The sequence below is a fragment of the Lysinibacillus sp. NPDC093216 genome (assembly GCF_050280325.1).
Lineage (GTDB): Bacteria > Bacillota > Bacilli > Bacillales_A > Planococcaceae > Lysinibacillus.
Window position 1 is genome coordinate 1 of the sequence record NZ_JBNNVB010000013.1, and the last position, 115343, is coordinate 115343.

Sequence of the window (115343 nt, forward strand, 5' to 3'; positions counted from 1 at the left end):
TCAAACTCTCCATAAAAAGAAATTTGATTAGCTCAAATTGTTTTGCTGGCATCATGTTTGATGTCCAAAATTTTGTTTCGTTCACCAACTCAAGGTTAGCTACTAAAAACTTTATTGATTACGTTTTGCTTGTTCAGTTTTCAAGGTTCATGCTGATGCCGTTGTTTTTCAGCGACTTCTTTATATTAACATTTAACTCATTTCGTGTCAATAACTTTTTTAGAAAGTTTTTTTCGTTCATTGAGTTATTTCGTTATGTCTTAGCGACAATTAATATAATACAATATCAACAAATTAAAAGTCAACAACTTTTTATAAAAAATTATCGAGGTATTTTTCATACCTCGATAACTAGCATACTACAGTCCTTGCTCCATTTCTAGAGCTTCTTTATTTACCTTATAATGACGGTGGAATATCATTTCACTTTTCGCAACGATAGGTTCAATTTGAATATAACCTTTGTCCACTAAATATTCTACAAACACTTCTAAATCTACTGAGTAGTTCATGAGCTCATTATGATCGTGCAATTCCTGAATTGTCCAAGTCTCTTTTGTTTGCATTACTTCTAAAATATGTTGAGCGCCGTCTCGAGTACGTGAATGTATTAAAAACTCGCTTGCTAAAAATAATAGCTCTAAACGTTTTTCTATCGGCTCATTACTTGTAACGAGCTCCTCGTATAATTTATAAATCGCTGGTTCTAATTTTTTCACCTGTGCCCAAACAGTTACTTCAGGGTACAGTCCACTATCAATGATGGATAAACGCCCCAAATGATGTAATGAATCTACTACATGATTATAAGCATCGAGATAGCTACCCTTATCAAAGTATTCTTTCCCTTCTAAGTAACGTCGAATTAACTTTGAAAATTGAATGCCCGTTTTGATTTTACGACCACTAAACGGAAACTCCTGTAATTCAATTTTTAATTTATGAAGAAATTCATTACGATCAAATAATACTCTACCAAAGAAAATCCAATCGACCACTTTTTTATTTGAGCCAATGAGTAGCCATTTTCGTAATATTTTCTCAGTAACTGTATGTAAAGCTACTTTATTTCCTTCATATAAGTAATGTTTCGTAAAGACTGGCTTTTCTGCTTCCTTTACAATAATAAGTAAGACTGTATCAAATGTATCTGTAACATTACTTTTTTCTTCGCGTTTTCCCACTAAAATAACGCCTAACGTATTCGACTGACTTGCCCGTTCCTGATATATCGGACGCAAAACTTGTTCCATGTTCAGTCCCCCTCTATTTGCTTGTTACCTTTTAACCTCATTCAGTGGATGTCACGGATTTTCACCGTACTCAATTACACCAATGCGAAATTGATTTCGTTAAAAATTCGACATACTCTAAAAGTATTCCTTCTTTCCACGTTATCAAAGCTAAAATACTTTGTTCTTATATGTTATAGTAGATTTTAGATTGGGAGGCAAGATGATATATGAAACCTTACAAAAGTAAAATTAATAAAATCCGTTCATTCGCATTAGCACTTATTTTTATCGGCTTTGTAGTTATGTATGGGGGAATCTTCTTTAAAAACTATCCTATTCTAGTATTAATTTTCATGACCCTTGGTGTACTTTGTATTATTGGTAGTACAGTCGTTTATGCATGGATTGGACTGCTCTCAACAAAAGCTGTTCAAGTAGAATGCCCTAATTGCCATAAGCATACAAAAGTATTAGGTCGTGTAGATATGTGTATGTACTGTAATGAACCATTAACATTGGATCCAACTCTAGAAGGAAAAGAGTTCGACCAATCTTATAATAAGACAAAAAAATCCTAGCCCTCATTTAAGAGCTAGGATTTTTTATTGTACTTTTGCAGATACATCTTTACACGATGGACAAGTGCCGTAAATTTCTAAACGATGCGCATGCACATCAAAGCCTGTTACTTGTGATGCAAAATGCTCAATTTCGTCGAGACCAGGATAATGGAAGTCGACTATTTTGCCACAGCATTCACAAATCATATGATAATGATCGTTTGTAACGAAATCAAAGCGACTTGAAGCATCACCAAAAGTTAGTTCTTTTACTAGACCAACTTCACGAAATACGCGAAGGTTATTATAGACGGTCGCTACACTCATATTTGGGAATTTCCCTTCAAGTGCTTTATAAATTTCATCGGCAGTTGGATGTGCCATTGTTTGAATTAAATATTCCAAAATAGCATGACGCTGAGGAGTAATACGAACACCAGTTGTTTTTAACGTGTCAAGTGCATCCTGTAAATGCGTTTCAGACATCGTCATGCACCTCTTCCATAAAGATTATTAATTTATAATTGTTATAATTAGTGTATCGAATTACTCTTACTTCTGTCAACATTCATACACATTTGAGTTTAGCTTCTTTAAGCGCGTGTCCAAACATCCACTGAAATAGAGGAACTCAGTAAGAACGCCACGTCCTGTGGCAAAAGCGCAGCGACAGCTACAATTATGCCGAGGCATGAGTGATTTAGGACTACTGCTTCAATAACCTCTTGATAAATCCATCCTATTTTCTAAATCTGTTTCACCGCGTAACCACTTCTCTAAACTTGGCTTAAAGATTTCTAAGCTACGTTCAACATAGCGAGAAGAGTGACTTGAAATATGCGGAGAGACAATGACATTCGGTAAAGTCCATAAAGGATGATCCTCAGCTAAAGGCTCTTGTTCAAATACATCTAAAACAGCATAACCAATTTCACCTACTTGAATGGCATGCACCAAAACGTTTTCCTCTACTAAGTTTCCACGACCAAAATTCATGAAAATGGCATCATTTTTCATCGCTTTAAAATGCTCTTCTTTTAGTAAATGTGTCGTCTCTTCTGTTTTAGGTAATACAGAAATGACAATATCAGCCTTAGGTAAAGCTTCGATTAATTGGCCAAAGCTCACCATCTCATTCATAGATGCCGCTTCGTTCCCTGAACGGTTGCAGCCAATTGTCACAACACCAAAAGCTTGTAATAAGCGACCTACTTCCGAGCCAATAGCCCCAGGTCCTAAAATAAGCGCTGTACTATCCCGCAACTCGGTTTGTTTCGCTTTTTTGGACCATTCACTTTTCTTCTGCTGTTCATACTTCCAAGGCAGCGCACGCTTAATCGCTAAAATATGGGCAAGCATTGATTCTGCCATTGGTGTTTTATGAATGCCGCGCACATTCGAAACAAATATCCCTCGTTCAATAATGGCTTGAGCTGGCATTTTTTCGATCCCCGCTGAAGCTACAAAAATCCATTTAACCTTTGTCGCATACTGAATATTTTCATCATTTAAATCTTCACCATATGTGACAAGCACATCCGCTTGTTGTAGCTCATCGATTGATAAGCCATTTTCAAAAATAAAATCAACTTGTGGAAATTCTGCTACTAGTGGCTCACGTAAATTCGGTCTTGGTTCAAACGTAAAATAAATTCTCATTGAGTCACCTCCCATTCTGCTAAATATGTATATACTTCTTCAATATGATTTTTTACACGTACTTTACGCCAAGCCTTTATCAAGTTTCCTTCTGTATCAATTAAAAATGTCGAACGTTCTATCCCCATATATTCACGTCCATACATCTTCTTCAGTACCCACACGCCATACGCTTCTGCTACGGCATGATCCTCATCTACTAATAACGAGAATCGCAAACCGTGCTTATCTATAAATTTGGTATGCTTTTTTGCATCGTCAGGACTAACGCCAAGTACAACTGCATTTAATTTACTAAAATCCTCATGCTTATCACGGAAGTCACAAGCTTCCGTCGTACAGCCTGGTGTCATATCTTTAGGATAAAAATATAAAATAACATTTTGTCCTTTGAAATCCGCTAACTTTACTGTTTCTCCTGTTTCATTTATAAGGGAAAAATCAGGTGCTTTTTTACCTTCTATTAAAGCCATATCAATCTCCTCCTCTGTACGCTCTATTTTACTCTAAATAGTAAAACAAATCATATCCCTTAATTTCTTTGGATTTCTTGCACTGATAGGTCTACAATAGATGAAGTATAAAGATTTAGGAGGCAATATATATGAATCACACAAAATCTGAAGCAGTACACGCAGAAGCGCTACAGCATATCGTTGGTGGTGTAAATAGCCCTTCTCGTTCTTATAAAGCAGTTGGCGGAGGTTCACCTGTTGCAATGGCTCGTGGGAAAGGCGCTTATTTTTGGGATGTTGATGGCAACCGTTATATCGACTATCTAGCAGCTTACGGTCCAATCGTTACTGGTCACGGTCACCCACATATCGCAAAGGCTATTACACACGCAGCTGAAAATGGAACTTTGTTTGGGACTCCAACTGAATATGAGGTTACTTTTGCTAAAATGCTAAAAGAAGCAATCCCATCTATGGCTAAAGTACGCTTTAATAACTCTGGTACAGAAGCTGTAATGACAACAATTCGTGTTGCACGTGCTTATACTGGTCGTACAAAAATTATGAAATTCGCTGGTTGCTACCATGGTCACTTTGACTTAGTACTAGTAGCTGCTGGTTCTGGTCCTGCAACATTAGGTACTCCAGACTCAGCTGGTGTTACAACTTCAACAGCAGCGGAAGTAATTACTGTACCATTTAACAACCCTGAAGCATTTACAGAAGCAATGGATAAATGGGGCGATCAAATCGCAGCTATTTTAATAGAGCCTATCGTTGGAAACTTCGGTATTGTAGAGCCTAACCCTGGCTTCCTAGAATTAGTTCATGCCACAGCAAAGGAAAAAGGTGCATTAACTATTTACGATGAAGTTATTACTGCTTTCCGCTTCCACTATGGTAGTGCTCAAACCTTATTAGGCTTAACACCAGACCTAACTGCCCTTGGTAAAGTAATCGGCGGTGGTTTACCTATTGGTGCATACGGCGGTCGTAAAGAAATTATGGATACAGTTGCTCCACTTGGACCTGCCTATCAAGCAGGCACAATGGCAGGAAACCCTGCATCCATGCAAGCTGGTATTGCCTGCCTAGAAGTATTACAAACTCCAGGAATTTATGATGAAATGGACCGTCTTGGAGCCATTTTAGAAGAAGGTATCTTGGCTGCAGCAAAAAAACATGATGTAACAATTACTATTAATCGTCTTAAAGGGGCTCTTACAATTTATTTTACAGATGTGACAGTAGAAAACTATGAGCAGGCTGAAAACTCAGACGGTGAAATCTTTGGTCGCTTCTTTAAATTAATGCTTGCACAAGGCATTAATTTAGCGCCATCAAAATATGAAGCATGGTTCTTAACAACAGAGCATACAGAAGCAGATATTCTTGAAACAATTAAAGCGGTAGATATTGCATTTTCACAATTGTAATTTGTAAATGCAATGGCTAAACGCTTAGTGAGAAGAGCAATATAGAACAGTTTCTATGGTTAACTTTTAAAGACGACTCCCCTGTGAGTCGTCTTTTTTCTGTAAATGACATACAAATCTATGTATTTTATGAGCGCTTCCTTCTATAATGTATAGAAGACATCCGCCGGAGGCTTAGGCCAGTGGATGATTGGGTAAAGTAACTTAAGCAGCATTTAACTGCCCCTATTGAGGTGGGAAACTTCTACTGAAAGAAGTTAAAATTTTAGACAGAAAGGACATCCATTTTCTATGAAATTAGGTGCCCGTGTATTTAAAACTGGTGTCGCCATCGTGTTTGCACTATTTATTGCTGAGCTGTTAGAGCTACCTTCACCTGTTTTTGCAGGAATTGCAGCCATCTTTGCGATTCAGCCATCTATTTATCGCTCCTATCAAACAATCGTTGAGCAAATACAAGCCAATATTATAGGAGCTACCATCGCGGTCATTTTTGGCTTGCTTTTCAGCCACCATGTAGTAGCAATTGGCATTGCCGTCATTGTTGCGATCGGTATCATGTTGAAATTTAAACTTGAAAAATCATTGTCACTAGCACTTGTTACAGTTGTAGCTATTATGGAGTTTCAAGGAGATGATTTTCTTACATTTGGTCTTATTCGCTTTATTACCATATTAGTTGGGGTGCTAGCAGCATTTGTTGTCAATCTGTTCTTCCTACCACCAAAATATGAAGTAAAGCTTTTCCGTAAGATTTACTTTTTACAGGATGATATTATCCGATGGACGCGACTTGCTGTTCGCCAGGCATCTGAGCATACTTCTACAAAAGAAGCATTAAGCAAATTTAAGTCTCGTATGCAACGAGTTGACACATTGTATGATTTTTATAAGGAAGAGCGTAATTACTTTAAAAATAAAAAGTTTGTTAAAGCACGTAAATTAGTTGTTTATCGTCAAATGATTACAACGTCAAAGAAAAGTTTAGAGCTGCTTCATCGTCTTCATAATCATGAAAACGAATTAGCCCAGCTACCGACACAATTTCATTTAATGATTCAAGAGCGACTTGATTTCCTGCTAACTTACCATGAACAGCTACTGCTAAAATATACTGGGAAATTAAAGCCCGAACATTCCGAGTGGAGTAAACATAATGATTATGTTCAGCGTAACGAGTTAATGGAGATATTTATAAAACAAATAACTTATGCGCATGATGAAGGCGATACAGAATTCTCGAGTTATCACTTGCTTTATATTTTATCTCGTATTTTAGATTACGAAGAAAACCTAGAGCATTTAGATACGCTCATCGTGTCGTATCAAACTCATCATGGCCAAGAAATCAATGTGGAATTTGAAGAAGAGTTTATTTAACTTCTTTCAGCAAATGTTTTGGTAGCGAAAGCGCAGCGTCAGCTACAAATGTTTTGGTAGCAAAAGAGCGAAGGGTTGGCATTATATCCACCCTTCGCTCTTTTGTATTAGCTTTTCATTTTCGGGTCAAGCGCATCACGTAGGCCGTCCCCCATTAGATTAAAACCGAGAACCGTAAACATAATAGCTAAACCTGGGAAAATCATCGTCCACGGAGCCTTTAATAAATAGATACGGGAATCCGCAAGCATTTTACCCCATTCTGGCGCTGGTGCTTGAGCTCCTAATCCAAGGAAGCCTAATGCCGCCGCTTCAATTATCGCTGTCGCTATCGCTAGCGTTCCTTGTACGATGATTGGCGTCATTGAGTTTGGCAAAATATGTGAGAATAAAATCCTTGAATCACGCATTCCGATAGCCTTTGCTGCTACAATATATTCCTCTTCTTTAACACTCAATACTTTCGAACGAATTAAGCGCCCAAAATTCGGCACGTTAATAATGGCAATGGCAAGCAATGCATTTTGTAATGATGGTCCTAGTACTGCTACTATTGCAATAGCAAGTAAAATACTAGGGAATGCTAACAGAATATCAAAAATACGCGAGATTATCGTATCAATCCATCTTCCATAATAACCCGCAATAATGCCAAGGAAACTACCTACAATTACAGAAAGAATAACCGAAAAAAAGCCTACCTTCAAAGAAATACTAGCTCCAAGTATAACTCTAGAGAAAATATCCCGTCCAAAGTCATCTGTTCCAAACCAATGCTCACTTGACGGTGCTAATAAACGATTCGAAAGATTTTGTTCATTAATTCCTTCAGGAGCAATCATCGAGCCAAATATAGCAAGTATAATAAAAAATAGTACAATGCCTGCACCTACTAGGGAGATTTTGCTCTTTTTAAAGCTACGCCAGCCTTCTCTCCAAGGACCTGCCGCTCGTTCACGACTTGGTGCTGCTGTTTTTATATCTATCGCTCCAGTCATTATCGCTGCTCCCCTCTATTTGTATTTAATCCGTGGATCTATCACCGTATACAGTAAATCCACAATTAAGTTAATCATGATAAAAATAAATGCAATTACTAAAATACCTGATTGAATAACAGGATAGTCACGGAAGCCAATGGCATCATAAATATAACGACCAATTCCAGGCCAGCTGAAAATCGTCTCTGTTAAAATGGCACCACCTAGCAGTAACCCTGTTTGCAAACCGATTACTGTTAATACCGGGATAACTGCATTTTTCAAGGCATGCTTATAAACAACAATAAACATTTTTTGCCCTTTTGCTCTAGCGGTACGTACATAGTCAGAGCGCATTACTTCAAGCATAGACGACCTAGTCATTCTTGCAATAATCGCCATTGGTATTGTCGCAAGAGCTATACCCGGTAATACTAATCGCTTTAATACTTCAGTAAATTGCTCAAAACGGCCTTGTATTAACGTATCCAGTAAATAAAAATGAGTAATGGCGGTTATTGGATCTCGCACATCTTCTCGCCCAGATGTCGGGAACCAGCCAAGCTGATTACTGAAAGCCCATTGTTCCATTAAGCCAAGCCAGAAAACGGGTATAGACACCCCGATTAAAGCAACTACCATTGCCACATAATCGAACCAAGAATTTTGAAACCATGCAGAAATAATGCCTGCATTTACTCCAACAATCACTGCGATAACCATGGCAAATAGCGCTAGCTCAGCTGTTGCCGCTAAATACGGGAAAATTTCCTCTGATACAGGTAATTTAGTACGTAATGATACTCCTAAATCCCCCTGAAAAATGCCACCTAAATAACTAAAATATTGTGTATACCACGGCTTATTTAATCCTAAACTTGCGTTTAACGCTTCGACCGCTTCTTTCGTTGCCTGCTGTCCTAAAATTACTTGTGCTGGATTACCAGGAATTGCACGAATTAACATGAAAACGATAAAAGTCATTCCAAGCAAAACTGGGATTAATTGAGATAAACGTCTTCCCATATAGTGAAGCATTTTCTTCACCCCTCTGTTATTTTCATAATATACTTTTGTATGAAAAGCATTGAAGTCTTTACACATACTGTAGAAAGGGTCAGCCTTCACCAAACGGTTCCGGACGCAATTATGTCGAGGCATAATTGATCGTTTAGATGATTGGTCTTTCATACAGAAAAAAATACCTCTAGCTTGTAAAAAGAATCCGCTAGATTCCTACGGCTTACCCGCAGAAAGCAAGCAGATTCTTTAAAATAATTCCCTCTTAAATTAAAACCTGTTCAAGATAGCCCTTTAAGCCTACTTCATATCAACTGCTTCTAAACGGTCAGAACCTGTTGGATGTGCAATATAGTTTGTAACTTTAGTGTTAGCAGCTAAAATTGGAGTAGAGTGAGCAATTGGAACCCATGGTGCATCTTTAGAGATAATCTCCTGTGCTTGCTTGTAAAGGGCATTACGCTTGTCCTCATTCATTTCAGTTTGCGCTGCAACTAATAGTTTGTGCACTTCTTGGTTGTCATAGAATGTATAGTTGTTAGAATGAATATTATCTCCGTCTAATAAAGTGTAAAGGAAGTTATCCGCATCTCCGTTATCACCTGTCCAACCAAGTAAGAACGCATCCGCCTCTCCCTTTTCCGCCTTATCTAAATACGTAGCCCATTCAAACGTTACAATCTTAGATTTCATACCAACATCAGCTAAATTCTTCTGAATGGCTTCTGCAATTTTTTTACCGTCAGGCATGTACGGACGTGGCACAGGCATTGCCCATAGCTCGATTTCTTTACCATCATAGCCAGCTTCAGCTAATAACGCTTTTGCTTTTTCTGGATCATATTCATAGCCTTTAGTGTCATCGTTATAGCCTGCAACTAATGGAGGCATTGGATTTTTTGCTGGTTCGCCTAAGCCTTCATAAAATGCATCTACTAATGCTTGCTTATCGATTGCATAATTTACTGCTTGACGAACTTTTACGTTATCGAACGGTGGACGTGTTACAGTTAATCCAAGGTAACCAACATTCATAGATGGACGTTCGATTAATTGTAAATCTGCATTTGATTCGATGGAAGCTTTATCAGATGGACTTAAGCCATCAACTACATCAACATCACCGTTAGTTAATTCATTGAATCGTGTGGAGTTTTCTGGAATAGAACGGAAAATAACTTTATCTAATTTCGGCAAATCTGCAATACGGTAATCTGGGTTTTTCTCAATTGTGATGGAATCATTTCGTTTCCACTCTACAAATTTAAATGGACCAGTACCTACTGGATGATCTTTAAGTGCCTCATCATCTTTTTCAAATGCTGTTGGTGAAGCAATAGCAAATGGAGACATCGCTAAATTTTTCAAGAATGGTGCTTGTAGCTGAGATAATTTAAAGATAACTTTATAATCACCATCAGCAGTAATCGACTCAATTACTTGCTTTCCACCTACTGTAAATTGAGAGGCGTAATATGGGAATTTTTCAGCACCACCAGCTTTCCAGCGCTCAAAATTTTTCACGACTGCTTCAGCATTAAAATCAGTACCGTCATGGAACTTAACCCCTTCTTCAAGTTGCATCGTATACGTTAATCCATCTTCTGAAGGTTCCCAAGATTTTGCTAGCCCTGGCTGCAATGTTACATCTCGCTCTCCAAAGTTAATTAGAGTCTCATAGAGGTTAACCGTAACTTTGAACGATTCACCTTCTGTTACTGTCGCTGGATCGAGAGCAGTGGAATCTGTTCCACGACCATATACTAATGTTTTTGGTCCACCGCTAGCTTTATCGCCACCACTTGAAGTATCTTTACTACCCGCATCCTTAGTATCTGAGCCACCACAAGCAGCTAAGATTGTCGAAAGAACAAGGATAAGCATTACACCCAAAGTCCAAAGCTTCTTTTTCTTCATTGAATTTCCCCCTAAATTTTTTTATATCATTGAATGTTGGATCGCATCATATAGATGGCAAGCAACATAATGACCCGGTTTCACTTCTTGCATTTTTGGAACTACTTGAGAGCATTCTTCTTTTTTAAATGGACATCTTGTATGGAAAGTGCACCCGCTTGGCGGATTCGAAGCACTTGGAATATCTCCAGAAATAATGAGCTGTTCACGTTCAAACGTAGGATCTGGAACAGGTACCGAGGATAGCAGTGCCTGAGTATATGGGTGAAGTGGCTCAGCATATAAATCCTCACTTGCTGTCAGCTCCACTAATTTCCCCAAATACATTACGCCTACACGATTGCTAATATGGCGTACAACTCCTAAATCGTGGGAAATAAAAATATAAGTTAGCTTTAAGTCCTTTTGTAAGTTTTGCAATAAATTCAATACTTGCGCCTGTATTGACACATCGAGTGCAGAGACAGGCTCGTCCGCAATAATTAAACGTGGATTCGTCATCAGAGCACGGGCAATGCCGATACGCTGTCTTTGACCACCACTAAATTGATGTGGATAACGTTTCACATGATATTCATTTAACCCAACAATTTCGAGAAGCTCTAATACCTTCTGTTTCCGTTCCTTTGAATTACCCATTCCATGAACAATAAGAGGCTCCTCTAATATTTTCCCAATGTTATGCCTAGGATTAAGAGAGGCATAAGGATCTTGGAAAATCATTTGAATATCTCTACGGGCTTTGCGCATTTCATTGTTCGATAATTCAGAAATCATTTTACCTGCAAATTCAATCTCGCCCTCTGTTGGCTCAAGCAATCGCATTAAAAGTCGACCAGTCGTTGATTTACCACATCCGGACTCACCTACAATGCCTAATGTTTCTCCTTCAAAAACTTCAAAGGAAACATCATCCACTGCCTTTACGTCTCCAACCTGTGTATTCAAAGCACCCTTCCGAATGGGGAAATATTTTTTCAAACCATCAACTTTCAACAACACTTTCGACATGTTGCTCCACCTCCTGTTTCTCTAGTAAAAAACATCTCGATTTATGCCGCTCTGTTGCTTCATATAAAGGTGGTGTTTCTTGTACACAACGGTCCATCGCAAATTCGCAACGCGCTGCAAAACGACAGCCTTCCTGAATACTTCCAGGCTTAGGTACACTACCTGGTATAGAGTATAGATTGTCCTTTTTATAACGCATATCCGGTACAGATTTAATAAGCCCTTGTGTATAAGGATGCTTTGGATTAACGAATATCTCCTGAATAGGTGCCTCCTCTACAATCTGACCTGCATACATCACAATAACTCGCTCGCATGTTTCTGCTACAACGCCTAAATCATGTGTAATTAATAATACAGCTGTATTTAAACGTTTATTTAAATCTTTCATAAGCTGCAAGATTTGAGCTTGAATCGTAACATCTAATGCAGTAGTCGGCTCATCAGCAATCAATACCTTCGGATCACAGACAAGTGCCATCGCAATCATGACCCGTTGTCGCATCCCTCCCGATAGTTGATGTGGGTAATCTTTTAATAATTCCTCAGCTCGTGGTAAACCTACTAGTTTCATAATTTCAATTGCCCTTGCAAATGCTTCTTTTTTCGACCATTTTGGATTATGAATTCGAATCGCTTCTTTTAGCTGATCCCCAATTGTAAACAAAGGATTTAAGGATGTCATAGGCTCCTGAAAAATCATTGCCACATCTTTCCCACGAATTTTCTGCATTTGTTTATCAGATAATGTTACGAGGTTTTTGCCATCTAATACTATTTCACCACCTGTTATTTTTCCAGGTGGCGATGGTATTAATCCCATAATGGACAGTGATGTGACACTTTTTCCACTTCCCGACTCCCCTACAATCCCTAATATTTCTCCCTCATGAACAGAAAAATCGATATCATCTACGGCAGGAATTTGTCCATCATCTGTAAAAAAGGTTGTCTTTAAACCTTTTATTTCTAGCAGCTTTTTTCTCATGATCAATCGCCCCATCCTACCCATATTTTCACTTAATTACATTCACTATCACTCAATTCCCTATTTTCAGATAATTCTAACCAAAAACTACTGCTCTTTCAATCATTATTATTCTGCAATTAACATAGATTTTCTACATCGTTCGAGTTCTATATTAATATTGTCTTATTAATCGATAATATTTTAACAATATAACAAAAAAATAGCCTTCTGTTTATGTTTAAACGGAAAGCTATTTTTAGATTATTGACTCATTACCAAAATACGGATATTACTTTTATTAGTTGATTGGAGTGAGCTGGGCGACTCCTTGGGGATCAGCGTCACAGATGAGACCCTGCAGCGAGCTCATAGGGGAACGATGGCTAAAAGCATATCACGTCCTGTGATAACGCCTTCGTGACCAACATCCTGTTGGCCCGAGACCCTGCAGCGAGCAACGCGAGTGAAGCGGCTCATCGGACGCCCCCAGGAAGCTCTGCTCTGCGCGAAAGCGAAGCGTCAGCGGCAAATGTTTTATCTGTGCGAAAGCGAAGCGACAGCAACAATTGTTTTCTGTAGCGAAAGCAAAGCGTCAGCTACAAAGCGCCCAGCTGGAACGGAAATCAACCCCACGTTATGATGGTAAGCCAGATTTTTTCTATTATAGCATGGTGTATCAATCTAAATGTTGCACCTGGAATAAATTGAAGTAAGTCCCCTCTTTTTGCATTAATTGCTCATGAGTACCACTTTCAATTAATTGTCCATGATCTATAACAATAATTTTATCTGCATGTGTAATTGTAGAAAGTCGGTGAGCAATTATAATGGTCGTGCGTTCATGTGCAAGTACATCCAATGATTCTTGAATAAGTGCCTCACTTTCTAAATCTAAAGCAGAGGTTGCTTCATCCAATATTAAAATAGGAGGATTTTTTAAAAATACACGAGCGATTGCTACTCGCTGCTTTTGCCCACCTGATAACTTCACACCGCGCTCCCCGACCTTTGTGTCATAGCCATTTGGTAAACTCATAATAAAATCATGGGCATTTGCCGCTCTTGCAGCAGCAATAACCTCTTCATCAGAAGCTTCTGGCTTACCCATTAAAATATTCTCTTTTACCGAATCACTGAACAAAATATTATCCTGTAACACTATTCCAATTTGTGAACGTAAAGAATGTAATGATATATCACGTACATCATATTCATCAATAGTCACTGCGCCACTCGTTGTATCATAAAAGCGAGGAATTAAACTTATGATCGTTGATTTTCCTCCACCGCTCATTCCTACAAATGCTACTGTCTCTCCAGGGTTAATCGTGAAATTGATGTTGTTTAAAATTTGTGAGCCCTCTTCTTCATATTGAAAGTTCACATTGTCAAAGCGGACTTCACCCTTTACTCGTGGTAGCTCTAAGGCATTTGCCTTGTTTTTTATTTCATAAGGTTCATCTATTAATTCAAACATTCGATCCATTGATGCAAATGATTGTGTTAACATCGTTGATGAACTTACAAGACGACGAAGTGGACCATAAAGTCGTTCGATATAGGCGATAAAGGCTACCATTGTCCCAACTGAAAGTGGACCATTAATAACCTGATAACCTGCATAAGCAATGACTAGGAGAGGTGCTACATCCGTGATGGTATTCACCACCGCAAAGGATTTAGCATTCCATTTTGTATGGTCTAGTGCCTTTTCTAAAAATTCACCATTTGCTTCATCAAATAATTTTTGCTCATGCTTTTCTAGCGTGAAGCTTTTAATAATGCTCATTCCAGCTACACGTTCATGCAAATAACTTTGCACACCCGCAAGCGCTTGTGATCGTTTACGTGTTAAAGATCGAAGTTTACCAAAGAAGTACTTCACACTAAATCCATAGAATGGGAACGCAACTAATGCTACTAGCGTAAGCTTAACATCCATGGCAAGCATAATACCGATAGCAATAACAATTGTTGCAAGGTCAAGCCAAACGTTCATCAAGCCTGTCATGATAAAGTTTTTTGTTTGTTCCACATCATTAATCACTCTTGAAATAACATCGCCAGCTCTTGTATTCGCATAGTATCTTAAACTTAGTCGCTGTAAATGTGCATATATTTGTTTTCGAATATCGAAAAGCACTTTGTTGCTGACATGCTGTGCATAATATTGACGGTAATACTCGATCGGTGGTCGAATAATAAAGAATACAATGATCGTACCACCTAACCAATAAAACAGTTCTTTTGTCTTCTCTGCATCCGTTAGATGATCTGCAGCGATAATATCATCTAACACAATTTTTATGAGCAATGGGATAAATAACGGAATCGCAAATTTCACAATACCAATTAAAATTGTTAAAATAATTTCCCATGTATATGGTTTTACAAATTTCATATAACGCTTTATACTACCCAATTTTTTATCACATCCTTATTTTAAAAGCCTCGCTCTTATGTAATACATAAAAAGAAACAGACATCCACAAACTGAATGCCCAAACGTATTATAGCAATATTTTGTTTTAAGTACATTTAATTTAGCTTTATCACTAACTATTTTACAATTCGATTGTTGAAGACATAAAAAAACACCCATTAGTAAAACTAATAGGTGCAACTAACAATCATCTGCTTGCATATCGAGCTGAAACTTATAACGGCTCGTCCAGGCATCGATGAAATCAGGTGCAAAGGGTCCTCTTTTTTGTTGAATCCAGCTAATTAATTTATCGACATTGCGCTTTAAAATTTTATCTATGACATCTGGATAAGACATTTCCTTACGATGTAGCTCATATTCATCCTCATCTAAGAGTGAATAAGACAGATCAGGGAAAACTTTAATATCTAAATCATAGTCAATATATTTAATGGCATTATTATCGAAAACAAATGGTGAGCTTAGATTACAATAATAATACACACCGTCCTCACGTAGCATGCAAATGATATTAAACCAGTGCTCCGCATGGAAATAACAAATAGAAGGCTCTCTCGTTAGCCAAGTACGACCATCGGATTCTGTCACAAGTGTCCGTTCATTCGCACCGATAATGATATTTTTCGTTCCTTTTAAAACCGTTGTTTCTTGCCAAACACGGTGGATACGGCCATTGTGCTTATAACTATGTATTTGTATCGTTTCTCCTTCTACCGGTATTGCCATTTTTGAAGCCCACCTTTTCGTCTATGCTACCTAAATCTAGCAGTCTCTAGTATATTATAGCAATGTGTACGCGAAAGGTGTAGTTAGAAAACCACAAATTTCCCTGCGCTCTTTTAAATCTGTACAAAATTTCGTTAATTTGAAGCGGATTTTATCATAACAACAACCCAATTGGAATTTTTTCGCTTTACTTATATATCAAATCGGATTTTTTTCTGAATTAGAGCCGTTCTTCCTCGCATCCGATCGCGATTTTTTGGGCTACCTGATCAGTTCTTCGTTCTCCTGAGCAGTTTCCTCAGCTACCCGATCAGTTCTTCTTTCTACCTGAGCAATTTCCTCAGCTACCCGATCAGTTCTCTGGCCTACCTGAGCAGTTTCCTCGCCTACCCGATCAGTTCTTCTTTCTACCTGAGCAGTTTCCTTGGCTACCCGATCAGTTCTTCTTTCTACCTGAGCAGTTTCCTTGGCTACCCGATCAGTTCTTCGCTCTACCTGAGCAGTTTCCTTGGCTACCCGAGCAATTCTCCGGCCTACCTGAGCAGTTTCCTCAGCTACCCGATCAGTTCTTCTTTCTACCTGAGCGGTTTCCTTGCCTACCCGATCAGTTCTTCTTTCTACCTGAGCGGTTTCCTTGCCTACCCGATCAGTTCTTCTTTCTACCTGATCGGTTTCCTTGCCTACCCGAGCAATTTTCTCATCTTGCTATATAAAAAATAAAAAGGAGCTGCTTTTTAATCTTTTCGATTTTAGACAGCTCCTTAGAGGTAAATGCAATTATGCAATTACAAAGTGTTATTCACCAAGATCTTGGTTAGTTTTATTGAAGTTACCTGAAGCTTGAGTTTTATTTTGCTCCGCTTTAGCATTTTGCTTTTGCACTTCATTAACGTCTGTTTCATAACCAAATTCTTGACTTTGACGTTGCATGTTTTTATTCGGTTGTAAATTTTGGTTGTTGTTTTGCTTTTTCATTATTCATTCACCTCCACGCTCATTATTGTGTACCGAGGTGAATGATTTTATGCTCATAAATTTTTATAAATTTTATTTTCTTGATTAATCCTTAATTTCTTGCCAAATTTTCAGCATTGGAACGGGCATTGGTAATAATTCTATTTGTTCTCGAGTCAGCCATTCGCCCTTTACTGCTGAATTGCATTTCATAAAATAGCTATTTATATGCCATGTTAAATGTGAAAAAACATGTTTAAATGTTAACAAATCCTGTTGCGATTGAACATTCATAGCATAATCTTTAATAAAAATATCTATTGAATCTTTACCGTGCTCAAGCATTGGAAACTGCCATAGGTTAGCTAGTAAACCTTCTGCAGGACGCTGCTCCAATAAAATTCGACCTTTGTCATCTTGGCATACAAGCACATCGTATGTGATATGCTTCATCTTTACTTTTTTAGATTTGATAGGTAATTTTTCAGGCTCACCTTCATTAAAAGCCGTACAGTATTCGCGAACTGGACACAATAAACACTTTGGTGAAGTTGGCGTACAAATAAGTGCACCCAGCTCCATTAAGCCTTGATTGAAGGACGATGCATTTTTAGGATCTATCAATTCTTCAACAGCCGCTTCAAAAATCTTTTTAGTCTTTGGAGCTGCAATATCATCATCAATATTAAGCACACGACTTAAAACGCGCATAACATTGCCATCAACCGCATGTTCGGGCTTATTATAGGCAATACTTAAAATAGCTCCAGCAGTATATGGGCCTACGCCTTTTAATGTTGAAATCTCGTGGCGATTATCGGGTACTATCCCACCGTAGTTTTCTAATACCTCACGAACACCTGCCTGTAAATTACGAGCACGGGAATAATAGCCGAGGCCTTCCCAATGCTTTAATAAGTATTCTTGTGGAGCTTCCGCGAGTAATTCTAACGTTGGAAAACTTTCCATGAAACGATTGTAATAAGGAATAACTGTGTCGACACGTGTTTGCTGTAGCATCACTTCCGATACCCAGATTTTATAAGGATCCGTAGTATGTCTCCAAGGCAAATCACGTTTCTCAACATTAAACCATGCGACTAAAGATTGTCGAAATTTTGTTACATATGGATAATTCACAGTGACCTCCTGCGTCTTTACGATTTTATTTATGATAAAAAGAGTATACAATTAAGAAAAGACCATTGTCAGAAACGACAAAAAACGTCAAAATTTTTCCAGCTTTAAAACGACTGTCTTAATAAAGTAAATATCAGGTATTACGGATTATTGAAATATACATGTATGCAATTGTACTCTTTTTTGTTGCATACAAGGAGTGGATATTTTTGGATTCAGGCACACATTTCGTTATGGGTATTGCCCTCGGCGGTCTTGCATTAGTCGACCCCGTTGTAGCAGATCATTCAATGACCTTTACCGCAGTAATGGCAGGTACGATCATTGGCTCACAGTCACCTGATGTCGATACAGTGTTAAAACTACGCAACAACGCCGTTTATATTCGACATCATCGAGGAATTACACATTCACTACCAGCAGTAGCTCTTTGGCCCATCTTAATTACAGCGGTTTTAGCACTTATTATTCAAGACGCAAATGTGTTTCATTTATGGCTTTGGACATTTTTCGCAGTAGCACTTCACGTCTTTGTTGATATTTTCAATGCTTATGGTACACAAGCGCTTCGACCATTCTCTAGAAGATGGGTGGCACTTGGTGTCATTAATACATTTGATCCTATTATTTTTACGCTACATTGCCTTGGCATTTTACTTTGGGCATTTGGTGCAAATCCAGTTTGGACATTTAGTATCATGTATCTCATTATTATCGTTTACTACATTTTACGCTTTGCAGTCCAAAAGGCTGTAAAGAACGCTGTGCATAATACCATACAGGATGAAGAGTATGTCATAGTAGCCCCTACAATGCGATTCTTGCACTGGCGAATTGCAGCAAAATCCAAAACGCATTATTACGTTGGGCGCGCTTATGGGCGAACTGTGAATATTTACGATAAATTCGAAATAAAACCTTTACCGAAAACGCCTATTATCGAAATAGCATTGAAAGATCGCAATCTCGCTGCTTTCGTGTCATTCTCACCATTGTATCGTTGGGAAATTTCAGAACTCGATAATGGCTTAACAGAAGTAAGATTAATTGATCTGCGTTACCGTAGTGATAATCGCTATCCGTTCGTTGCTGTCGCTCATTTAAACGATGACAATGAGATTATCACTTCATACACAGGCTGGATTTTCACCGAAGATAAACTTCAGAAAAAATTACAGGTTGGCGCAAGTAATTAAACATCAGCAAACCCTGACCAAATATTGGTCAGGGTTTTGTTATTGCACCATATCATCACTAGCATCAAGTAAATGTGCGTATTTGGGATTACGTCCTGCAAATGCATGCAGTTTATCACCGTAGCTGGTAATTAATTGACGCACTAAATTTTCAGTGTAATCAGCACCACGATAGGAGTAGCCAGCTTTTGCAGAAGTCGATTCAAAATCACTCCATAAAAGCTCAATCCATACTCGTGCACGTCCTACTGACATTTGCGGGTTTTTTGCAAGTAATTCAGCAGTTAGTTTTTCAATTTTTTCATCCATTTATTTGCCCACCTTTACAGGAGATAGCATGGATACAGGTAAAGCCTCTTGGTATTTTTCGCCCCCTAAGCGATGTCCCCAAGCAAAGCGTCCTTTCAAATAATCCACTTGGAAAAATTCATTTTCAGAGCCGTCAATACGATACATTTCTCCAGGAATTATTGTATCTAAATCCACTAAATAAGCAGCCGCCATTAAAGCCTTACGCTCATATACTGCGAATTCATTGATGATCCCTAGCTGCTCCGCCTTACGTGCCTTTTCCTTTATCATAGCTATTTCCTCACGTAATTCGTGCTCTGACATCGCAGCATAATTTTTTTCGTTCATTCCTCATTCTCCTTCTCTTCTATAAAACGATCTATAACCTCTATAGGAAACCCCTTTTGATAGAGCGCCTGCTTTATTTTCATTTTCAATTCATAACCAGTATACTTCGATGAATACTTTTTCCAAACTTTTTCGCCTTGTCCAGCAAGTAGCTGTTGCCATTCATCTTCATCTTGTTCAATCTCTATTTGACTTAGCACATCATCTACAACACTAAAAGAATAACCTTTTCGCATTAAAAAATCTTGAATTTTAGCTTTTATTTGTGTTGGTGTTTTCTTTTTTTCCGATCGAATGACCTTCTCAGCCAATTGTGTTGCAAGCTTCACCTGTTCCGCATGACTGTACGTAGCAAGTACCTCATCCTGTAAGCTTTTATCAATTCCTTTTTTTATAAGGTCTTGTCTAATTGCCTTGGGCCCCTTTTTCATCGTAGCTTTTTTCGTATTAAGTAATGCCTTGGAGTAAGTTTCATCATTTAAAAAGCTGTATGATTTAAGCTTTTGTATAGCCTCTAAAATAACAGCTTCCCCAAATTCTAACGTGAGAAGCTTTTTCTTTACTTCATGCTCGCTACGCATTTGATAAGATAAAAAATTTAACCCTTTATTAAAAGCTTTTCGAATCTCATCTTCATAGGCAATTTCTTGAATATCAAATTCCTCAAGCACTTTTCCCTTCGTTAATCCAAATTGAATGAGAATTGCCTCATCTACAGGAAAAGCGTATTCTTCGTTCAAATATATATTATAACGTTCTGGATTGTTTTTTTGACGTGCAATTTTCGTAATAATACGCATTAGTAACACCTCACCATTTACCATTATAACATTTTTCGCGGGTATTGCTTTTTTCCCGTAGGCATATTCTATGTTCGTGGGTGTTCACTTCTCTTCCGCGAGTATTTTCCCGTTTCGCGCGGGTATTATTAAAGAGAGAGCAAAACATTTATATGAATGAAAGGTCCATGTACTACCTACTTTTTTAGAAAAACATCATCATCATTTTGTATTTAAATTCCCTAATTTAAAAGAAGCACTTCAACTAGGATAATTTTTTAAAAAACACGCATTCTAATGAAAAAGAAAGGATGCGTTTTTATGTGGAAACAGCATATAGTAGGAGCGGTCATCGCTACTTTTATTATTGCCGCGGCAATTAGCTTTAATCCATATTCGGCTGCTAGCTCTGATGAATACCATTGGGGATTAAAGCGAGCGAAAAACGGTGAACCAGCTGAGGCTGGGGCACAGCTTGATCAGCTACTTGAGAAGTATGGTGCAATTTATAAAGGTAAGCCAGATAAAAAAGTTGCTTATTTAACCTTTGATAACGGATATGAAAATGGATTCACGGAAAGCATTTTGGATACATTGAAGAAGGAAAACGCACCAGCTACCTTCTTTTTAACTGGTCATTATTTAGAAAGTGCCCCTGATTTAGTAAAACGCATGGTTAAAGATGGACATACTATCGGCAACCATTCATGGGGGCACCCAAATATGGCGAGGCTTACGCCAGATGGTATGCGTAGTGAATGGAAGAAACTCGATGATAAGTTACGTGAATTGACGAGTATTGAACGTACAACATACGCTCGTCCACCTGAAGGTATATTTAACGCAAAATTATTAGAGGTCGGAAATGCTGAAGGCTACCGTCATATTTTCTGGTCCGTTGCCTTTAAGGATTGGGAAAGGGATGTACGTCGTGGCGCAGATTATGCGTATAATGCATTAATGGAACAGCTTCACCCTGGTGCCGTAATATTAATGCATACTGTTGCACAGGATAACGCTGAAGCTCTCCCAAGGTTTATTGCCGAAGCGAAAAAACAAGGCTATACATTTTTATCCCTTGACGATTTAGTTTTAGAACATGAAGATCTTCCCGTCGCTTTGCAATCGTCTACTCCTTAGTTATAATGGGGAGATGATATTAAAAGAACAGGGACGTGGAACGCTTGACGCAACAAACATCAATGGAAGTTGGACAAAAATTTCCTCTAACAATAAAAAGACTTGGTATTAATGGCGAAGGAGTAGGCTTTTATAAGCGTAATGTTGTATTCGTAAAAGGCGCTATTCCTGGTGAAGAAATTACAGCACTAGTAACTAAAACACAGCGAAACTTTGCTGAAGCAGAAATAGTAACTATTCGTAAAGCTTCAAAATATCGTCAGGAAGCACCATGCCCAGTTTACAACGAATGTGGCGGCTGCCAGCTTCAACATATGACATATGAAAAACAGCTAATCGAAAAGCGTGATATCGTAATTCAAGCATTAGAACGTTATGCTAAGCCTTTAGCTAATACAGTTGAAGTTCGCAAAACTTTAGGGATGGATAATCCATGGAATTATCGTAACAAAAGTCAGTATCAAGTACGTAAAGAGGGTAAACGTGTCTATGCAGGGCTATTTGCAGAAGGTAGTAACAAGTTACTGAACATCAACGATTGCCTTGTTCAACATCCGGTTACATCAAAAATCACAGTGGCAACGCGTAAAATTTTACAAAAACTGAATATTACTATTTACGATGGCCGTACGCTTGATGGCTTAGTGCGTACGATTGTAGTACGTACTGGGATTCGTACTGGTGAAACACAAGTCGTGCTCGTTACAACACGTAAAGAAATTCCACATCAGGCAGAACTCATTGCACGTATTAAAAAAATCGACCCAAGTATCGTTTCGATTGCCCAAAATATTAACCGTGAGAAAACATCGTTAATCTTTGGCGATGAAACGATTGTCCTCGATGGCAAGGAAACGATTCATGAGGAGCTTGGAGAATTAGCCTTTGATTTATCAGCTCGTGCCTTTTTCCAACTGAATCCAACACAAACCGTTCATCTTTACGATGAAATTAAAAAAGCAGCAGCATTAACAGGCAAAGAAACAGTTGTTGATGCTTACTGCGGTGTTGGAACAATCGGTTTATGGCTAGCTGACAAAGCAAAAGAAGTTCGTGGAATGGACGTTATTCCAGAAAGCATTCAGGATGCACGTAAAAATGCACGTAACCATGGCTTCAAGCATACAAAATACGCAGTCGGTACTGCAGAAAGTGTTTTAGCAAAATGGCGCAAGGAAGGATTTACACCTGATGTTATTACAGTTGACCCACCACGCACAGGTCTAGCACCAGAATTCATCCGCACAGTGTTGAAGCTAAAACCGAAGCGCTTTGTCTATACATCGTGTAATCCATCAACTTTGGCGAAGGATTTAAACGAATTATCGAAGTTTTATGATGTAGAGTATATTCAGCCGGTGGATATGTTCGCACAAACCGCACAAGTGGAGTGCGTGGCGAAGCTTGTGTTGAAAAATAAGTAATAAAAACGGGCGTCCTCAAAAAATGAGAGACGCCCTTTAAAAATTCTAAAAGAGAATTAAACAGAAAAAAGGCGTCTTCTAAAATTAAGAGACGCCTTATATGTATTGCACAGCTCTAGCTGCCTGGTGGATGACGGACGGTCCAGAGAAATCAACACCTTAACCAGTAGCCCAGGATTTAAAAGAATTTTATGCTTTAAGTTTTTAGCTTTAATACGAAAGAACTTTGAAACGTAAACTTTGGACTTTTAACTTTAATCTTTGAGCTTTTATCTCCGATTATTTGAACTATCCATTGTAGTAAGACATGTTTCTGGTTTTAACTCGCACACATGTCTTGAAGCGCGAGCGATTTATCGTTTTCCGTTTTCGCTAGGCCATGCATATTTTGTTAGGCTTGCACTTCAATAAATGTAGTTGCGTTTGATTCTGATAATACAGCGTCGACCTCTGATTCAAATTCTTCAATTCGATTACTTAACGCTTCGATTTTCTTTTTAACATTCATCGGATCAATTAACTCGTACTCGTTTCTTTTCATAAATGTCTCTGTATGTAATTTTACTTCTTCTGGAGATTGTTTATCTTTATTTCCTAATATATTAACTAAATACGTTTCTAGCTTTCCAGGCAACGCATCATTTTCTTTTGCAACCGTATTTATCGCTGAACGATATTGCTGTTGCATGACTTCTAACAGTTCCTTTTCATATTGAATGGACTGTTTGCGTTCAATCGCTTCTGCTACAGTCATTTCTTCTTTTCCCACTATTACTTTTGTTTTAGCATTGGACTGTACAACTAGCGCCTTAATTCGGTTGCGATAGTCAACTAAGCTAACTACTTTATCGTATGAGGCTTGCATTTGCTTTTCATATTCTTGAATCTCTACACCATTAATTTTGCTATTGCTTTTACGATTAGCTAACACTGAACTAACTTCATGCGTTGCTGCTTCGATGCGGTGATTTAGCATCTTTAATTCTGTTAATGCACGGTGGATCGATAATTTTTTATATTCTGCCATGTGTTAATCTCCTCATTATAATTAGTATCTTAGTTAGTGTTCTTCTATTATATAGAGGTAGAAATCCAAAGTCCAAATATTACTATCTACAAATATTATTTGATTTTATGTTTACTTGTCTGTATAATATCATTCTAGGTGCCAAACCTATGTGACTTGGACGGAACATCCTTGTCACGCAAAGAACGCCATAACAGCACGGATTTGCTGGGCGTTTTTTGTTTTATGAGCGGGAGATGAGCCCCGCTCTTTTATTTTGTCCAAAATTATACGTTGCTCAAAAGTCTCCGAGCTGACTCTCTTTTTTCCGCTTCAAGGATCATTCCAAAAGACAATGCCCCTTACATCGACACTGGTCGCTTATTTTTTTTCGCCCAAATACTAGTAAAACAATGGCTATAGCTAGCAAAAGCATCGCCACTAATAAAAGGAAGCTGTAATTTACATATTCTAAATAAACGCCTCCTAAAAATGGCCCTGTTAAGCTACCGATACTAAGAGCAATACCGCAAAGCAGATTTCCTGTTGGTAGTAGCTCCTTTGGTGTTAAGTCAGCCATAAAGGTAATACCTAACGAAAACATCGAACCGACTAATGTACCTGTAAAGAAAAATGCTACGGCTACTGCCATTTGTGAATGTTCTACAAAACTTGCAATGCCAAAAATAACAGCCCCACCAAATGAGCCTATCATCAAGACATTGCGTCGTCCTAATTTATCCCCTATAGCTCCAAGTGGTACTTGTGTCAAAATCCCACCAAATGTAAAGACTGATAAAATAATAGGAATCATATTCACATCGAAACCTTTACGTAACGCATAAACTGGGAACAAAGCATTTAAAGAGGATTCTAAAAACCCATAAACAAATGGCCCTAAAAATGCAATCCACCCGAATGCGATAGCCATTTTATAACGATGCCAACCCCTTGCATGTAAGTCTCCCGTTAATCGCTCTGGTTTTTCATTTTGTAGAAGGAAGACAAAAGCCCATGCCAATAAGCACATAATCGAGGACACAATAAACGGTAATGCTTCTGAAACTTGTATAAGTTTCACCATCAAAGGACCGACCGCAAAACCTGTACTAAAGGACAAGCCGTAAATGGCCATACCTTTTCCTAAGCTTTTATGATCCGTTGTGCTTGTAATCCACGTCTGTGTTGCAAAATGTAATGCATGATCCCCAATTCCAATGAGTAAGCGGAGGGTAAACCAAAAGGTCACACTCTTCCATAAAGGAAATGCAAGCAGTGAAGCGAAGACAAGTGCACCGCCTATTAAAATAATTGGTTTGTAGCCCCATTTTCGTAATGGCTGCTCGATAAACGGTGAGATCAATAAAGTTCCTATGTATAGACCTGTTGCGTTCAATCCATTCAACGCAGAGGAAACTCCATCACGTTCGAAAATAATTGAAATTAACGGTAAAAGCATCCCTTGTGAAAAACCTGAAATAGATACAATTAACACTAGAATGGCAAATCTTTTTTTGTTGTAATCTGAGAAGTATGTCATCATTTCCTCCAACATCAAGTCATTCTATCAAATAACAGCATAACAAAAAGCCTTAGCGCTCACCACATGTGATTTTACGCTAAGGCCTAACTAATACTTATCTCCATTTAATTGTATAAACACGAATTTCGACTTTTACATCGCCGAGTACTTGTTTAAACTCCCTCCTTTTCGAGTTAGAGTTCTTTTGTTTTTTTTAATCAGCTCCTTTACTTTTTCTTAATATTAATTTAACACACACATTCATTATTGTAAATATTCTGTCTATTGATTTTTACAAAATAATCTCTAAGTCCTAGGTGTTTGCCTAAACATTGAAATTTAGTCCCAAATCAGCTAAGATGAAGGGGATGAAATGAGGTGTATGTATGTCAAATCCAATCACTGATAAAAAACAGCAAATGAACTACTTAAAAGAGCGTCTTGAAATGTTTTTAGAAGTTTTAGATGCAATTGATCCTGAAACAACTGAATTAGAGGATATCGATCGTTTAATTCAAATGATGGATGATTTAGAAGACAAAATGGAGCAATTTAATGCTCGTGAACAATAACTACTAATCAATTTCGCCTTGGCGTAATTGCGTCCGGAGGCTATATAAAAGCAAGTGGAAAGCTATATATCCACTTGCTTTTTTTCTTGTCCATTTCCGGCTAGTAGCAATCCCAATTATATAGAACTTTACTAAAATCTTTACGTTTCAGCTCATCCTCTGTGATGAAAAAATTGCCGACCCCGTCATCCCCCCAAACAATTTGTTCCCCTACACTATCAATCTGAAGCAACAAAATTGTTGAATCTGTATAGTCGCCATATGCTCTTGGATCTTCTTGGGTAAAGAATGGATATCCTCCAATTTTATGACCTGAACTATTTAAAGTTTCATAAAATGAGTCTACTAAATTATCATTGTCTTCTATATTAGCAAGGATCTTCGCATATAGTTTTTCACTTCTAAAGTCATTTGCTGATAATGGTTCATAGCTTGTTCCAAAAGACAATGCCATTTCTTTTTCCACTGGAAAGAAAAATTCTTCTTCTTTCACTTCAACAAATGAGAAGTCTTGTACTAACTGCGACTCATCACTGACAATATGTTCGTGGAAAATGACGCAGAAACCCTCCTGATTTTGACCATTATCAAAATCTATCCCTAGAACATCATCATAACCATCAATATAAAACTGTAAGATTCCCTCTTCAGGGAAATTTGGTAAATGCCTAGGTACATCTGTAAAATTAATTTGTGCTAGTAATTTTAATGGCTGCCCTTCAGGACTTTTCGGATATTCCATTGACAGCGGAAAATACGGATCACCCGCAAACTTACTTTCAAATAAAGATGTTTTTCGTTCTTCCGTTTCAATAAATACAGTAGGCTGTATCGTTTCCTCTATTACAGACCGATATTGTTCAAATGCTTCGGGTAAATTAAGTAACTTCATATTATTACCTCCTAAAGGAAATTTAAATTTATTATAGAACGAATGTTCCTCTCGAGCAATCTTTATGGTGATTTGATCAGCTCGGCTCCAAAAGTGATCCGCTCCCATTATCTTCTAACACCTCAACGGCAGATAACATAATTTCACATTTAAATTTCCTCTTTTTGAGAATAGACCTATAATTCCAACCACAATGAGTTGAACTCTTTTTTTCATTAGTTGAAAAGAGTATAATGTAACGTGGAAATAATCAAATTTTCTATGGGGGGCAATACCAAATGAATATCCAAACTTTGGAGAAAAGTATTTACGATTTAATTACTGAAACGTCTACAAATCTACCAAAAGACGTACGTCGTGCTATTAAGAAAGCTAAAGAAGCCGAGAATTCAGGTACTCGTGCTGCAATGAGCTTAGACACAATCTCAAATAATATCATTATGGCAGAAGATAATGTATCACCAATCTGTCAAGATACTGGTCTACCAACATTCAAAATTTATACTCCTGTCGGTGTAAATCAATTAGAAATTAAAGAAGCTATTAAAAAAGCTATTATCGATACTTCTGCAGATGCAAAATTACGTCCAAATGCGGTTGATTCGTTAACAGGTGCAAACAGCGGTAATAACCTAGGTGACGGTCTACCTGTTATGAAATTCGAACAATGGGAAAAAGACTATATTACAATTAAATTAATCCTTAAAGGTGGCGGCTGTGAAAATAAAAACATTCAGTATAGCCTACCATGTGAGATTGAAGGTCTTGGCCGCGCTGGTCGTGATTTAGATGGTATCCGTAAATGTATCCTTCACTCAGTATACCAAGCACAAGGACAAGGCTGTTCAGCTGGTTTCATCGGTGTAGGTATCGGTGGCGATCGCTCTTCTGGTTACGACTTAGCGAAAGAACAGTTATTCCGTCATGTGGAAGATACAAATCCAAATTCTGATCTTGCTAAATTAGAAGAATATGTTGTGAAAACTGCAAACACATTTGGTATCGGTACAATGGGCTTCGGTGGTGAAGCAACATTACTTGGCTGTAAAATTGGTGTTATGCACCGTATCCCTGCATCATTCTACGTATCTGTAGCTTATAACTGCTGGGCATACCGTCGTATGGCTGTGGACATCAATCCTCAAACTGGTGAAATTATTAACTGGCATTACCAAGAAGGCGAAAAAATTACATTTAAAGAAGATGAAGTTGCAGCAACAACAGAAGATACTACTACAGATGTAGTAGAACTTACTGCACCAATTACTGAAGAACAAATTCGTGCTCTAAAAGTTGGTGACGTTGTTTCAATTACTGGTCGTATGTACACTGGCCGTGACGCAATTCACCATCACTTAATGAGCCATGATGCTCCAGTTGATCTTAATGGACAAGTTATTTATCACTGTGGCCCTGTAATGGCAAAAGACGAAGAAGGCAACTGGACAGTAAAAGCAGCTGGTCCAACTACTTCTATTCGTGAGGAGCCATACCAAGGTGACATCATGAAAAAATTCGGTATCCGCGCTGTAATTGGTAAAGGCGGTATGGGACCAAAAACACTTGCTGCATTAGAAGAGCACGGTGGTGTTTACTTAAATGCAATCGGTGGTGCAGCACAATACTATGCAGACTGCATTAAAGGTGTTGAAGGCGTTGACCTAATGGAATTCGGTATTCCAGAAGCAATGTGGCATTTAAACGTTGAGAAGTTTACAGCTGTTGTAACAATGGACTCTCACGGTAACTCACTACACGCAGATGTAGATAAATCATCCCTAGAAAAACTTGCTCTACACGCAGAACGAGTATTCTAATAAAAGCGTTACGTTGAATAGCATAACTAGTTTTTAAGCTGTGGAGTACGCATAGCGTCAGCCATACTGCAAAAACGAATTTATAACTTAATAATTTATGGCTTATCACCAAAAGTTAGGTATGACATTTATTAAAACGTATGTCAGTTGATTGAAGTGAAGACTGGCCCTTAGGAAAGCGCCCAGCCGGAACGGACATCAACCCCACTTTTTAGTGATAAGCCGCCTGCACAAATTTGAGAAGCACAGAATATTCCTATGAATAACTGTGCTTTTCTTATGTTCAAAATTATTTCAAAAATCCTCAAATCGCCGCCATCTCAATCCCAGACTGCTTTTATCCCCACTCTTTAAAAATCCCTTCAAATTTCTTACTTTCTTTTTTAAAATACCTTTGTTATAATAATTCTAAATAAGAAAGGAGCTAATCGAAATCGATTTTCAATTAGATATTGTTTATATACATTGATTTACATGGGTTTTGATATTGATTTTCATTATCAGGAGGGATAAAAGTGGAACATTCTAAACGAGAAAATTTCAGTTTAATTGAGAAAACAAAAGAACACGCTGAATTAATTGCTGCCCTTATAGCAGGTTTGTTTATTTTGCTTGCATGGCGTTTAGATACTAGCGGGCAAACAACCGCTTCTATTATTTTATATATTGTTGCATTTTGTGTTGGTGGATTTGCTAAAGCAAAAGAAGGTATTGAAGAAACCATTGAAAATAAAGAACTTAATGTTGAACTATTGATGGTATTAGCTGCAGTTGGTTCAGCTGCAATCGGTTATTGGACGGAGGGTGCTATTCTTATTTTCATTTTTGCTGTAAGTGGCGCTCTTGAAACATACGCAATGAATAAAAGTCATCGTGAAATTTCTGCACTCATGAACTTACAACCCGAAGAAGCTTGGCTTGTTCGTGGTAACTTTGAACCAATGAAAGTTTCTGTCTCTACATTACAAATTGGAGATCACCTACTCGTAAAACCTGGTGAACGTGTACCAGCAGACGGTGTAATCTTTAAAGGACAGTCTTCTATCGATGAATCCGCAATAAGCGGTGAACCGCTTCCAGTGGCAAAACGTGAAGGCGATGAAGTATTTGCAGGTACAGTGAACTTAAATGGTGCCATTACGATGGAAATGACAAAACCAAATTCTGAAACACTATTCCAAAAAATTATCCAGCTTGTACAAAGTGCTCAGAGTGAAAAATCTCCATCTCAACAATTTATAGAAAAATTCGAAGGTACTTACGTGAAAATTGTGCTACTTACCGTGGCCCTTATGATGTTTCTACCTCACTTTGTACTCGGTTGGGACTGGACAACAACTTTCTATCGAGCAATGGTACTCCTAGTAGTTGCTTCTCCATGTGCACTTGTTGCATCCATTATGCCAGCAACACTTGCAGCCATTTCAAATGGTGCAAAACACGGTGTGCTATTCAAAGGTGGCCTACATTTAGAACATCTAGGTGCATTACGTGCACTAGCGGTAGATAAAACAGGTACTTTAACACAAGGAAAACCAACCGTTACTGATTTTATTGTTCGAGAAGGATTAGACCGTGAAAATACAATGGCAATCCTTGCAGGTATTGAAGCACAATCGAACCATCCACTTGCTCAAGCAATTACTTTATTCGCAAGAAAAGAAGGGATCACACAGTTTGCTCAAGCCACTATAGAAGATATCCCAGGTTGGGGTATTAAAGGTTACGTTAATGAAGTCGAGTATCTTGTTGGTAAACCAGACTTTGTTGGTCTAGATGAGGCAAATGAATTTGCAAATGGTGCAGCAGAAAAACTTGCCTCAGAAGGAAAAAGCGTTATTTTTATTCGTGACCAAGATGGCATTGCTGCATTGGCAGCCTTAAAGGACACCGTTCGCAGTGAAGCAAAAAAAGCAGTATCATTACTAAAAGAGCTAGGCATTGATGTTATCATGTTAACGGGCGACAACGAGAAGACTGCTAAGGTAATTGCCAAGGAAGCAGGCGTGACAGAATACGTTGCAGAATGTCTCCCTGAAACAAAAGTGACTGAGATGAAACGCCTTCTTTCTGAACATAAATTTGTAGGGATGGTCGGTGACGGTATTAACGATGCACCTGCTTTAGCAACTGCAACTACCGGAATCGCTATGGGAGAAGGCACAGATGTTGCTTTAGAAACAGCAGATGTCGTTTTAATGAAAAATGACTTATCAAAAATTGCCTATGCAGTACGTTTATCACGTAAAATGCAACGCATCATCAAACAAAACATTTTCTTCTCTATCGGCGTTATCGTTTTATTAATTGCTTCAAACTTTTTACAAGTGGTCGATTTACCGCTAGGTGTAATTGGACATGAAGGAAGCACTATTTTAGTTATTTTAAATGGCTTACGTATGCTTAATAAAAACGCCTAAAAAACAAACAGCCTCGTATCACAAAGCGTGATGCGAGGCTGTTCTTTTCATATTCCTACCTATTCGTTAGTGTTTTCTGCTTCATAAGTTCTTTTTGCAATACTTTTTTCTGCATCGTCGCATTTAAAATGCCACCAAAAATTAAAATAATCCCCGTTAAATACAGCCAAAGCATTAAAATAATAACGCCTCCAATACTGCCATATGTAGCGGAATAATTCGCGAAATTATTAATATAAAAAGAGAAAGCATATGTTACTGCCAACCAGGCAAGAGTTGAAAACAATGCCCCTGGCCAAACCCCCATTAACTTTAAACGAGGATTTGTATTTGGAACAAATCTATATATTCCCATTAAAACTATAAAAATAAGTAGAGGCGGTATCGACCAACGCATTCTATGCCAGATTATTTCAAATTGCTCCTCAATGCCAACAATCGAAAATAAGAAATGCCCTACTTGTTGCCCAAAAACCGGTAAAAGTAGAACGACAGCAATAACGACGACGAATGCTAAGGTGAAAACAAGGGATAATCCTCGATCTAATAGACTCCCCCTAGTTTCTGTATCATAAGCCTTATTTAAGGCTCTAATCAATGCATTAATTCCTTTGGAAGCGGACCAAATTGTCCCAAGTACCCCGACAGATAATAAACTACTATTACGACTTGTTAAAATTTCATCTAAGGTATTTTCAACAAGCCTGTATACCTCGTCCGGCATAATATTCACTAGAAATGAATACACTTGCGTCGACTGTATATTCAAATACGGTAGTAATGTAACTAGAAAAATTAGTAGTGGGAAAAAAGACAGTAAAAAGAAATAAGCCAATTCCGCTGCAAGAGCTGATATTTCCACTCGCTGTATGCGTAGCATTAAATCTTGCATGAAGCCCCTTGATGTCATCACATCTACAGTGTCTTCGTCTGGTGAGACAAATGATTTCACCACACCGACAGCTGAATGTATCGATGCTTTTTTCTTCTCCATACAAATTCCCTCCTGTACGACAACTATTCTTTATCAGGCAAAGAAAAGGCTGATTTCGTGTCATTAATCATGCCTTCAATCGTGGAAGGTAATTCTTTAAACTCATCAACTTTATCAATGATTGAGTTGACATTTTCTGAAACACTTTCACATAGCACTTTAGTGGCCATTACTTTTTCCTCAACTAGCACTTGTAATTCCTCTCGGTTGGTTGCATAATACGATATTGCTTCTTTCATCTTTTTCGTTGAAGCTATTGTTTTTTCACGCGTTGTACGGTCCAACATACTTAATGCAGCACCAACTGTGGCACCAACTACGATAGATGCTAATAATTTACTTCGTCCCATATTAAATACCCCCTGCTTTAGTAAATATAATTAAACTGCTCACTGCCCTTATTCTACCCAATAACAGTCTATTTTTAAAGCAATGTCGAAATACAGTGTTGACATTTTTTTTATTCAATGAAATGATATTTTCGAGGATTACGAAAGGTAGGTTTAAATAATGGATTTATCAGTACCGTCAAAAGAAAACGTTATTTATATGATTGATCAAATGAAAGACAAGCTTCGCATGGTTAATGTCGATGCAATGAAATCGGAAAATTTCGATGAAGCTAATTACGAAGACCTAGTCTATTTATACGAAATGATCATGAAGCGCGATACATTTAGTCCAAGCGAGATGCAAGCTATCGTTGCTGAATTAGGAGCTTTACGCAAATAAATAGAAGTTTGTAAACAAAAAGCTATTAGCGATGAGGCACCAAAGCCGTTTGCTAATAGCTTTTTTCTATTTTGTATTTTTTGCGGCAGAACCATCCTCAGTTACAAGTGGTTGTATTAACACTTCTACACGACGGTTTTTCGCACGCCCTTCTTTAGTATCATTCGGTGCAACAGCACGGTTCTCACCGAAACCTTGTGTACTAAAGTTTCGACCATCTAACTTCGAGTTACTCTGCAATAAAAGTTCTGCGAAGTTCACTGCACGCAATACGGAGAGCTGTAAATTAGAAGAGAAGTTTGGACCAGCCGGAACATTATCCGTATGACCAGTAACAACAATATTACGTGGCGGATTAGATACCAATACATCTGCAAGCTCTTTTGCTGTTGGCTTATACTCCGGTTTAATATTCGCCTTCCCTGAATCAAACAGGATACTATCACGAATTGTAACAAGTAATCCTTCATCAGTCATCGCTGTTGCGAATTGACCTTCCATCTCATGAACAGCAATGAAATTATCAACACTATCTTTAATTTGAGCTAACTCCTGCTGATCCTTTAAGTAAGCTGAATTTTGCTGCGTTTGTGGTGTTTGATCACTTTCAGCATTCGGACTTTGTATCGGTGAAGGCTGCTCTAAAAAGCTTGTTCCACCATCAAATACTTGATTAAACACCGCTGACATTCTCTCTAGCTTTTCTTGGTCTACTGAACTGGATGCAAATAATATGATAAATACAGCTAATAGCAGTGTTAAAATATCTGCATACGGAACGAGCCAAGACTCATCGATATGTTCATCATGCTTTTTTTTCTTAGCTTTCTTTGCCAAGGCCGCCCGCCCCGCTTTCATCAGAAATTTGACGACGTTCTTCCATTGTTAAGTAAGACGATAATTTTTGTTCAATAACACGTGGAGCCTCCCCTTCTAAGACAGAAAGGATGCCTTCAATCATCATTCTTTTTTGCTTAACTTCGATAGCTGATTTACGTTTTAATTTATTCGCAAACGGATGCCATAAAACATAACCTGTAAAAATACCTAATAATGTAGCCATGAAAGCAGCTGAAATAGCATGTCCTAGCTTTTCTATGTCATTCATATCTGCTAATGCGGCGATTAACCCTACTACCGCACCAAGTACCCCTAAAGTCGGGGCATATGTACCAGCTTGTGTAAAGATTGCAGAACCACTAGCATGACGTTCTTCCATCGCTTCGACTTCTTCTGTTAGGACATCACGAATATAGTCCGCATTCTGACCATCAATTGCTAATGTAAGTCCATTTTTTAAAAAAGGGTCTTCAATCTCTGAAGCTTTACTTTCAAGTGCTAATAGACCTTCTCGGCGAGCTAAATCAGCCCATTGTGAAAACATCTTAATAATCTCAATATCATCTGCTAATTTTGTTTCTTTAAAAAGAATTTTAAATAGCTTTGGTACACGCTTTAACTCCTTCATGGGGAAGGCAATTGTTACTGCGGAAATTGTACCGAAGATGATAATTAGAATGGCAGCTGGGTTATAAAACGCACTTAAACTTACACCCTTTAGCACCATTCCTGTTAATAGCGCTATAAACGCAAGTATTAACCCTACAATCGACGATATATCCATTCTAGAACCTCCAAATCTCCTATTTACCTTTATTTCGTCCTTTTTTTCCATATTTTAAATAAATACATAATATAGTATAAATGTATTTCACATTTTTTTCGATGTAATAAATACTTTTTATTCACTTTTCGACCATATTTGATTATATTGAATTAAGAATAATACACTAAATTGTCTTTATTTGAAAAAAGTTAAGAATTTATTATTATTCTTCGACACAAAATTACTAAAATATGTTTGATTAGTCATAAAATCAGGATTAAATATCCAATAAAACCAACGCATTCATATAAGTAATTCGACTGACAATTAAAAACTAATTCAGATAATTACTAAAACGTCACATTAAAATGATATAAAACAGTTTGATGTCGATTTATTCGACAAAATACTTTTTTCGCACTCGCTACGAAAACGCTCCGAAAGACTCATTTTATTTCTTCCCATATTTAATCAATTATGCCTCGGCATAATTACATCTAGATTCGGCTTTGTGCTGGCACAAAGAACTTCTTTCACCAACTAAAGACTGAGACTTCTGTACCTGCCGCTACGCTTTCGTTACAAAAAACGTCACGGCTAAGCAAGGACAAGAAAATTTAAAATCAATTATTTCAACAGACGAAATGCACATTATTAAATAGCGTTAGTAACACACATCACCTATTGACAATCTGATTAGATGTCTCTATTTTTTTGCAAGGGATTGCCTATAACTTTTTGTTTTGAGAGTGGGAAGGTGTTGTTCATTGGAGAGCTTTGGACTAATTCAAAGCTCAGTACATTACTTTATGATTATTTTGGGCAATTGAATATAGAAAACACTACCACGATTAGGTAAAAATAATTAATTTTCCGTGTTGTTAACTGGACAATTTAAGTAATTTATCCCTACTAATATTAGTCTGGACTAGGTATGTTGTGGATGTCATAAATTCTCCTTAGATTTTCATAGTAACCTATTGTATAATTACTTTAGATAATATTGTAGATTATTTTAGTAGAGAGGGGCTTTTATTATGTTCATTACGACTGTATTAGGCTTTAGTGCCGTTTTATTAATCTCTTTGGCATTCTTCATCCACTACCTACAAGTTGGTTTGGATTCTAAGTCTTCAGTAACTGTAGATCCAAAACCAAACGAAAAATTTTAATTTTGTTGAAAACAGCTACATTATTGTAGCTGTTTTTTATTTATCTTCCGGCGGATTTTACGGATACTTAATTATTTCGATTTGCTAAATAAATTACTAAACTTCTTTTTTTTCGCAAAAAATTGCGTGAATATTGTCATTATTGTTTGCATATTTATAGTTTTGCTCTAAAATAATTCCTGTAAGGAAGGGAGCAATCTTTCATGACAATGTTACAAGATATTCTTAAGTTTAATGAAGATTTCGTTCAAGAAAAAAAATATGAGCCTTTTATTACAACAAAGTATCCTGATAAGCGCATCGTTGTGTTATCTTGTATGGATACTCGACTTGTAGAACTGTTACCCAAAGCTATGAATTTGCGTAATGGCGACGTAAAGATCGTTAAAAGTGCTGGGGCATTAGTTAGTCACCCTTTTGGTGCAATTATGCGTAGTTTACTTGTAGCTGTTTATGAACTACAAGCAGATGAGGTGTATGTTGTTGGACATTACGACTGCGGTATGAGTGCAATTGACCCAGAAGCAATGCTAAATAAAATGGTTGCTAGAGGGATTACCCCTGAGACTATCGACACGATAGAATATTCAGGTTTTGATTTAAAAGAGTTTTTACGTGGCTTTGGTGACGTAGCAACAAGTGTAAAGAAAAGCGTCGATACAATTCGCAATCACCCGTTAATGGTTACAGACGTGCCTGTTCATGGATTAGTAATTGATCCAAATACAGGTCGCCTTGATTTAATCATAAACGGTAGTAAACAATAATAAAAAAAGAAGCAGCTATCCTTCAAACTCTGAAAGATAGACGCTTCTTTTTATTGACCCTCTAAACGTGCATACATATAATGATCCACCCATTTACCATTAATGTACAGCAGCTTTCTCAAAAGACCCTCACGCTGGAATCCAGCCTTTTCTAAGACTCGGATAGAAGGATTATTTTGTGTTGAAACATAAGCCTCTACTCGATGTAAGCCTACTTGCTCGAACGCAAATTGCACGACCATATTAACTGCTTCTGTGACGATCCCTTTTCCAATATAAATTTCATCCATCGCATAACCAACAAACGCACTAGAATACGGTAAACGTTTTACTGCATAAAGAGCGATATGTCCTATTAGATTATTTGTACCCGGCTCAAAAATACCAAAAGTAAATTCCCTCTTTGAGTCCATTAAGTATAAGCATTCTTGAATTTTTTTATATTGAGCATTAATTGTATAGTATTCAGGTCGTTGTAACGGTTCATGTGTAGACCAAAAGTATTTATTGCGACTTACGAGATCGGTTAAACTTTGTGCATCTTTTTCATAAAATGTGCGAATGTAGCATTTCCCTCCTTGAATTGATACCACATTTTCACCCTTTTTCCTTAATAATCTCCAAATTTTAAGCACCATTTTTCCACACTAACCTTCCGATAATTATCAATACGTTTTAATGCCTGAGCTCATTTACCAATGGAAGAAACACCCACTAATTGCAGTTTTACTTTATTGTATGTAAAAAAAGATGCTGCTACAACTAAAACATCTCGTCTTGTTGTTACAGCATCCATAATATTATTTCACTTTTTGTTTTTGTTTTTTAGGCTTCTCCTCTAGCAATTCAAGGCTAGATGATTCAGCATCTTCTAAATGTGCTTTGCCTAATACATTCGTTAAATGAAGGCCACGTTTTTTTGCCTCACGTTCAATATGTGCTAATGTTTCTTGCAACACCTGTACACGAGCATATTGTTTATCGTCACCTGGTACTAGAACCCATGGCGCACTTTTCTTATCGGTCTTCTCAAACATTTCATTCGCAGCTTCTATATACTGAGGTGTTTTTTCACGATTTCGCCAATCTTCATCTGTTAGCTTCCAAGACTTATACGGATCCTCTTCACGTTCTTTAAAACGATTAAGCTGCTCCTCATCAGATACTTGAAGCCAAAACTTAATAACAATATAATCTCCTGATGTTAAAATCTTTTCAAAATTATTAATTTCTTCGTATGCACGAGACCACTCTTCTGTTGTTGCAAATCCTTCAATACGCTCAACTAATACACGACCATACCATGAGCGATCAAAAATAGCGATTTGTCCATGCTGTGGCAGCTTTCGCCAAAAACGTTGTAAATAATTATAGCGTAGTTCATGAGGCTGAGGTGCTGCAATTGGATGCACGACATAGCCACGTGGATCGGCACGTTCAATTAGACGCTTAATAGCGCCTCCCTTGCCAGCAGCATCCATACCTTCAAAAACTAAAATTAACCCAATTTTATTTTTTAATAAAAACTGTTGAGCATTTAACATTTCATATTGGAGTACTTTTAATTTCTTTTTATACATTTTCTTATCCAGTTTAACTGATAAATCTAGATCATTTAAATTTTGAGTCATTAAAACTTCACTCCTTACATTTGAATATTCTCATTGTACTAAAGAAATATATGAATAACTATTCAAATGGTAAATTGTAGATATTTTTAACGAAACAACACGATACATTGTTGGAAATTTCCGTTATAATGAAAATATAATGTTACAGTCCTATACTTATTTGTCTTTTCCCTATACAATTTAACACGAAGGGAGAGAAAACATGCCTCGATTTTTTTTGATGACAATAACTTTTATTGTCTCACTCATCCTAACCTTTTCATCCTATTTCATGAAAATAAACGATCATTCTTTTTTAGAGATCTTAAATCGTTTTCCAGTAATATTTGCACCGTTTAATGTTAGTTATATGATTTGGATTGTGGTTTACATGTTACTTGGTTATTGGTTAGTCATGAACCTAAAAAAGACATCTATTCAACAGACTGTTCTCTATAGTAGCATATGTATTATGCAGGCGTTAGCAATTGTTGTTTGGCATCACGAACTATTTATCATGTCAATTATCAGTACGTTTGCTTTAGTACTGTATTTATTTAAGTTGTACAAAACGTACCCTCTCAGCAATAATTCACTCACAGGTCGTATACCCTTCTCGATTTATTTAGCCTGGGTTACATTTAGCCTAATGACAAATGTAAGCTTTACGCTAACATCTTATCAATGGAATGGTCTTGGCCTTAGTGATCCACTTTGGGCAGTTATTTTACTAACAGTTGGAGCAGCAATAGCGCTACATATTGGATTCCATTATTTTGATATTATCTACCCAAGTGTATTTATCTGGTCCTATATCGGGGTCGCATTACATAATGGTTTTGATGAGCTACTTGTGACAACTGCAGCCTTGTTTTTATGCGGAGTGCTACTTGTCGGTATATTATTTATTAAAAAAAATCCTGCCTACCAAAAATAAATTGGTTAGCAGGATTTTTAGCTTTTTTATTGTTCATCTAGAGAAGTTAAAATAATTGGTTTGTCTTTAGTAACGATAATTGAATGCTCGATTTGAGCAACTAATGATTTGTCTGGCGTAACGAATGTCCAGCCATCACCTGACTCTACAATATGCTCCGCTTTCGCTGAGATAAATGGCTCGACTGCAAGCACCATGCCTTCTTTCATAATTGTTGAATCCCAAGCATCGTAGTAGTTTAAAATATGATTTGGCTCATCGTGTAAAGAACGACCTAAACCATGACCTGTTAGGTTCATAATCACTGTTAAATCATTGGCATATGCTTCACGCTCAACAGCTTTACCGATTTGGTTTAATTTTGATCCAGCTTTTACTTTTGTCATCGCACGGTCGAAAGCACTTTTAGCTACGCGACATAACTTTTCTTTATCCTCATAGCCATCACCAACTACAAATGAAATGCCCGTATCAGCAAAATAGCCATTTAATGAACCAGATACATCAATATTTACGATATCTCCCTCGTTAATCACACGTTTACCTGGAATACCATGTGCGACTTCCTCATTCACACTAATACATGTGTATCCTGGGAAATCATACTCCCCTTTAGGTCCAGAAATTGCTCCTGCTTCTGCAAACATACGACCTGCAATTTCATCTAATTCAAGTGTTGTTACACCTGGTTTTGTAGCAGCCTTCATTGCCTCACGAATTTCAGCACAAATACGGCCGATTTTTTTAAATGCTTCAATCTCTTCTTGCGTTTTTACAATCATTTTTAACGTCCCTTTCATCTAATGTCTATTCATTAATATAACATAACTTTTTATACAAAAAACGCTAAACGCTTTAAATATTATATGCCATCATGAATTGTAAAGTGCTGAAAAACAGGCTCTTCACTATAGCGTGGGGTTGATTTCCGTTCCGACTGGGCGCTTTGTAGCTGACGCTTTGCTTTCGCTACAGAAACACATTTGTTGCTGTCGCTTCGCTTTCGCACAGAGCAAAGCTTCCTGGGGGCGTCCGATGAGCCGCTTAGGCCAACAGGATGTTGGTCACGAAGGCGTTATCACAGGACGTGATGGTTTTAGCCTCCGTTCCTCTATTGCTAATCCCCAAAGAGTCGCCCAGTCTCCACTCCAATCAACTATATCCATGGATACGTTTTAACAAATGCCATCCCTATCTAGCTCTAAAAATCCTCCGCCTTTTGGATTCTTTTTAGGGTATAAAAGGTGGGTGTTCTAGTTTCAATAATAATAAAACCCTCCACTTATGTGAAGGGCATACTAATTATGATTTTCGTTGCATTAATTGAGGTGCTGCTGTAAATAGTAGAACACCGACAATCGCTGTTAAAATCGTTGCTGGTAGCATATATGTTCCATTGTAGATGATTGAATAAATCCACGCATTTTGATCGCCAGCATACTCTGAGAAAAATACAGCGCCCGCAATGGTATGTGCTGCATAACGTAAAAAGCCCGCTAATACAGTTCCTACAATAATATAAAGTGCCATTTTCTTTTTGTTTAAATCTTTGGCAGCATCGAGCACTGGTCGGCGAACAACGGCCGCCAAGCCTACTACTGTAAAGGCAACACCATAATCAAGTAATCCTTGTAGCCAATGTATAATATAGGCGCCAAACATTGTTTGCATCACACCAATAAGTAATCCCGTTGTCAGGCCAGGAATAAGGCCCCAGCGGAATGCTATTAAAATTATTGGTACCATCACTAGACTAACAGAGCCGCCTTGTGCCCATACTTTAAAGGAAACCTGATCTAGTACAAGGCCAATCGCTGCGAATATCGCAATCTCCACAAGCATTAAAAGTTTTTTATTGTCCATAAATATTCTCTCCTTTGTTCCGATGTAGGATACAAGAGCAGGAATAGAAATCAGTTGGCAAATATGTCCCTATCTGGCATCAATAAAGATAAAAAAACGATGCCAGGACAGAGCCTCACATCGTAAAAGTGTCGGTTTCTATCCACAATCCCTACGCAAGTGTTAACTTACAGGTTCGAAGAGTCAAGGCATTACGTGCCCAGTCTCAGCTGACATCATCAGCTCCCCTTGTGGTCGTTACATCTTAATTTAATTGAACAACCTCATTGTACGCAAACACTGTTACGATTACAACCTCTTCCACATTTTTTTTTGAAACTTTATCGTTTTTCATGCGTAAATATTAAAAAAGGAGGTACTACTATGGAGAACCAAAAAATTTTATCTGCCTTTAGTTATCTCAGTATTTTATTCGCACCCTTTATTGTGCCATTAGTCGTTTACTTTGTTACAAAAGATAGCGACGTAAAGAGGCACTCTATTCGAGCACTGATTTCGCATATAATTCCAGTCGCATTCGGAATCATATTCTTTGCAGTCTTTGTCTTCTCAACTTTATCATTCAACACCAATTTTGACGGTAGTAATAATTTTCTTATCATTTGGTTTGCTTCATTCGCAATTTACATTCTCGTTTCATTAGGAGTCGTTATTTGGAATATTGTTCAGGCTGTTCGCGTGATCCGATAAGTTTCATCTCAACCTCTCCTTAAACAGATAGTACTTAAGGAGCTGTTATTTTGTGAAAGTATCTAAAGTTGTTAAAACCGCTGTAAAATTAGCACCTATCGTTATCCCGATTGTCAAAAAAGTAATCGCTGCAAAAAAAGGAACAAATCCTAACGTAACAAAAAAATAACAAAAAAGGCGTATTTCCATATAAACAGAAATACGCCTCTTTGTTATTTCACTTCAAAATATGTTTGACTGTGACCGTTCATTGCTTTTTCAACATGCAACACAGCAGGCATTGTAGCTTTTAACTCTGCAACGTGTGAAATGACTCCAATCATGCGTCCGGAATCTTGTAAATCAATAAGCGTATCAATCGCCTTATTTAATGCTTCTTCATCGAGAGAACCGAAGCCCTCATCAATAAACATCGTTTCAATGCGGATATTACCTTGAAAGCTTTGAATGACATCTGCCATCCCAAGGGCAAGACTTAAAGAAGCATTAAACTTTTCTCCCCCTGATAGTGTTTTCACATCTCGTAATTGATCTGTATAAGCATCATACACATCTAGTCCAAGCCCACTTTGCTTAGCATGCTTTTCTAAGCGATCAGAACGTCGTAGCTCAAATTGACCGTTGGATAAATGATAAAGCCGGACATTTGCTGCCTCTGTAATTTTATCTAAATAATTGATTTGAATATAACGCTCAAAAGACAGCTTTTTCGCATTCTGTCCATTTAACATTGCATAGAGCTCCTTCACTCGTCCTGCCTCTTTTTCAAGTAAATGAATCTCCCGTTCGGTCTCCTCAACTTTTTCGATAAAGTCTACACAAGCCTTCGCAAATCCTTCCATTTGCTGCAATACTTTGAAGGCTTCCTCATATGTGACACGCAGCATCCCTAGCTTTTCTTCCATTACCGTTAAATCTTGTTTCTCTTGCCCTTTAAGGTGCTTCTCGCCCTCAGTAATTTGTACCTGTAATGTGTGGATTTGTAGTGCATAATCATTGCAAGCCTTCCGTAAAGCTTCTATTTGCAGCATGCTTCGCTTCCCAGTAGCAAATTCTTCATAGTTTTCAAAGCCCGCTTCCGTCATACTTACTGAAAATTGCTCGCGCTTTTCATCCATTTTCAGCTTTAATTCCTCAAATGCCTGTTTCGCTATTTCTACGGTCATTCTAGCATTATTTGCTGCTTCCTTGGCAGATTGCAGACTTTGTTGGCTAATATTCCACGCGGTTTGTAATGCAACCTTTTGTGACCCTATATCAGCGATTGCCTGTTTCAATGCTTGCAGCGTCGTAAGATTTTCTGGAATATGCTTTTGCTGCTCTTCCACAATTGCTTGTTCCTTAGTCAATTCCTTTGTCTTCTCAGCTAAATATTGCTCTAGTTTTAATTGCTTTTCTTGTAGCTGCTCCATTCGTGTACGATGATCTTTTTGTTGCATACGTACATCAGACAATTGATTGCTCACTACTTTTAAGATTGTTATTTGTTGCTCTACGTTTTGCAAGGAGGCTACAATTTGTGCTTGATTCGATTGATCAATCTCATTCGTCTCTATCTGTTCTAGCGCCTCTTGTAGAAGATGCTTTGTAGAGTTCAATAAAGCTTCTTTTTCTAAAAACTTGCGCTCATCAGTACTAGCCTTTCCTCGTAAAGCCTCCACCTCTGCTAATTCGATCATCTCTAATTGCTCACGATGTGTTTCGAGATGTGTTGTACTACCGCACACTGGACAAGGCTCTCCGTCCTTAAGTTGCTGTGCTAAAATACTTGCCTGACTCGCAATCCATTGTTGCTCCAGCTTTTGAAGAGCCTGCTTACTTTCTTGATAATGGACATTAGTAGTGGCTACATCCTGCTCTGCAGTTGCAACCGCTCTCGTATATTTTTCAACTTGCGCTAGTAACGATACTTGCTCTTTTAGCTTCGGTAGCTGTTCTAAATAACTTTCATATGGCTGAAGTTGATTTTCATATTGTTCAATTGTTTTTGCTAATTGCTGAACTTGCATTTGTCCTGTTTCTACGATTTTACTATTATCGACTACTGCTAGCTTTGCTGTTGCAACATATTGTTCAGTTATTTGCATTTGCTGCAGATTATTCTCATACGCCTCGAATGTCGGCAATAATGCTTGTAGCTGTAATTCCTGTTGTAGAACGTGTTGACGCTCAGGTTCTTTCGCCTCTTCAACGTGAAACTTTTCCTGTGCTATTTTTAACTGAGCTTCTGTGTTTTTCTGCTCTGTCATCACTTGCTGATAGGATTGTTCTTTACGATTTTGCTCAGCACGTAAATCGATACATTGTTGTTCAAGTATGACAAGACGCTCGGCTTTCTCTGCTAATGCAATTTCGCGTTCTTTTGCGCTATATATATCTTGGTCTTTTAGCAATGCTTGTAGGCGATTCTGACGATTAGTTTGCTCATCAAATTGCTCATTCAGTGTTTTCGCTCTACTATAAAATTCTTGCTCTTTTTGATGATGTGCATAAGCCTCTTTATAGCGTTGCTGTTCCAATTGTATACATTCCGTATAATAGGTCTGCTCCTCTTCCAGAGCCTTCTTCAGCTGATGCATATTTTCAGTATTATTAGTAATGCAAGTAAATAAAGATGACGAACGCTGTGGTAAAGCGCCTGCAATTTGGCCAAGAAGATGTTCCTTTAATTGTTGAGCACGCAGTAAATCACTTTCCGCTTCTTTTCGTTTCGCATCAAGTCTTTTTGTTATCGCACCAAAGCGATCTGTTTTAAAAATTTTACGCAAAATAACTTCTTTATTCGTAGAATCTGAGGTTAACAGCTTGCGAAATTCACCTTGTGGCAGCATAACAATTTGACTAAACTGATCCTTTGTGAGGCCGATAATATCCTGTAGCTTTTTATCTACCTCAAGCGTTTGCTGCTTTTCTACAATACTATAATCAAGCGTGTCTCCTTTGATTTCAGCCAGTTCAATTTTCTTACCAGTAACACTTTTGTTTGTTGCTTTAATATGACCTGGCTGACGTAAAATTTGATAGACTCTATCATGCATTTCAAAAACGAGCTCCACTGCAGTATACATATCATCATCTGCAAACCCACTTCGTAGCATAGCAGTATCCTGACGATCTTCACCGCTACCCGATCCGTAAAGTGCATAGCATATAGCATCAAAAATCGTCGTTTTCCCAGCACCTGTTTTTCCAGAAATCGCAAATAGACGTTGTTCACCAAGCTGTTGAAAATCAATAACCTCTGTATTTTTATATGGACCGAATGCAGTAATCGTTAACTTTAAAGGCTTCATTTTACTGTCTCCCGCTCCTCATCTAATAATTCTTGTAGCATTTCTGTAAATAGACGCTCTGTATCTTGATCTGGCTGTACGCCAATTATATCTGTAAAAAATGATCGGAATAAATCGATGTCTTCTATTTTCTCTGTCTCAATCGTCTGAATTTCATGTGATACCTCTTGGCGTGCTACTTTTCGCTCAACATGCATCGCATTAGGAAACACCGTACGAATACGTTCCATCGGCGAAGTTACTGACGTAGCATCTGTTAGTCGTACAAATACATAATCATCACTAGGTGGTAATTGCAATAAATCATCCATTAAGCTCTCTACCACACGTAAATCCCGTCTCGCTATAAGCTTACGTTTTGTGACAGTGATTTCTCCTTTTGCATCTAGCTCCACTATTAAAAAGCCCTTCTCATGTAAGTGCTCAGATAATGAATACTTCAATGGAGAACCGGCATATCGAATCGTTTCATTCAACACAAAATGTGCTTTATGCAAATGTCCAAGTGCTGTGTAATGAAAAGGCTTAAACAATGCTGCATTTATGCAATCCGAGCCTCCTATTGATAAAGGTCGCTCAGAATCACTCGTATTCGCTTCCTCTTCTCCATACTTCGTCACAAAGGCATGTCCTACAAAAACATTACGTTTTGTTGAATCTAAACTATGTCCAATATGGTCGACAATTTTTTCCATCGCCTCTTGATGAGATCGAATGGAATCATCCTCTAAAATAGTCCGTACTGAAGCCGGCTCTGCATATGGTACGAGATGAAAATGTACTTCACCATACTCATCATTTAAAACTACCGGTGCATGATCTTTCGTAAATTGGCCTTTAATATGTAAGCCACTATCACTCATTAAACTACTGCCAAAGTTCAAGCGACCTGCACTATCGTGGTTCCCCGCAACCGCTAACACGGGGATTTTTTTATCAAGCACAATTTCCGCCAAAATATCATTTAGTAAATTCACTGCCTCAATAGGGGGCATCGAACGGTCATATAAATCACCTGCTATAACGATAACATCCGGTTTTTCCTCATCTATGGCTAGCATAAATTGCTGTAAAATATATTGTTGATCCTCCGTCATATAGACGCCTTGTACAAGCTTTCCTAAATGCCAATCTGCTGTATGAAATATTTTCATTCTTTGCGCCTCCTGTCTATTTCATTTTATCACGGCTGATGGATTGATTGTTTTTCCTTTTATTAGTTTGATAAAGGTTCCTCATATAATGTGGGAGCTGAGGTGTTGGGGTATCCGTCGCTCCGGTTCTTTCCATCGCTACGGGGGTTCCTTCCGGCGCTTCGGCAATTCTATCCGTCGCTTCAAAGATTTTTTCCGTCGCTCCAGGGGTTCTTTCCGTCGCCCCGGTTTTATCCGTCGCTCTGACGATTCTTTCCATCGCTTCCACTGTTTTATCCATCGCTTCAAAGATTTTTTCCGCCGCTCCGAGGGTTCTTTCCGTCGCCCCGGTTTTATCCGTCGCTCTGACGATTCTTTCTGTCGCTTCCACTGTTTTATCCGTCGCTTCAAAGATTTTTTCCGTCGCTCCAGGGGTTCTTTCCGTCGCCCCGGTTTTATCCGTCGCTCTGACGATTCTTTCCGTCGCTTCCACTGTTTTATCCGTCGCTTCACAGATTTTTTCCGTCGCTCAGAGGGTTCTTTCCGTCGCTCAGAGGGTTCTTTCCGTCGCTTCGAGGGTTCTTTCCGTCGCCCCAGTTTTATCCGTCACTCTGACGATTCTTTCCGTCGCTTCCACTGTTTTATCCGTCGCTTCGGCAATTCTATCCGTCGCTTCGAGGGTTCTTTCCGTCGCCCCGGTTTTATCCGTCGCTCTGACGATTCTTTCCGTCGCTTCCACTGTTTTATCCATCGCTTCAAAGATTTTTTCCGTCGCTCAGAGGGTTCTTTCCGTCACCCTGGTTTTATCCGTCGCTCTGACGATTCTTTCCGTCGCTTCCACTGTTTTATCCGTCGCTTCACAGATTTTTTCCGTCGCTCCAGGGGTTCTTTCCGTCGCCCCGGTTTTATCCGTCACTCTGACGATTCTTTCCGTCGCTTCCACTGTTTTATCCGTCGCTTCGGCAATTCTTTCCGTCGCTTCGAGGGTTCTTTCCGTCGCCCCAGTTTTATCCGTCACTCTGACGATTCTTTCCGTCGCTTCCACTGTTTTATCCGTCGCTTCAAAGATTTTTTCCATCGCTTCAGGGGTTCTTCCGTCACCCCGGTTTTATCCGTCGCTCTGACGATTCTTTCCGTCGTCCCGGTTTTATCTGTCGCTCTGACGATTCTTTCCGTCACCCCGGTTTTATCCGTCGCACTGACGATTCTTTCCATCGCCCCGATTTCATCCGTCGCTCAGAGGATTCTACCCTTCGACCCGCTGATTTCATCCGTCGCTTATATTTTGATAGATATTCAACATAAAAAAGAGCATCTTTGTCGATGCCCTGTTACAAATAGTTATGATTAAAACGTTTTGCTCTTACCTTCTCCATAAAAGCAACGTATCCTGTAAAATCTTGAATGGCACGCGCAGTAGGGCTTGGCGTTTCTTTTTCTTCTTGTTTCTGCTCTGCCTTCGCTAGTTGTTCTAAAATCTGCTCAAATGAAATAGGGTTAGGCTTTGGCAGTTCGTTTGAAGAAATGGCTAAAGCTTTACTTCCACTATATTTATGTAAAAATGCATTTGCCATTTGGCGATAGCCTTCAAAATTTGGATGTACGTCAGAAATATTGGGTAAAAAGTTTGTTGCGTTTAACCCAAAAGCATCATAGACGTTTACATAAATTGCTCCGGCTTGCTCTGCCTGTTGCTGTAAAATCGTATTTAACTTTACAAGCTGTGCATTTGTGCCTTCTTTTTGCGTAGAGTGAACATTTGGATAGGCAAAATAATAGCCCATTACATAGACCTTAGCTTTAGGTGCTCGCACTTTCAACTCATCCAAAATCTCCGCCATATTTTTTCTGGCAATGTTTAATGCATAATCTGTTTGCAGCTGCGTAAAGGCTAATGTACCTGCAGTTGGATTGACCTGCACTAGACGCAGTAAATCGTTGGCACCTGCCGAAATAGTAATAAGTGTTGCATTAGCTAGTAAGTCACTCGCTTCCTCTGATTGTACTCGTTTCAAGACATCAGCTGTTGTATAGCCTGGGAAAGCGAGCTCCTTTGTATAGAAACTTAATTGCCCAGTCATTCCTAATCTCATAGCAATTAAATCACTATAGCCTGTATCAATCTGTTGATAAGGTGTTTGACCAGCCGCCAAGGAATCTCCAATTGATAGGTAGTTTTCAGTATGAGCAAAAGCAGATGAAGCACAAAATACCATCATGAATATAGCTGTACCAATTAAGCTTAGTAATCGTTTCATCTGCCCAACTCCTTTCCGATTCCGTGACATCTGCCGGAGGCTTTAACATCTTTCAGCGGGTGTTTGGACACCTGTACCTGTCGCTACGCTTTCGGTACAAAAGACATTTGCTGAAAGATGTTTTATCAAGAGCTTAAAATGCCCAGCTACCTTTGCGGAAAATTGGCTCTACCGTTCCATCTGGTAAAATACCGTCAATGTCCATCTCACCGCTACCAATCATAAAGTCCTCATGTGTCACTGAAATATTTGCACCTAACGCTTCAAGCTGTCCGTTTTCTAAATCTCTTCCACCTTCTAAGCAAGTTGGATAAGCTTCTCCAATCGCTAAATGGTTCGATGCATTTTCGTCAAACAATGTATTAAAATATAAAATCTCCGATGCTGAGATTGGTGATTCATGCGGTACAAGTGCTACCTCACCTAAATAGCAAGAGCCTTCATCTACATTAATAAGCTCCTGTAATAAATCATGGCCTACTTGTGCTTCAGCCTTAACAATTTTTCCTTCTTCGAATGTCAGTTTAAAGCCATCGATAATATTTCCTTGATAAACTAATGGTTTTGTATTGCTTACATAGCCATTTACACCTTGTTTCATCGGTAACGTATAAACTTCTTCAGTCGGCATATTAGCAATAAAGATAGTATCATCTGGCGTTTTACTACCTCCAGTAAGCCATTTATGCTGTGGTGCTAAGGCAATTGTTAAATCAGTACCTGGTGCTGTATAGTGCAGCTTTGCATATTTTTTATTGTTTAGCAGGTCCGCACGAGATTCTAAATTTACTACGTGTTCACGCCAGTTTTCAACAGCATTGCCTTCACCGATACGAACAGTTTTAAAAATAGCTTCCCACAATGCTGGTACTTGTTCCTCAGCCGCTAAGTTCGGGAATACTTTCGATGCCCACTTTGGAGAAGGGACAGCAACGATCGACCAAGCTATTAAATCCTTCATTACGGCGTTACGATAGTTTTTCAGAGCAGCTCCAGATACCTTTTGATGAGTAGCTAGGCGATCTGCTGAAATACCTGCTAATTTATCAGGGTCTGCAGCATCAATCCATAATAGTGCTCCTTTACGATCGATCACTTCATCACGCATTTTAACTACCCATTCTGGGAAACGATTAAATTCTTCATCTGAAGCATGCTCAAAGTAAGCACGATCCATTTCATCATCTGAAAAATTAACATGAACACGTCCTGCACCAGCTTTATAAGCCTCTTTCACAACTAAACGGGCGAAATCTAATGCTTCCACTGAAGTATTAACTAATAAGTATTGCCCAGGTTGAATATTAACACCGACTTTTACCGCAAGTTCTGCATATGCTTGTAATTTTTCTTCAAACGTCATATTATTTACCTCGCTTTTGTCCAATTGTTTTTGAATTACCCTCCACTAACTTGCCTTCATGCCATACTTTCTGTACAGGTTTCGCAGAAATTTCTCTTGTCCATTTTTTATACGTTTTTTCATCACGATAAGATAATAACGTTAATACTTCACCATCTGCTCCAGCACGGCCTGTACGACCAGAACGATGCAGATACTGCTCAATTGTTCTTGGTACATCGACATGAATAACATGTGTTAAACCTTCAATATCTAAACCACGTGCTGCAATATCTGTAGCAATTAAAATACGCGCATCACCTTTACGAAAAGCATCTAACGCCTTTTTACGTTCTTCCTTCTTCATGTCAGAATGTAATGTCACAATCGGTGCCGTACGATATTGTAATTTCGTTTCCTTCATTAGCAATTGATCGATATTGTTGACGAAAGCCAACCCACGTAATCCTTCTATATGTGATAGTCGGCGTAAGAAATCAGTTTTATCACGCTCCTCCACTTTCACGAAAGAGTGTACAACTTTACCAACCTTTAACATATCCTCTGGTTTAATTTTGAAACGTATCGGCTCGAACATCATGCGACTAGCCACTAATTCAATTTCCTCCGTAATTGTTGCTGAAACAACAACTACTTGTCGCCCAAATGCTGCACTTTCGATAAAGGATTTTACGACAACACGATATTCACGACTTAGTAACTGATCGCACTCATCTAAAATAACTGTTTCAATTTCTTTTAGCTTTAATTTCCCAGCACGTGCTAATTCATTTAATCGGCCAGGTGTTCCTACAACTATTGTCGGTTTTTTCTTTAACTTTTCGATTTGACGTGCAGAGTTTGCCCCACCAATTAGTTGTTGAACCGTAATATCAGAACCTGCTGTCCATTCACGGATAACCTCTACAATTTGCATTGCTAGTTCCTGTGACGGGGCTACAATAAGTCCTTGTGTTTGTTTTTTTGAACCGTTTACTTTATTTAGTAAAGGAAGTACATACGCTAAAGTCTTCCCCGACCCTGTCGGTGATTCGGCTACAATATCTTTGCCCTCAAGCATTGCTGGAATCATTTCTTCTTGAATTTTCATCGGCTCTTCAAATTTCCATTTTGCTTGTAAATCTTCATTTAATACATTTATTACTGACATGTAATTTCCCACCTTCTATCTACTTGACACTAGTTTAACACACTAATCATTTTCCTACTTCATATGTACGTAAACCTTTGTATAATCGTTTCAAAAACGGGGCTTTCTTAATCTCCCCAAATGAATTTTGAGTATACAGATAAAAAAATCTGCACGACTCATCACGGGATTTGTCAGCCTTCAAGCCCTTTTAGATACTTGAGATTCTTTGAAGGTTTACAACTTACCTGTGAAAAGCGTGCAGATTTTATTTGGTTCATACGATTGTTAATCTACAATTTCATAGCCACATGCTAATATAGCACGTTCTGCTAACACGATTAATGAGTCGATATATTTGTCACTTAATTTTAAATCTCGATTGACGATTGATAATTCAGTACATCCTAATACGATACGATCACAATTAAGTGCAAGCATTGCTTCTTCTATCGGCTGCCAATCCTCCTGAGAGACATCTTTTCCAGCCTTTACATAATCATAAATAATAGACATGACTTTTTCTTTCATCACATCGTCTGGAACTACTGGTATGATACCAAATTCCTCTAACGCATCTTGATACATACGTGAGGTTAATGTACCCGTTGTCGCTAAAATACCTACACGCTCTGCCCCTAAATCAGAGGCGCGCTTTGCCGTTTCCCTTATCATATGTAATACCGGAACCGGAGAACCTTCAACAATCTCATCATAAAAGGTATGTGCCGTATTACATGGAATAGCAATCACATCTGCCCCAACAGAAGCAAGCTTTTTTGCATCTGCGACTATCACTGGTACAGGGTTTTCTTTTGTACTATCTAAAATAAAGGCAGTACGATCAGGGATATTCGTATCATTATCAATGATTGTATGTAAATGTTCCTGATCCTTCGCTGCCTTCGTACGTCTTACAATCATTTCACCGATAAACATCGTTGCAAGTGGACCAACGCCACCAATTATACCTAAAGTTTGTTTTTTCATTAGTTTGACAGACCTTTGTTGTTAAAATATTTCTTATATTGGCGATAAAAGTTTAAATTATCAAGCGTTATATTCAACCAACGCTTCGCATTCATATCTTTATAATTAAAGATGGAATCCGTAGCCATTCCTTGGCGAATAAGGCTTTTCGCTTCTATCACAAGCTGTTCATTTTGAACATATTTAAAAAGGACACCATTAGGGACAATTGTCCAAAGATGCTTGTTCTGAACATATGTTAGCTGTTGCTTGCTTCCTCGGATAAAATCATCTGCAACATATTGCATTAAATTATAGCCACTTGCAGTCACATAATAATTTGAAAGTTCATTATGTAATTCAATACTTAATAACTTATATTGACCGTCACGTTCATCATACTTCATATCAAACGTGGCAAAGCCTTGGAATCGAATTTCTTCTAAAAACAATTTCACGCGGTCCATTAAGTCTTTATCGTATGCTGTCATGATGGCTACATAGCGACCAATCCCCTCTGGAGAATGCTCTTCTAAAATTGGGTTACCTACAGATAGCAGTTTTACCTTATTATCTTGCCCAACATAAGCATTTACGACACACATATGAGCATCTTCGCCAGGAATATATTGCTGTACCATTAAGTCATCTCGGTATGCCGATTCCTTATAAATGGCGTGGAAAATAGCATCCTTTTCGTCGTTATCTTTTGCAATATACACTTTTTTCTTGCCTCGAAAAATACATGTAGCATACTTTGTCATATTCAAAGGTTTAATGACAACGGGGTATTCAAAAGGAATGTCAAATTCCTCGTAATCATTGACGGTGCAAACATGCATTGCCGGATAGTGAAAGCCGAACTTCGCACAAAGTTCATACATGCTCTCACGCGTTAATAGCTCATTAGCAAGGTTTGCATCCACATAAGGAATTACAAAATACTCTGCTAGCTCCTCTTTATGTTGCACAATTTTTTTTACGTAAAATTCATCGCAGGCTAACAACAGCAATTTTTTTCCTGCAAATTCCTCTGCAATTGCCTTTAACGCCACGACAAAACGATCTTCAATATGGAGTCTTGGAACTTCACGAAATATTAATAAATCACTCTGCTGTATTTTCTCCATATTCGTATGATTTAATGCAAGTGGTTTAACGCCATAGGACTCGTAAAATGCTCTTGCCATGCCGTAAGCATTCATTTCATCTCCTAATAAAACCGGTAAAAAAGCGTGCTCAATGGCCATTCTACTCAACTCACTTTAGCTTTTATTTGGCTCTCACATCACGTGGGGGTCATCCCCAGTGACAAGCCTTTTTTTACAAGTGTAACATACTTTCCTTGTACGACTTATAACTCTTCTTTCGAATCATTTATGAACGGCTACAGCTTGTTCACCTAACTCTCTATAGCTTTTAAAAAACTGATCCACATTATAAGTGACAAAGCCTTTTAACGGGTCCATAACAACTACTTTATCTCCTAAATGCCCGGTTAAAACAACAGCATGTAAGTTCATATACGCTTCATGCGGCACTTTTTCACCTTCATAGATCCAGCCCTTATCTAGATCTCTTTTTGGCTCTGATAAATCTAATGTAACCCATGTCACAACAGGGACTCCCTCTCGAACAAGCTGTAAAATTTCGTCCTGCGTGGCACCACTCTTATTTGTCACCTGTAAGTTTGCCTGTTTATCTGCTATTACTGCCTCTGCGGCTTTGACAATCGGAGCTGCAAAGACATACATACCGTGTGCTTTATCACGAGGATTTCCTGCAAAAGCCTGTGCTGGATTTGGACCAAATCGTTGTCCGTCTACAGTACTTATTGTTTGCTTTGGTAAATAATTATCAGCCATTTCCAGCTTCGTAACGTCTAGCCCATAATAATTTAATACAGCTGTTAATGATGTTATTTCACAGCCATGTGGTAGTTCAGGATTTTGCATAACAACTGGTACATCCAGCTCTTGCTCATCCCTCGAAAAATGTGTTTCCAATCGATAATACGGCTTTGTCGCATCATATGTAAAATTTTCGATTGTCGTATAACCATCGTTTGTTGTACTATTTTCAAGCGTAGTTGCTGCCATAGCATATTTCCGCCCCTCGATAAGCTTCGAAAATGTTGCTTCGCCCTCTTCCGAGCCAACCGCATCCTCCACTACCTCTCCTTTCTCTACATCTGTAGCAGTTATATAAAGGTTAGGTATGGGTGCACCACTATTAAACTCTACCGTTAACACAGTTAATCCTTTGTTTTGCGTTTCATGCTGCGAAAACGGATTGCAACTTGAAAGTAGCATGATTATCATAATACCTATTAGTAAAAGGCGTTTATACCTCGTCCACAAGACAAATTCCGCTCCTATCTTGTTTGAAGACAATAACTTCAATTCTATTATATTATTTCAATTTGTCGCAGACTCTATTATACGCTAATTTCATAGACGTTCCTATTTTAACTTCTTTCAGCGGTTGTCCAAACATCCAGAAGTAAAAGCCTCGAACGCAATTGCGCAGAGGCCTAATATAAATCCTCTACACAATAGCATCTCTAAATTCAGTGTACGCCCGATAAGGTATTACTATGTTTGCTATTTTCGAGTTTCATCAAACCGTTTTACACGTTATGCGTGCTTACTCTTGGTCGTAATACATGCTTTAAAACTTTACCAGAAGCATTACGTGGCAATTCAGTTAAAAATTCAATTTCATGTGGCACTTTATACTTTGCAAGCTGAGTCCGACAATAAGCCATTATCGCCTCTTCATCGGAAGACTTCCCTTCCTTCAATACGACAAATGCTTTCGGGACTTCGCCATATACCTCATGTGGTAAACCTACAACGGCAGCCTCTAAAATTTCTGGCAGTTGATATAAAACCTCTTCGATCTCGATAGGATAAATATTTTCGCCACCTCGAATGATCATATCTTTTTTACGATCAACAATATAGAGATAACCTTCTTCATCAAAACGCCCTAAATCTCCTGAATAGAGCCAGCCATCTTTAATTGCTCTAGCTGTTTCTTCAGGGTTACGTAAATAACCTTTCATGACTTGTGGTCCTTTGACACAAATTTCTCCTACCTCACCCGCTGGCACCGTTTCACCAAAGCTATCAACAACACGGACGTCCGTTTGAGCTAATGGTTTTCCTACTGATCCAATCTTTGTCAATGCATCGGCATCTAAAAGAGAAGTAGTTGCAGGAGAATTTTCAGTTTGTCCATACAGGTTTTGTACTTTCACATTAGGGAAAGCCTCCTTCACTTGCTTAACAAGCTCATAAGGCATCGGTGCCGCTCCGTAACATAATAAACGTAAATTTTTAAATGTATGTTCCTTAAAGTTAGGTGTATTTAAAATAATTGTATACATTGACGGAACACCAAAGAAAATTGTTGAATCTGTAGCAACAAACTGTTCTAAAGTGTTTGTCGCAGAAAAAGCCTCTTCTATAACCATCGTACCGCCTTTATAAAACATCGGCATCGCAAATACATGAAGGCCTGCACAATGAAATAAAGGCGTACAAATAAACATTCTATCCTCATTGGTCATATCCATTGAGGACGACCATATATCCGCAGTTGATACAATATTTTGATGAGTTAGCATTACCCCTTTTGGTTTACCCGTCGTCCCAGAAGTATACATAACAACACCAGTATCATGAGGCTCCAATTTGACAGCTTTTCTTTGACCTGGATAGTTTTTAATAACGTCTTTCATCTCTTTGAGCCCTACAGTATGTTGAAATGGATAGGCAATAGTTGCGAGTACATCCTCTAACCTTTCATCATAAATAAGCCCTTTAGCTTCTGAATGATTAAAAATAAATTCGACCTCTGGAGCTGCTAGTTTTGTATTAATAGGCATGACAACATAGCCTGCTAACTGAACACCAATATAAGCGATTAAAAATATATCTGAATTGAGCGTATATAATGCAATTACATCATCTTTTTCAAAGCCTTGCTCTTGTAAGTATGATGCGAATGTTTCTGCACCTTTATAAAATTCACTATAGGATAGCTTTGTCCCATCGTAAACCGTTGCAATCCCATTTGGTTGCTGCATAGCATAGTTTTGTAGAATATCTGTCATTAACATCGTCATCATAAGCCCCCCAAATTTTTTAAAATTCATTTCCCTCATACCCTGTAGAATCGTTCTGGAAAAATCAGAAAATTCCAATTATATTTTATCAATCTATGAAAACGTTGGCAATTTTTCTACACATAAAAAATATAAGACTCATTACCGAAAGTTAGAGATGACATTTTATTAAAGTATTTGTCATGCGGGAAAATTGATTGGAGGGAGACTGCTGATTCTTTGGGATTAGCAATAGTGGAACGAAGGCTATATACATTACGTCCTAGGATAACGACTTCGTGACCAACATTTATTGGCCCAAGCGGCTCATAGGACGCCTCTAGGAAAGCACACAGTCGGAACGGAAATCAACTCGATGTTATGGTGATGAACTGAAATATAATCCATATGTAACTAAATATATTTATACATTTTACTTTTCTATCAATTTCTGTTAGGTGTATGATATTTGTATAATGAATAACTTCTTTCAGCAAATGTCTTTTGAACCGAAAGCATAGCGACAGGTACAATGTTTATCTGCACGAAAGCGAAGCGTCAGTGGCAAATGTTTTGGTAGCGAAAGCAAAGCGTCAGCTACAGATGTTTGGACACCCGCTGAAAGAAGTTAAAGCCTCCGGCGGATGTCACGGAATTATGCCGAGGCATAATTGATGAAAGGCCTGATTAAAATGTTGTACGCACTTTTAGGAGATTTACATTCTAATATAGAAGATACTAAGGCAGTTCTAGCCCATATTCAGCAATCTGCGAAAGATGCAAAGGTATTGGGATTAGGTGATTTATACGAATGTACTGTAAGTAAGAAAAAGGCTCAAACAATGTCGGGTATACCGCTACAAAAAGCTGCGATAGTCGAAAATGATTTTGAAAATTTACTAACATTCCCCTCTATTCGTGGCAATCAGGAAGAGCGTATTACACGTGTAACTGGTATTGAACGTTTTACAGAACTACCTGAGACAATGGAGATTGATGGTGCAACACTTATGCATGGACATCAATTTAAATGGAGTGTGACGTGGCAGCCTACATTTCCGCCATTTAATAAATCGCTTCTTTTCTTCGGACATAGTCATGAATCAGGTCTTTATCATCGCAATAAAAAGTTACCTATTCGTATTCGCTATGGCCAACCAATCGCATTACAAGAAAAGCAATACGGTATCAATGTTGGATCGGTTGTTGATCATCGAGAATGGTGTCTTTACGATAGTAATAAACGAACAGTAACATTTATGTGCGCTCCTTCTGTTGAGAATGTTTGATTATTTTTCATCAAGAGTTGAGTTTCGCTGATATACATTGTAGTCACAAAAAAAACGCTAAAATCGACTTCGACTCTAGCGTTTTTTCACTTTATAAATGTTAAATTCAAACTAGCAATTCTCGCAATCCTTTAAAGCATCTAGTAATTTTTCCATTTCGCAAATACGATCGCACATAGTTTGAATCATATTTCGAAGGATTGGTATTAATTCTTGGCAAATACAGAACCTTAAAACGTTTTGCGCTAGTCGAACGCCTGCCTGATGGTGAACAATCATTGTTCGCAGAAAGTTTATATTAATATTATTGGAAACTGGCGGTAAACTCATTGCTTGGAACATAGCCCCAGTAATTTCTTTATAAGCACACATATATTCGTACAATTCACATTCCGAATTTTGTACGATACAGCATCTATTTTGTATCGCTTCGAGGCATTCAACAGTTTCCGTACTTGTTGCTATTATTTCTAACGCGAGATTTTGTACAAGTATATTCGTGGTGTATCGCAAAACGTTTTCCGACAATTTAATAGCAGCTACTTGATGCGGTAATATTTGCTTAATAAAATTTTCTGAAATACTACATGTTATGGTCACATAGGTCATGCCCTGCATCATTTTATCGAGGATCCTTTGGTTTTCCTCTAAATAAACCTTTGTTACATTACTGAGTACAACTGGTTTAGTCATTAGACACACTCCTTTCAGAGTAATATATGTCCGATAGGTTGTTGTGCGGTAGACAATTGTACCAACTGATCTCTATTGTTTCGTAACAGCATTGAAGTATTTTTAATACCGAAATCGTTTAATCTTTTTTATATGTATCCAAGCACTTTTGACAAATACATTGCTCTTTAGGTACTTCTTCAAGGATTTCTTTAGGGAAACTCTTTGTCATACACCAGCAATCCTTTTGCCCATTTACTACCCCACAATGATTTTCTTGTCCACATAACGGACAACGTTTTTCCTCCATTCGCACACCTCCTTACATTTACTTTTCATTGTAAAATAAAGCTGTATTTTAATCAGTGATTTTTTTCATCTAAATAGAAAATAGAGGAGTACTTAATTTCATACTCCTCCCCAATTAGCTTATTGCTTTTTCCCATGAATCTGTTGCTTTACTTCTTCGACATCTGTATCACTATATATTTCCGTACCATGCCCACCTCTTTGGGCTAGTAGCTTTTTCACTTCGTTGTATGATAAACCACCTTCTGCATTTTCTCTTTTTACTTCATTAATATCTGTTCCAGCAGAAGTAAACTGAGCTTCATTATGGTCAGTCATATAAATCCCTACCTTCTATAATTCATCAGGCTGCAATTCGATCAATTCATCGCCTTCTCGTTCTACTTTTTTATTGAGTTCCTTAATCGGTATAGCATCAACCGTTTGCATATCTTCGTGTAAATCGAAAAGACTTATTGTATCTGATTCGACCATGTCTGGCTTGTTCTTGCTTGCTAAATTCATAAATATTTTTTTCTCATGTGGTATGTTTTCTATGTCCATCTTTGCTCACTCCTTTACCTGTAGCATGTGCAATATTGGACAAATCATGTACCTTTCGTTTTCGCACTTTTATCGATACGATGATATTCAGATATTTGAATGACCCGAACATTTCTTGTATGCAGCTCATGATACATCCCTCTACTATCTGTAAAGGATATATATTGATCTCGTTCGCTGCGAACTAATGCCTCTGCTTTTTCCTGTGATTCGATATGGATAAATCTCCGTACATAATGCATTTCATCAAAAAAATAAGTAATTTTAAATTCTTTCATAAATAACTCCTCGATTACTGGATATAGTTTGTTACTGCTTATCATATCCAACTAACTACAGTAGCTATCCTTATGAAAAATCAATTATGCTTCGGCATAATTACGTCTGGAATTGGCTTTATGGTTTAGGCCTGCAGATGTTTTTTGCACGAAAGCGTATCTACAGGTACAGGTACAGGTACAGGTGTTTGCTGAAAGAAGTTAAAGGTATTTTCTATATCCACGGCATAACCTGTATAAATGAAATTATTTTAGGCACATCACCATAGCGTGGGTTGATTTCCGTTCCGACTTGGCGCTTTCGAAACGACATTCGTTTTAACAAATATCATCCCCAACTTTTGGAGATGAGCCTTAATCTATTGGAGGTGATAAATTTGATTCATACAGTTAAAGCAGGAGAAACTTTGGCTCAAATAGCTAGAAATTATCGTACACCGTTATCATCCATAATGGCTGCTAATCCTGGGTTAGATCCGAATGTAATTTATTTAGGACAACAAATTGTTATACCTGGATTTCCTAATCCAAATACTATTCCTTATAGAATAGATATTTCTACGGAAAATCGATGGCTACGGTTATATAAGGATAATATTCTTCAAAAGCAATACCCAATTGCGGTTGGTAGGATGTTACATGATACACCTACTGGAAATTTTATAATCATTAATAAAGCTCCAAATCCCGGTGGTCCGTTTGGGACAATGTGGATGAGTTTATCGAAAGAGCATTATGGTATTCATGGAACTAATAATCCTAGCTCTATCGGTCATGCCGTTTCACGGGGTTGTATTCGTATGCATAATAAGGATGTCGAAGAGCTTGCAAGCATTGTCCCAATCGGTACTGGCGTTTTTATTCATCCTTAAAATTCAACAACGTGAGTGAAGCCGAGTAGCCTCCACTCTTTAAGTTAGGCGCTTACAATCATCATAATTCAGACTAAAAACATTCCTAAGATTTTATCGGAATGTTTTTTAGTTTTATCGGAACATTATGCTGATTTATCGGAATAAAAAAGGCAACCTGAAAATCTCAGGTTGCCTTCACTTTTTATGCCAACATCCAGGGTGACGTGCCAGAAGATACACGCTATGTGAAGTGGTTGATTGGAGTGAAGGCTGGGCGACTCCTTGGCGATCAGCGTCACAGATGAGAGCCTGCAGCGAAGCGGCTCATCGGACGCCCCCAGGAAGCTCTGCTCTGCGCGAAAGCGAAGCGTCAGCGGCAAATGTTTTAACTGTGCGAAAGCGAAGCGTCAGCGGCAAATGTTTTAACTGTGCGAAAGCGAAGCGTCAGCAACAAAGCGCCCAGTCGGAACGGAAATCAACCTCTCACTTTGCTAAAGAGACCTCTTTAGTGAAATTAACCTTCGCCTCTAGATTGTGCAAGCTTCGATAAATAGTATTGCTCCTCTCTTAGCATATGATCCGCCATTAGAGCTGTAAATGTACCTAATACTTCTGCACTTAACTCCATCTCCTCTAACTCCCGTAAAAAAGTTTTGAATAATCCCATTTCTATATCCACATCATGATTAAAACGAGTTAATGCGGGAAATGAGTCTATATTTGAACGCAAGTATCCTGTAAGCTCTACTGCTTTTAAATAAAACTCTTCAAAATGTTGAGCAAAGGTAGTACTTTTTTGTCTCAATCTTCTTTCTACACCATCCAAATCGTCATGAATGATACCTGCATGTCCTGATGCATCTAACAGCCAGAGTAAGTGATGATGTAGCTCATGAAAGATTGGCGGGACTTCCCCCTTCTTCAAATAGCTAAGTACATTTTGATACTCCTCTAATTCATTCACCATATGATTAAAAAAGGTAGGTGGTAGATGGGTATTAATATTTCCCGTTAATTGCTTTCTAAGCAAATAAAATTTAAATTGCTTTAGTTGTTCTACAGCTTCATCGACTGTAAGTGAGAAGGAAACCGCATTATTGGCTTCTATCGAATTTACATAGGCAAGAAGCTGAGAAAATTGAAGAATAAATGCGCTCGCTCTTTTGATATCCTCTGTTTCCGATGGATACAAGGAATCATGAATAAATTGAGAATGGTCTTTCAGTATCCTTAGCCAAAACCTATGTTCAAACATCGCATGCTGTAAGTAATTCGACAACCAGTCACATCTCCTTTATTCTATACGTTCCTCTATTCTATTCTTCATGAAAATCTAATATTAATGCTTAACCTAAAATTGTCTTTTCGTATAGGATGAAACGCTTAAAGCTATACTACTAATGCTGAATTTTCATTAAAGGAACATACTGAAAAATTAGGAGGGAATAGGCTTGTCCACAAAAGACAATATGTTATCGATTTTCGCCTTAGGTGGCATTAATGAGATTGGAAAAAATATGTATGTAGTACAGTATGGGAATGATATTTTAATTATCGACTGTGGCGCTAAATTTCCAGACGAAAGCCTACTAGGTATCGATTTAATAATTCCTGATATTACGTACCTACTGGAAAATAAAGAAAAAATCAAAGCATTAATTGTAACACATGGACATGAGGATCATATCGGCGGTATCCCTTATCTGTTAAAAAAAATAAATGTCCCTATTTATGCAACACGCTTTACTCTTGGTTTAATCGAGCTAAAGTTGAAAGAACATAAGCTTTTAAGAGAGACTGAGTTAATTGAAATTCGTTCTGATTCATCATTAAATTTCGGACAAGTTGATGTTGGTTTCTTTAGAACAAACCATAGTATACCTGATTGCTTAGGAATCGTTATGAATACACCTGAAGGCAATATAGTACACACCGGAGATTTTAAATTTGATTTAACGCCTGTCAATAATCAGTTTGCAGATATTCATAAAATGTCTGAGATAGGATCAGAAGGCGTATTAGTACTTATCTCTGAAAGTACGAATGCCGAACGACCTGGTTTAACTCCTTCAGAGAAGCTTGTCGGTAGTCATATAGAAGATGCATTTTTACATGCTGAGCGTAAAATCGTTATCTCTACTTTCGCTTCTAATGTTAATCGCATACAGCAAATTGTAGATGCAACGATTACTACAAATAGAAAACTTGCATTACTTGGGCGGAGTATGGTGAATGTTGTAGATGTTGCGCTTGAGCGAGGCTATTTAAACATTCCAGAGGATATGTTAATAGATGCACGTGAGGTGAAATATCTTCCACCCGAAGAGGTTGTTGTATTATGTACGGGTAGTCAGGGTGAGCCATTAGCTGCACTCTCTCGCTTAGCAAATGGAAATCATCGTGAAGTCAAAATTTTACCTGATGACACAGTTATTTTAGCTTCATCCCCTATTCCAGGGAATGAAAAGGGTGTATCACGCATCGTTGATAATTTGTTCCAGCTAGGTGCAAAGGTTATTTATGGCTCGGCCAGTCATACCGGTATGCACGTTTCAGGTCATGGCTACCAGGAAGATTTAAAACTAATGCTGACGCTAATGAAGCCCAAATTTTTCATTCCGATTCATGGTGAATTCCGTATGTTACATCAGCACCGTTTGTTAGCTGAGTCCGTTGGTGTCAAAAGAGGGCATACGTTTATTATGAAAAACGGGGATGTTGTTGATATTGAAAATGCAATGGCTAGGCAAACACGTAAAATTCCTTCAGGTGATACGTATGTCGACGGTATCGGTATCGGTGAAGTCGAAGGAATTGTTTTACGAGATCGCAAACAGCTATCAGAAGACGGTATGCTCGTTATCGTTATAACACTTAATAAAATAGATGGTGCCTTTATTTCAGAACCGGATACAATTTCGCGGGGCTTTGTTTATGCCAAAGACTTTGAGGAGCTTTTAACGAAAGTAAATATTCTCGTCAAAGAAACGGTAAATGAGCTTCAGGAAGAAAGTAAGCAGCCAATCCATGTCTTAAAAAGAGAAATCAAAAGAGCTGTCGGTCAATATCTATTTACACAAACAAAAAGAAAACCAATGATTTTACCTATAATTATCGAAATTTAACTTCTTTCAGCAGATGTCCCAACATCCGCTGAAAGAAGTTAAAGCCTCCGGCGGATGTCACGGAATCGGAAAGGAGTTCTTTGTGCAAGTACAAAGCCGATTCCGGACGCAATTATGCCGAGGCATAATTGATAAAAGTCGGTGTAAGGGGTTTTTGCCTTTACACCGACTAAATTCATTTTATCCGATTCCAGTGCGGATGAAGAACCTTTTTACTTTATTTAAGCTCACCCTTAAAAATTTTATGTAGCATTATATTGTAAATATGCTGAGCCCGATTAAACCCATGTTGTAAATTTTGTGAGTGATTTTCTATTTGCATTGAAAAATTGTTAAAATGCTGTGGTAGCCCCTCTACTGCTATCATCAAAGACTCTTTATTTTTTAATAAAAGATGAATCTTATTTAAAATTTGCACCTTTCTGTGTTGGTTATCTATCATCGGAATATCAATGGATATATGGTACAAATGATGCCATTCTTTATTAATTTGATACCATCTAAGAAAGTGTAATAAATAATCACTTAAAATAATTGTTTCATTTGGAATAATAGCGACGATATCATTTGCAATACATGTTTCAGTTTCGCATTGATAAATATATTTATTTGTTTCCTTCAAATTAGCTTTAGTAAGAATGATGGTTTTAGCTGGTACTGGTGCACACTTAAAATGTTTTTTAAATGTATTATTAACTTTTGGTAATTGTTCAATATCACCATTTAGCATTAACTTTTTTAAATTTTCTGCTGTAATTAGGGGTACTCCGACGTTTGTAAAATACTTTTTCTTCGGTACTATTTTCCCCTCTTCTATTTTAGCAACTTCATCTAATCGATAACGCTTTACCATGCCTGAATCCTCCAATCCTCAACTTAATTAGTTATACCCTAAAACAAGCTACTGGAATCATCAACACTATTTTTCATAAGTCTTTTTTCTCAATAAAAACTTACTACCAATCATTGTACCATTTTAATGTAACATTAAATCTATTATACCACTATAATGGTATAGGCATTTTTAATGTTTTTCACTAGCTTTTTACATAGAGGTGAATCATATGTCAGACTTTTTAAAGCTAGTAGGCGAACAACTCCGTATTATTAGGGTTTCCAAGGGGCTTAGTCAGGAAGAAGTAGCAGAAAAAACGGGGAAACTAGGTTTTAGTAAAGGACGAATCTCAAACATTGAACACGGGCAATCTAATATTACATTAAGCACTTTAGAAACACTGATGAAAGCATTAGATATTGCACCTGAGGAGCTTTTTAATTTTCAAAAATTATCTGGTGTTACTGATATTGAAGAAAAGAACCTTGTGCTTGATATACATCGTTCAGTATTAAGGGAGCGCAATTTAGACGAAGTGAAATACGTAGTACGTATTACGAAGGATTTTTTAGATACTATTGATTCACAATCAAAGAAAAACAGCTCCAATAGTCAATGACGTTGGAGCTGTTTGACGGCTAACTACAAATTATTTTATCAAATGTCATCCAAAATTTTTGATGATGAACCTGTTCTATCCTGGTGGCATGCCATTGTTTTAACCATATAAAAAATCCATTTAGTCTACAACCAAATGGATCTTTCTATTACATTCCAAACTTTTGACGATAGCCACATTTTCTGCATAGCTCTTCTACTGCTTCTCTACGTGAAAATCCGTCGATAATATTATTTGCACGTTCTCCTTGAACAATGTCTGTAAAGGATTTCTCATTCACATTCCCCAAATTAATAACGCCCTCACCATCAAGACAGCAAGGCACTACTGTACCATCCACTAAAATAGCGGCTTGGCTTCGTAGGGCATGACAAAAACCTTTGCCTTCATCCTCCGGCTCCAGTAAGCTTGGCCACTTGAATTCATGATCTTGATTTAAATAAATATTATTAGCAATCTTTACACCTTTACCGGGCTGCACTTTTTCTTCGATGCGATAATCAAGATTATATTCATTTTCTAGAATTTCAAGCGTTTCACGATTTCTTCGTGCCGCAATATCCGTTACACTATCCTTTTGTAAATTCCATAAACGATATGAAATAATCGTCTTATAGTCTCTCGAAGCACGCACAAAATCTAATATATCCCCTAAATATTTCTCACGATTTTCCGATCCCTCATGGCCGTCGAAACTATGCAAAGAAAAATTGATTTGACGTAAGGCTGGTTTCCCTAGTATCTTTTCACGATTCTTTTTAATTAGCGTACCGTTCGTTGTAATGTTAACTTTAAAACCTTTCTCATGTGCTGCATCAAGTAATTGATCAATACGTGGGTGTAAAAGCGGCTCTCCTTTTACATGCAAATAAATATATTTCGTATGAGGACGTATTTCATCCAATATTTTATTAAATTGTTCTACTTTAATAAGTCCCTTTGCACGAGCAGTTGGCGGACAAAAGCTACATGCTAAATTACAGACACTCGTTATTTCTATATAAACCTTTTTAAATGTTCTCAACGTTGATTCACCGTTCCAGTTCTTCTTATATTCAAATCCTATTCATTTTATCAAACTTTACGATAAGGAACAGTTTTTCAGTCTCCATCCCCTCACATTATTTATACATCTTAGGGCTACATGAACAAGTAAGCTAGAGAAAAATTAATAACTTAATAGTAATGCTAAAATGAAGGAGGTGAAAATTATGCCTGATAATGAACATTCAAAGGATTCATCTAAAAATCATATTACCATCCATCTTACTATTAATATCGGCAATAAAGAAATCCATTTTGAACAAAGGGCTGAAGGTGGCGGACCAATCAATTTCGCCTTGGCGTAATTGCGTCCGGATTTTGAATTGTGCCCGCACAATTCATTCCTTTGAAAATCCGTGACATCCGCCGGAGGCTTTATCTTCATTCAGGAGGTGTTTGAACATCCATTGAAAAGGAATCACATCCGCATTCATCTCACCATCTTCATAGGTGAGAATCTTCTCCTGAATGAAGATAAATAAGGATGTAGGTACTAATGCCAACCAAGGCGGTCAAAATGCCATACACGGCAGTACTAGAAATATAAACTCCCAATTCGCCGATGGAAACGGTAGAAGCGGTATTGCAGGTGACGATAATGATGAAGCTGGCGGACAACAAGGCATAAAAGTAAGAGACAGTAGAGTGATCGACAGCGATATCCATTCATCTTCGAATCATAGTGAAAGTAGTGAAGATGAAAATGAGTCCTCTCCATTGTTAGAGGAAAATAACAACGAATAAAGTTTATTGGGATCATCAAACGTCCCCATGAAGCTTTGCTCTGTGCGAAAGCGAAGCGTCAGCAACAAATGTTTTCTGTAGCGAAAGCAAAGCGGCAGCTACAATTGTTTTCTGTAGCGAAAGCGAAGCGCCAGCAACAATTGTTTTATCTGTGCGAAAGCAAAGCGGCAGCTACAATTGTTTTATCTGTGCGAAAGCAAAGCGGCAGCTACAATTGTTTTATCTGTGCGAAAGCGAAGCGTCAGCTACAATTGTTTTATCTGTGCGAAAGCGAAGCGTCAGCTACAATTGTTTTATCTGTGCGAAAGCGAAGCGTCAGCAACAAAGCGCCCAGTCGGAACGGAAATCATGGCGATGAACCTTTATTTTCTGAACTGCAAAAACTTCTATCTGTAGGGGTATTTCATACCAACAGATAGAAGTTTTTGTTTTGATTATCCACCAAGGAACCATGTCTCACACATTGCGTTTATAATTTTTTGTACCATCATATGAATAAAGCATTGGCTTTCCATCCACATTTGTTTCTAGATGTACAGGACGACCCCATAGCTGATAAATATATGGCAAAACGTTTTCTAAGTAGTGTGGATCGAGCTCCATTCCCTCGTAGCCATGTACTAAATAGAGCTCTCCGTTACGAAGGTAATCTCCGTTTTTAACGACGATATATGGGAATCCCCCGTTTACACGCATCGATACGAGCTGATCTCGAACCATTTCATGCTCCTTATCTGTAATACGGTATTCACTGCCCTTTTTCTGGAACAAATAAAGATCTTCACGTCTTGCTAAATCCTTCGTCAAATAGTTACGGATAAAGGATATATCCGACTCTATCTCTCTAACCTCAAACATTTTCTCTCGACCTGAGTTTGGCTGAACATCTAGCTTTCTCATCTCTTCCGTTGGATGATTATAGCGGTTCTCAATATCCTCGAAAATTTTCACACCAAGGTAATAAGGATTAATGGATGTTTTTGAAGGCTGCACAACACCTGCATTTAATTTCGCATATTCAATCGTTTCCGCTGTTGTTAACTTAAGCTCACGCATGATGCGTTGATGCCAAAAGGAAGCCCAGCCCTCATTCATTATTTTTGTCTCTAATTGTGGCCAAAAATAAAGCATTTCCTCACGCATCATCGTTAATATATCTCGCTGCCAGTCCTCGAGCTCCCGACTATGCTCCTCTAAAAATAGCAATAAATCTTTTTCTGGCTTTGGTGGGAAGTGCTTTATTTTTCGCCTTACCGATCTATACTCTTTTTCCTTATCGTCTAAACGCCAGAGATCATCATACGGTGATTTTGCTTGATGAATTTCCTCCTCAAGTTCATCCTCCGTATTCCAAGACAATTTTGGTCGTAAAAGGGAAGGATCGATATGCTCCTGAATCGCTAAAACCGCATCTAAAAACTGTTCGACCTCTTCCTTTCCATATTCTCTTTCATAGCCAGCTATCCGTTCAGCTGTTGCAGTCATACTCTCCACCATATCTCTTCTAGTATTGGAGAAGCGTACATTATTTTTAAAGAAATCGCAGTGTGCCAATACATGCGCAATAATCAATTTATTTTGTGTTAACGTATTGTTATCTAGTAAAAATGCATAACATGGGTTTGAGTTAATCACTAGCTCATAGATTTGACTTAGCCCTAAATCATATTGAAGCTTCATTTTGTGGAATTGTTTACCGAAGCTCCAATGTGAAAATCGAGTAGGCATACCATATGCGCCAAATGTATAAATAATATCTGCCGGACAAATTTCATAGCGCATTGGAAAGAAATCTAAGCCAAAGCTTGAGGCAATTTCTGTAATTTCATCAATTGCTCGTTCAAGTTCGTTCATCTCCACTTTTCTGCCCCCTCCTTTGAACATGATTTAAGATTCATTTTTTTTGAAAAAGCTCTTTAAGGCATCGTACACATCGCCTTTTTTTCTCAAAATATGATATCTAAATTTAGGGTCATCTATTTTTTTGTAAGTGTACATAAGTGTAGAGAAGCGGTTATGCTGATTGACTTCACCATATCCAAACATGCTCGATACATCCATTAACTCTCCCACTAGCTTCAAGCACTTTTCATTATCCATCGATATATTTTCACCATCTGAAAAATGTACTGGATAAATATTATAGCGAGCAGGATTATACTTTTCCCGAATTAGTTCCAATGCTTTTATATAGGCAGATGAACAAATCGTTCCACCGCTTTCTCCCTTCGTAAAAAACTCCTCTTCTGTCACTACTTTTGCCTCGGTATGATGCGCAATAAATTCAATTTCCACTGTCTCATACTTGGAGCGCAAAAATTTTGTCATCCAAAAGAAGAAACTTCTTGCGCAATATTTTTCGAAGGAGCCCATCGAGCCACTTGTATCCATCATAGCAAGGACCACTGCCTTCGATTCAGGTTTTTCCACTTCGTCCCACGTTTTAAAACGCAGATCATCATTATGAATCGGCGTAATTTCTGCTTTTCCTTGAATAGCATTACGCTTTAGCGCATTAAGGATTGTGCGCTTTTTATCGACATTTCCCATTAAACCTTTTTTCCGAATATCGTTAAACTCAATTTTTTCCGTCTTAATATCCGCTTTTTCTTTCTGCTGTAGGTTTGGTAGCTCAAGCTCGTTAAATAACACATTTTGAACCTCTTCAATGCTTACTTCAGCTTCATAATAATCCTGACCTGGCTTGTCACCAGCTTCTTTTCCTTGACCATTAGCCTGATTGCCTCTGCTGGGATCACGCGCAACCACATCACCTACATTACTGTCTCCTTGACCTTGCCCAACATGTTTGGAGTTATCATAGTTATATCGAATTTTATATTCATCAAGTGAACGTATAGGTATTTTAATTACCTCGCGACCATTGGACATGACAATGCTTTCTTCACTAACTAAATCCGGTAAATTATTCTTAATCGCATCTTTTACTTTTTCCATATGCCGTTGCTGGTCCTGGTGCCCTTTACGATGGAGGGACCAATTTTCCTGAGAAATGGCAAAACGTTTATTTTCGTTTTCAGTCATTTTTATCCTCACCCATCTATCAAATTCGCTTTTTCTATACTATGCTAGTCATTCGCTTTCTTGAACTTATATGAAGATAAAAGGAGTGCCCTAAAATGGGACACTCCTATTCATTCCTATCAATAGTCTTATAGTTTCCACTGAATAGGTTAAAGCCACTAACGATTTAACAGACTACCTACATACTGCAATAATTCATTAGCAGACGTTGTATTATAGCCATGCTCATCAACAAGTCTTGCTACAACCTCATTAATCTTCTTCAGCTGTGATTCATCCGGCATTTTTGAAGATGTTGTAATTTTCACGACATCCTTAAGATCCGCAAATAGTTTCTTCTGTATTGCTTCTCGTAATCTTTCATGAGAATTATAGTCAAAACGCTTACCTTTTCGAGCATAAGCAGAAATACGAATTAATATCTCCTCACGGAATGCCTTTTTCGCATTTTCCGAAATACCTATTTGTTCTTCAATAGAGCGCATTAATTTTTCATCAGGATTCATTTCCTCACCAGTCAATGGATCGAAAATTTTATTTTTATTACAAAACGCCTCTACATTATCGAGGTAATTATTCATCAATGTTTTTGCAGACTCTTCATACGAATAAACAAATGCTTTTTGCACTTCATTTTTGGCAATTTCATCATACTCTCTTCGAGCAACTGCAATATAGTTCATATATTTTTCTCGATCTTCCTGAGAAATGGAAGCATGCTGGTCAAGCCCATCCTTTAGTGCACGCAGAACATCTAACGCATTAATAGATGGTATCTCTTTTCGAATAATTGCAGAAGAAATACGATTAATAATATATCGTGGATCTATACCGTTCATGCCTTCGTTCGGAAACTCTTTTTTAAGCTCCTCTAAGTCAACGGAATTAAATCCCTCCACATTTTCTCCGTCGTACAGTCGCATTTTTTTTATAAGATCCACACCTTGTTTTTTCGGTACTTCTAGTCTTGTTAGAACCGAAAAGATTGCTGCGGCCTTCAATGCATGCGGCGCAATATGAACATGTGACATATCGCTTTCTTTAATCATTTTTTCGTAAATCAATTCTTCCTGACTAACTTTTAAGTTATACGGAATCGGCATGACAATAATACGTGAATGTAACGCCTCATTCTTTTTATTTGAAATAAATGAACGATACTCTGTTTCGTTCGTATGCGCAACAATTAATTCATCTGCACTAATTAATGCAAATCGACCTGCTTTAAAATTACCTTCCTGTGTTAAAGATAATAAATTCCACAAGAATTTTTCATCGAGCTTTAACATTTCTTGGAACTCCATCATACCTCTGTTTGCCTTATTTAACTCCCCGTCAAAGCGATAAGCACGGGGGTCAGATTCTGAACCAAATTCTCCGATTGTTGAGAAATCAATACTACCTGTTAAATCTGCAATATCCTGTGATTTTGGATCTGATGGCGTAAATGTTCCTATGCCCACACGTTTGTCTTCAGAAAAAGTAATACGTTCAATCATTACATTTTCAATACGTCCATCGTACTCCTTTTCAAGACGCATCGTATTTAAAGGCGATAAGCTTCCTTCAATTCGTATACCATACTCCTCAAAAAATTCATTACGCAAATGATGTGGAATTAAATGTAGAGGATCCTCATGCATTGGACATCCCTTAATTGCGAAAACTGCACCCTCATCTGTTCTCGAAAATTGTTCGAGTCCACGTTTCAACAAGGTCACTATCGTTGATTTACCACCACTTACTGGTCCCATTAATAACAAAATACGTTTTCTAACATCCAATCTTCGCGCTGCTGGATGGAAATATTCCTCCACCAGTCTTTCAATGGCTGTTTCAAGCCCAAAAATTTCTTGCCCAAAAAATTCATACATTTTTTGCCCATCGCGTTCCTCTACACCAGCATTTTTTACCATATTGTAGACGCGTGAATGGGCTGTTTGAGCAACTTCAGGTCTTTCCTTGATGATGTTTAAGTAATCTGCAAATGTACCTTCCCACTTTAGCCGATTTTCTTCTTCGCGATAGCTTTTCACTTTATCTAAAATGTTGATAGCCTTCCCTCCATTCAGGGCTTGATTTATAACATAGTATGAAGGAAATGGCATTATGATACCCAATACTTTTTCTTTGTTGAAGTTTCTTCTTATTGCCTATAATTTTTTTCCTACAGAATAAAGGAATTCAAAGTCAAACAAAAAGAATGTTTTAAACTTACTCGTTTCACCTGACGTTTTATTGTTTCATCACCAAAGTTAGGATGACATTTGTTAAAAGATACTACTTGAGAATAAGTTGATTGAAGTGGAGACTGGGCGACTCCTTGGGGATTAGCGTCACAGATGAGACCCTGGAGCGAGCGCATAGGGGAACGAAGGCTAAAACCATCACGTCCTGTGATAACGCCTTCGTGACCAACATCGCGTTGCCCCAAGCGGCTCATCGGACGCCCCCAGGAAGCTCTGCCCTGTAGCGAAAGCAAAGCGTCAGCTACAAATGTTTTATCTGTGCGAAAGCGAAGCGGTAGCAACAAAGCGCCCAGTCGGAACGGAAATCAACCTACGCTATGTGCCCGTTTTTATCACAAAAAATTGCTCATTTCTACCGCTTCATTTTCCCACAAAAAGTGCTGAATGAAGATAAAAAATTCGGTTATTCTAACGTTAGAAAGGAGGTCCACTATTGAATCGCCATTTTATATTCCTTTTATCATGGATGTTATTATGGAGTTTTACTCTCCCCTCTGTTGCTTTAGCAAAAGAAGAACCCACCCAAGAAGAAATTGTGCAACAACGTATGGCCTATTACGTACAATTTGATGAATTACTTATCCCATGGCATTTCTTAGCAGCCATTGACCAATATGAACGAAATTTACAATCCGTTCGCAAAGATATTCCGAAACGGGATGGTATCATTGCCATTCAATTTTCTGATGAATATTGGTCAGGTGCTTTAAATCCTGTACGAGATGATACTCGTCCAGAAACAATTAGTTACTTTGGCGGGATGGGCCTAGATGGCAATAGTGACGGAGTTGCCAGCCCAAAGGATGATGCCGATATAATTTTCTCCATGGCTACATTTTTAAGTAAATTCGGAACAACTGATGAGGACTTTAAATTAGCTTTATGGGAATATTACGGAAGTGAACAAGCCGTAAATCAAATCTTCGCCATTTCCAAAATGTATAGTCATTTCAAAACAACTGAGCTCGATGCCCACACATTCCCAATTCCTACTAATTACGATTACAGTTATCGGAGTACATGGGGAGACAATAGGGGCTGGGGTGGACGCCGTATTCATGAAGGAACAGATATTTTCGCTAGCTATGGTACTCCCGTACTTTCTACCTCTTATGGAGTAGTGGAAATAAAAGGGTGGAACCAATTTGGTGGTTGGCGCATAGGAATTCGTGATAATCATAACTCATATCATTATTATGCCCATCTCGGTAGTTATAATAAGAAGATTAAAGTAGGCGACTTTGTCGAGCCTGGAACTGTTCTCGGTTATGTTGGTAGTTCTGGCTACGGTAAAGAAGGAACGTCCGGAAAATTCCCGCCTCATCTTCACTATGGCATTTATAAGTTCAATGGACGTACAGAATGGGCATTTGATCCATATCCATCACTACTACAATGGGAACGACTAGCTAAAAAAGCAAAACAACAATAATCAATTACGACTCGGCTGAAAAATGGCGAGGTGAAGATGTGTTTTCTTTTCAGTGGGTGTTCAAACACCAAATATTTAGAGCGCTTGGTGCACTTGTGCAGCAAGTGCTTTTTCTCAAGTAGGAAAAAATACATAAAAATATTAAAAAAACTTCACAATTGCATATTAGACAATATATTTTTAACTACCTACCCCATTAACACCAAAATATTATTGTACTAAAAAACTATTTTTCATTTTTCCATTAAAAGGGCTTATTTATGTAAAGATTTAGTTATAAAATAATATTTGTACTATAACAATTATATTTTAGAGACCATTTAGCAAAGGGTGGGAAAAGATGAAAGGTATTTTTCAGTTTAAAACACTTAAAGCTCGAATATTAAGTGCATTTATTCTTTTATTAGTACTAGTTGTTTGTTATACAACCTATAGCTACATTTCTAATAATAAGATGGAAAAACAAGCAGAAGGTTTAGTGAAAGAAGATTTACAAGTCTTAACTGCAAGTAAGAATCTAGCAATGTCTATGAGTGTTCGTCTCTCTGCAGCTTTAAGTTATGTTGTATCAGGTGATGAAAAATACATAGAAACTTTTAATGAATATCGTCAAATTGCTGAGGAAAGTAATAGTATAGTTGAAAAATACGAAAATACGCCTGAGCGTGCGGCACTAGTAGAAATGGCACGTACATGGAGCAATCGCGTAAATACCGAAGTATTCGATGTTTATAAAAAAGGGGATAGAGAATTAGCATTAAAAAATTTAACAGCTATCAATAATCTCGTAACCGAAGTTCGTGTTGGTTATGAAGAATTGGCCGATAAACGCTCCGATGCCATTACTAAGGTAGGAGATGACGTAGTCTCTACCAGTTTAAGCAATAAAACAGTCGGACTGATTGTTAGCATAGTATTGATAATCGCAGGTGTCCTAATCGCTATTGTCACTGCTAGAGATATTTCCAAGCCTATTACGATTGTCTCAAAGCGCATGAGCGAATTAGCGGATGGCCATTTGCAACATGAACTACTTCCAATAACTCATCGTGATGAGATTGGTCAATTAATGATTTCCGCCAATGAAATGAATGAAAAATTAAAACAAACGATTAGCTCAATCTATATTGTTTCCGAAACAGTAGCAGCTAGTAGCGAAGAGCTGGCCCAATCTTCGAATGAAGTGCAATCAGGTACAGAACAAATTACCGTGACTATGCAGGAGTTAGCCTCTGGCACAGAATCACAAGCATCTACAGCAGGTGATTTAGCCGAAACAATGTCTTCTTTCCAGCGTAGCATTCATGAAACAACACAGGAAGGCGTTAAATTAAAAGAACATTCAAGTCATGTACAAGAACTAACAACAACTGGTAAAGACTTAATGATACAATCAACACAACAAATGGCAGCTATTAATGAGATTGTGTTAAATTCAGTGAAAAAAGTTGAAGGCTTAAATGTGCAGTCTGCTGAAATTTCCAAGCTTGTTTCTGTCATCGATGATATTTCAAATCAAACAAATTTACTTGCCTTAAACGCTGCCATCGAAGCAGCTCGTGCAGGAGAGCATGGTAAAGGTTTTGCAGTTGTAGCCGATGAAGTTCGGAAGCTAGCAGAACAAGTACAATTCTCTGTCACTGATATTTCAACAATCGTCAACCGTATTCAAGGAGAAACTGGCAATGTAACAACCGCTCTGCAATCCGGCTATGAAGAAGTAAAAAGAGGAAACGCCCAACTAAATCAAACAAATGAAACATTTGACCAAATTTCGAAAGCCGTTGAAGAAATGATTCTTAACATAAATACCATCTCAGGTAATTTAAATAAAGTCGCTCAAAATTCCGAGTCTATCAACGTCTCTGTTGATGAAATGGCTTCTATTTCTCAAGAGTCTGCGGCTGGTGTAGAACAAACAACAGCAACTGTAGAGGAAACTGCCGCTACTATGGAGGAAATTTCAAGGAGTGCAAATCAACTCGCTGGTATGGCTGAAGAGCTAAATATCCAATTACAGCAGTTTAAAATTTAAAGTTCGGTTCGGATTCTTAATTTGGAGAACGTGGCGTGTTGGGTCTCTAACGGAGATTTCTTTGGTACCCCGAGTACTTTGGAGCGGTACCTGATTACTTCTTTGGCTCACCCGAGCACTTTGGAGTGTTACCTGACCACTGCTCTGGCTCACCAGAGCAGTTCGGAGTGATACCGGATTACTTCTTTCGCTCACCCGAGCACTTCGAGACGATACCTGATCACTTCTCACGCTCACCCGATCACTTTAAGATGATACCTGATCATTACTCTAGATTATCCTAAAAGCTAAAAAGCTATCTCGACATTACGTTCGAGATAGCTTTCTTTACTACATATTAGTTTATTGCCACTGTCTAATTGGTACCCTTTCAAGCTCATAGCGTTTGATAATAACACTGATCTTCTGAAACCATTCCTCACATAACTCTAACGCTTCTTGATACTCATCCTCTTCTCTTGAAATAGGCTCACCGTTATCTAGAAAAACATATTCTAGAATAGGATCAGATAAGTTATCAGCTACAATCTTCAACGTCAATTGAGTCACAGTGTTATCCTCAGGGTCCTCTTCATCGGATTCCTCTTCTTCTATATCCAGATCTTCACCAAGTAATGAACCACTTATTAAACTATTGCTAGTCCTAGCAATATACATTTCGTCCTCTACTATAGCAACTTCATATATTTTATTGAATGAGATTTCTTTTTTAATCAAATCTTCTTCTAAATCTTCTCTACTTACGAGAAAAAGTGTATTTGTAGGTTCATTTAGTAATAAAGCGTTTAAACAATCATTTGAGATAATGCAATGCGTATGAGGGATAGCCATAAGCTCCTCCTCACTTGCCTCTTTCATTTCATTTAATCTATTGTTATAGATATATCGTTCTTTAACATATCGAATAATTCCTGCTATTAATACTCCTAAACCAATTAAAAAATAGACGTTGCTAAAGATAGCCGTTTCGACTAACTTTGCTAGTAATAAATAGATCATTCCTAGAAATACAAGAAAAAAGGTTTTCATCCATATCCCACCCTCAAAAAGATAATCGATAGGTTTATTTCATCCATGTTAATAGAAATTTTATTCTAACGATTATCTTTTCATTCTTAATTTCTGTGGGAAATATCTGTGTTTTTAGCGTCTACATCAAACTTTGAAACGGATTTTTCCAGTTCTTCTGCCATTTTGTTCAGTTTTAAAATAGAATGGAGGATATCTTGATTGTAGCTTTCTTGCTCCATCGTACGCTCTACAACACTTTCTGTTGCCTTTGCAGCCTTATTAGCTAGCATCGTTGTTTCCATAACGCCTGCTGTAATCTCCTCAGAAAATGCGGACATTTCTTCTGAGGTTACAGAAACTTGTTTGGTATGAGATACTACGCCCTGAATAGATTGGAGAATACTTTCAAATGATTTTCCAGCTTCTTCAACAGCTTGTAAACCATCTTCTACATTTCCTGTTACAACATTCATCGTTTGCACCGTTAAGCTCGTATCCTCATTTATTTTGGAAATCAAATTTGATATACTATTCGCTGATTTTTCTGATTGCTCCGCGAGCTTTCTAACTTCTTCAGCTACTACGGCAAAGCCCTTTCCAGATTCACCAGCTCTAGCTGCTTCAATCGCAGCATTTAATGCAAGTAGATTAGTTTGTGAAGCAATATCACAGAAGTGAGCTTCAGGGAGCCCACTTCTCCAAAGGTGGGAGGAATGAAGTGCTCTTTTCTTTTTAGAACATATGTTTATATTGTATATTGTAAATGTTTCTATTTTTATTTATAAATAATTATTAATTTGAATGTTCCTTTAATTCCTCTTTACTGCCTACATTGTCTAAAGTCTTATCTTTTTCAATTTTATGCATCTCGAGAACATGTTGCGAAGGTGGAATAATCAAACTTACAATAACAATTGTAATACCTGTAATCACAACGCCTGAGAAAACAGGTGCTTGCCACAGTTCATTTAACAAACCTAAAAATCCTTTTGATTGGATTGTAAGACTAGGCACATGTGTTAAAGATGTAATAGTGTAATAAACTAACCCGACAGTTATACTAGCCCAAACTGCAGGTGTACTTACTCGCTTCCAAAACGGCCCTAAAACGATTGGCCAGAAAATCGTCACGAAGACAATATCCCATGCCAAATATGCTAAATCAATTACTTTCTGGAAGCTGACCGCTAAAACTAAGCCTAGCAAAGCGCTTAAAATAATAATAAGTCTTGAAAATCTTAATAGTTTTTTAGGATCTGGGTTACGATTAATAAAGTCTAAATAAATGTTTTTTGTGATAATTCCTGAAGTCGCAACATAACACGCGGCTACAGTAGACATCCCCATCGCTGCCATTGCTGTTAAAAAGATGGCTGCTAATAATGGAGGGAAATATCCTTGAGCAAAGGCAAGCATTAACGTCTCTGGGTTTGTACTATTAGGATAAATCGTTTTGAACGCTTCTCCTAACATACCCGGAATCCAGCTGATCGCGATAATAATAGTTCCAGCTATAATCATACTGCGCTGTGCTACTTTTGGACTTTTAGCCGCGGCTACCCTTTGTCCTAAGTCCACTGCCGGAATATCACCAAGTGCTAACACAAGATATAGCGTCCAAAACTCTGCTCCAGCCTTATTGAAGAGTTCACTAATATTCCACCACTCCGGGTTAAATGTTACATCAGGGTAATAGAATAAGATAAAAATTGTGATCCCTACTATCCCCGCTACTGCAAGTGCTCCCTGAACAATTTCCGTATAGGCTACAGCCCATAAGCCACCAATAACAGAATATAGGGCTGTTAATGATACAAAGAGTAATGCTGCTGGAACGAAATCAATTTGCAACAGCTGCTGAATGATATACGTGCCTCCAACTGTTAACGCCGCTGCATTAAAGACACCGAAGGCAATCGCCATGACGACGCCTGTATAAGCACCTAGCTTTTTGCTACCATATCTTAATCCATAGTAGTCTGCTAATGTCCAGCCTTTTAATCTACGTAAAGGCTTCGTCCAAATGAGTGCTCCAAGAATCATACAAGTCCCTAAACCGCCCATTGTCGCTGAACCTTCAAAGCCGCCACTTGTGTAGCTAGAGCCTACTGCTGCAAAGAAGAATGGGGCTGCTAATAAGGCCGCCACTAGACTTCCTGTGACAACAGATAAAGGCATGCTCCACCCAGCAACAATTAAATCCTCTGCAGTATTAACTCGTTTGTATCCTTTATACCCAATGTAATAAATAAAAATTAAGTATAAGCTAAAGATGATTATATTTAACATTGTATTGCTCCTTAGTTTTTCACATTAACCGTTCATAACGACTCCGCCATTAGGCGTTAACACTTGACCTGTATAGAAATTCGCATTTTCTGAAGCTAAAAATAACACAGTCTTTGCGATTTCCTCTGGTTGAGCTAATCGTTTTAACGGATATTTAGCAGACTCTTCCTCTACATAATTCTCTCCGAATTCCTTTAGGATGTCTGTAAATGTACCACTAGGAGCTACTGCATTGACTAGTATTGAAGGTGCTAACTCTCGTGCCAAAGCCTTCGTAAATGCATTAATGCCACCCTTTGCAGCAGAATAATGCGTAAATTCCTCACAACCTAAACTACCAATATCAGAAGAAATATTAATAATTTTTCCGTTGTTTCGTTCTTTCATTCTTTTTGCTGCTTCTCGACAATTGTAGAAGCAACCATATAGATGAACTTTAATCATTTTATCCCACTGCTCATCTGTTAAATCCGTAATACTTGAAGCCTGTGCGAAACCAGCGTTATTGACAAGAATATCAATATCACCTAACTGTTTGTCCAAATATTGATACATAGCTTGAACTTGCTGTGAATTCGATACATCTGCATTAAATTTTATAGCCTGTACACCAAACTTTTCTGCTTGTGCACGAACCTCTTCTGCCTCGTTATCATCACCAATATAATTGATACATACATTGGCTCCTTGCTCGGCAAAGCCTAAAGCAATGGCTTTGCCGATTCCTTTACTTGAACCCGTAATTAGTACATTTTTTCCTTTAAAATTAATTTCCATTATTGACCGTTCTCCAATTTGAATTTTGCTACAAGTACCTGTAATTCTTCTGCTGTTTTTCCTAATGAAGAAGATGCCTCTTTCACCTCTTGCATGGTCGTCAATTGCTCTTGTGTTGCATTTGACACATTCGCTGAGAATTCAGATGACTGCCCCGCAGATTGCTTAATATTATTAACAGATGCTGCTACCTCCTCCGAAGAAGCTGAAATTTGTTGAGATGCAGCTGAAATTTCACGTATCTGACTTGCAACTTCTTCTGATGAAGTGAGAATTTCTTTAAAGATTTCTCCTACTTCGTTTGTAAACTCCATACCAGCCTTTACATCTTCTTTCCCTTTTTCCATAACCGTGATAGAGGCGTTAGAATCAGCTTGAATAGTACTAATTAAATTGTATATTTCCGTTGCAGATTGAGATGATTGTTCCGCTAATCGTCTAACCTCATCAGCGACAACCGCGAAGCCTTTCCCATGCTCTCCAGCTCTAGCAGCTTCGATTGCCGCATTCAATGCTAGTAGATTTGTTTGATCTGCTATGGCTGTAATAAGATTTACGATATCGCTAATTTTTTTCGTATTGATATGTAATCCGTTTATTGTTGTACCGATTTGTTCAACAGAATCATTAATCAACTCCATTTGTGCAATGACTTGCTGAACAACATGATTTCCACGTTCTGAAGCTTGCGAAGCAGAAATAGATGATTCAGCGGCCGTATTAGCAGAGTCAGCAATTTGCTGGATGCCTGTCGCTGTTTCTTCCATAGCAGCAGCTGTTTCCTCAGTCATTACCATTGAAGCCTCAGCGTTTTGCGTGATTTGTCCCATGTCTTGAGCAATAGTTGTTGAGCTGTTATATGTTTCCGCTGCATTAACAGTTAGCTGATTAGCAGCAGAAGAAACGTTGTCAGATGTATTTCTAATATTTAAAATGATATGTTGTAAATTCGAAACCATCGTATTAATAGATTTAGATAAATTTCCGATTTCGTCCTTCGTTATTTCTAAATCTACATTTACTAATTCCCCATTCGCTACTTGATTTGCAGCGTTCACTACTTTCTTAAGTGGTTTTAATAGACGATCAATAATTATGTAGAGTAAAACTAATAGAAGTAAAATTCCAATAACAGCTATAACAATTTGTTTTATGACACTTGTTTTAATGATGGTATTTATGTAGTCCGCGGAATAATCGATACCTAATAACGCAATAAGCTTGCCATTGTCATCTTTAATAGGGGTAAACACAGTTCGCCATGAACCATAAGGATCTTCGAAAATATCAGTTACAGCAGTGCTATTATTTTTAATTGCCAATTTAGCTGTTTTTACATGTTCATCTGCTAAATCAGTAAAGATTTCACCCGCTTCATAGACATCATTCAAATTAGATGTATAGCCGATCGGGTTAACGCCACCTGCGTCCTTCACATCCCAAATATAGCTCCAACTCATAATACCTTGTTCTTCTTGGATCTTATCGAGTTGCTTTTGAATTTTCTTAAATTCAGCATTAGTCTCTCCCTTTTCAGTCAATAAATCTTTAACCTCATTACTATCAAGATTCATAGCTGTCAATAAACCAACACTTTTCAACTCTTGTTCTAAATCAACAGACATTCGATTGTTTAATTCTCTAATACTTTGCGTAGTAATAATAGCAATTAGAAGCAAAACAATAATAGAAACCGTTAGTAAAAGTTTGTTTTTTAATGAAACATTTTTAAACAACTTCATGATTATTACTTCCTCCTTTATCGTATTTTTGGCAAAAAAAAGAACCTATTTCAAAAGAAACAGGCATCAAAGAATATGACTAGCAATATATATACTTAACTAGTACTCCTTTGCAGCTCAGCCATCCTAGTATTTATTACCTTAGATCTGTAGCTTTGCGTCTCTACCTTTCAGTAGATTTGCCCATCTTTTTCCTCCTCAAATTAACACAATGGGTAAAAGTAGTCAATGTTACCAGTTGAAAAACCACATAATATTTACTATTTTACTATTACAATAAAATGAACAATATTACATAATTTTCTCGGCTCATCCGCAATTCTCTTCAGAGAAATTAAAAACAGCTACAACGCAATATTGTAGCTGCTACTATAATTTTAAATAATCAATTACCCCTAAATGATTATTCAAATTAAAGATATATCTATTTTAGTGTCATGTATAAGACTGACGGTATAAATGATAAAGCAAACATACAGGAATACCACATAGATGTACGGCGTAATGAAAAACGAACTTGTTTCTTTTCTGCATAAAAAATGTCTAACATCACTGAAGCAACAACAAGTGGGATCGTAACACATGCGAAAGCAACTAATAAAATGTTTAAACCAAACATAAAAGCACCCCTCTGTTCGTGAACATTTATTTTTCCTCTTTGTGACAACTTTATGTCAATTTCAGTGTACACAATTTCGTCACAAACTGTCAACTACATTCAACTAAGAAAAACGTGCTTTTTGCAGAATATTTTTATCGTAATAGAGATTTTATGTAAAACCTTTCACAAAAAAAGCAACTGCAAAATTGCGGTTGCTTTTTTAATCATTAATTCATTGATTCTTTATCAAATTTTACACTTGACAATTCACAGGAGACGTTTTTAATCTCTATATTTATCTGTAAGCCCTCTTAAGAAATTTCTCACAAAGCGATCGCCACATTCTTTATAGTTACGATGACTTGGATTTCTTAAAATGGCACCTAATTCACCTTTTGAAACGCTAACGCCCCCATCATATAAAATATCGAGCATCTCCTCACTCGTTAAGGCTAACGCAATCTTCACTTTCTTTAATAGCATATTATTAGGGCTTTCTTTTCCTGAAACAGGTAGTGGGCCTTCTGGTTGACCAGACTTAGACTTTTGCGGACCTCGTTTAAATGTAATAAATCCATTTAAAAAAGCCTCTACCATTTTATTATTACATTTAATGTATTCTTCTGGTGCTTCTTCCTCATCATAAACTTTAATAAGCATGTTCAATACTTCTTCCTTCGTATAGTCCATGCCACCTAGCTGAAAAATTTTAACCATATCTGTATTTTTGATATCTAATGCATATCTTAAACGGATTAAAATATCATTGTTCGTCATTTTTAAAAAACCTCCATTTTAACTGTAAAAGCGCTTCTAATAATCCTATCCAAATTGAAGCATTACTTTATTATAGCAGAGACATTCACAATTTTAGTTAGCTTTCCAAAAGTTACTTTACTATAGTATTTAGAATGTGCATTTTATTTTTTAACATGTATGATTAGCTAACTCTCGACCATTCTAATCACAAGGAGGTGAGATAAATGGCTAATCGTAGTTCAAATAAGCTTCTAGTTCCCGGTGTACATGAAGCCGTTAATCAATTGAAATATGAAATCGCACAAGAATTTAATGTACAATTAGGGCCAGAAGCCTCTTCTCGTGCAAACGGTTCAGTCGGAGGAGAAATAACAAAACGCCTCGTAGAAATGGCTGAAAAACGTTCAAAAGGTTTATTATAATAATAATTCAAAAAGAACGAATCCCTTTTTTAAAATTGGAATTCGTTCTTTCAATTTTAATTATTAAATTTCAACCGGTTGTAAAGCCTCTCTTGCCCCTTTTTTAAGAGTTAGCATCACGATAAAGGAAATGCAATATAAGGCTGCTAAATAGATCATTACGACCGTCATATCATAACTTTGAAGAATATAGCCGACAAAGATCGGTGAAAATCCTCCAATTGCTCTACCGAAGTTAAAAATCGTGTTTGTTGCTGTACTTCGAATTTGCACCGGATAGAAGCTACTAATTAAAGCTCCATACCCTGCGAACATGCCGTTTGAGAAAAAGCCAACAATTGCACCACCGATTAAAATTGCGACACTTCCTGTGGCATAGGAGTATAAAAACACAGCACATGCTGAAGCAAGTAAAAAGAAACCAAAAGCACGCTTTGCTCCAAATCGGTCCATAAATCGTCCGAATGTTAGCATCCCGATAATCATGCCAACTGCTGTACTAATTGTCCAAAGTGCCGAGCTTGAAACGGATAGACCTTGAGATTTTTGCAACATAGATGGCAACCAAATCATTAAGCCATTGTAACCAGCAATTTGAACAGTTGCCATAACGATTAATGAGATTGTCGTCATCGAAGTTCGAGGCGTTTCAAATAGCTGCACCAACTTACCTTTTTCATGTTGCTTATCGATTTTTTTATTTCTCTGAGCAGCTACCCACTCTGGTGATTCCTCAAGATTTTTTCGCACAATGAATGCGAAGATGACAGGTAACACACCAACAAAGAATAAAGCTCTCCATCCTAAAGTCGGAAGTATAACGGCACTTAGTAACGCTGCTAAAATAACTCCGTATTGAGCGCCTACACTAACATATGAAGAAGCTCTTCCTTGCTTATTCTTCGGCCAAGCCTCGGCAACAAGCGCTATACCAATGCCGTATTCACCCCCTGCACCAAGACCAGCAATAAATCTATACATATAAATTTGTTCAATATTTGTTGCTAATCCAGTTAAAGCTGTACCAAGCGCAAACAACAAGACGGTATAAGTAAACACTTTTACTCGCCCATACTTATCAGCTAAAACTCCAAAAATAATGCCGCCTAACAGCATGCCAATATTCGTTACGGAAGAAATCAGTCCACCCGTTGCAAAATCAATGTTAAATTCCGAAATAATCATTGTCATCGCAAAGGAAATAAACATAATGTCCATCCCTTCCAACGTTAAACCAGCTACTGACGCTACCACTGTTTTCTTACGATAATCCATTCTTACAATCCTCCAGTTTCTTGTTGATCAATTATGCCTCGGCATAATTGCGTCCGGAATCGGCTTTGTGCTTGCACAAAGAACTCCCTTCCGATTTAGTGACATCTGCCGGAGGCTTTAACTTCTTTCAGTGGATGTTTAGGCACCCGCTGAAAAGTGATTTAATACCGCATTCATCTCACCACCTATAGAGGTGGGAGACTTCTGCTGAAAGAAGTTAAATCTCTTTTAGCCTATTTGAGGGAATGGATTACACAATTCTTTTCCATTCTCTTTTGAAGCCTCACGGGACTTCCTTTAAAAGAGGTATAATTGGCAAAATAAAAAGCCCTTCTGTCACAGAGGACAAAAAGGGCATGCGAAAACAAAGATATTGTTAGCTTAAAAAATATCATGTAGCCCTTTTCAGCCTCTCTGGACCGTATTAAAGGAAATTTATTTCGTTCATTTATATCGTTCTACATTCTATAAGATTATTATCGAAAAAGCAATGTTTTATAGTAGAAAAAATCACCTTATCCCTTAGAAAGTAGCGATAAAATGATTTTTTTATGCTTCATTTTCCCTGTGATAGATGAGAAAACATCTTCCTCCTTGTATATAGATAAAATCCTATTTGAATGATAAGGTAAATTCCTGAAATGCTAAAGAACTGCCATAGTATTTCTGGATTCCTTATGACACCGCCAACATCATTTGCCATAGAAATAACATATAGAAAGGCTAAGCCCATGCCTGCTAGTGTTGAGATAAAGAATATGATCTTCATCTCCCTTGATATCATTCGCTTTACTTCTGTTGCAGTAATCCCTATATTATAAAGTTTTTGATACTTTACTTGTTCTTTATCGATCTCTGAAAAAAGATTTAAATACACTAAAATAAAGGACCCAAAAAAGAAGATAATACTCAAAAAAGTCATGACAAAGAATAACATACCATTAGAATGGATATTACGATAATGGCCTCCTATTTTAGAGGCAATTTTGAATGGGTTCTCTTGTGATACATTCTTTCCTCTAACATCTACAATTGATGGGGTCTTTTCATTATTATATCTTTCCTCTAAGCCTTTAACAGCCTTTGTTGTCTCTTTCCAGCTGACAACGTTAATTAAATGGAGATTCGATGCGAAACCATGTACATTCGCTTTAAGAAACTCGAATTCGGAATTACTGACAATGATAAAATCGGAAACACCCAAAAGAGAATTAATATTACTTTCAATAATAGATTTTTTTAGTGAATAAGTGATATTGCCTTTTCTACTTGGGATTGTCCACTCTAGAATATCTTCATTCGCATCCCCTGCATACTCTGGTTCTACATTCAAATAGTGAAGATATTCTCGTCCTTGTAATATTACCTCTCTAGAAGTTAATGCATTAAAATGATCCACTGTCATTATGTTATAAAGGTTATACCAACCATCGTACGTTTTATCATAGTAAGAATATAATGGAATCACTATATGCTTTTGAACAGGATTTTCTTTATTATTTAATACTGCATCGAATTCTCCTATAGACAAATTATCTTTCGTTTCCGGTTGGAGAAATGCTATATCAAAAGGATTTTGATTCAACACTTCCTTTTCATTTAACGTATACGTGGTTAATATGATAGTACTGTACAGAATGGTTATCATAATCATCATTGTCACCATCATTAAAATAGAGGTGAACTGCTTAAATTTATAGTCTATACTCGTCAATAACAATAATTGTCGATAAAAAAATTCATTATTTTGTTTCGCTAGCTCTATAAAAAAACTCATAAACTGAGAAAGACAAAGATATAAACCTACAGTTGTTATGGTAAACCAAATATATAGAAATTCACCAGCATGTGGACCAATATACGTAATAAAAAGCCCCAGAACTGATCCAATAATCAATATAAGTCCAAACACTCCAAGCTTCGGACTTTTTAATTTAATTGATTCTGCAACCTTATTGCTTTTTAAGCTTTGTATAAGATTTCGATTCAAAATAAGATAAAGTGATTTACCAATCGCAAAAAAGTAGATGATGATGAAAGTGATAATAGGAAAGTAAAGCATCTTGCTATTTAACTGAAAAGCAATTTCCTCTAAGCCTACACTATTCATAAGAAGTAAAAAGAATAGCCGCGAAAATACGCCCCCTGACAGAAGCCCGATAACTATAGAAAGAAAAGCAATAATGGCATTCTCTAATAGTAATAGTTTGCTAATATCGCGATTGGTCATCCCTAACGTTATGAATAGCCCAAACTCGCTTTTTCTTCTTTTGATAAAAGTACCATGTGCATATGTAATGAAAAATATCATAAAAACGATCAAAGCAATTGCAGGTACATTCAACACATAATCCAGAGATTCTAGCTTTTTAACTTGTTCGATTTGCTTATTGAAATAGAGGGTGGAAAACATAAAGAAAAACATAACGACAAAGCTATTACAGACCAAGTATAAAAGATATTTTTTATAATGTACCTTTGCCATTTTCCATACAACTTGCTTAAATGTCATGGGCTCTTCCCCCTAAGACAGCTAGATTATCAATGATTTGATTGAGAAATTCTTTCTTATTGCCTTTTTTCACAATGTAAGAATGAATAAAGCCATCTTTTATAAAGACTACTTTTTGACAATAACTAGCTGCAAAGACATCATGGGTCACAAGAAGAATGGTTGCCTCAAGCTCTTGAACGATCTTTTCAAAGCATTCCATAATTATTTCTGATGTTTTCGAATCCAAATTTCCTGTTGGTTCATCGGCAAATATAATACTAGGCTCGTTAACTAGTGCTCTACTAACAGCCGTACGCTGCCCCTGTCCACCCGATATGTAATAGGGATATTTATTCAAGATCGTATCAATACCAAAAAGCTTAGATAGGTTTTGTACCTTCTCCTCCATTTCAGCCGCGCCTTTCTTTTCCAGAATCATTGGCAACATAATGTTTTCTTTTACCGTTAAGCTATCTAAAAGGTTAAACTCTTGGAAGACGAATCCTAATTGTTGTCGGCGAAATAAAGCTAATTCATCAGCGCTCATTTCACTTATAGCTTTGCCTTCGATTGTAACTTCACCAGAGGTTGGCTTATCTATCCCACTTAATATGTTAAGTAATGTTGTTTTTCCGCTCCCGGAAGGTCCCATAATGGCAACAAACTCACCTTTCTTCATTGATAAGCTTATTCCTCCCAGTGCTGTCGCGGAACCTTCTTCTAGTGATTCTCCGTATATTTTAACTATATTTCTCGCATCTAAAATAACCATTGTTCTTCCCCCCATGGAAATCGTTATTAAATACCATTCTACGTCTCAAGTGGAATTGCAAAAATTTGATTCACTAAAAAAACCTTACAGCTCTGTAAGGTTTGGTTATACTTGAGACAAATGGTTTTTTGCTGCTTGCCATCGAATCGTTACAGTTGTACCTCTCGACACTTCAGATTGTATGGCAATCGTTTGTCCAAGCTTGTCTGCTATTTTTTTACTAATATAAAGTCCTATACCTGTGGAATTGGGCATTTTCCTTCCATTTTCTCCTGTGAAAAATGGTTGAAATACTCTATCCTCATCATAAGAAGGCATACCAATCCCTTCATCAATAATGGATAATGTGATGTACTCCCCGAGACGTTCAATCTTGAAAATAAGCTGTTTCTTCCCGCTTTTTAAGCTAGAATATTTAATAGCATTGGAAACAATCTGGTCCAATAAAATTTCGTTCCATTTTACATCAGTAACTACAAAGGCTTCTTCTTCATCAAATTCAATTACTGGAAATATAGAATGGGAAATACATTCCCTTTTTCGCCCATTAATGACTTTTCGCAAAGTAGTAAGTAAATCAACTGCATTTATGTCCAAATCCGTTTCAAAGCTTTCCATTCTCACCATCGTTAACGCTTGCTCTATTGAAGTATGTATTCGTTTGTTTTCTCGCTGAATTTTTTCAAAAAGGACAGTAGCATCCTCTGTTTTTTCTTTACTAATGATCAGTTCTATTATAGAAACAGGCGTTTTTAAAAAGTGCATCCAATGGGATAAAAAATATAGACTTTCATTTTTCTGTTCCTTCATTGTATTGTATTTGCGAGTGTGTTCACTTATATTTTTCTGTAGCAATTGATAAAACGCCTTCTGTTCCTCTGAATGTGGTTGTAATTCAACAAATTGCCCCATCAACATAAGCTCAATGGCTTTGTTCGTTTGATAGTAGTTAAGCCAATCTATTACTAAATACACAGTTAATAAAAATAATCCTATCGATAATGGATAAAAAATTTCATCATTTGCCGGCTCATTTAGATGAAAAAAGGTCATAACGCAAACCATATTTATTAAATAAAATATGATTAGTCGGAACCTATCTTTTAAAAATTTTATTAAAATATGCTTTAACATTGCGAACCCCTCGTAGAATTAGAATGGTGAAACATATACCCTACTCCTCTTTTGCTCTTGATTACTTCAGCATATCCTAATTCAGATAGTATATGCTTTATTCTCGTCATATTAACAGTTAATGTATTGTCCTCTACGAATGTAATTGAGTCCCACACTTCCTCAATTAGCTCTTCTCTTGAAACAAATGAATTCCTATTATCTATTAATTTTTTCATTAATTTATATTCATTTTTACTAAGGTTAATCTTTTTCTCACGGAAAGTTAAAACAAGTGTATCGGCATTAATACATAGCTGACCAACACACGTAAGTTTTTGTTCTTTTGCTGCATATTCTCCATAAACTCTTCTAGTCGTCGCTTTCACCTTTGATTGCAACATGTCAAACGTAAATGGTTTCGTAATATAGTCATCAGCCCCAAGTTCAATAGCCATAATCTGATCTAGTTCTTGATTACGAGCAGAAATAATTAAGATTGGTACATTCGACTGCTTACGAAAAGCTCTACATAAATAATAGCCATCATAATAAGGTAAATTAATATCTAATAAAACTAAATCAGGATTAATTTTCGTAAACTCATCCTCTATATTCAAAAAGTCTTCAGGCTGTACAACAGTATACCCATAGCGCTCCAAGTTTTCTTGAATAAGCGCACTTAATTCATTATCGTCTTCAATAAGCATAAGTTTGTACATAGTTAATTCTCCTTTTGGGAAGTGGGTAACAGCTATTTTAGAAAGAGTTATTTAAAGAATCATGCTTAGGAGCACTAAACACCATGTTACATATAATACCATTTTATAATATATAATGTATAAATGTATCGATACGGGGAACTCGCATAGCTAACCTTCTAAACTGCAAAATCCCAACTACTGAAAGGGGGGGTTATTTTGAGCCATTCATCAACAGAAAATTTCATACGTAACTTTGAAAATGGAGACATGCCTTTACTTGGCGAGTTGTACCGATCCGTAACAGCAAAAGAAAATGCAACATTTTGGTGGGTCGGGGATGAAGATAATTGGAGTAACGTTTATTGTGCATTTGAAGATGGGGAAATGGTCGCTAAGGGGCAAGTGAGCATCATTAACGTTGTACCTCCTGGTCGTTCAAAAGAGAATAATCACTCCATATACGTTAATCTTAAAACCATTTCTGAAAGAGAACATGACATTGCTCTGCTCGACAAAGTCTATCAATATCTTTTCACAAGAGCAAAGCAATTAAAGGAAACTTTGCCTAAAGAATATGGAACAATACTTTGTGTTGGTAACGATTCGGAAGAAACAGCAAACAATCAGTTTTTTATCCAAAAAGGATACCTCCCTCTGAATAGTTTGTATAGTATGAATCGAGATTTGAATGAACCGATTCCTGAGTTCAAACTTCAGGAGGAGTTTCAATTCTCACACTGGAACATGGAGACATCTAGCGAGGAAAGAGATTACCTTGATATAGAAGCTGAAATTTGGCCTGACGCTCCACTTGGTCTTAATAGGTTACCTGAATACAAGAATAACAAGCTATGGACATCCATGGTCATACGTCAAACAGACACTATTGTTGGCGGACTGATGGCATGGCAAGAAGAAGACTACGGTGTAATAGAGGACGTTTTTGTCCGTGTACCATGGAGGAAGCGCGGCATTGCCCAGTATTTGCTTACACAAGCTTTGAAATATCTTAAGTCACATCAGCTACAAAAAGCTACTCTCATGGTACTAACTACAAATAAATCCGCCTTATCTCTATACGAATCAGTTGGCTTTTATACGGATACAGAAGAGATAAGATACTTTACAAAACTGAATTAGGCAACAAAAAAGAGGGGTTCATTGCCCCTCTTGTCTATTTACCGTCCTTCGTCAATCAACATTGTTTGATTCGAAGTTATCAAGCAATGCACGTACTTCATCTGTTGATTTCGTGTTCATCAATTGATTTCTTAATTCACCAGCTCCACGGAATCCTTTAACATAAATTTTGAAAAAACGATGAAGCCCTGTGATGGAACGTGGTAGTTCTTCCGCATATTGATCTTGAAGATCCAGCTGCAGTCTTAAAAGATCAAGGTACTCTTTACTGCTATGCTCTCTTGGCTCCTTTTCAAAAGCAAAAGGATTTTTAAAAATACCTCGCCCGATCATAACGCCATCAATGCCATATTGTTCAGCAAGCAGTAGCCCAGTTTGACGGTCAGGAATATCACCATTGATTGTTAGCAACGTATTTGGAGCAATACGGTCACGTAATTTTTTGATTTCCGGAATTAACTCCCAATGCGCATCTACTTGGCTCATTTCCTTTCTTGTACGTAAATGAATAGAAAGGTTCGCAATATCCTGTTTTAAAATATGCGTTAGCCATTCTTCCCACTCATTTACATCGTTAAAGCCAAGTCGTGTTTTCACGCTGACAGGGAGTCCGCCCGCTTTTGCTGCTTGAATAAGCTCTGCCGCAACGTCTGGACGCAAAATAAGGCCACTACCCTTCCCTCTCGATGCCACATTCGGTACAGGGCATCCCATATTAATATCAATGCCTTTAAATCCTAGCTCTGCCATGCCAATACTCATTTGCCGGAAATATTCGGGATTATCTCCCCAAATATGTGCCACCATTGGTTGTTCATCTTCTGTAAAAATCAAACGGCCACGCACACTTTTCATGCCCTCTGGATGACAATAGCTATCCGAGTTTGTAAACTCTGTAAAAAATACATCCGGTCGACCTGCTTCACTTACTACGTGACGAAAAACAACATCTGTCACATCTTCCATTGGTGCAAGTACAAAAAATGGTCGTGGTAAATCACGCCAAAAATTATCTATCATTTCAAACTCAATTCCTCTCAATATGGATACAACTTCAAACTCTTGGTCAAAAAAATACGAAGCTAAATGTTCCACTTCGTTTACACTTATATCATGCTTAATAATTGATTATCAAATACAAGTACATTTTGTCATTTATAATTTGTGTAAATCGGCAATGTTTATTTTAACGGAAATCGGTCCTGAATGGTATGTTTATAAACAAAAAGTAGATGGCATAGATTTTTGAACTGAACCCCGAATAGTGGACACTTTATTCCAAAAACATAAAAAAGCAATTCAAGATAACGGTTAATTTATCATAAAGCAATCGAATTATAAACCCTTTGATATCAAACCCACGTTCTTGAACTGCCTATTATAATGTTCTGATACCAATTATGAGGTGTATAATTTTCATCACATATATCAAAAGTAACCTCTTCTATTCAAGCATAAGATTCAACCAAAACCTTTCTATGCTTACACAAAAAGGATGGAATATTCACTCCATCCTTTCAGAGTTCTATCATTTACTAATCAATCACCCGAGCAACATCCCTACCACAAGTCTTGCATTTCCCCTTCAATACAGGGGCATATTCTCCCTCTTGTATCGTGTACTTCACAATTGTCGTTACACCACAATTGCCACAAAATACGTTTTTCACGAGCATTTCTCTGATATCTTTCGGGATAGAGAGCCATTTTTTTGCTGCGTCCATTATGATCGCTCCTTTAGAGTTAGTTCCGTAACAACCTCCACATGCGTCGAATGCGGGAACATATCTACAGGTTGAATTTCCTGCGTTTGATAGCCACCATCCACCAAAACTCGAAGGTCACGTGCTAGTGTAGCTGGGTTACAGGACACATAAACAACGCGCTTTGGACGTTGCTCTAAAATTGTCTTTAGAAGTGCCTCATCGCAGCCTTTGCGTGGTGGGTCTACTACTAAAACATCCGCTTCTTTGCCTTCCTTATACCAGCGTGGAATTACTTCCTCTGCTGGACCTGCCTCAAAATACGTATTAGTGAAACCATTTAATTCTGCATTGCGCTTCGCATCTTCAATAGCTTGCGGTACAATTTCAACACCCATAACAGCCTTTGCTTTTTGTGCAAGGAATAATGAAATTGTGCCGATACCACAGTAAGCATCAATTACTCGTTCATCACCCTGCAAGTTAGCGTAATCTAATGCTTGCTTGTATAGGACTTCCGTTTGCTCAGGGTTTACTTGGTAAAATGAACGAGCTGATATTTCAAAGCGAACATCGCCAATTGTATCAATAATAACGTCCTTGCCCCATAGGTTTACGGTTTCATCACCGAAAATAACGTTCGTTTTGTCGCTGTTAACGTTTTGCATAATTGATGTTACATTCGGGACAAGCTTCTGAATTGTCGCAACAGCAGCTTCTTTTTGCGGGAATTTTTTCTTTTTAGTTACAAGAACAACCATAACTTCACCAGTTGCTCGTGCTTTACGAATGACTACATGGCGTAGCATTCCTTCATGTGTTTGCTCGTTGTATGGTCGAATACCGATTGCCGCTAATTCCTTTTTCAAACCTGCAAGAATTGCGTCCGCTTCCCCTGTCTGAATTAAGCAACGCTCCATATCCACAATGCTATGTGACTTCGTTTTATAGAAGCCAGCAATAGCTTGTCCTGCTTCATTTGAGGAGAAAGGTATTTGTGCTTTATTACGGTAATGCCAAGGCTCTTCCATGCCTTTCACAGGTAAAACAGACGCATCAATTTTACCAATGCGCTGCATGACATTACGCACCATATTTTCTTTCCATTTTAACTGCCCTTCATAAGACAGGTGCTGTAATTGGCAGCCGCCACATTGCTTGAAATATTCACAAGGCGCATCTACTCGGTCTGGTGATGGTTTTAGAATTTCTGCCACCTTCGCAAAGCCGTAATTTTTTAACGTTTTTAAAACATGTACTTCCGCCGTTTCATTAGGAAGTGCACCTTGGATAAATAATGGATAGCCATCGACCTTTGCGACGCCATTGCCATCATGTGTTAAATCTTCTATATAAACTGTTAGTCGGTCATTCTTTTTCACGGGTGCTGACATTCGTACATCCTCCATTTCAATCTCTTTATTGTAGCATGTTGTGGCGGATGAAAAAAGAACAAGGCTTAATATTAACCGCTCGGGTGTGTTAAGGAAGTGATCGGGTTAGCCCAAAAAGTGATCCGCTCTGCTCCCAAACTGCTCGGCTGGACCCAAATGTGATCCGCTCTCACCCCAAGCTGATCAAAAAAAGTAATCTGCTCTGCTTACCCGAGTACCCTAACAAATACATCTTCCCCTTTATACGAGTAGAAAAAAGAGCCGCTATTCGCGACTCTTTCCCTCTTTCCTCACTGTGTGGTAATCTCTAGGTGCCCACCAGAAAGCAGCAACTACTCCGAGGATGACAACTATAAATGGCGCATAAAAAATTAAAAAACTAGCCATAATTTTATCCCTCCTATACGTGATTGTCTTCTTTTCCAGTCACATAATTTTTGTTGAAGAGGAATAATTTCAACAACAAGAACAGTGATGGAATAAGCAGACACAGTCCTAAAATAAACGCAATGACGAGTGCGATCGCCATTTGTGTACTTGTAAAGCTATCGTAAATTGTTAAATACGGATACAGTAAATATGGATATTGTGCAATACCATATGCGAAGAATGCCACTGCAAATTGAGCAATCAATAATCCAACCGCAAGACCGTAATTTTTTCGCATCCAAATTAACACTACAGTAATAATAAATAATACGGCTGAAATGGCGAACATCCACCATAAATTAACCATATGATCGTAACTTTCAGGATTGATGAATTTCATTTCGTACATAATGCCGAGTGCACTCACCATCAAGGGTATCGCCCAAGCAAGTGCGTATCTTCTCATTAAATTCGTGGCTTCTTTATCTTTTGCTTTGTGAGCGTACCAAGTTAAAAACACGGCTGAAATATAAAGTACAGCTGCAATGCTCAACACGACAATACTCCAAGCAAATGGGCTCGTATACAATGTCCAGTAATTTAAGACTGGTTGCCCGTCAACAATATCAACATAGCCACCAGCAGCAATCGCGAATACAACAGAGAGTGAGGCTGGAATGAGCAAGCCTGCTATCCCATACGTCAGCGTGTAACCGATATGTCCACGTGCACCATATGATTCAAATGCATAGTAAGAGCCTCGTATTGCAAGAAGCACTAGCGAAATACTAACAGGGACAAGTAATATCGTTCCATAATAGAAAGCTGTTTGTGGGAAAAATCCAACAATCCCAACAAAGAAGAATACTAAAAAGACATTGGTTACTTCCCAAACAGGTGATAAATAACGCTTAATAATATTCGTTAAAATATGATTTTTTCCGATGAGTAGGCTATAGGCATTAATAAAGCCTGCACCAAAATCGATTGAAGCTACAATGACATAGCCAAATAGGAAAATCCATAAAACTGAAATACCTAAAATCTCTAATGTCATAAGATGTCACCGCCTTTTTCAGCATGGCGATCTTCTATTTCTCGCTCAATTGGATTCTTTTTGAACATACGAATTAAAACCACCATACTTCCTACTGCTAATACGGCATACACACCTGTAAACAACAGCATCATTAAATCTACATGGTCACTCGTTGTGGCCCCTTCTGGTGTTCTCATTAATCCATATAAGATCCAAGGCTGTCGTCCAACTTCAGCAAGCCACCATCCTGCTTCAATCGCAATAATAGAAAGTGGTCCACCTGCAACAACAATCCATCTAAACCAACGTGAATGAATAAACTGCCAATCACGTGCTTTCCCGCATACATAAACCAATGAAACCAATGCCATGAACATACCGATAAACACCATGAGATTAAAGAGGTAATGGATATATAGTGGTGGTCGATCTTCTTCAGCAAATTGATCTAAGCCAATTACCTCTGCATTTGGATTATTATGTGCTAAAACGCTCAAAGCATAAGGTACTTTAATAGCATATTTTACTTCTTCCCCATCTAATACACCAAATAGTATAAGAGAAGCTTTGTCTCCCGTTTCAAAATGCCACTCAGCTGCAGCTAGTTTTTCTGGCTGATATTCCGCTAAATACTTTCCTGAAAAGTCTCCAATAATTGCTGAAGCAATGGAGAAAATCAGACCAATCTTCATAAGTAGTAATAAAGATTTTTTATGATATATATGCTTAGAACCTCTAAGCAGACGGTATCCTGCAATTGCTGCTAACACAAATGCGGATGTCATATAGGCTGTAACGAGAACATGTGCTACCTTTGTCGGCATTGCTGGATTAAACATTGCTAAAAATGGTTGAATATTCACAAGTTGGCCGTCCACAATATCAAATCCTTGTGGCGCATTCATAAACGCATTGACAATTGTTATAAACACAGCTGACATCGATGCACCGACTGCAACCGGAATTAACAGTAGCATATGCTTCTTCTGACTATCGAAGCGATCCCAAGTATATAGGTAGATGCCTAGAAAGATGGCTTCAAAGAAAAATGCAAACGTTTCCATGAAAAGTGGTAATGCAATTGTCTGACCGGCAAGCTGCATAAAATTCGGCCATAGTAAAGATAACTGTAAGCCAATAGCTGTCCCTGTGACAACGCCGACTGCAACCGTAATAACAAAACCTCGTGCCCAACGTCTCGCCATTAAAATATAGTGCTCATCATTCTTTTTATACCCAGTCCATTGTGCGATCATGATCATTAACGGTACTCCAACACCAATCGTTGCATAAATAATGTGGAACGATAAAGTTAGTTCCGTTAATGCTCTACTCCAAAAGACTGCTGATTCATTCACCATTTCATTGCCCCCCTAACCTCCAAATATTCTTCCAAGTATGGAAAGTAGCATGATAATTGCAACACCAAAGCTTAGCCAAATGAGCTTTCTTTCCTGTGACTTATACAAAGGCAACACTTCCTTTCCCTTATCTCTACCCCATTTTCCACCATTGCAACGAAAAAAACCTTTATAATGGACCGGAATTTCGGCCTATTATAAAGGTTTCAAATTTTGTTCAAGTAATATACGCACATTTGCCAAACATTTTTCTTAATTCATTCACAATACCAATTATAGGAGGAAATTACCCCTACATATAGGTTTTTTTACCGATTTCACCCATAAAACAAGGCTTCCTCCTAAATTGAGAGCGTCCTGTTCTAATATTTCATTAAATACGGTCTTCTTCACGAATATCTTCTAGTGGAACAAAAATCTCAATATGGCGCTTTAAGTTTTCAAATGTAGCAGGCGCATCCCCACCATACTCACCATCTAAGTTTAAATGTATTTCATCTTCAGTAGATACTTTTACGACACTTGCCTTTTTATAAATGACACGATCATCATTCAAATGCTCGCCTCTTAATGCCATTGCGGCAAGCTGAATAAATTCAGGCAGGCTTACTTTTTTCAATACTAATAAAGTAAAGTAGCCATCATTAATACTCGCGTCAGGTGCAAGCTTTTCAAAGCCACCCACTGAATTTGTTAAGCCGCATAAAAACATCATGGCATCCCCATCAAACACTTCGCCATCATATTCGATACGCATGTGGGAAGCTTTAATTGATGGAATCATTTCTACTGCTTTTAAGTAATAAGCAAGCTGTCCTAGCATTGTTTTCATTTTACTTGGCACTTCATACGTTAACTCTGTAATACGCCCACCAGCGGCAATATTGATGAAATAGCGTTCCCCATTTAATAAACCAACATCGACCGGCAACGATTCACCTTTAATAATAATGTCAACTGCAGCTTCAATATTTCGAGGAATCTGCACAGCACGAGCAAAGTCATTTGTTGTGCCCATCGGAATTAGACCCACTTTCGGTCGGTTCTCAAATGGACTGACACCTGAAACAACTTCATTTAATGTGCCATCTCCACCAACTGCAATGATTATATCAAAGCCACGTTCAACTGCATTTTTTGCTGCAATGGTTGCATCGCCTTCACAAGTTGTTGCGTGACAAGATGTCTCATAGCCTGCTACCTCTAATTTTGCCAATACTTCTGGTAGATGCTTTTTAAACACTTCACGCCCAGATGTAGGATTATAAATGATTCTTGCTCGTTTCATAACATACCTTCTTTGCTTCATAAGATTCTATTTCTTTCAATGAATTATTCGTTTAAATGTTGCATTAAGCTTCCAATAGTCAACAAAAGCAAGGCATGTCCTCATTCTCTGACATGCAGCCTTACGATTTACAATTATTGTAATGCAGCTGTTACTTGCTTTTTAAAATCTTCATAGACAAATGTCCAATATGATTTATTCGTAATGTTCTCTTCACGAATTTCAGCATATAGCGCTTTTTGTGCATCTTCAAATGTAGGATCTTCTTTATCTGGTAAAGTAGCTCGTTTACTCACTACTAATTCCTGTAATTCTGGTGCACGTGGACCCCATTTTCCAACAACCTGACCAGCATCATCTAATAAAATATAAATTGGAATTGCACGGCCACCGTTTGTTAAATAGCGATCAATTAAATCTGTATCAGCATCACGTAGTACTGCGCGCATTTCTAACCCTGCTGCCTCTGCAACTCGACGAATAACTGGATTGTTTAACATTGCGTCCCCGCACCAATCCTCAGTAATTGTTAAAATTTTTGGTTGCTTGTCCTTCAGAAGTTCGATAAAGCCATCGTTTAGTGGCGCATCGAAGCCATCATAAATACGGAAGCTTTCCTCTTTTAACGTCGTCATATTATCCATATATTGTTGAATTGAAATCGCATCATTGAAATATTGTTGTTCAGTTTTCATTGATTGACCTCCTAAATTTTTATTATGTTCTATTCTATATTTTGCTATGAATACTCTTTGAAGACAACTATTAAGTGCTAATTTGGTATTTTTTAGTCATATTACGATAAAATTAGATCATCACCATAACGTACGGTTGATTTCCGTTCCAGCTGGGCGCTTTGTTGCTGTCGCTTCGCTTTCGCACAGATAAAACATTTGTTGCTGTCGCTTCGCTTTCGCACAGATAAAACATTTGTTGCTGTCGCTTCGCTTTCGCACAGATAAAACATTTGTTGCTGTCGCTTCGCTTTCGCACAGATAAAACATTTGTTGCTGACGCTTCGCTTTCGCGCAGAGCAGAGCTTCCTGGGGCCATCCGATGAGCCGCTTGGGGCAACAGGATGTTGGTCACGTAGGCGTTATCACAGGACGTGATGACTTTAGCCTTCGTTCCCCTATATGCTCGCTCCAGGGTCTCGGGCCAACACGATGTTGGTCACGTAGGCGTTATCACAGGATGTGATGGTTTTAGCCTTCGTTCCTCTATCGCTAATCCCCAAGGAGTCGCCCAGCCTCCACTCCAATCAACTTATTTACATAGTAGAAGTTTTAACAAAAGTCATCCACAACTTTTGGTGATGAACCATAAAATTAAGTTCAATGAGCCGTTTTTTAATATAACTCCACTTCGGAAAGGTCAATATGTAACCTTTCTAAACTACTACCTGTTGATACTTTATGGTAATGGGGGCATTTTATCTTGTTATAGATACCCCAAAGAGTCTTTTGTATGTATATTTTTTAAAATAAAAAGCCAAGAAAACGAATTTGCTCTCTTGGCCTTCTATTGTAATTGCAATTAACGTTTTGCAATTTCTTGTTGTAATAATTTATTGACCATTGGTGGGTTCGCTTGACCTTTAGTAGCTTTCATAATTTGACCAACTAAGAAGCCGATAGCGCGATCCTTACCGTTTTTGAAGTCTTCGATTGATTGTGCATTGTTGTCTAGAACTTCTGTAACGATAGCAAGTAATGCACCTTCATCAGAAATTTGAACTAAACCTTTTGCTTTAACGATTTCTCCTGCAGAACCGCCTTTTTCTACTAATTCAGCAAATACTTTTTTACCGATCTTAGAAGAAATTGTACCGTCAGTGATTAATTTCACCATTTCTGCAAGGTTTTCTGGTGTTAATGCAGTATCTTTAAGGTCTTTTTGTTCTGCATTTAGGTATGCAGAAACATCACCCATAAGCCAGTTTGCTGAAAGCTTTGCATCCGCATCTTTAGCTACCATTGCCTCGAAGAAGTCTGAGATTTCTTTTGAAATAACAAGAACTCCTGCATCATATGGTGTTAAGCCTAATTCTTCAACATAGCGTTTTTTACGAGCATCTGGTAGCTCTGGAATTTCTGATTTTACTCGTTCTAACCATTCATCATCGATTGATAGACGAACTAAGTCTGGCTCTGGGAAGTAACGATAATCATCTGTTCCTTCTTTCACACGCATAAGAATTGTTTTACCTGTTTTTTCATCGAAACGACGAGTTTCTTGATCAATTACCCCACCTGAAAGAAGGACATCAGCTTGGCGTAATTCTTCGTGCTCTAAACCACGGCGAACATAGTTGAAAGAGTTCAGGTTTTTAAGCTCTGTTTTCGTACCGAATTCTTCTTGACCGTATGGGCGGATTGAGATGTTGGCATCACAACGTAAAGATCCCTCTTCCATTTTACAGTCTGAAACATCTGCATATTGGATGATTGATTTTACTTTTTCAAGATACGCATACGCTTCGTTTGGTGTACGAATATCTGGCTCAGAAACGATTTCTACAAGTGGTGTACCTTGACGGTTAAAGTCAACTAAAGAGTGGTCGCCACTGTGAGACAGTTTACCAGCATCTTCTTCCATATGAAGACGTGTAATACCAATACGTTTTGTATAACCATCTACTTCGATATCAACCCAGCCGTTTTTACCGATTGGCTTATCAAATTGAGAAATTTGATAAGCTTTCGGATTATCTGGATAGAAGTAGTTTTTACGGTCAAATTTTGTTTCTTGTTCGATTTCCATATTTAGTGCAAGTGCTGCACGCATTGCGAAATCTACAACATTTTTATTAAGTACAGGTAGGACACCAGGATAGCCTAGGTCGATAACTGTAGTATTTGTATTTGGTTCAGCACCAAAATGAGCTGGTGCTGGTGAGAAGATTTTTGAGTTCGTTTTTAACTCAACGTGTACTTCTAAACCAATGACTGTTTCAAAGTTCATGTTATTTTCCCTCCCAAATTTGAGGAACTTGTTTATGGAACTCCGTTGCTTGTTCAAAAGCATGAGCTACACGGTAAATTGTTGCTTCATCGAAATATTTACCGATAATTTGTAGGCCTAGTGGTAGACCATTTTCAATACCACATGGGATTGAGATGGCTGGCACACCAGCTAAGTTCATAGGAATCGTTAAAATATCATTTGCATACATCGTCATTGGATCATCAACGTTTTCACCAATTTTGAATGCTGGTGTTGGAGAAGTTGGTCCAATAATTACGTCAAAGTCTTCAAATACTTTGTCGTAGTCTGCTTTGATAAGTGTACGTGCTTGTTGAGCTTTTTTGTAGTAAGCATCATACGTACCTGCACTTAGCGAGTAAGTACCAAGCATGATACGACGTTTTACTTCATCGCCAAAGCCTTGTGCACGTGTTTCTTTATAAAGGTCCATCAAATTATTAACATTTTCTGCACGGAAACCATAACGGATCCCATCAAAACGAGAAAGGTTAGAAGACGCTTCAGAAGAAGAAAGAATATAGTATGCTGCAAGTGCGTATTTCGAATGAGGAAGTGATACTTCTTCTACTGTAGCACCTAAGCCTTTTAATACTTCTAATGCTTCAAGCACTGATTGTCGTGCTGCTTCGCCAACACCTTCACCAAGGAATTCTTTTGGCACAGCGATACGTAAGCCTTTTACGTCACCTGTAAGGGCTGCTGCGTAGTTTGGTACTTCTACGTCTGCAGAAGTTGAATCGTTTGTATCTAATCCTGCGATTGCTTCAAGTAAAAGGGCGTTATCTTCAACATTACGTGTAATTGGTCCGATTTGATCTAAAGAAGATGCAAATGCAACTAGACCAAAGCGAGATACACGACCATATGTAGGTTTCATCCCTACAACACCGCAATATGCTGCTGGTTGACGGATTGAACCACCTGTATCAGAACCAAGTGAGAATGGTACTTCACCTGCTGCTACTGCTGCTGCAGACGCACCTGAAGATCCACCTGGTACGTGGTTTAAATTCCATGGATTTTTTGTTGTTTTATAGTACGAGTTTTCATTTGAAGAACCCATTGCAAACTCGTCCATGTTTAATTTACCGATAGTGACCATACCAGCTTCGCGTAGCTTTTTAACTACTGTTGCATCATAAATTGGCATAAAGCCTTCTAGAATTTTAGAAGCACAAGTTGTTTCTAAACCTTCTGTCACGATGTTGTCTTTAACACCGATAGGGAGACCAAAAAGTGGTCCACGCTCTTCAAATGGCACTTTATCCATTTCAGCTGCTTGTGCAGTTGCTTTTTCTTCGTTTGAAGCAAGGAAAGCTTGTACATCGCCGTCAAGCTTTGCCACACGTTCGTATGCTTCTTTTGTTAAATCAGCGATTGTTAGGTTACCCGCTTTAATGTCAGCTTGTAGCTCCTTTGCTGAACGTTCAAATAACGTCATGAGGAATCCTCCTATGTTTTAGTATTACATGATAGCTGGTACTTTTACTTGACCATCTTCTTGTTCTTTTACGTTTAACATCATTACTTCACGGTCTAAGCCTTTTGTTGCCACATCTTCACGCATTACGTTTACTAATGGTAAAACATGAGTTGTTGGTTCAACATTCGTTGTATCTAACTCGTTTAGTTGCTCTGCGAAGTCTGTAATTTTACCAAGCTGTTCAGCAAATTTCTCTGCTTCCTCTTCCGTAATTGCAAGACGTGCTAAATTTGCAACGTGTTTAACTTCTTCTTTTGTTAATTTTGCCATTTTTCACACCTCCGAATACTCACTCAATTCATTGTTTTTATCGATAACAATAGGGTTGAATAAAGTTAACCATGCAAGTAATCATAACATTTTTCATATTAAAAATCACAACTTTCACCAAAAATAAAGAAACTTTCACTACTATGACGAAGTGTTGTCTTTAGGGACTGCTTTTCGAGTCCTTCATATAGACTTCGCTTTTCAGGAGTAGGGCATGGGTTGTGTGCTGCGCTCTTGAGACAGGGAGGCTTTCCGTCGATTCGAAGACTTTATCCGTCGCTCTGACGAATCTTTCCGTCGCTTTCGCTTTTCTATCCGTCTCTTCGGCGGGACTATCCGTCGCTCTTGTTTCTTTCCGTCGATTCGAAGATTTTATCCGTCGCTCCGGGGTATCTTTCCGTCGCTTTCGCTTTTCTATCCGTCTCTTCGGTGGGACTATCCGTCGCCCTTGTTTCTTTCCGTCGATTCGAAGACTTTATCCGTCGCTCCGGGGTATCTATCCGTCGCTTTCACTCTAAAGAGTCTATCCAACACTCTGATTAATTCTTCCAACGAACTCATTTTTCTTCCCATAAAAAATATAGTCAGCGCGAGGCTGACTATATTTTAATAGATATGGACGTATGGTTCCTTTTCGCTGGCATTCTTTACGATCAATGCCTCTGGACCATTTATTGAGGTAATATTTACTTCAACATTGATGTTATCAAATTGATTGATCAAAACACCTGTTAAATATTGAGTAAAGCCTATTATTTCAGACTTGCCGTAGAATTGGATTGGCACTTCAATCGTTAGCTTTTGAATTTTTTTATCTTGATAGAAGCCTGTTCCTATTACACTAGTATAATTAGAAAAGTATTTATCTACATCTTGTTTAAAATTCTTAAAGTTATTGCTAACATCTCTGTATACATCCTGTGATTCACTCGTTGGGAATAATACATATTCTTCGTCGATACCTTTCCAATTAGCTACGTCGTTTTGTCCTGCTTTTGCTACGCCATAGCTAAAATACGTTCCTGGAATAATGTCATTGCGAGCTTTTTGTTTAAACAAGCCTACTACAATCGGTATATCTTTCAATTCATCACGAGTTCTTAGGCGGGATACAATTTCAGCGGCCATTTTCTTTCCTTGCTCAATGAGTTTTGCCTCCGGAATTGGTTGCTCATAGTACTCTCCATATTTTTCTTTTTGATAGTAATAAATAGAGTTTAAGGAAAGTCCTATCGAAATACCGCCTAATTTCACTTTATTATCACTAGTTTTTGTTAAATAATTTTGCTCAACAATATGTGATAAATAGATTGGGGCCTTAGTTGCACGTTCTTCTGCTGGCATTGAGTCCGTCGTTGGAGGATTTAAACCTTCCTTCGTTTGTGAACTACGTGCAAGCCAATCTGTCACTGTGCTTTCCGCTAAATATTGCCCCTCTTGGAAGAAGTAGTTTTCTGTGTCAAACTCATTTTGAGAAAGTCGCATTAAACCTGTTTCTACTTCCTTCATATCATATTTCGTAAAGATATTTGAAACTACTAATCCTCTGCTAGCACTTTGTTTATAAGGTGTTAGCGTTCTATAGTATGAATCATCAATCTGTATGCTTGGAATAATCGTTGTTTCCGCTTTTTCCTGTTGCGTCTCCTGTGTAAGCTCTGTTTCCTTCTTATTAGAAGGCACACAGCCGACTAGCATTGCAGCAGCGACAATTGCTGGAATGAGTCGAAATGACTTCATTATTTTTATACTCCTTTACTGTAAACCAAATTCTGCTCGACGAATTGTTCATACCCTACCTATGGGCAGAAAGAGACATATATATAATGCCTCTATTCTCCACCAAGTGGGTATGACTTCATCATACTTTACTATAATATTTGGCTCATCACCATAACGTGTGGTTGATTTCTGTTCCGACTGGGCGCTTTGTTGCTGACGCTACGCTTTCGCACAGAAAACATTTGTAGCTGCTGCTTTGCTTTCGCTACAGAAAACATTTGTTGTTGCTGACGCTTCGCTTTCGCACAGAAAACATCCGCTAGCGCTGCAGGGTCTCGGGCCAAACACGATGTTGGTCACGAAGGCGTTATCACAGGACGTGATGATTTTAGCCTTCGTTCCTCTATTGCTGATCCCCAAGGAGTCGCCCAGTCTCCACTCCAATCAACTTATATAAAGTATACATTTTAACAAATGTCATCCACAACTTTTGGTGACGAGTCTGATATTTCCCATTATTTTACGAGGTTAAGCTGTTCGATCAGGCTATCTTCATTCCAAACTTCAATACCTAATTGCTCGGCTTTTGCTAGTTTAGAACCCGCATCTGCTCCTGCAATGACAAGATCAGTTTTTTTGCTGACACTGCCTGAAACAATACCACCTAACTCTTCTATTTTCGCCTTTGCTTCGTTACGTGTCAATTGCTCAAGTTTACCAGTTAATACGATTGTTTTGCCCGCAAAAGGATTATCCCCAACAGCTACTTCTATCTTTTTACCTTTATATGTCATATTGACACCTACTTCAGCAAGGCGTCCAATGACTGCACGTGCATCCTCATTTGAAAAATACTCGACAAGCGATGAAGCCATTTTATCGCCAATTTCATGAATCGCCACTAGTTGCTCCTCTGTTGCTGCCATCACTGCTTCCATCGTTTCAAACTCCTCTGAAACAATTTTTGCTGCTTTTTCGCCAACATGTCGTATCCCTAATCCAATTAGTAAACGCTCCATCGAATTTTCTTTGGAAGCCTGAATAGCACTCACTAAATTCGTCGCTGATTTTTCTCCCATACGCTCAAGCCCGACAAGCTGTTCTACAGTTAAGTGATACAGATCAGAAATATCATGAATTAAATCTGCACGTAATAATTGCTCAACGACTTTATCACCAAGACCGTCAATATTCATAGCATTACGCGATACGAAATATTTAATGCTCTCCGCAATTTGTGCAAAACATGCCGGATTTACACAGCGTAATGCCACTTCTCCTTCGATACGAATAAGCTCGCTATCACAAACTGGACAACTTTCAGGCATTACATATGGCACTGAGTCCTCAGGGCGCTGTTCTAGTATTACACCTACAACTTGAGGAATAATATCTCCAGCTTTTCGGATAATGACTGAATCACCTAGTCGAATATCTTTTTCTCGAATTAAATCCTCATTGTGTAATGACGCACGTTGAACTGTCGTACCTGCCACTTGAACAGGCGATAAAATAGCAGTTGGTGTAACAACACCTGTACGACCAACCGTTAAATCAATATCAAGTAATGTTGTCACTACTTCCTCAGCAGGGAATTTGTAAGCAATTGCCCAACGTGGACTCTTTGCTGTATAACCAAGCTCATCCTGTTGCGCATAGCGATCCACCTTAATAACAATACCGTCAATTTCATAGGCTAAATTCGGACGATTTTCAGTCCATTTTTCGATAAAGGCTAGTACATCTTCAATTGTTGAGCAGCGTTGACGCTCTTTGTTTGATGGGAAGCCTAGTCCTTCTAAATAATCGAGCATCTCTGCATGACCGTCAATACCGTATGCCTCGCCATCTCCCCCAATTGCATAAATAAAGGTTGATAGTTGACGACTCGCTGCTATTTTAGGATCTAACTGGCGTAAAGAGCCGGCAGCTGCATTTCGTGGATTAGCGAATAATTCCTCTCCATTTTCAGCACGTAGGGTATTTAATTTTTCAAATGATTTTTTAGGCATATATGCCTCACCACGTACTTCAATTGTAAGTGGTTCCTTCAATCGAAGAGGTATTGCTCGAATCGTTTTTAAATTTGCTGTAATATCTTCCCCTACAACACCGTCTCCTCGCGTTGCTCCTTGTACAAAAACGCCATTTTCGTATTTTAATGAAATGGCAAGACCATCAATTTTCAGCTCGCAAACATAGGAAAAGTTATCACCGATTGCTTGACGTACTTTACGGTCAAATTCACGTAAGTCTTCTTCATTAAAAGCGTTTGATAGACTTAGCATCGGGTAATCGTGAGTCACCTTCTTAAAGCCTTCTACCACTGCCCCGCCTACACGCTGCGTAGGTGAATCTGGGTAAATAAGTGACGGATTCGCTTCCTCTAATGCAATAAGCTCATGTAATAATTGGTCATAAACACTATCTGCTACGACAGGTTTATCCAACACGTAATAGGCATGACCGTATTCGTGTAATAATTTATTTAACTCCACAACACGCTGTTCAATTTCGTTCATTTAAGTTCCTCCGCTTACCCTTTTTCAATAGGTGCAAATTGTGCTAGTAATCGCTTAATACCAATAGGTTGTGGAAAGGCAATATCTAGCTCTGTACTATCACCCTCACCTTTTACACTAACAACCATACCTGTTCCCCATTTTTTATGGATCGCTTTGTCTCCAGCCTTCCAGCCAAATTGGTCTCCACCGGTTGTTTGTAAACGAGCAGTTGCAGGCTGTGTTTTCTGAACCGCTCCAAGAGTACGTTTTTGATAGCCGCCTGCTGAACGATTACTAGAGGCAAACGGAACTTCAGGCTTCGAACCACCTTTGGAAATTGATTCTGTAATATCTTCCGAAATTTCACTTAAGAAACGCGACACATTGTTGTAACTAGAACGACCAAAAATCGTACGACTTTGCGCACTCGTTAAATATAAGCGTTCCTCTGCACGTGTCACGCCGACATACATTAATCGTCTTTCTTCTTCCATTTCGTCCATATCATCAAGTGAACGAGAATGCGGGAAGATATTTTCCTCCATTCCAATGATAAAGACAATAGGGAATTCTAAGCCCTTTGCAGCATGCATTGTCATTAAAATAATGTTGCCCTTCGATGTGTCATCTTTATCAAGTGCATCAATATCTGCAATTAGCGCTAAATCAGTTAAAAAGGCAATTAAGCTTTTATCATCACTACGCTCTTCAAAAGCCTTTGTTACTGATAAAAACTCTTCAATATTTTCTAAGCGGCTTTCCGCTTCAATCGTCTTTTCATTTTGTAGCATTGCTCGATAACCAGATTTGTCAATGACTTGCTCTACAATTTCTGTCACCGATAAATATTCTTGCATCTCTGTAAAGCCTTTAATCATTGCATAAAATTGCTCAGCTGAATTAGCAGCCTTCCCTGAAAGACCCATGAATACAAGATCATTCATGGCATCAAAAATAGAGCGCTCCTGTTCAATCGCATAGCGCGCCATTTTTTCAAAGGAAGTTGCACCGATACTACGCTTTGGCTCATTAATAACACGTGCGAGTGATAAATCATCATCATTATTGGCAATAAGGCGTAAGTAGGCAAGTAAATCCTTAATCTCTTTACGATCATAGAACTTAGTACCACCAACTATTTGATAAGCCATATTGGACTTAACAAGCACTTCCTCCATCACACGGGACTGAGCATTTGTACGATATAGTATCGCAAAGTCATCAAACGTACGATTTTCTTTTTGAATAAGCTGTTGAATTGTTTGTACAACGAATTGCGCTTCCTCTTGCTCGTTATACGATTTGTACAACACGATTTTTTCACCCTCTGCATTTTCTGTACGCAGTTCTTTTGGATAACGTGTTGTATTATTTTGAATGACGTCATTTGCCGCTTGTAGGATGCGTTTTGTTGAACGATAATTTTGCTCAAGCATAATGGCCTTAGCATTTGGATAATCCTTTTCGAATGAAAGAATATTACCAATATCCGCACCACGCCAACGATAAATCGATTGGTCTGAATCACCTACAACACAAATATTTTTAAATTTCTTGGCAAGCAACTGAACGAGTAAATATTGGGATTTATTCGTATCTTGATATTCATCTACATGAATATATTGGAATTTGTTTTGATAGTATTCAAGCACTTCTGGTACACGATTGAATAATGTAATAGTTGTCATAATTAAATCATCAAAATCGAGTGATTGATTGCGACGTAATCTTTTTTCATAACCTTTATAAACACGTGCAATCGTTTTTTCGTAAGGATTATTTTCATTGATTTGACCTGCATAATCGTCCGCAGTTTTACATTCGTTTTTTGCTGAACTAATCGCATTTAAAATCGCACGAGGTTCAAAACGCTTAGTATCAATATTTTCATCCTTCATAACATTTTTAATAACTGATAGCTGATCAGTAGAATCTAAAATTGAAAAGTTACGTGATATTCCAAGCTGATCGATATTACGTCGTAAAATACGCACACACATTGAGTGGAATGTCGATACCCACATACTATCGCCAGTTCCGTTACCTAGTATGCCATCTATACGCTCACGCATTTCACGTGCAGCTTTATTTGTAAATGTAATTGCTAAAATCTTTGATGGGTATACTTCTTTTTCAATTACTAAGTATGCTATACGATGTGTCAATACACGTGTCTTCCCTGATCCAGCACCCGCCATAATTAGAAGCGGTCCCTCAGTTGTTTTAACCGCATTTTCCTGCTCAGGATTCATACCTGCTAATAAGTTTTTCGTTAACTGCTCCATTCCGCACCGCCTTACAAACATTTGTTCTTACATTATATATTATTTTTTACAGCCTTAACAGTCGCAAGTGCAGCTTTTAAATCTTCGTAAATAATATTACCAACTACTACTGTATCTGCATATTTTGCCATTTCTGCTGCTTGCTTAGCAGATGTAATACCGCCACCGTAAAACAGTCGCGTATTTTTCAGTTCATTTTTCACAGCACTTACAACCTCAATATCCCCATAAGTACCGCTATACTCTACATAAAATACAGGTAGTCTAAAGAAATTTTCAGCCATACGTGCGTAGGCAACAACATCATCAATAGATAAATCAGTTTTCGCATTCGTTACTTCCGCTACTTTACAATTCGGGTTTAAAATACAATAACCTTCAGCGACTAGTTCATCCCATACCATAATATCTCCATATTCTTTAATGGCTTCATGGTGTAAATTTTTAATCCACTTTGGATCGTCACTATTCAACACAGTTGGAATGAAATAATAGTCATAACCTGGTGTTACTGAATCAATCGCAGAAATTTCAAGCGCTATTGGTACTTCAAAGCGTCTTACACGAACAAGTAAATCTAATACACCATCTAAAGTTACACCGTCTGTTCCGCCAACTATAATAACATCTGTACCTGATTCACAAATTTTTTCTAGTGCCTCATCTGAAATATCTTTAGCTGGGTCTAGCTTGAACACATGTCTCCATTCTAAATAATCCATCTATTTTACCACCTATCATTTTCTATCTATTCGTTTACAAGTATAGCTTATGACTGTCTACAAAAAAATGAAAAAGACTGGGTAAAAACTCTACCCAGCCCCTTTACCTACTATTCTTTTGGTGCTTGAAACGGCTTTTCATCTGGATACAAACGACCTAACATTTCATCATATGTATCATTCCCGTAATCAAAGCAACGACGTACACGCGAAATAGTTGCTGTACTTGCACCTGTTTCCTTTTTAATGGATTCGTAGGTTTTCTTTAAACGTAGTAAATGCGCAACCTCAAAGCGTTGTGCCAGCGATTGAATTTCACTAATCGTACATAAATCATCAAAAAATTTATAGCATTCTTCGATGTCTTTCAGCTCTAACACTGCTTTAAATAATTGATCTGTTTGATGCCCTCGAATTTTTTCGATTTGCATGCAATCTTCCTCCCTTTAAGGCTGCGTTTTCACCATTGCTTGTAACCCTGGTGAAGTTGGTACGAAATGAATCCAAGACTTCCCTGGTACTAACTTCACAAGCTCCCCAGACTCTTCTACAGCCATTGGTATTCCATCAATATTAGCCCATTTGACTTCTCTCATATAGCCATTTTGAAATACATACGCATTTCCACCAGAAGTTAAATCAATATCTTGGCGCCCCTCATTATCAATCGTTCGATGTTTCATTTCAAAAAATAGAACATTTGAAAATGATAATGTATCGCCTGTTAACATATCCTTTGTGTCAACGCCAGCCGATTGTCGTCCATAACGATTACTTTGCTTATCATACAAATACGAATTATGGAAATACTCACTATTTCCGTAGTAAATGTCCACTCGACTTGTTTCATTGCCTATTTTACCACGTTCATCGGGTTCATAAAAAGCCTCATGTACTTTTTCATGGTAACTCATTGAAGCGCCCACTTTTTCCGCTCCATTTACTATATTTTCAGACGTAATATACGAGTTGTGTGGAGCAACACGGTCTTTTGAACGCTTAAAAAGTGTGCCATCATAATCCATACCATTTATATTGTCGACTACATTATTAGTAAGCATCGATTTTGCCTCTGGGCTATAACCATGTGCTACGTAAAATGCACCATAGCTTTTTGCAAGATCAACAAAATAAGATCGAGCACTACGAACAGGCCCTACATTTTCTGGCAGTTCACTTTGATAAACTGCTAATAAACGCGTAACATTGCCTTCTGCCAGCATTTCATAAATGATATCTGCCGCTTCTATTCCTGATTGTGGACGTGCTTTCGGGTGATTATTAACGGTAACAATAATTGGACGTTGTGTAATTTCTTCCTTCACAGCTTCACCTGTTAACGGAGCAACAAACGCTCCTTCTTGAACAGGCTCTTCAATAGCAGTTCCATCGTCAACCTTGCTCGTATCATCTTTCTTCACTTCCGACGAATCTTTTGAACATCCTCCTATCAATAAGGTGCTAAAAGCCATTGCGATAAATAGTTTCTTCGATTTGAACACAAGCATTACTCTCCTTTTATCAATTACATCTACCATAGGGAAACTTCAATTAACGCATCACTGCTGGTAATAATAACTTATTCTTCATAACATCAAAAATCCCTTTTGGCGTTATACGGATATATGGTAAATGTGTCGATTGTAAGAATAGTAAAGAATAAATTGCGTCTCCTAAGTGGTAACCACGTTCTGCTAATGCTTGCTTTAAGAACTTCTCTTTTTCTGCTAGTTCCTTCACATCTCCATCATATAAAAGACCGCCAATTGTTAAAGGAACGGTAGCAATTACTTCACCTTTTTCAACAAGGACAATACCACCACGCATTGCCTTCATTTCCTCAAAGGCTTTGATCATATCGTCTTTATTTTTTCCGATCAGTAAAATATCGCCTGTATTCGAATAAGATGAGGCAAACCCTTGAACACTAGTAGCAAAACCTTTAATCATCGTGTTAACATGCCAATTGCCATCTCTATTCATAAGCATTAAATAACATTCATCATGATCTGCAAGCTGCCCTTCTCTAGTAATTAATGAGTTATATGGTTTCGTAATAACATCATTTACTAACTCAATTCCAAACGGCATCGAGAATTGAAAATCATGAGATGTTAATGAAAAATCTAAGTCAAATGCAGGTAACGCTGAATAATCAATTTCAGCAAGTTTTTGCACTTGTTCTCCATTGCGTTTTAACCAAACACCCTTCGAAAGTACGCTCTCAGGAACTGGATGCCATTCATCTTGTAAAATATTTAGGGAGGCAAATCGACCTGTTGCGATAAAGCCATGTAAGTTGGACATATTATAATAACGTGCCACATTATAGGAAGCCATTTGATAAGCATCTATTGGCGCTACACCTGCATCTAAAGCTACTTGAATACATTTATCCATTACACCATCCTCATGAAAAGAAGGTGGTGAACCATCTGTTGTCATCATTAAATGATCAAAAATAGGTAGTTCTTTTTCAACTATTCCCTTTAATAGATCTGGTAAGTCTGGACGTATTGAAGAATGACGTAGCGTTACAGCATATCCTTGCATAATACGTCGTTCTACTTCTTCCACTGTCATAGCTTCATGATCACCATCTGCACCAAGTAGCTTCATACGTGCTAAAGTTCGTTCAGATGCACCAGGGAAATGCCCTTCTATTTTTTTCCCGTAGCCCTTAGCCATTTGCATGCGATAGAGCATTTGGTCATCACCATGTAACAACCTTGGCCAGCCCGTTAATTCTCCTCCAAGTAAAACATCATCTCGTTCCAACCATTCTAAAATGGACGTATTAGAAAAAATCTCTTCCTCCTGTTCCATTTCAGTTTGCGAATCAAAACGAGTCCACCAATAAAATGAAAACGGTAGCTTTTTCAAATCATCCAGTATTGAAAACGCTTTCTTATTTTCTAAAGATAAAACGAAGCTTAAATTATCTGAAATAAAAGCTGTAGTTCCAAGTTGTCCACAAAAATCTGCAAAAGATTGCGGATGGTATAACTGGAACGGATGAACATGCGGCTCAATATATCCTGGTACAATGGTTTTATTCATACAATCGACCACTTCGGTCCCTTCTAATAACGGAGGCATTCTATCACCAGCATAGACAATACGATCTCCTAAAATCCAAATGTTCCCTACTATCCATTGTTTGAGCATGCTATGTAAATAACGTGCATTTTTTAATACAATATCCGGTGCTTTTTTTCCATCAATTACAGCTAATTGTTGACGTAATTCTGTAATTTTCCATACTGGATCCATTCTATTCGCCCCTTCCTAAATTACGTAAAATTTCATTGTGTAAATCCTACGCGAAATCACATACTACTACTGCATAAACGCTTTTTGTCATAAAATTAATGCTTTATGCAATCATCTTGTTTCAATCGTAACACAGCACTTTCATAAAACAAAGTGCACCCCGCTTTATTTTTTCCACAATGACTAAAGGAGGAAATATTATGATGCAAGAATCGAATTTAAGCGAAAAAAATGCCTTTTGTCGCTTTGCCATGGGTGTAAGTTTAACGGCATTTGGTATCGCTAAAGTCTCAAGAAATCCTGAATGTACGAAAGGTCGATTGATGATTGCATTTGGTGCCTTTAAAATGGCTGAGGGTATCTTTAAGTATTGCCCAACGAAAGCTTTACTGTGCTCTACTATGGAGAGCTCTATGAGCAACAGCAACAATAGCACCGGCAACTCTTCTATGCAAAGTATGTTCAGCGGCCAAAATTCTATGTCATCTGAACAAATCGGTAAACTCATGAAGGATTTCTCCTCTGTTATATCTGGAAATACGTCAGGATCAAATGCAACTGCATCAAAGCAATCTGACTCCAGCACTTCAAATCAAAATTCCTCAGAAAGTAAAAATTCTACAAATAAAGCTCAAAATCCTTCTTAGTCAAAGGAGCCGTCTCAACTGTACAGTTGAGACGGCTCTCACCCTTTTTAAATCATACGTTTGAAAACAATAAGAAGTTTCATTGAATGATTAAAATATTTAATTTCAAGTGTGTTGTTTAACCATTCTTATCCGTCCTAATTAATTAGAAGGCTCTGATTTCCGCTACGGGCTACTCGCTTTCCTGCGGGCGAGCGACGAGCCGCTTCCTCCGCTGCGCTCCGTGCAGGGTCTCGTCTGTCTCGCTTTCCCGCGGGAGTCGAGTAGCCCTCCGCTACAATCAGTTAAAATGGGCATACTTTGCAAAATATCAACAAAAAAATCCTTTTATCACTCAATAATAAACCTATATTTCCCTAATCAACACGCTTGATATATTTTACTAATCATTTAGTAGATCGCAACGGAAAAACAGCTTCTTCCAATTAGATTTATACTAAAAGTTTGAGAGGACATTTATTAAAACATATGCTTTGTATATAAGTTGATTGGAGTGGAGACTGGGCGACTCCTTGGGGATCAGCGGATAGAGGAACGAAGGCTAAAGTCATCACGTCCTGTGATAACGCCTTCGTGACCAACATCCTGTTGCCCCAAGCGGCTCATCGGACGCCCCCAGGAAGCTTTGCTCTGTGCGAAAGCGTAGTGCTAACGTAGCGGCAGCAACAAAGCGCCCAGTCGGAACGGAAATCAACCCCACGCTATAGTGATAAGCTTAAGTAAAATGAAAACAAATCTTATCGGGCAATTATAACTCTATAGTTACACAACTATTATTTAAATGTGCGCCAACCGATATCTTTGCGGTAGAAGAAATTGTTCCATTTTTCAGTTGCAATACCTGCGTATACTTTTTCTTGTGCTTCTTTTAAAGTAGATGCCTTTGCTCCTACTAATAAAACTCGGCCACCGTTACCAACAAAGTTTTCATCTACAGACTTTGTACCCGCATGGAATACCGCGTGTGAAGCTGATAGAGCCTCTAGGTTAGGTAATGCATTTCCTTTTTCAACGTCCCCTGGATAACCTTCAGCAGCAATTACTACGCCTAGCATTGCTTCTTCGGACCATTGCAGATCAAATGGCTTTTCATCCATCAAGGCTGTCATAAATGCACCAAAATCAGATGTCATACGTGGTAAAACTACTTGCGTTTCAGGATCTCCAAAGCGTGCATTAAACTCAATCACTTTTGGACCATTTTTCGTTAAAATCAAACCTGCATATAAAATCCCTGTAAACGATTCACCATCTGCCTCCATACCTTTCACGGTCGGTTCAACAACCGTCTTAAATGCATCATCCACTACTTCTTGCGAGATTTGAGGTACTGGTGAATAGGCTCCCATACCACCTGTATTTGGTCCTTTATCGCCATCATAAGCACGTTTATGGTCTTGAGCAATCACCATTGGATAAATTTGACCTTTATGGACAAATGACATAAAGGAGAATTCTTCCCCATCTAGGAATTCTTCAATGACAACACGAGAAGAGGATTCACCAAAACGTTGGTTCCCAATCATATCTTCTACTGCTTCAATTGCTTCGTCTTCTGTCATTGCGACAACTACACCTTTACCAGCTGCTAACCCATCTGCTTTGATAACGATTGGTGCACCTTGCTCTTTAATATAGGCTATAGCCTTTGCAGCTTCAGTAAACGTTTCATGGGCTGCTGTTGGGATATTATATTTATTCATAATATCTTTCGCGTACGATTTACTGCTTTCGATTTGTGCTGCTGCCTTTGTTGGACCAAATGCTCGTAAGCCACGGGCAGTAAAGAAATCAACGATGCCTTCAGCAAGTGGTTGCTCAGGTCCTACAAAGGTTAAATCTACTGCATTTTCTTTTGCAAATTGTGCAAGACCTGCAAAATCCATAGTATCAATAGCAACGATTTCCGCATCGCCCCTCATGCCATCATTACCAGGTGCTACAAATACTTTATTAACAGATGGTGAAATACTAAATTGTTTGGCGATAGCATGTTCTCGACCGCCGCTTCCAATGACTAATACTTTCATTTTAGGGAATCCTCCTCTTTGTGCGTAAGACCGAGATGTTGCCATCTCGGTCTAGTTTTTGGATATTTTAGTGCTTGAAATGACGTACGCCAGTGAATACCATCGCAATGCCGTATTCATTCGCTTTATCGATTGAATCCTGATCTTTGATAGAGCCACCTGGTTGAATA

The 115343-nt window shown here is 38.0% G+C and carries 110 protein-coding genes, 1 pseudogene and 2 riboswitches (1 of these 113 running past the window's edge); of the genes and pseudogenes, 27 read left to right on the forward strand and 84 right to left on the reverse strand.

Annotated features, from left to right (window positions below):
• Window positions 1–359: 359 nt before the first annotated feature.
• Window positions 360–1253 carry a nucleotidyltransferase-like protein gene (locus ACQKOG_RS14930; RefSeq protein ID WP_370079363.1) on the reverse strand — a complete coding sequence of 298 codons (894 nt, stop codon included), beginning with the start codon at window positions 1251–1253 and terminating at the stop codon, window positions 360–362.
• 209 nt (window positions 1254–1462) lie between these two features.
• On the opposite strand from ACQKOG_RS14930, the gene ACQKOG_RS14935 reads away from it, so the two are divergent.
• Window positions 1463–1813, forward strand: a complete 351-nt coding sequence (locus ACQKOG_RS14935; RefSeq protein WP_132363284.1) for a YgzB family protein — start codon at window positions 1463–1465, stop codon at window positions 1811–1813.
• Between the two features lie 24 nt (window positions 1814–1837).
• Here ACQKOG_RS14935 and perR read toward each other — a convergent pair whose 3' ends face one another.
• The 3 genes from perR to bcp all read right to left on the reverse strand — a co-directional run bounded on the left by perR (window position 1838) and on the right by bcp (window position 3927).
• Complete coding sequence (perR, locus tag ACQKOG_RS14940; RefSeq protein ID WP_049668868.1) at window positions 1838–2281, reverse strand: peroxide-responsive transcriptional repressor PerR; 444 nt, start codon at window positions 2279–2281, stop codon at window positions 1838–1840.
• 228 nt (window positions 2282–2509) lie between these two features.
• Entirely contained in the window at window positions 2510–3454 is a 945-nt protein-coding gene (locus ACQKOG_RS14945; RefSeq protein ID WP_402871452.1) for a D-2-hydroxyacid dehydrogenase, read from the reverse strand.
• On the reverse strand, window positions 3451–3927 hold the full coding sequence (bcp, locus tag ACQKOG_RS14950; RefSeq protein ID WP_402871449.1) for a thioredoxin-dependent thiol peroxidase: 477 nt from the start codon (window positions 3925–3927) through the stop codon (window positions 3451–3453). The genes ACQKOG_RS14945 and bcp overlap by 4 nt, the downstream gene beginning before the upstream one ends.
• A gap of 131 nt (window positions 3928–4058) precedes the next feature.
• Here bcp and ACQKOG_RS14955 point away from each other — a divergent pair, with 131 nt between their 5' ends.
• Entirely contained in the window at window positions 4059–5345 is a 1287-nt protein-coding gene (locus tag ACQKOG_RS14955) for a glutamate-1-semialdehyde 2,1-aminomutase (protein WP_402871446.1), read from the forward strand.
• A gap of 291 nt (window positions 5346–5636) precedes the next feature.
• Complete coding sequence (locus ACQKOG_RS14960) at window positions 5637–6725, forward strand: FUSC family protein (RefSeq protein WP_370079355.1); 1089 nt, start codon at window positions 5637–5639, stop codon at window positions 6723–6725.
• Window positions 6726–6832: 107 nt separating this feature from the next.
• On the opposite strand, the gene nikC is transcribed toward ACQKOG_RS14960, so the two are convergent.
• The 9 genes from nikC to mutY all read right to left on the reverse strand — a co-directional run bounded on the left by nikC (window position 6833) and on the right by mutY (window position 17889).
• On the reverse strand, window positions 6833–7723 hold the full coding sequence (nikC, locus tag ACQKOG_RS14965) for a nickel transporter permease (protein ID WP_370079353.1): 891 nt from the start codon (window positions 7721–7723) through the stop codon (window positions 6833–6835).
• Window positions 7724–7738: 15 nt separating this feature from the next.
• Entirely contained in the window at window positions 7739–8743 is a 1005-nt protein-coding gene (locus tag ACQKOG_RS14970) for an ABC transporter permease (protein ID WP_370079351.1), read from the reverse strand.
• A gap of 282 nt (window positions 8744–9025) precedes the next feature.
• Window positions 9026–10642: an ABC transporter substrate-binding protein gene (locus ACQKOG_RS14975; RefSeq protein WP_415732300.1), complete on the reverse strand. Its 1617-nt coding sequence runs from the start codon at window positions 10640–10642 to the stop codon at window positions 9026–9028.
• Window positions 10643–10663: 21 nt separating this feature from the next.
• A complete protein-coding gene (locus ACQKOG_RS14980) occupies window positions 10664–11653 on the reverse strand; it encodes an ABC transporter ATP-binding protein (RefSeq protein ID WP_370079347.1) in 990 nt (329 codons plus the stop codon).
• On the reverse strand, window positions 11628–12641 hold the full coding sequence (locus ACQKOG_RS14985; RefSeq protein ID WP_370079345.1) for an ABC transporter ATP-binding protein: 1014 nt from the start codon (window positions 12639–12641) through the stop codon (window positions 11628–11630). The genes ACQKOG_RS14980 and ACQKOG_RS14985 overlap by 26 nt, the downstream gene beginning before the upstream one ends.
• A gap of 658 nt (window positions 12642–13299) precedes the next feature.
• A complete protein-coding gene (locus ACQKOG_RS14990) occupies window positions 13300–15045 on the reverse strand; it encodes an ABC transporter ATP-binding protein (protein WP_370079343.1) in 1746 nt (581 codons plus the stop codon).
• A 201-nt stretch (window positions 15046–15246) separates the two neighbouring features.
• On the reverse strand, window positions 15247–15795 hold the full coding sequence (gene ntdP, locus ACQKOG_RS14995; RefSeq protein ID WP_370079341.1) for a nucleoside tri-diphosphate phosphatase: 549 nt from the start codon (window positions 15793–15795) through the stop codon (window positions 15247–15249).
• Between the two features lie 795 nt (window positions 15796–16590).
• Window positions 16591–16770: a gamma-type small acid-soluble spore protein gene (locus tag ACQKOG_RS15000; protein WP_402871440.1), complete on the reverse strand. Its 180-nt coding sequence runs from the start codon at window positions 16768–16770 to the stop codon at window positions 16591–16593.
• Window positions 16771–16854: 84 nt separating this feature from the next.
• Complete coding sequence (gene mutY / locus ACQKOG_RS15005) at window positions 16855–17889, reverse strand: A/G-specific adenine glycosylase (RefSeq protein WP_370079337.1); 1035 nt, start codon at window positions 17887–17889, stop codon at window positions 16855–16857.
• A 209-nt stretch (window positions 17890–18098) separates the two neighbouring features.
• On the opposite strand from mutY, the gene ACQKOG_RS15010 reads away from it, so the two are divergent.
• On the forward strand, window positions 18099–19085 hold the full coding sequence (locus tag ACQKOG_RS15010; protein WP_370079335.1) for a metal-dependent hydrolase: 987 nt from the start codon (window positions 18099–18101) through the stop codon (window positions 19083–19085).
• A 39-nt stretch (window positions 19086–19124) separates the two neighbouring features.
• Here the strand turns inward: ACQKOG_RS15010 and ACQKOG_RS15015 are convergent, their stop codons facing one another.
• Genes ACQKOG_RS15015 through recX form a run of 3 tightly spaced genes read right to left on the reverse strand, consistent with a single transcriptional unit; the run spans window position 19125 to window position 20524 of the window.
• Window positions 19125–19394 carry a YfhJ family protein gene (locus ACQKOG_RS15015; RefSeq protein WP_402871437.1) on the reverse strand — a complete coding sequence of 90 codons (270 nt, stop codon included), beginning with the start codon at window positions 19392–19394 and terminating at the stop codon, window positions 19125–19127.
• On the reverse strand, window positions 19395–19724 hold the full coding sequence (locus tag ACQKOG_RS15020) for a YfhH family protein (RefSeq protein WP_053483069.1): 330 nt from the start codon (window positions 19722–19724) through the stop codon (window positions 19395–19397). It lies immediately after the preceding gene.
• Window positions 19721–20524: a recombination regulator RecX gene (recX, locus tag ACQKOG_RS15025; RefSeq protein ID WP_427447194.1), complete on the reverse strand. Its 804-nt coding sequence runs from the start codon at window positions 20522–20524 to the stop codon at window positions 19721–19723. The genes ACQKOG_RS15020 and recX overlap by 4 nt, the downstream gene beginning before the upstream one ends.
• Before the next feature lie 300 nt (window positions 20525–20824).
• Between recX and ACQKOG_RS15030 the strand changes: the two genes are divergently transcribed.
• Both ACQKOG_RS15030 and rlmD (ACQKOG_RS15035) read left to right on the forward strand, forming a co-directional pair.
• Window positions 20825–21643 (forward strand): polysaccharide deacetylase family protein, encoded by an 819-nt coding sequence (locus ACQKOG_RS15030; protein ID WP_427447197.1) that lies wholly within the window; start codon window positions 20825–20827, stop codon window positions 21641–21643.
• A 44-nt stretch (window positions 21644–21687) separates the two neighbouring features.
• Window positions 21688–23067 carry a 23S rRNA (uracil(1939)-C(5))-methyltransferase RlmD gene (rlmD, locus tag ACQKOG_RS15035; RefSeq protein ID WP_427447200.1) on the forward strand — a complete coding sequence of 460 codons (1380 nt, stop codon included), beginning with the start codon at window positions 21688–21690 and terminating at the stop codon, window positions 23065–23067.
• Between the two features lie 391 nt (window positions 23068–23458).
• Here the strand turns inward: rlmD (ACQKOG_RS15035) and ACQKOG_RS15040 are convergent, their stop codons facing one another.
• Together ACQKOG_RS15040 and ACQKOG_RS15045 are read right to left on the reverse strand one after the other, a co-directional pair.
• Window positions 23459–24094, reverse strand: a complete 636-nt coding sequence (locus ACQKOG_RS15040) for a hypothetical protein (protein WP_402871433.1) — start codon at window positions 24092–24094, stop codon at window positions 23459–23461.
• A gap of 319 nt (window positions 24095–24413) precedes the next feature.
• Window positions 24414–25613 (reverse strand): MFS transporter, encoded by a 1200-nt coding sequence (locus ACQKOG_RS15045; RefSeq protein ID WP_427447202.1) that lies wholly within the window; start codon window positions 25611–25613, stop codon window positions 24414–24416.
• 368 nt (window positions 25614–25981) lie between these two features.
• On the opposite strand from ACQKOG_RS15045, the gene ACQKOG_RS15050 reads away from it, so the two are divergent.
• Window positions 25982–26167 carry an SE1561 family protein gene (locus tag ACQKOG_RS15050; protein WP_049668848.1) on the forward strand — a complete coding sequence of 62 codons (186 nt, stop codon included), beginning with the start codon at window positions 25982–25984 and terminating at the stop codon, window positions 26165–26167.
• 100 nt (window positions 26168–26267) lie between these two features.
• On the opposite strand, the gene ACQKOG_RS15055 is transcribed toward ACQKOG_RS15050, so the two are convergent.
• Complete coding sequence (locus ACQKOG_RS15055; protein ID WP_370079320.1) at window positions 26268–27059, reverse strand: YwqG family protein; 792 nt, start codon at window positions 27057–27059, stop codon at window positions 26268–26270.
• A 278-nt stretch (window positions 27060–27337) separates the two neighbouring features.
• On the opposite strand from ACQKOG_RS15055, the gene ACQKOG_RS15060 reads away from it, so the two are divergent.
• Window positions 27338–28876 (forward strand): fumarate hydratase, encoded by a 1539-nt coding sequence (locus tag ACQKOG_RS15060; RefSeq protein WP_427447204.1) that lies wholly within the window; start codon window positions 27338–27340, stop codon window positions 28874–28876.
• A 515-nt stretch (window positions 28877–29391) separates the two neighbouring features.
• Window positions 29392–31296 carry a heavy metal translocating P-type ATPase gene (locus ACQKOG_RS15065; protein ID WP_402871426.1) on the forward strand — a complete coding sequence of 635 codons (1905 nt, stop codon included), beginning with the start codon at window positions 29392–29394 and terminating at the stop codon, window positions 31294–31296.
• A 55-nt stretch (window positions 31297–31351) separates the two neighbouring features.
• Here the strand turns inward: ACQKOG_RS15065 and ACQKOG_RS15070 are convergent, their stop codons facing one another.
• Both ACQKOG_RS15070 and ACQKOG_RS15075 read right to left on the reverse strand, forming a co-directional pair.
• Complete coding sequence (locus ACQKOG_RS15070) at window positions 31352–32290, reverse strand: YihY/virulence factor BrkB family protein (RefSeq protein WP_370079314.1); 939 nt, start codon at window positions 32288–32290, stop codon at window positions 31352–31354.
• A gap of 23 nt (window positions 32291–32313) precedes the next feature.
• Window positions 32314–32640, reverse strand: a complete 327-nt coding sequence (locus ACQKOG_RS15075) for a YtxH domain-containing protein (protein WP_402871423.1) — start codon at window positions 32638–32640, stop codon at window positions 32314–32316.
• A gap of 160 nt (window positions 32641–32800) precedes the next feature.
• Here ACQKOG_RS15075 and ACQKOG_RS15080 point away from each other — a divergent pair, with 160 nt between their 5' ends.
• Window positions 32801–33022, forward strand: a complete 222-nt coding sequence (locus tag ACQKOG_RS15080; protein WP_049668842.1) for a DUF1128 domain-containing protein — start codon at window positions 32801–32803, stop codon at window positions 33020–33022.
• Between the two features lie 66 nt (window positions 33023–33088).
• Here ACQKOG_RS15080 and motB read toward each other — a convergent pair whose 3' ends face one another.
• The gene (gene motB / locus ACQKOG_RS15085; RefSeq protein ID WP_370079308.1) at window positions 33089–33859 is read right to left on the reverse strand and encodes a flagellar motor protein MotB; all 771 of its coding nucleotides are present in this window, start codon (window positions 33857–33859) and stop codon (window positions 33089–33091) included.
• Window positions 33843–34646, reverse strand: coding sequence for a flagellar motor stator protein MotA (motA, locus tag ACQKOG_RS15090; protein WP_370079306.1), 804 nt, complete (start codon window positions 34644–34646; stop codon window positions 33843–33845). The genes motB and motA overlap by 17 nt, the downstream gene beginning before the upstream one ends.
• Before the next feature lie 1019 nt (window positions 34647–35665).
• Between motA and ACQKOG_RS15095 the strand changes: the two genes are divergently transcribed.
• Window positions 35666–35800 (forward strand): hypothetical protein, encoded by a 135-nt coding sequence (locus ACQKOG_RS15095; RefSeq protein WP_370079304.1) that lies wholly within the window; start codon window positions 35666–35668, stop codon window positions 35798–35800.
• Window positions 35801–36003: 203 nt separating this feature from the next.
• A complete protein-coding gene (locus ACQKOG_RS15100) occupies window positions 36004–36567 on the forward strand; it encodes a beta-class carbonic anhydrase (RefSeq protein ID WP_427447209.1) in 564 nt (187 codons plus the stop codon).
• Window positions 36568–36617: 50 nt separating this feature from the next.
• Here ACQKOG_RS15100 and ACQKOG_RS15105 read toward each other — a convergent pair whose 3' ends face one another.
• The gene (locus tag ACQKOG_RS15105; RefSeq protein WP_402933024.1) at window positions 36618–37205 is read right to left on the reverse strand and encodes a GNAT family N-acetyltransferase; all 588 of its coding nucleotides are present in this window, start codon (window positions 37203–37205) and stop codon (window positions 36618–36620) included.
• A 162-nt stretch (window positions 37206–37367) separates the two neighbouring features.
• A complete protein-coding gene (locus tag ACQKOG_RS15110) occupies window positions 37368–38198 on the reverse strand; it encodes a polyphosphate kinase 2 family protein (protein ID WP_402871416.1) in 831 nt (276 codons plus the stop codon).
• Between the two features lie 202 nt (window positions 38199–38400).
• Between ACQKOG_RS15110 and ACQKOG_RS15115 the strand changes: the two genes are divergently transcribed.
• A complete protein-coding gene (locus ACQKOG_RS15115) occupies window positions 38401–39114 on the forward strand; it encodes a hypothetical protein (RefSeq protein ID WP_402871414.1) in 714 nt (237 codons plus the stop codon).
• A 26-nt stretch (window positions 39115–39140) separates the two neighbouring features.
• On the opposite strand, the gene map is transcribed toward ACQKOG_RS15115, so the two are convergent.
• A complete protein-coding gene (map, locus tag ACQKOG_RS15120) occupies window positions 39141–39896 on the reverse strand; it encodes a type I methionyl aminopeptidase (protein WP_370049202.1) in 756 nt (251 codons plus the stop codon).
• A gap of 80 nt (window positions 39897–39976) precedes the next feature.
• Window positions 39977–40123: a hypothetical protein gene (locus ACQKOG_RS15125; protein ID WP_427447214.1), complete on the reverse strand. Its 147-nt coding sequence runs from the start codon at window positions 40121–40123 to the stop codon at window positions 39977–39979.
• 26 nt (window positions 40124–40149) lie between these two features.
• On the opposite strand from ACQKOG_RS15125, the gene ACQKOG_RS15130 reads away from it, so the two are divergent.
• A complete protein-coding gene (locus ACQKOG_RS15130) occupies window positions 40150–40293 on the forward strand; it encodes a hypothetical protein (protein WP_402871410.1) in 144 nt (47 codons plus the stop codon).
• Between the two features lie 123 nt (window positions 40294–40416).
• On the opposite strand, the gene thiT is transcribed toward ACQKOG_RS15130, so the two are convergent.
• Window positions 40417–40977 carry an energy-coupled thiamine transporter ThiT gene (gene thiT, locus ACQKOG_RS15135; protein WP_370079292.1) on the reverse strand — a complete coding sequence of 187 codons (561 nt, stop codon included), beginning with the start codon at window positions 40975–40977 and terminating at the stop codon, window positions 40417–40419.
• 130 nt (window positions 40978–41107) lie between these two features.
• Window positions 41108–41216: riboswitch (TPP riboswitch) on the reverse strand.
• A gap of 124 nt (window positions 41217–41340) precedes the next feature.
• On the opposite strand from thiT, the gene ACQKOG_RS15140 reads away from it, so the two are divergent.
• The gene (locus ACQKOG_RS15140) at window positions 41341–41667 is read left to right on the forward strand and encodes a DUF4870 domain-containing protein (protein ID WP_370079290.1); all 327 of its coding nucleotides are present in this window, start codon (window positions 41341–41343) and stop codon (window positions 41665–41667) included.
• A 212-nt stretch (window positions 41668–41879) separates the two neighbouring features.
• On the opposite strand, the gene ACQKOG_RS15145 is transcribed toward ACQKOG_RS15140, so the two are convergent.
• The 12 genes from ACQKOG_RS15145 to ACQKOG_RS15200 form a co-directional block, all read right to left on the reverse strand.
• Window positions 41880–44960: an AAA family ATPase gene (locus tag ACQKOG_RS15145; protein WP_402871406.1), complete on the reverse strand. Its 3081-nt coding sequence runs from the start codon at window positions 44958–44960 to the stop codon at window positions 41880–41882.
• On the reverse strand, window positions 44957–46114 hold the full coding sequence (locus tag ACQKOG_RS15150; protein ID WP_402871403.1) for an exonuclease SbcCD subunit D: 1158 nt from the start codon (window positions 46112–46114) through the stop codon (window positions 44957–44959). Before ACQKOG_RS15150 ends, ACQKOG_RS15145 begins: the two co-directional genes overlap by 4 nt.
• Window positions 46115–46130: 16 nt before the next feature.
• Window positions 46131–46586, reverse strand: a complete 456-nt coding sequence (locus ACQKOG_RS15155; RefSeq protein ID WP_427447219.1) for a hypothetical protein — start codon at window positions 46584–46586, stop codon at window positions 46131–46133.
• Between the two features lie 57 nt (window positions 46587–46643).
• Window positions 46644–46844, reverse strand: coding sequence for a hypothetical protein (locus tag ACQKOG_RS15160; protein WP_427447222.1), 201 nt, complete (start codon window positions 46842–46844; stop codon window positions 46644–46646).
• A gap of 24 nt (window positions 46845–46868) precedes the next feature.
• Window positions 46869–47171, reverse strand: a complete 303-nt coding sequence (locus tag ACQKOG_RS15165; protein WP_427447225.1) for a hypothetical protein — start codon at window positions 47169–47171, stop codon at window positions 46869–46871.
• Between the two features lie 253 nt (window positions 47172–47424).
• Entirely contained in the window at window positions 47425–48351 is a 927-nt protein-coding gene (locus tag ACQKOG_RS15170; RefSeq protein ID WP_427447227.1) for an SGNH/GDSL hydrolase family protein, read from the reverse strand.
• 133 nt (window positions 48352–48484) lie between these two features.
• Complete coding sequence (locus ACQKOG_RS15175; RefSeq protein ID WP_370079280.1) at window positions 48485–49714, reverse strand: aminopeptidase; 1230 nt, start codon at window positions 49712–49714, stop codon at window positions 48485–48487.
• 1 nt (window position 49715) lies between these two features.
• Entirely contained in the window at window positions 49716–50864 is a 1149-nt protein-coding gene (locus tag ACQKOG_RS15180; protein WP_370079278.1) for a DEAD/DEAH box helicase, read from the reverse strand.
• A 267-nt stretch (window positions 50865–51131) separates the two neighbouring features.
• Window positions 51132–51833 (reverse strand): aspartate/glutamate racemase family protein, encoded by a 702-nt coding sequence (locus ACQKOG_RS15185; protein WP_370079276.1) that lies wholly within the window; start codon window positions 51831–51833, stop codon window positions 51132–51134.
• Entirely contained in the window at window positions 51833–53062 is a 1230-nt protein-coding gene (locus tag ACQKOG_RS15190) for an ATP-grasp domain-containing protein (RefSeq protein WP_370079274.1), read from the reverse strand. Before ACQKOG_RS15190 ends, ACQKOG_RS15185 begins: the two co-directional genes overlap by 1 nt.
• A gap of 123 nt (window positions 53063–53185) precedes the next feature.
• Entirely contained in the window at window positions 53186–54172 is a 987-nt protein-coding gene (locus ACQKOG_RS15195; RefSeq protein ID WP_370079272.1) for a C39 family peptidase, read from the reverse strand.
• A 269-nt stretch (window positions 54173–54441) separates the two neighbouring features.
• Window positions 54442–55944 carry a class I adenylate-forming enzyme family protein gene (locus ACQKOG_RS15200; RefSeq protein ID WP_370079270.1) on the reverse strand — a complete coding sequence of 501 codons (1503 nt, stop codon included), beginning with the start codon at window positions 55942–55944 and terminating at the stop codon, window positions 54442–54444.
• Window positions 55945–56615: 671 nt separating this feature from the next.
• Here ACQKOG_RS15200 and ACQKOG_RS15205 point away from each other — a divergent pair.
• Window positions 56616–57212: a metallophosphoesterase family protein gene (locus ACQKOG_RS15205; RefSeq protein WP_370079373.1), complete on the forward strand. Its 597-nt coding sequence runs from the start codon at window positions 56616–56618 to the stop codon at window positions 57210–57212.
• Between the two features lie 111 nt (window positions 57213–57323).
• On the opposite strand, the gene ACQKOG_RS15210 is transcribed toward ACQKOG_RS15205, so the two are convergent.
• The 5 genes from ACQKOG_RS15210 to ACQKOG_RS15230 form a co-directional block, all read right to left on the reverse strand.
• Window positions 57324–57905, reverse strand: coding sequence for a DUF305 domain-containing protein (locus tag ACQKOG_RS15210; protein WP_370079268.1), 582 nt, complete (start codon window positions 57903–57905; stop codon window positions 57324–57326).
• Window positions 57906–58023: 118 nt separating this feature from the next.
• Window positions 58024–58194, reverse strand: a complete 171-nt coding sequence (locus ACQKOG_RS15215; protein WP_370079266.1) for a cysteine-rich CWC family protein — start codon at window positions 58192–58194, stop codon at window positions 58024–58026.
• A gap of 119 nt (window positions 58195–58313) precedes the next feature.
• Entirely contained in the window at window positions 58314–58511 is a 198-nt protein-coding gene (locus ACQKOG_RS15220) for a gamma-type small acid-soluble spore protein (protein WP_370079264.1), read from the reverse strand.
• A 15-nt stretch (window positions 58512–58526) separates the two neighbouring features.
• Window positions 58527–58736 (reverse strand): hypothetical protein, encoded by a 210-nt coding sequence (locus ACQKOG_RS15225; protein ID WP_370079262.1) that lies wholly within the window; start codon window positions 58734–58736, stop codon window positions 58527–58529.
• A gap of 44 nt (window positions 58737–58780) precedes the next feature.
• Window positions 58781–59014: a hypothetical protein gene (locus ACQKOG_RS15230; protein ID WP_370079260.1), complete on the reverse strand. Its 234-nt coding sequence runs from the start codon at window positions 59012–59014 to the stop codon at window positions 58781–58783.
• Between the two features lie 377 nt (window positions 59015–59391).
• On the opposite strand from ACQKOG_RS15230, the gene ACQKOG_RS15235 reads away from it, so the two are divergent.
• Window positions 59392–59886: a L,D-transpeptidase family protein gene (locus ACQKOG_RS15235; protein WP_370079258.1), complete on the forward strand. Its 495-nt coding sequence runs from the start codon at window positions 59392–59394 to the stop codon at window positions 59884–59886.
• Between the two features lie 496 nt (window positions 59887–60382).
• Here ACQKOG_RS15235 and ACQKOG_RS15240 read toward each other — a convergent pair whose 3' ends face one another.
• Window positions 60383–61147, reverse strand: coding sequence for a DUF2935 domain-containing protein (locus ACQKOG_RS15240; protein ID WP_370079256.1), 765 nt, complete (start codon window positions 61145–61147; stop codon window positions 60383–60385).
• 172 nt (window positions 61148–61319) lie between these two features.
• On the opposite strand from ACQKOG_RS15240, the gene ACQKOG_RS15245 reads away from it, so the two are divergent.
• Window positions 61320–62993, forward strand: coding sequence for a ribonuclease J (locus tag ACQKOG_RS15245; RefSeq protein ID WP_370079254.1), 1674 nt, complete (start codon window positions 61320–61322; stop codon window positions 62991–62993).
• A gap of 217 nt (window positions 62994–63210) precedes the next feature.
• Here ACQKOG_RS15245 and ACQKOG_RS15250 read toward each other — a convergent pair whose 3' ends face one another.
• A complete protein-coding gene (locus tag ACQKOG_RS15250) occupies window positions 63211–63846 on the reverse strand; it encodes a restriction endonuclease subunit S (protein ID WP_370079252.1) in 636 nt (211 codons plus the stop codon).
• A gap of 211 nt (window positions 63847–64057) precedes the next feature.
• Here ACQKOG_RS15250 and ACQKOG_RS15255 point away from each other — a divergent pair, with 211 nt between their 5' ends.
• Window positions 64058–64447, forward strand: coding sequence for a helix-turn-helix domain-containing protein (locus ACQKOG_RS15255; protein ID WP_142510121.1), 390 nt, complete (start codon window positions 64058–64060; stop codon window positions 64445–64447).
• A 148-nt stretch (window positions 64448–64595) separates the two neighbouring features.
• Here the strand turns inward: ACQKOG_RS15255 and ACQKOG_RS15260 are convergent, their stop codons facing one another.
• The gene (locus tag ACQKOG_RS15260) at window positions 64596–65471 is read right to left on the reverse strand and encodes a radical SAM/SPASM domain-containing protein (protein WP_427447235.1); all 876 of its coding nucleotides are present in this window, start codon (window positions 65469–65471) and stop codon (window positions 64596–64598) included.
• A 187-nt stretch (window positions 65472–65658) separates the two neighbouring features.
• Here ACQKOG_RS15260 and ACQKOG_RS15265 point away from each other — a divergent pair, with 187 nt between their 5' ends.
• The 3 genes from ACQKOG_RS15265 to ACQKOG_RS15275 all read left to right on the forward strand — a co-directional run bounded on the left by ACQKOG_RS15265 (window position 65659) and on the right by ACQKOG_RS15275 (window position 66654).
• Window positions 65659–65796 carry a hypothetical protein gene (locus ACQKOG_RS15265; RefSeq protein WP_370079248.1) on the forward strand — a complete coding sequence of 46 codons (138 nt, stop codon included), beginning with the start codon at window positions 65659–65661 and terminating at the stop codon, window positions 65794–65796.
• Window positions 65797–65959: 163 nt separating this feature from the next.
• Window positions 65960–66235, forward strand: coding sequence for a hypothetical protein (locus ACQKOG_RS15270; protein WP_427447237.1), 276 nt, complete (start codon window positions 65960–65962; stop codon window positions 66233–66235).
• Window positions 66236–66303: 68 nt separating this feature from the next.
• Window positions 66304–66654: a hypothetical protein gene (locus tag ACQKOG_RS15275; RefSeq protein ID WP_427447240.1), complete on the forward strand. Its 351-nt coding sequence runs from the start codon at window positions 66304–66306 to the stop codon at window positions 66652–66654.
• A 37-nt stretch (window positions 66655–66691) separates the two neighbouring features.
• On the opposite strand, the gene ACQKOG_RS15280 is transcribed toward ACQKOG_RS15275, so the two are convergent.
• The 4 genes from ACQKOG_RS15280 to ACQKOG_RS15295 form a co-directional block, all read right to left on the reverse strand.
• Window positions 66692–68089: a SpoVR family protein gene (locus ACQKOG_RS15280; protein WP_370079371.1), complete on the reverse strand. Its 1398-nt coding sequence runs from the start codon at window positions 68087–68089 to the stop codon at window positions 66692–66694.
• Between the two features lie 33 nt (window positions 68090–68122).
• Window positions 68123–69280, reverse strand: a complete 1158-nt coding sequence (gene yhbH, locus ACQKOG_RS15285; protein ID WP_370079244.1) for a sporulation protein YhbH — start codon at window positions 69278–69280, stop codon at window positions 68123–68125.
• 158 nt (window positions 69281–69438) lie between these two features.
• Window positions 69439–71334 carry a PrkA family serine protein kinase gene (locus ACQKOG_RS15290; RefSeq protein ID WP_370079369.1) on the reverse strand — a complete coding sequence of 632 codons (1896 nt, stop codon included), beginning with the start codon at window positions 71332–71334 and terminating at the stop codon, window positions 69439–69441.
• A gap of 113 nt (window positions 71335–71447) precedes the next feature.
• A complete protein-coding gene (locus ACQKOG_RS15295; RefSeq protein WP_370079242.1) occupies window positions 71448–71723 on the reverse strand; it encodes a hypothetical protein in 276 nt (91 codons plus the stop codon).
• 239 nt (window positions 71724–71962) lie between these two features.
• Here ACQKOG_RS15295 and ACQKOG_RS15300 point away from each other — a divergent pair, with 239 nt between their 5' ends.
• A complete protein-coding gene (locus ACQKOG_RS15300; RefSeq protein WP_370079240.1) occupies window positions 71963–72961 on the forward strand; it encodes a M23 family metallopeptidase in 999 nt (332 codons plus the stop codon).
• A 340-nt stretch (window positions 72962–73301) separates the two neighbouring features.
• Window positions 73302–74996, forward strand: a complete 1695-nt coding sequence (locus ACQKOG_RS15305) for a methyl-accepting chemotaxis protein (protein ID WP_370079238.1) — start codon at window positions 73302–73304, stop codon at window positions 74994–74996.
• Between the two features lie 342 nt (window positions 74997–75338).
• Here ACQKOG_RS15305 and ACQKOG_RS15310 read toward each other — a convergent pair whose 3' ends face one another.
• The 7 genes and pseudogenes from ACQKOG_RS15310 to ACQKOG_RS15340 form a co-directional block, all read right to left on the reverse strand.
• Entirely contained in the window at window positions 75339–76025 is a 687-nt protein-coding gene (locus tag ACQKOG_RS15310; protein WP_402871379.1) for a hypothetical protein, read from the reverse strand.
• An 86-nt stretch (window positions 76026–76111) separates the two neighbouring features.
• A pseudogene (locus ACQKOG_RS15315) lies at window positions 76112–76675 on the reverse strand (methyl-accepting chemotaxis protein); the annotation flags it as partial.
• A gap of 124 nt (window positions 76676–76799) precedes the next feature.
• The gene (locus tag ACQKOG_RS15320) at window positions 76800–78296 is read right to left on the reverse strand and encodes a sodium:solute symporter family protein (protein WP_427447245.1); all 1497 of its coding nucleotides are present in this window, start codon (window positions 78294–78296) and stop codon (window positions 76800–76802) included.
• Between the two features lie 24 nt (window positions 78297–78320).
• Window positions 78321–79073, reverse strand: coding sequence for an SDR family NAD(P)-dependent oxidoreductase (locus ACQKOG_RS15325; protein WP_402871373.1), 753 nt, complete (start codon window positions 79071–79073; stop codon window positions 78321–78323).
• On the reverse strand, window positions 79073–80815 hold the full coding sequence (locus ACQKOG_RS15330) for a methyl-accepting chemotaxis protein (protein WP_370079228.1): 1743 nt from the start codon (window positions 80813–80815) through the stop codon (window positions 79073–79075). The genes ACQKOG_RS15325 and ACQKOG_RS15330 overlap by 1 nt, the downstream gene beginning before the upstream one ends.
• A 108-nt stretch (window positions 80816–80923) precedes the next feature.
• Window positions 80924–81009, reverse strand: a riboswitch (cyclic di-GMP riboswitch).
• A gap of 230 nt (window positions 81010–81239) precedes the next feature.
• Window positions 81240–81434, reverse strand: coding sequence for a hypothetical protein (locus ACQKOG_RS15335; protein ID WP_142510112.1), 195 nt, complete (start codon window positions 81432–81434; stop codon window positions 81240–81242).
• Window positions 81435–81698: 264 nt separating this feature from the next.
• Window positions 81699–82193, reverse strand: a complete 495-nt coding sequence (locus tag ACQKOG_RS15340; protein ID WP_370079226.1) for a DUF1456 family protein — start codon at window positions 82191–82193, stop codon at window positions 81699–81701.
• 206 nt (window positions 82194–82399) lie between these two features.
• Between ACQKOG_RS15340 and ACQKOG_RS15345 the strand changes: the two genes are divergently transcribed.
• Entirely contained in the window at window positions 82400–82597 is a 198-nt protein-coding gene (locus tag ACQKOG_RS15345) for an alpha/beta-type small acid-soluble spore protein (RefSeq protein ID WP_053483023.1), read from the forward strand.
• Window positions 82598–82660: 63 nt separating this feature from the next.
• On the opposite strand, the gene ACQKOG_RS15350 is transcribed toward ACQKOG_RS15345, so the two are convergent.
• From ACQKOG_RS15350 to ACQKOG_RS15370, 5 genes are all read right to left on the reverse strand, one after another.
• The gene (locus tag ACQKOG_RS15350) at window positions 82661–83872 is read right to left on the reverse strand and encodes an MFS transporter (RefSeq protein ID WP_402871366.1); all 1212 of its coding nucleotides are present in this window, start codon (window positions 83870–83872) and stop codon (window positions 82661–82663) included.
• A gap of 556 nt (window positions 83873–84428) precedes the next feature.
• Window positions 84429–86384 (reverse strand): FtsX-like permease family protein, encoded by a 1956-nt coding sequence (locus ACQKOG_RS15355; protein ID WP_427447250.1) that lies wholly within the window; start codon window positions 86382–86384, stop codon window positions 84429–84431.
• Window positions 86374–87138 carry an ABC transporter ATP-binding protein gene (locus ACQKOG_RS15360; protein ID WP_427447252.1) on the reverse strand — a complete coding sequence of 255 codons (765 nt, stop codon included), beginning with the start codon at window positions 87136–87138 and terminating at the stop codon, window positions 86374–86376. Before ACQKOG_RS15360 ends, ACQKOG_RS15355 begins: the two co-directional genes overlap by 11 nt.
• 105 nt (window positions 87139–87243) lie before the next feature.
• Window positions 87244–88191 (reverse strand): sensor histidine kinase, encoded by a 948-nt coding sequence (locus ACQKOG_RS15365; protein ID WP_427447254.1) that lies wholly within the window; start codon window positions 88189–88191, stop codon window positions 87244–87246.
• A 74-nt stretch (window positions 88192–88265) separates the two neighbouring features.
• Window positions 88266–88973: a response regulator transcription factor gene (locus ACQKOG_RS15370; protein ID WP_370079215.1), complete on the reverse strand. Its 708-nt coding sequence runs from the start codon at window positions 88971–88973 to the stop codon at window positions 88266–88268.
• A gap of 249 nt (window positions 88974–89222) precedes the next feature.
• On the opposite strand from ACQKOG_RS15370, the gene ACQKOG_RS15375 reads away from it, so the two are divergent.
• Window positions 89223–90095, forward strand: coding sequence for a GNAT family N-acetyltransferase (locus tag ACQKOG_RS15375; protein WP_370079367.1), 873 nt, complete (start codon window positions 89223–89225; stop codon window positions 90093–90095).
• Window positions 90096–90146: 51 nt separating this feature from the next.
• Here ACQKOG_RS15375 and ACQKOG_RS15380 read toward each other — a convergent pair whose 3' ends face one another.
• From ACQKOG_RS15380 to ACQKOG_RS15465, 18 genes are all read right to left on the reverse strand, one after another.
• Window positions 90147–91115, reverse strand: a complete 969-nt coding sequence (locus ACQKOG_RS15380) for a tRNA dihydrouridine synthase (protein ID WP_370079365.1) — start codon at window positions 91113–91115, stop codon at window positions 90147–90149.
• Between the two features lie 515 nt (window positions 91116–91630).
• On the reverse strand, window positions 91631–91819 hold the full coding sequence (locus ACQKOG_RS15385) for a hypothetical protein (protein ID WP_132363450.1): 189 nt from the start codon (window positions 91817–91819) through the stop codon (window positions 91631–91633).
• Window positions 91819–93192, reverse strand: coding sequence for a 23S rRNA (uracil(1939)-C(5))-methyltransferase RlmD (rlmD, locus tag ACQKOG_RS15390; protein ID WP_370079207.1), 1374 nt, complete (start codon window positions 93190–93192; stop codon window positions 91819–91821). The genes ACQKOG_RS15385 and rlmD (ACQKOG_RS15390) overlap by 1 nt, the downstream gene beginning before the upstream one ends.
• A gap of 264 nt (window positions 93193–93456) precedes the next feature.
• Window positions 93457–93579 carry a cytochrome bd oxidase small subunit CydS gene (gene cydS / locus ACQKOG_RS15395; protein WP_255350000.1) on the reverse strand — a complete coding sequence of 41 codons (123 nt, stop codon included), beginning with the start codon at window positions 93577–93579 and terminating at the stop codon, window positions 93457–93459.
• A 13-nt stretch (window positions 93580–93592) separates the two neighbouring features.
• A complete protein-coding gene (locus ACQKOG_RS15400) occupies window positions 93593–94618 on the reverse strand; it encodes a cytochrome d ubiquinol oxidase subunit II (RefSeq protein ID WP_427447259.1) in 1026 nt (341 codons plus the stop codon).
• Window positions 94615–95961, reverse strand: a complete 1347-nt coding sequence (locus tag ACQKOG_RS15405; protein ID WP_370079201.1) for a cytochrome ubiquinol oxidase subunit I — start codon at window positions 95959–95961, stop codon at window positions 94615–94617. Before ACQKOG_RS15405 ends, ACQKOG_RS15400 begins: the two co-directional genes overlap by 4 nt.
• A 373-nt stretch (window positions 95962–96334) precedes the next feature.
• Window positions 96335–97249 carry a diacylglycerol kinase gene (locus tag ACQKOG_RS15410; protein WP_370079199.1) on the reverse strand — a complete coding sequence of 305 codons (915 nt, stop codon included), beginning with the start codon at window positions 97247–97249 and terminating at the stop codon, window positions 96335–96337.
• Between the two features lie 134 nt (window positions 97250–97383).
• A complete protein-coding gene (locus tag ACQKOG_RS15415) occupies window positions 97384–97944 on the reverse strand; it encodes a thioredoxin family protein (RefSeq protein ID WP_370079197.1) in 561 nt (186 codons plus the stop codon).
• An 841-nt stretch (window positions 97945–98785) separates the two neighbouring features.
• Window positions 98786–100213: an Asp-tRNA(Asn)/Glu-tRNA(Gln) amidotransferase subunit GatB gene (gatB, locus tag ACQKOG_RS15420; protein WP_370079195.1), complete on the reverse strand. Its 1428-nt coding sequence runs from the start codon at window positions 100211–100213 to the stop codon at window positions 98786–98788.
• 1 nt (window position 100214) lies between these two features.
• Window positions 100215–101678 (reverse strand): Asp-tRNA(Asn)/Glu-tRNA(Gln) amidotransferase subunit GatA, encoded by a 1464-nt coding sequence (gene gatA / locus ACQKOG_RS15425; RefSeq protein WP_427447264.1) that lies wholly within the window; start codon window positions 101676–101678, stop codon window positions 100215–100217.
• Between the two features lie 24 nt (window positions 101679–101702).
• A complete protein-coding gene (gene gatC, locus ACQKOG_RS15430) occupies window positions 101703–101990 on the reverse strand; it encodes an Asp-tRNA(Asn)/Glu-tRNA(Gln) amidotransferase subunit GatC (RefSeq protein WP_010857153.1) in 288 nt (95 codons plus the stop codon).
• 606 nt (window positions 101991–102596) lie between these two features.
• Window positions 102597–103730: a CamS family sex pheromone protein gene (locus tag ACQKOG_RS15435; RefSeq protein WP_370079189.1), complete on the reverse strand. Its 1134-nt coding sequence runs from the start codon at window positions 103728–103730 to the stop codon at window positions 102597–102599.
• A gap of 497 nt (window positions 103731–104227) precedes the next feature.
• Window positions 104228–106234, reverse strand: a complete 2007-nt coding sequence (gene ligA / locus ACQKOG_RS15440; protein WP_427447266.1) for an NAD-dependent DNA ligase LigA — start codon at window positions 106232–106234, stop codon at window positions 104228–104230.
• 14 nt (window positions 106235–106248) lie between these two features.
• Window positions 106249–108501, reverse strand: coding sequence for a DNA helicase PcrA (pcrA, locus tag ACQKOG_RS15445; RefSeq protein ID WP_427447268.1), 2253 nt, complete (start codon window positions 108499–108501; stop codon window positions 106249–106251).
• A gap of 32 nt (window positions 108502–108533) precedes the next feature.
• The gene (locus ACQKOG_RS15450; RefSeq protein ID WP_370079183.1) at window positions 108534–109223 is read right to left on the reverse strand and encodes a heptaprenylglyceryl phosphate synthase; all 690 of its coding nucleotides are present in this window, start codon (window positions 109221–109223) and stop codon (window positions 108534–108536) included.
• Window positions 109224–109333: 110 nt separating this feature from the next.
• The gene (locus ACQKOG_RS15455) at window positions 109334–109654 is read right to left on the reverse strand and encodes a YerC/YecD family TrpR-related protein (RefSeq protein ID WP_004225717.1); all 321 of its coding nucleotides are present in this window, start codon (window positions 109652–109654) and stop codon (window positions 109334–109336) included.
• Window positions 109655–109669: 15 nt separating this feature from the next.
• On the reverse strand, window positions 109670–110725 hold the full coding sequence (locus ACQKOG_RS15460) for a DUF3048 domain-containing protein (RefSeq protein ID WP_370079181.1): 1056 nt from the start codon (window positions 110723–110725) through the stop codon (window positions 109670–109672).
• 49 nt (window positions 110726–110774) lie between these two features.
• Window positions 110775–112496 carry an adenine deaminase C-terminal domain-containing protein gene (locus ACQKOG_RS15465; RefSeq protein ID WP_370079179.1) on the reverse strand — a complete coding sequence of 574 codons (1722 nt, stop codon included), beginning with the start codon at window positions 112494–112496 and terminating at the stop codon, window positions 110775–110777.
• A 200-nt stretch (window positions 112497–112696) separates the two neighbouring features.
• Here ACQKOG_RS15465 and ACQKOG_RS15470 point away from each other — a divergent pair, with 200 nt between their 5' ends.
• On the forward strand, window positions 112697–113143 hold the full coding sequence (locus tag ACQKOG_RS15470) for a hypothetical protein (RefSeq protein WP_370079177.1): 447 nt from the start codon (window positions 112697–112699) through the stop codon (window positions 113141–113143).
• 773 nt (window positions 113144–113916) lie between these two features.
• On the opposite strand, the gene purD is transcribed toward ACQKOG_RS15470, so the two are convergent.
• Together purD and purH are read right to left on the reverse strand one after the other, a co-directional pair.
• Window positions 113917–115173 carry a phosphoribosylamine--glycine ligase gene (purD, locus tag ACQKOG_RS15475; protein ID WP_415733125.1) on the reverse strand — a complete coding sequence of 419 codons (1257 nt, stop codon included), beginning with the start codon at window positions 115171–115173 and terminating at the stop codon, window positions 113917–113919.
• 67 nt (window positions 115174–115240) lie between these two features.
• A protein-coding gene (gene purH / locus ACQKOG_RS15480) for a bifunctional phosphoribosylaminoimidazolecarboxamide formyltransferase/IMP cyclohydrolase (RefSeq protein ID WP_370079173.1) crosses the window boundary here: on the reverse strand, window positions 115241–115343 show its 3' portion. 1424 nt of this gene lie beyond the right edge of the window; the window shows 103 of its 1527 coding nt (coding positions 1425–1527); the start codon falls outside the window, past its right edge; it ends in the stop codon at window positions 115241–115243.

Coding starts and splice junctions, on each gene's coding strand:
- ACQKOG_RS14930 (WP_370079363.1), bottom strand. CDS start 1,253: ATGGAACAAGTTTTGCGTCCGATATATCAGGAACGGGCAAGTCAGTCG.
- ACQKOG_RS14935 (WP_132363284.1), top strand. CDS start 1,463: ATGAAACCTTACAAAAGTAAAATTAATAAAATCCGTTCATTCGCATTA.
- perR (WP_049668868.1), bottom strand. CDS start 2,281: ATGTCTGAAACGCATTTACAGGATGCACTTGACACGTTAAAAACAACT.
- ACQKOG_RS14945 (WP_402871452.1), bottom strand. CDS start 3,454: ATGAGAATTTATTTTACGTTTGAACCAAGACCGAATTTACGTGAGCCA.
- bcp (WP_402871449.1), bottom strand. CDS start 3,927: ATGGCTTTAATAGAAGGTAAAAAAGCACCTGATTTTTCCCTTATAAAT.
- ACQKOG_RS14955 (WP_402871446.1), top strand. CDS start 4,059: ATGAATCACACAAAATCTGAAGCAGTACACGCAGAAGCGCTACAGCAT.
- ACQKOG_RS14960 (WP_370079355.1), top strand. CDS start 5,637: ATGAAATTAGGTGCCCGTGTATTTAAAACTGGTGTCGCCATCGTGTTT.
- nikC (WP_370079353.1), bottom strand. CDS start 7,723: ATGACTGGAGCGATAGATATAAAAACAGCAGCACCAAGTCGTGAACGA.
- ACQKOG_RS14970 (WP_370079351.1), bottom strand. CDS start 8,743: ATGCTTCACTATATGGGAAGACGTTTATCTCAATTAATCCCAGTTTTG.
- ACQKOG_RS14975 (WP_415732300.1), bottom strand. CDS start 10,642: ATGAAGAAAAAGAAGCTTTGGACTTTGGGTGTAATGCTTATCCTTGTT.
- ACQKOG_RS14980 (WP_370079347.1), bottom strand. CDS start 11,653: ATGTCGAAAGTGTTGTTGAAAGTTGATGGTTTGAAAAAATATTTCCCC.
- ACQKOG_RS14985 (WP_370079345.1), bottom strand. CDS start 12,641: ATGAGAAAAAAGCTGCTAGAAATAAAAGGTTTAAAGACAACCTTTTTT.
- ntdP (WP_370079341.1), bottom strand. CDS start 15,795: ATGGCAATACCGGTAGAAGGAGAAACGATACAAATACATAGTTATAAG.
- ACQKOG_RS15000 (WP_402871440.1), bottom strand. CDS start 16,770: ATGAAAAAGCAAAACAACAACCAAAATTTACAACCGAATAAAAACATG.
- ACQKOG_RS15015 (WP_402871437.1), bottom strand. CDS start 19,394: ATGGATGAAAAAATTGAAAAACTAACTGCTGAATTACTTGCAAAAAAC.
- ACQKOG_RS15020 (WP_053483069.1), bottom strand. CDS start 19,724: ATGAACGAAAAAAATTATGCTGCGATGTCAGAGCACGAATTACGTGAG.
- recX (WP_427447194.1), bottom strand. CDS start 20,524: ATGCGTATTATTACGAAAATTGCACGTCAAAAAAACAATCCAGAACGT.
- ACQKOG_RS15030 (WP_427447197.1), top strand. CDS start 20,825: ATGTGGAAACAGCATATAGTAGGAGCGGTCATCGCTACTTTTATTATT.
- ACQKOG_RS15040 (WP_402871433.1), bottom strand. CDS start 24,094: ATGGCAGAATATAAAAAATTATCGATCCACCGTGCATTAACAGAATTA.
- ACQKOG_RS15045 (WP_427447202.1), bottom strand. CDS start 25,613: ATGACATACTTCTCAGATTACAACAAAAAAAGATTTGCCATTCTAGTG.
- ACQKOG_RS15050 (WP_049668848.1), top strand. CDS start 25,982: ATGTCAAATCCAATCACTGATAAAAAACAGCAAATGAACTACTTAAAA.
- ACQKOG_RS15055 (WP_370079320.1), bottom strand. CDS start 27,059: ATGAAGTTACTTAATTTACCCGAAGCATTTGAACAATATCGGTCTGTA.
- ACQKOG_RS15060 (WP_427447204.1), top strand. CDS start 27,338: ATGAATATCCAAACTTTGGAGAAAAGTATTTACGATTTAATTACTGAA.
- ACQKOG_RS15070 (WP_370079314.1), bottom strand. CDS start 32,290: ATGGAGAAGAAAAAAGCATCGATACATTCAGCTGTCGGTGTGGTGAAA.
- ACQKOG_RS15075 (WP_402871423.1), bottom strand. CDS start 32,640: ATGGGACGAAGTAAATTATTAGCATCTATCGTAGTTGGTGCCACAGTT.
- ACQKOG_RS15080 (WP_049668842.1), top strand. CDS start 32,801: ATGGATTTATCAGTACCGTCAAAAGAAAACGTTATTTATATGATTGAT.
- motA (WP_370079306.1), bottom strand. CDS start 34,646: ATGGATATATCGTCGATTGTAGGGTTAATACTTGCGTTTATAGCGCTA.
- ACQKOG_RS15095 (WP_370079304.1), top strand. CDS start 35,666: ATGTTCATTACGACTGTATTAGGCTTTAGTGCCGTTTTATTAATCTCT.
- ACQKOG_RS15100 (WP_427447209.1), top strand. CDS start 36,004: ATGACAATGTTACAAGATATTCTTAAGTTTAATGAAGATTTCGTTCAA.
- ACQKOG_RS15105 (WP_402933024.1), bottom strand. CDS start 37,205: ATGGTGCTTAAAATTTGGAGATTATTAAGGAAAAAGGGTGAAAATGTG.
- ACQKOG_RS15110 (WP_402871416.1), bottom strand. CDS start 38,198: ATGACTCAAAATTTAAATGATCTAGATTTATCAGTTAAACTGGATAAG.
- ACQKOG_RS15115 (WP_402871414.1), top strand. CDS start 38,401: ATGCCTCGATTTTTTTTGATGACAATAACTTTTATTGTCTCACTCATC.
- map (WP_370049202.1), bottom strand. CDS start 39,896: ATGATTGTAAAAACGCAAGAAGAGATTGAAGCATTTAAAAAAATCGGC.
- ACQKOG_RS15130 (WP_402871410.1), top strand. CDS start 40,150: ATGAGCCGCTTAGGCCAACAGGATGTTGGTCACGAAGGCGTTATCACA.
- thiT (WP_370079292.1), bottom strand. CDS start 40,977: ATGGACAATAAAAAACTTTTAATGCTTGTGGAGATTGCGATATTCGCA.
- ACQKOG_RS15140 (WP_370079290.1), top strand. CDS start 41,341: ATGGAGAACCAAAAAATTTTATCTGCCTTTAGTTATCTCAGTATTTTA.
- ACQKOG_RS15145 (WP_402871406.1), bottom strand. CDS start 44,960: ATGAAGCCTTTAAAGTTAACGATTACTGCATTCGGTCCATATAAAAAT.
- ACQKOG_RS15150 (WP_402871403.1), bottom strand. CDS start 46,114: ATGAAAATATTTCATACAGCAGATTGGCATTTAGGAAAGCTTGTACAA.
- ACQKOG_RS15160 (WP_427447222.1), bottom strand. CDS start 46,844: ATGGATAAAACAGTGGAAGCGACGGAAAGAATCGTCAGAGCGACGGAT.
- ACQKOG_RS15165 (WP_427447225.1), bottom strand. CDS start 47,171: ATGGAAAAAATCTTTGAAGCGACGGATAAAACAGTGGAAGCGACGGAA.
- ACQKOG_RS15170 (WP_427447227.1), bottom strand. CDS start 48,351: ATGAAACGATTACTAAGCTTAATTGGTACAGCTATATTCATGATGGTA.
- ACQKOG_RS15175 (WP_370079280.1), bottom strand. CDS start 49,714: ATGACGTTTGAAGAAAAATTACAAGCATATGCAGAACTTGCGGTAAAA.
- ACQKOG_RS15180 (WP_370079278.1), bottom strand. CDS start 50,864: ATGTCAGTAATAAATGTATTAAATGAAGATTTACAAGCAAAATGGAAA.
- ACQKOG_RS15185 (WP_370079276.1), bottom strand. CDS start 51,833: ATGAAAAAACAAACTTTAGGTATAATTGGTGGCGTTGGTCCACTTGCA.
- ACQKOG_RS15190 (WP_370079274.1), bottom strand. CDS start 53,062: ATGGCCATTGAGCACGCTTTTTTACCGGTTTTATTAGGAGATGAAATG.
- ACQKOG_RS15200 (WP_370079270.1), bottom strand. CDS start 55,944: ATGACGATGTTAATGACAGATATTCTACAAAACTATGCTATGCAGCAA.
- ACQKOG_RS15205 (WP_370079373.1), top strand. CDS start 56,616: ATGTTGTACGCACTTTTAGGAGATTTACATTCTAATATAGAAGATACT.
- ACQKOG_RS15210 (WP_370079268.1), bottom strand. CDS start 57,905: ATGACTAAACCAGTTGTACTCAGTAATGTAACAAAGGTTTATTTAGAG.
- ACQKOG_RS15215 (WP_370079266.1), bottom strand. CDS start 58,194: ATGGAGGAAAAACGTTGTCCGTTATGTGGACAAGAAAATCATTGTGGG.
- ACQKOG_RS15220 (WP_370079264.1), bottom strand. CDS start 58,511: ATGACTGACCATAATGAAGCTCAGTTTACTTCTGCTGGAACAGATATT.
- ACQKOG_RS15225 (WP_370079262.1), bottom strand. CDS start 58,736: ATGGACATAGAAAACATACCACATGAGAAAAAAATATTTATGAATTTA.
- ACQKOG_RS15230 (WP_370079260.1), bottom strand. CDS start 59,014: ATGAAAGAATTTAAAATTACTTATTTTTTTGATGAAATGCATTATGTA.
- ACQKOG_RS15250 (WP_370079252.1), bottom strand. CDS start 63,846: ATGGTAAAGCGTTATCGATTAGATGAAGTTGCTAAAATAGAAGAGGGG.
- ACQKOG_RS15255 (WP_142510121.1), top strand. CDS start 64,058: ATGTCAGACTTTTTAAAGCTAGTAGGCGAACAACTCCGTATTATTAGG.
- ACQKOG_RS15265 (WP_370079248.1), top strand. CDS start 65,659: ATGCCTGATAATGAACATTCAAAGGATTCATCTAAAAATCATATTACC.
- ACQKOG_RS15270 (WP_427447237.1), top strand. CDS start 65,960: ATGAAGATAAATAAGGATGTAGGTACTAATGCCAACCAAGGCGGTCAA.
- ACQKOG_RS15275 (WP_427447240.1), top strand. CDS start 66,304: ATGTTTTCTGTAGCGAAAGCAAAGCGGCAGCTACAATTGTTTTCTGTA.
- ACQKOG_RS15280 (WP_370079371.1), bottom strand. CDS start 68,089: ATGAACGAACTTGAACGAGCAATTGATGAAATTACAGAAATTGCCTCA.
- yhbH (WP_370079244.1), bottom strand. CDS start 69,280: ATGACTGAAAACGAAAATAAACGTTTTGCCATTTCTCAGGAAAATTGG.
- ACQKOG_RS15295 (WP_370079242.1), bottom strand. CDS start 71,723: ATGAGCCGCTTGGGGCAACGCGATGTTGGTCACGAAGGCGTTATCACA.
- ACQKOG_RS15305 (WP_370079238.1), top strand. CDS start 73,302: ATGAAAGGTATTTTTCAGTTTAAAACACTTAAAGCTCGAATATTAAGT.
- ACQKOG_RS15310 (WP_402871379.1), bottom strand. CDS start 76,025: ATGAAAACCTTTTTTCTTGTATTTCTAGGAATGATCTATTTATTACTA.
- ACQKOG_RS15320 (WP_427447245.1), bottom strand. CDS start 78,296: ATGTTAAATATAATCATCTTTAGCTTATACTTAATTTTTATTTATTAC.
- ACQKOG_RS15325 (WP_402871373.1), bottom strand. CDS start 79,073: ATGGAAATTAATTTTAAAGGAAAAAATGTACTAATTACGGGTTCAAGT.
- ACQKOG_RS15330 (WP_370079228.1), bottom strand. CDS start 80,815: ATGAAGTTGTTTAAAAATGTTTCATTAAAAAACAAACTTTTACTAACG.
- ACQKOG_RS15335 (WP_142510112.1), bottom strand. CDS start 81,434: ATGTTTGGTTTAAACATTTTATTAGTTGCTTTCGCATGTGTTACGATC.
- ACQKOG_RS15340 (WP_370079226.1), bottom strand. CDS start 82,193: ATGACGAACAATGATATTTTAATCCGTTTAAGATATGCATTAGATATC.
- ACQKOG_RS15345 (WP_053483023.1), top strand. CDS start 82,400: ATGGCTAATCGTAGTTCAAATAAGCTTCTAGTTCCCGGTGTACATGAA.
- ACQKOG_RS15350 (WP_402871366.1), bottom strand. CDS start 83,872: ATGGATTATCGTAAGAAAACAGTGGTAGCGTCAGTAGCTGGTTTAACG.
- ACQKOG_RS15355 (WP_427447250.1), bottom strand. CDS start 86,384: ATGACATTTAAGCAAGTTGTATGGAAAATGGCAAAGGTACATTATAAA.
- ACQKOG_RS15360 (WP_427447252.1), bottom strand. CDS start 87,138: ATGGTTATTTTAGATGCGAGAAATATAGTTAAAATATACGGAGAATCA.
- ACQKOG_RS15365 (WP_427447254.1), bottom strand. CDS start 88,191: ATGACCTTTTTTCATCTAAATGAGCCGGCAAATGATGAAATTTTTTAT.
- ACQKOG_RS15370 (WP_370079215.1), bottom strand. CDS start 88,973: ATGTACAAACTTATGCTTATTGAAGACGATAATGAATTAAGTGCGCTT.
- ACQKOG_RS15375 (WP_370079367.1), top strand. CDS start 89,223: ATGCCTTTACTTGGCGAGTTGTACCGATCCGTAACAGCAAAAGAAAAT.
- ACQKOG_RS15380 (WP_370079365.1), bottom strand. CDS start 91,115: ATGATAGATAATTTTTGGCGTGATTTACCACGACCATTTTTTGTACTT.
- ACQKOG_RS15385 (WP_132363450.1), bottom strand. CDS start 91,819: ATGGACGCAGCAAAAAAATGGCTCTCTATCCCGAAAGATATCAGAGAA.
- rlmD (WP_370079207.1), bottom strand. CDS start 93,192: ATGTCAGCACCCGTGAAAAAGAATGACCGACTAACAGTTTATATAGAA.
- cydS (WP_255350000.1), bottom strand. CDS start 93,579: ATGGCTAGTTTTTTAATTTTTTATGCGCCATTTATAGTTGTCATCCTC.
- ACQKOG_RS15400 (WP_427447259.1), bottom strand. CDS start 94,618: ATGACATTAGAGATTTTAGGTATTTCAGTTTTATGGATTTTCCTATTT.
- ACQKOG_RS15405 (WP_370079201.1), bottom strand. CDS start 95,961: ATGGTGAATGAATCAGCAGTCTTTTGGAGTAGAGCATTAACGGAACTA.
- ACQKOG_RS15410 (WP_370079199.1), bottom strand. CDS start 97,249: ATGAAACGAGCAAGAATCATTTATAATCCTACATCTGGGCGTGAAGTG.
- ACQKOG_RS15415 (WP_370079197.1), bottom strand. CDS start 97,944: ATGAAAACTGAACAACAATATTTCAATGATGCGATTTCAATTCAACAA.
- gatB (WP_370079195.1), bottom strand. CDS start 100,213: ATGAACTTTGAAACAGTCATTGGTTTAGAAGTACACGTTGAGTTAAAA.
- gatA (WP_427447264.1), bottom strand. CDS start 101,678: ATGACGTTATTTGAACGTTCAGCAAAGGAGCTACAAGCTGACATTAAA.
- gatC (WP_010857153.1), bottom strand. CDS start 101,990: ATGGCAAAATTAACAAAAGAAGAAGTTAAACACGTTGCAAATTTAGCA.
- ACQKOG_RS15435 (WP_370079189.1), bottom strand. CDS start 103,730: ATGAAGTCATTTCGACTCATTCCAGCAATTGTCGCTGCTGCAATGCTA.
- ligA (WP_427447266.1), bottom strand. CDS start 106,234: ATGAACGAAATTGAACAGCGTGTTGTGGAGTTAAATAAATTATTACAC.
- pcrA (WP_427447268.1), bottom strand. CDS start 108,501: ATGGAGCAGTTAACGAAAAACTTATTAGCAGGTATGAATCCTGAGCAG.
- ACQKOG_RS15450 (WP_370079183.1), bottom strand. CDS start 109,223: ATGGATTATTTAGAATGGAGACATGTGTTCAAGCTAGACCCAGCTAAA.
- ACQKOG_RS15455 (WP_004225717.1), bottom strand. CDS start 109,654: ATGCAAATCGAAAAAATTCGAGGGCATCAAACAGATCAATTATTTAAA.
- ACQKOG_RS15465 (WP_370079179.1), bottom strand. CDS start 112,496: ATGGATCCAGTATGGAAAATTACAGAATTACGTCAACAATTAGCTGTA.
- ACQKOG_RS15470 (WP_370079177.1), top strand. CDS start 112,697: ATGATGCAAGAATCGAATTTAAGCGAAAAAAATGCCTTTTGTCGCTTT.
- purD (WP_415733125.1), bottom strand. CDS start 115,173: ATGAAAGTATTAGTCATTGGAAGCGGCGGTCGAGAACATGCTATCGCC.